100 protein-coding genes, 9 pseudogenes, 2 riboswitches and 2 other annotated features are annotated in these 99,469 nt (G+C 34.7%); of the genes and pseudogenes, 79 read left to right on the top strand and 30 right to left on the bottom strand.

The annotated features are described in order from the left end of the window. Window positions 1-122 precede the first annotated feature (122 nt). Window positions 123-302 carry a DUF4177 domain-containing protein gene (locus CN288_RS16975; RefSeq protein WP_090690701.1) on the top strand — a complete coding sequence of 60 codons (180 nt, stop codon included), beginning with the start codon at window positions 123-125 and terminating at the stop codon, window positions 300-302. Between the two features lie 55 nt (window positions 303-357). Then, window positions 358-741 carry a DUF5412 domain-containing protein gene (locus tag CN288_RS16970; protein WP_098302685.1) on the top strand — a complete coding sequence of 128 codons (384 nt, stop codon included), beginning with the start codon at window positions 358-360 and terminating at the stop codon, window positions 739-741. A gap of 147 nt (window positions 742-888) precedes the next feature. Here CN288_RS16970 and CN288_RS16965 read toward each other — a convergent pair whose 3' ends face one another. The 3 genes from CN288_RS16965 to CN288_RS30055 all read right to left on the bottom strand — a co-directional run bounded on the left by CN288_RS16965 (window position 889) and on the right by CN288_RS30055 (window position 2,201). Further along, on the bottom strand, window positions 889-1,101 hold the full coding sequence (locus CN288_RS16965) for a hypothetical protein (RefSeq protein ID WP_098302684.1): 213 nt from the start codon (window positions 1,099-1,101) through the stop codon (window positions 889-891). Window positions 1,102-1,452: 351 nt separating this feature from the next. Beyond that, window positions 1,453-1,560 (bottom strand): YjcZ family sporulation protein, encoded by a 108-nt coding sequence (locus CN288_RS16960; RefSeq protein ID WP_000505670.1) that lies wholly within the window; start codon window positions 1,558-1,560, stop codon window positions 1,453-1,455. 494 nt (window positions 1,561-2,054) lie between these two features. Continuing rightward, the gene (locus CN288_RS30055) at window positions 2,055-2,201 is read right to left on the bottom strand and encodes a hypothetical protein (protein ID WP_369680627.1); all 147 of its coding nucleotides are present in this window, start codon (window positions 2,199-2,201) and stop codon (window positions 2,055-2,057) included. Window positions 2,202-2,661: 460 nt separating this feature from the next. On the opposite strand from CN288_RS30055, the gene CN288_RS16950 reads away from it, so the two are divergent. The 4 genes from CN288_RS16950 to CN288_RS16935 all read left to right on the top strand — a co-directional run bounded on the left by CN288_RS16950 (window position 2,662) and on the right by CN288_RS16935 (window position 7,413). Then, the gene (locus tag CN288_RS16950) at window positions 2,662-3,081 is read left to right on the top strand and encodes a GNAT family N-acetyltransferase (RefSeq protein WP_016113544.1); all 420 of its coding nucleotides are present in this window, start codon (window positions 2,662-2,664) and stop codon (window positions 3,079-3,081) included. 624 nt (window positions 3,082-3,705) lie between these two features. After that, a complete protein-coding gene (gene pdxR / locus CN288_RS16945; RefSeq protein WP_098302682.1) occupies window positions 3,706-5,148 on the top strand; it encodes a MocR-like pyridoxine biosynthesis transcription factor PdxR in 1,443 nt (480 codons plus the stop codon). An 11-nt stretch (window positions 5,149-5,159) separates the two neighbouring features. Beyond that, the gene (locus tag CN288_RS16940; protein WP_098302681.1) at window positions 5,160-6,074 is read left to right on the top strand and encodes a D-alanine--D-alanine ligase; all 915 of its coding nucleotides are present in this window, start codon (window positions 5,160-5,162) and stop codon (window positions 6,072-6,074) included. 118 nt (window positions 6,075-6,192) lie between these two features. Further along, the gene (locus CN288_RS16935) at window positions 6,193-7,413 is read left to right on the top strand and encodes an aspartate aminotransferase family protein (RefSeq protein ID WP_026593245.1); all 1,221 of its coding nucleotides are present in this window, start codon (window positions 6,193-6,195) and stop codon (window positions 7,411-7,413) included. Between the two features lie 209 nt (window positions 7,414-7,622). Here CN288_RS16935 and CN288_RS16930 read toward each other — a convergent pair. Next, window positions 7,623-8,885: pseudogene (locus CN288_RS16930) on the bottom strand (helix-turn-helix domain-containing protein). A gap of 151 nt (window positions 8,886-9,036) precedes the next feature. Between CN288_RS16930 and CN288_RS16925 the strand changes: the two are divergent. From CN288_RS16925 to CN288_RS16905, 5 genes are all read left to right on the top strand, one after another. Then, a complete protein-coding gene (locus tag CN288_RS16925) occupies window positions 9,037-11,328 on the top strand; it encodes a glycoside hydrolase family 3 C-terminal domain-containing protein (protein ID WP_098302680.1) in 2,292 nt (763 codons plus the stop codon). Window positions 11,329-11,423: 95 nt separating this feature from the next. Then, window positions 11,424-12,530: an alpha/beta hydrolase gene (locus CN288_RS16920; protein WP_098302679.1), complete on the top strand. Its 1,107-nt coding sequence runs from the start codon at window positions 11,424-11,426 to the stop codon at window positions 12,528-12,530. Window positions 12,531-13,031: 501 nt separating this feature from the next. Then, window positions 13,032-14,090: a flavin-containing monooxygenase gene (locus CN288_RS16915; RefSeq protein ID WP_098302678.1), complete on the top strand. Its 1,059-nt coding sequence runs from the start codon at window positions 13,032-13,034 to the stop codon at window positions 14,088-14,090. A gap of 320 nt (window positions 14,091-14,410) precedes the next feature. Further along, window positions 14,411-14,659: a hypothetical protein gene (locus CN288_RS16910; protein ID WP_098302677.1), complete on the top strand. Its 249-nt coding sequence runs from the start codon at window positions 14,411-14,413 to the stop codon at window positions 14,657-14,659. 55 nt (window positions 14,660-14,714) lie between these two features. After that, entirely contained in the window at window positions 14,715-15,080 is a 366-nt protein-coding gene (locus CN288_RS16905; RefSeq protein WP_026593240.1) for a DUF4180 domain-containing protein, read from the top strand. Window positions 15,081-15,163: 83 nt separating this feature from the next. On the opposite strand, the gene CN288_RS16900 is transcribed toward CN288_RS16905, so the two are convergent. Beyond that, entirely contained in the window at window positions 15,164-16,201 is a 1,038-nt protein-coding gene (locus CN288_RS16900) for a serine hydrolase domain-containing protein (RefSeq protein ID WP_098302676.1), read from the bottom strand. A 226-nt stretch (window positions 16,202-16,427) separates the two neighbouring features. Between CN288_RS16900 and CN288_RS16895 the strand changes: the two genes are divergently transcribed. From CN288_RS16895 to CN288_RS16885, 3 genes are all read left to right on the top strand, one after another. After that, entirely contained in the window at window positions 16,428-16,880 is a 453-nt protein-coding gene (locus tag CN288_RS16895) for an AraC family transcriptional regulator (protein WP_026593238.1), read from the top strand. A 167-nt stretch (window positions 16,881-17,047) separates the two neighbouring features. Continuing rightward, entirely contained in the window at window positions 17,048-17,395 is a 348-nt protein-coding gene (locus CN288_RS16890) for a PadR family transcriptional regulator (protein ID WP_026593237.1), read from the top strand. After that, window positions 17,382-18,380, top strand: coding sequence for an HAAS signaling domain-containing protein (locus CN288_RS16885; RefSeq protein ID WP_026593236.1), 999 nt, complete (start codon window positions 17,382-17,384; stop codon window positions 18,378-18,380). The genes CN288_RS16890 and CN288_RS16885 overlap by 14 nt, the downstream gene beginning before the upstream one ends. 233 nt (window positions 18,381-18,613) lie before the next feature. Here CN288_RS16885 and CN288_RS16880 read toward each other — a convergent pair whose 3' ends face one another. Further along, the gene (locus CN288_RS16880) at window positions 18,614-18,991 is read right to left on the bottom strand and encodes an FAS1-like dehydratase domain-containing protein (protein WP_098302675.1); all 378 of its coding nucleotides are present in this window, start codon (window positions 18,989-18,991) and stop codon (window positions 18,614-18,616) included. 207 nt (window positions 18,992-19,198) lie between these two features. Here CN288_RS16880 and CN288_RS16875 point away from each other — a divergent pair, with 207 nt between their 5' ends. The 5 genes and pseudogenes from CN288_RS16875 to CN288_RS16850 all read left to right on the top strand — a co-directional run. Further along, a complete protein-coding gene (locus CN288_RS16875; protein ID WP_026593234.1) occupies window positions 19,199-20,044 on the top strand; it encodes a MerR family transcriptional regulator in 846 nt (281 codons plus the stop codon). Window positions 20,045-20,105: 61 nt separating this feature from the next. Further along, a complete protein-coding gene (locus CN288_RS16870) occupies window positions 20,106-21,122 on the top strand; it encodes a C45 family autoproteolytic acyltransferase/hydolase (protein ID WP_026593233.1) in 1,017 nt (338 codons plus the stop codon). A 1-nt stretch (window position 21,123) separates the two neighbouring features. Then, a complete protein-coding gene (locus tag CN288_RS16865; RefSeq protein WP_026593232.1) occupies window positions 21,124-21,405 on the top strand; it encodes a MazG nucleotide pyrophosphohydrolase domain-containing protein in 282 nt (93 codons plus the stop codon). A gap of 464 nt (window positions 21,406-21,869) precedes the next feature. Next, entirely contained in the window at window positions 21,870-22,691 is an 822-nt protein-coding gene (locus tag CN288_RS16855; RefSeq protein WP_098302674.1) for a hypothetical protein, read from the top strand. Between the two features lie 34 nt (window positions 22,692-22,725). After that, window positions 22,726-23,046: pseudogene (locus tag CN288_RS16850) on the top strand (subclass B1 metallo-beta-lactamase); the annotation flags it as partial. Window positions 23,047-23,065: 19 nt separating this feature from the next. Here CN288_RS16850 and CN288_RS16845 read toward each other — a convergent pair. After that, window positions 23,066-23,401, bottom strand: coding sequence for a winged helix-turn-helix transcriptional regulator (locus CN288_RS16845; RefSeq protein WP_026593229.1), 336 nt, complete (start codon window positions 23,399-23,401; stop codon window positions 23,066-23,068). Between the two features lie 130 nt (window positions 23,402-23,531). On the opposite strand from CN288_RS16845, the gene CN288_RS16840 reads away from it, so the two are divergent. Further along, window positions 23,532-24,062, top strand: coding sequence for an NAD(P)H-dependent oxidoreductase (locus CN288_RS16840; RefSeq protein WP_026593228.1), 531 nt, complete (start codon window positions 23,532-23,534; stop codon window positions 24,060-24,062). 93 nt (window positions 24,063-24,155) lie between these two features. Here CN288_RS16840 and CN288_RS29660 read toward each other — a convergent pair. Next, a pseudogene (locus CN288_RS29660) lies at window positions 24,156-24,295 on the bottom strand (enoyl-CoA hydratase); the annotation flags it as partial. Between the two features lie 242 nt (window positions 24,296-24,537). On the opposite strand from CN288_RS29660, the gene CN288_RS28855 reads away from it, so the two are divergent. Next, window positions 24,538-24,846 (top strand): sodium:proton antiporter, encoded by a 309-nt coding sequence (locus CN288_RS28855; protein WP_176527686.1) that lies wholly within the window; start codon window positions 24,538-24,540, stop codon window positions 24,844-24,846. Between the two features lie 451 nt (window positions 24,847-25,297). Here the strand turns inward: CN288_RS28855 and CN288_RS16830 are convergent, their stop codons facing one another. Further along, window positions 25,298-25,717, bottom strand: coding sequence for a VOC family protein (locus CN288_RS16830; RefSeq protein WP_098302673.1), 420 nt, complete (start codon window positions 25,715-25,717; stop codon window positions 25,298-25,300). 586 nt (window positions 25,718-26,303) lie between these two features. Here CN288_RS16830 and CN288_RS16820 point away from each other — a divergent pair. Further along, window positions 26,304-27,188 carry a M23 family metallopeptidase gene (locus CN288_RS16820; protein WP_255259990.1) on the top strand — a complete coding sequence of 295 codons (885 nt, stop codon included), beginning with the start codon at window positions 26,304-26,306 and terminating at the stop codon, window positions 27,186-27,188. 650 nt (window positions 27,189-27,838) lie between these two features. Here the strand turns inward: CN288_RS16820 and CN288_RS16815 are convergent. Next, window positions 27,839-28,108 (bottom strand): DUF1292 domain-containing protein, encoded by a 270-nt coding sequence (locus CN288_RS16815; protein WP_026593224.1) that lies wholly within the window; start codon window positions 28,106-28,108, stop codon window positions 27,839-27,841. A gap of 646 nt (window positions 28,109-28,754) precedes the next feature. Between CN288_RS16815 and CN288_RS16810 the strand changes: the two genes are divergently transcribed. Beyond that, window positions 28,755-29,522, top strand: a complete 768-nt coding sequence (locus CN288_RS16810; RefSeq protein WP_098302671.1) for a GNAT family N-acetyltransferase — start codon at window positions 28,755-28,757, stop codon at window positions 29,520-29,522. Between the two features lie 50 nt (window positions 29,523-29,572). Here CN288_RS16810 and CN288_RS16805 read toward each other — a convergent pair whose 3' ends face one another. Beyond that, complete coding sequence (locus tag CN288_RS16805; protein ID WP_026593222.1) at window positions 29,573-29,782, bottom strand: hypothetical protein; 210 nt, start codon at window positions 29,780-29,782, stop codon at window positions 29,573-29,575. Between the two features lie 141 nt (window positions 29,783-29,923). Here CN288_RS16805 and CN288_RS16800 point away from each other — a divergent pair. The 4 genes and pseudogenes from CN288_RS16800 to CN288_RS16785 all read left to right on the top strand — a co-directional run. Next, window positions 29,924-30,199: pseudogene (locus tag CN288_RS16800) on the top strand (NUDIX hydrolase); the annotation flags it as partial. A 116-nt stretch (window positions 30,200-30,315) separates the two neighbouring features. Next, a complete protein-coding gene (locus tag CN288_RS16795) occupies window positions 30,316-31,164 on the top strand; it encodes an aminoglycoside phosphotransferase family protein (protein ID WP_098302670.1) in 849 nt (282 codons plus the stop codon). Between the two features lie 49 nt (window positions 31,165-31,213). Then, window positions 31,214-32,038: an MBL fold metallo-hydrolase gene (locus tag CN288_RS16790; RefSeq protein ID WP_026593220.1), complete on the top strand. Its 825-nt coding sequence runs from the start codon at window positions 31,214-31,216 to the stop codon at window positions 32,036-32,038. 14 nt (window positions 32,039-32,052) lie between these two features. Continuing rightward, window positions 32,053-32,622: an SGNH/GDSL hydrolase family protein gene (locus CN288_RS16785; protein ID WP_098302669.1), complete on the top strand. Its 570-nt coding sequence runs from the start codon at window positions 32,053-32,055 to the stop codon at window positions 32,620-32,622. Window positions 32,623-32,661: 39 nt separating this feature from the next. Here CN288_RS16785 and CN288_RS16780 read toward each other — a convergent pair whose 3' ends face one another. Then, entirely contained in the window at window positions 32,662-32,838 is a 177-nt protein-coding gene (locus CN288_RS16780) for a DUF1272 domain-containing protein (protein ID WP_098302668.1), read from the bottom strand. A 187-nt stretch (window positions 32,839-33,025) separates the two neighbouring features. Between CN288_RS16780 and CN288_RS16775 the strand changes: the two genes are divergently transcribed. After that, a complete protein-coding gene (locus tag CN288_RS16775; protein WP_141527980.1) occupies window positions 33,026-33,895 on the top strand; it encodes a pentapeptide repeat-containing protein in 870 nt (289 codons plus the stop codon). 98 nt (window positions 33,896-33,993) lie between these two features. After that, on the top strand, window positions 33,994-34,434 hold the full coding sequence (locus tag CN288_RS16770) for a hypothetical protein (protein WP_098302667.1): 441 nt from the start codon (window positions 33,994-33,996) through the stop codon (window positions 34,432-34,434). Between the two features lie 145 nt (window positions 34,435-34,579). Here CN288_RS16770 and CN288_RS16765 read toward each other — a convergent pair whose 3' ends face one another. After that, entirely contained in the window at window positions 34,580-35,467 is an 888-nt protein-coding gene (locus tag CN288_RS16765; protein ID WP_098302666.1) for a DMT family transporter, read from the bottom strand. Between the two features lie 418 nt (window positions 35,468-35,885). Between CN288_RS16765 and CN288_RS16755 the strand changes: the two genes are divergently transcribed. From CN288_RS16755 to CN288_RS16730, 6 genes are all read left to right on the top strand, one after another. Then, entirely contained in the window at window positions 35,886-36,293 is a 408-nt protein-coding gene (locus tag CN288_RS16755) for a MerR family transcriptional regulator (RefSeq protein WP_026593214.1), read from the top strand. A 145-nt stretch (window positions 36,294-36,438) separates the two neighbouring features. Then, complete coding sequence (locus CN288_RS16750; protein WP_441296564.1) at window positions 36,439-37,740, top strand: hemolysin family protein; 1,302 nt, start codon at window positions 36,439-36,441, stop codon at window positions 37,738-37,740. A 53-nt stretch (window positions 37,741-37,793) separates the two neighbouring features. Beyond that, a complete protein-coding gene (locus CN288_RS16745) occupies window positions 37,794-38,204 on the top strand; it encodes an ATP synthase subunit I (protein WP_098302665.1) in 411 nt (136 codons plus the stop codon). Window positions 38,205-38,415: 211 nt separating this feature from the next. Continuing rightward, entirely contained in the window at window positions 38,416-38,961 is a 546-nt protein-coding gene (locus tag CN288_RS16740) for a DUF2179 domain-containing protein (RefSeq protein WP_026593211.1), read from the top strand. 446 nt (window positions 38,962-39,407) lie between these two features. After that, window positions 39,408-40,910: a malate:quinone oxidoreductase gene (locus CN288_RS16735; protein WP_098302664.1), complete on the top strand. Its 1,503-nt coding sequence runs from the start codon at window positions 39,408-39,410 to the stop codon at window positions 40,908-40,910. A 309-nt stretch (window positions 40,911-41,219) separates the two neighbouring features. Then, entirely contained in the window at window positions 41,220-42,092 is an 873-nt protein-coding gene (locus tag CN288_RS16730) for a YitT family protein (RefSeq protein WP_026592295.1), read from the top strand. Window positions 42,093-42,216: 124 nt separating this feature from the next. Here CN288_RS16730 and CN288_RS16725 read toward each other — a convergent pair whose 3' ends face one another. Beyond that, entirely contained in the window at window positions 42,217-43,401 is a 1,185-nt protein-coding gene (locus CN288_RS16725) for an MDR family MFS transporter (RefSeq protein ID WP_098302663.1), read from the bottom strand. A 107-nt stretch (window positions 43,402-43,508) separates the two neighbouring features. On the opposite strand from CN288_RS16725, the gene CN288_RS16720 reads away from it, so the two are divergent. Next, entirely contained in the window at window positions 43,509-44,063 is a 555-nt protein-coding gene (locus CN288_RS16720; protein WP_026592297.1) for a CGNR zinc finger domain-containing protein, read from the top strand. Window positions 44,064-44,171: 108 nt separating this feature from the next. Beyond that, the gene (locus tag CN288_RS16715) at window positions 44,172-44,927 is read left to right on the top strand and encodes a class I SAM-dependent methyltransferase (RefSeq protein ID WP_098302662.1); all 756 of its coding nucleotides are present in this window, start codon (window positions 44,172-44,174) and stop codon (window positions 44,925-44,927) included. A gap of 419 nt (window positions 44,928-45,346) precedes the next feature. Here CN288_RS16715 and CN288_RS28850 read toward each other — a convergent pair whose 3' ends face one another. The 6 genes from CN288_RS28850 to CN288_RS16685 form a co-directional block, all read right to left on the bottom strand. Beyond that, complete coding sequence (locus tag CN288_RS28850; protein ID WP_098302661.1) at window positions 45,347-45,490, bottom strand: hypothetical protein; 144 nt, start codon at window positions 45,488-45,490, stop codon at window positions 45,347-45,349. Window positions 45,491-45,592: 102 nt separating this feature from the next. Continuing rightward, window positions 45,593-45,734: riboswitch (cyclic di-AMP (ydaO/yuaA leader) on the bottom strand. A gap of 38 nt (window positions 45,735-45,772) precedes the next feature. Then, window positions 45,773-46,234 (bottom strand): GNAT family N-acetyltransferase, encoded by a 462-nt coding sequence (locus CN288_RS16700; RefSeq protein ID WP_098302660.1) that lies wholly within the window; start codon window positions 46,232-46,234, stop codon window positions 45,773-45,775. A 142-nt stretch (window positions 46,235-46,376) separates the two neighbouring features. Next, entirely contained in the window at window positions 46,377-47,531 is a 1,155-nt protein-coding gene (locus CN288_RS16695; RefSeq protein WP_098302659.1) for a 1-deoxy-D-xylulose-5-phosphate reductoisomerase, read from the bottom strand. A gap of 136 nt (window positions 47,532-47,667) precedes the next feature. Beyond that, window positions 47,668-47,879 (top strand) — a binding site (T-box leader). Window positions 47,880-47,991: 112 nt separating this feature from the next. Next, window positions 47,992-48,459: an NUDIX hydrolase gene (locus CN288_RS16690; protein ID WP_098302658.1), complete on the bottom strand. Its 468-nt coding sequence runs from the start codon at window positions 48,457-48,459 to the stop codon at window positions 47,992-47,994. A gap of 13 nt (window positions 48,460-48,472) precedes the next feature. Then, complete coding sequence (locus tag CN288_RS28845; RefSeq protein ID WP_170833655.1) at window positions 48,473-48,646, bottom strand: hypothetical protein; 174 nt, start codon at window positions 48,644-48,646, stop codon at window positions 48,473-48,475. A gap of 19 nt (window positions 48,647-48,665) precedes the next feature. Continuing rightward, a complete protein-coding gene (locus CN288_RS16685; RefSeq protein ID WP_098302657.1) occupies window positions 48,666-49,505 on the bottom strand; it encodes a DUF2785 domain-containing protein in 840 nt (279 codons plus the stop codon). 127 nt (window positions 49,506-49,632) lie between these two features. On the opposite strand from CN288_RS16685, the gene CN288_RS16680 reads away from it, so the two are divergent. Both CN288_RS16680 and CN288_RS16675 read left to right on the top strand, forming a co-directional pair. Next, window positions 49,633-50,466 (top strand): hypothetical protein, encoded by an 834-nt coding sequence (locus tag CN288_RS16680; RefSeq protein ID WP_026592304.1) that lies wholly within the window; start codon window positions 49,633-49,635, stop codon window positions 50,464-50,466. Between the two features lie 127 nt (window positions 50,467-50,593). Then, window positions 50,594-51,616, top strand: a complete 1,023-nt coding sequence (locus CN288_RS16675; RefSeq protein ID WP_098302656.1) for a tyrosine-protein phosphatase — start codon at window positions 50,594-50,596, stop codon at window positions 51,614-51,616. A gap of 125 nt (window positions 51,617-51,741) precedes the next feature. Here CN288_RS16675 and CN288_RS16670 read toward each other — a convergent pair whose 3' ends face one another. After that, window positions 51,742-52,281 (bottom strand): kinase, encoded by a 540-nt coding sequence (locus CN288_RS16670; RefSeq protein ID WP_026592306.1) that lies wholly within the window; start codon window positions 52,279-52,281, stop codon window positions 51,742-51,744. 203 nt (window positions 52,282-52,484) lie between these two features. Here CN288_RS16670 and tnpA point away from each other — a divergent pair, with 203 nt between their 5' ends. The 8 genes from tnpA (at window position 52,485) to CN288_RS16620 (ending at window position 60,839) form a co-directional block, all read left to right on the top strand. After that, window positions 52,485-52,883, top strand: coding sequence for an IS200/IS605 family transposase (tnpA, locus tag CN288_RS16660; RefSeq protein ID WP_098302655.1), 399 nt, complete (start codon window positions 52,485-52,487; stop codon window positions 52,881-52,883). 11 nt (window positions 52,884-52,894) lie between these two features. After that, window positions 52,895-54,007: an RNA-guided endonuclease TnpB family protein gene (locus CN288_RS16655; RefSeq protein ID WP_098302654.1), complete on the top strand. Its 1,113-nt coding sequence runs from the start codon at window positions 52,895-52,897 to the stop codon at window positions 54,005-54,007. 713 nt (window positions 54,008-54,720) lie between these two features. Continuing rightward, window positions 54,721-55,224: a DM13 domain-containing protein gene (locus CN288_RS16645; protein WP_026592309.1), complete on the top strand. Its 504-nt coding sequence runs from the start codon at window positions 54,721-54,723 to the stop codon at window positions 55,222-55,224. Window positions 55,225-55,426: 202 nt separating this feature from the next. Continuing rightward, on the top strand, window positions 55,427-56,806 hold the full coding sequence (locus tag CN288_RS16640) for an aldehyde dehydrogenase (protein ID WP_026592310.1): 1,380 nt from the start codon (window positions 55,427-55,429) through the stop codon (window positions 56,804-56,806). A 262-nt stretch (window positions 56,807-57,068) separates the two neighbouring features. Next, complete coding sequence (locus CN288_RS16635) at window positions 57,069-57,263, top strand: hypothetical protein (RefSeq protein ID WP_026592311.1); 195 nt, start codon at window positions 57,069-57,071, stop codon at window positions 57,261-57,263. A 344-nt stretch (window positions 57,264-57,607) separates the two neighbouring features. Then, window positions 57,608-58,333, top strand: coding sequence for an ABC transporter ATP-binding protein (locus CN288_RS16630; protein WP_090690577.1), 726 nt, complete (start codon window positions 57,608-57,610; stop codon window positions 58,331-58,333). Then, window positions 58,326-59,981, top strand: a complete 1,656-nt coding sequence (locus CN288_RS16625) for a putative ABC transporter permease subunit (RefSeq protein WP_098302653.1) — start codon at window positions 58,326-58,328, stop codon at window positions 59,979-59,981. Before CN288_RS16630 ends, CN288_RS16625 begins: the two co-directional genes overlap by 8 nt. Window positions 59,982-60,080: 99 nt before the next feature. Next, complete coding sequence (locus CN288_RS16620; RefSeq protein WP_026592314.1) at window positions 60,081-60,839, top strand: SDR family oxidoreductase; 759 nt, start codon at window positions 60,081-60,083, stop codon at window positions 60,837-60,839. 514 nt (window positions 60,840-61,353) lie between these two features. On the opposite strand, the gene proC is transcribed toward CN288_RS16620, so the two are convergent. Beyond that, window positions 61,354-62,172: a pyrroline-5-carboxylate reductase gene (gene proC / locus CN288_RS16615; protein ID WP_098302652.1), complete on the bottom strand. Its 819-nt coding sequence runs from the start codon at window positions 62,170-62,172 to the stop codon at window positions 61,354-61,356. A 518-nt stretch (window positions 62,173-62,690) separates the two neighbouring features. Further along, window positions 62,691-62,902 (top strand) — a binding site (T-box leader). Window positions 62,903-63,070: 168 nt separating this feature from the next. On the opposite strand from proC, the gene proB reads away from it, so the two are divergent. The 8 genes and pseudogenes from proB (at window position 63,071) to CN288_RS16575 (ending at window position 72,229) form a co-directional block, all read left to right on the top strand. Next, window positions 63,071-64,174, top strand: coding sequence for a glutamate 5-kinase (gene proB, locus CN288_RS16610; protein WP_026592316.1), 1,104 nt, complete (start codon window positions 63,071-63,073; stop codon window positions 64,172-64,174). Between the two features lie 197 nt (window positions 64,175-64,371). Continuing rightward, window positions 64,372-65,619, top strand: coding sequence for a glutamate-5-semialdehyde dehydrogenase (locus CN288_RS16605; RefSeq protein WP_098302651.1), 1,248 nt, complete (start codon window positions 64,372-64,374; stop codon window positions 65,617-65,619). Between the two features lies 1 nt (window position 65,620). Beyond that, window positions 65,621-65,713, top strand: a pseudogene (locus CN288_RS28345) (DUF4180 domain-containing protein); the annotation flags it as partial. Between the two features lie 669 nt (window positions 65,714-66,382). Beyond that, complete coding sequence (locus tag CN288_RS16600) at window positions 66,383-66,565, top strand: YolD-like family protein (RefSeq protein ID WP_026592318.1); 183 nt, start codon at window positions 66,383-66,385, stop codon at window positions 66,563-66,565. Window positions 66,566-67,193: 628 nt separating this feature from the next. Continuing rightward, complete coding sequence (locus CN288_RS16595) at window positions 67,194-68,624, top strand: alanine/glycine:cation symporter family protein (RefSeq protein ID WP_026592319.1); 1,431 nt, start codon at window positions 67,194-67,196, stop codon at window positions 68,622-68,624. Window positions 68,625-68,748: 124 nt separating this feature from the next. Further along, entirely contained in the window at window positions 68,749-69,729 is a 981-nt protein-coding gene (locus tag CN288_RS16585) for a glutaminase (protein ID WP_098302649.1), read from the top strand. A gap of 237 nt (window positions 69,730-69,966) precedes the next feature. Next, window positions 69,967-71,283, top strand: coding sequence for a sensor histidine kinase (locus CN288_RS16580; protein ID WP_098302648.1), 1,317 nt, complete (start codon window positions 69,967-69,969; stop codon window positions 71,281-71,283). A gap of 4 nt (window positions 71,284-71,287) precedes the next feature. Next, window positions 71,288-72,229 carry a response regulator gene (locus CN288_RS16575; protein ID WP_026592322.1) on the top strand — a complete coding sequence of 314 codons (942 nt, stop codon included), beginning with the start codon at window positions 71,288-71,290 and terminating at the stop codon, window positions 72,227-72,229. Window positions 72,230-72,498: 269 nt separating this feature from the next. Here CN288_RS16575 and CN288_RS16565 read toward each other — a convergent pair whose 3' ends face one another. Further along, window positions 72,499-72,684, bottom strand: a complete 186-nt coding sequence (locus CN288_RS16565; RefSeq protein ID WP_026592323.1) for a hypothetical protein — start codon at window positions 72,682-72,684, stop codon at window positions 72,499-72,501. A gap of 652 nt (window positions 72,685-73,336) precedes the next feature. Between CN288_RS16565 and CN288_RS16560 the strand changes: the two genes are divergently transcribed. From CN288_RS16560 to CN288_RS16530, 7 genes and pseudogenes are all read left to right on the top strand, one after another. Continuing rightward, a complete protein-coding gene (locus tag CN288_RS16560; protein ID WP_026592324.1) occupies window positions 73,337-74,002 on the top strand; it encodes a hypothetical protein in 666 nt (221 codons plus the stop codon). A 461-nt stretch (window positions 74,003-74,463) separates the two neighbouring features. After that, complete coding sequence (locus CN288_RS16555; RefSeq protein WP_000505670.1) at window positions 74,464-74,571, top strand: YjcZ family sporulation protein; 108 nt, start codon at window positions 74,464-74,466, stop codon at window positions 74,569-74,571. 380 nt (window positions 74,572-74,951) lie between these two features. Then, a pseudogene (locus tag CN288_RS16550) lies at window positions 74,952-75,203 on the top strand (CPBP family intramembrane glutamic endopeptidase); the annotation flags it as partial. A 442-nt stretch (window positions 75,204-75,645) separates the two neighbouring features. Then, on the top strand, window positions 75,646-76,632 hold the full coding sequence (locus CN288_RS16545) for an NAD(P)-dependent alcohol dehydrogenase (protein ID WP_098302647.1): 987 nt from the start codon (window positions 75,646-75,648) through the stop codon (window positions 76,630-76,632). A gap of 183 nt (window positions 76,633-76,815) precedes the next feature. After that, on the top strand, window positions 76,816-77,307 hold the full coding sequence (locus CN288_RS16540; RefSeq protein WP_026592327.1) for a COG4315 family predicted lipoprotein: 492 nt from the start codon (window positions 76,816-76,818) through the stop codon (window positions 77,305-77,307). A 166-nt stretch (window positions 77,308-77,473) separates the two neighbouring features. Continuing rightward, window positions 77,474-78,025, top strand: coding sequence for an RNA polymerase sigma factor (locus CN288_RS16535; RefSeq protein ID WP_026592328.1), 552 nt, complete (start codon window positions 77,474-77,476; stop codon window positions 78,023-78,025). A gap of 10 nt (window positions 78,026-78,035) precedes the next feature. Beyond that, entirely contained in the window at window positions 78,036-78,773 is a 738-nt protein-coding gene (locus tag CN288_RS16530) for an anti-sigma factor (protein WP_026592329.1), read from the top strand. Window positions 78,774-78,896: 123 nt separating this feature from the next. On the opposite strand, the gene CN288_RS16525 is transcribed toward CN288_RS16530, so the two are convergent. Then, window positions 78,897-80,189 carry a histidine--tRNA ligase gene (locus CN288_RS16525; RefSeq protein WP_098302646.1) on the bottom strand — a complete coding sequence of 431 codons (1,293 nt, stop codon included), beginning with the start codon at window positions 80,187-80,189 and terminating at the stop codon, window positions 78,897-78,899. A 431-nt stretch (window positions 80,190-80,620) separates the two neighbouring features. Between CN288_RS16525 and ybaK the strand changes: the two genes are divergently transcribed. After that, on the top strand, window positions 80,621-81,094 hold the full coding sequence (gene ybaK, locus CN288_RS16520; RefSeq protein ID WP_026592331.1) for a Cys-tRNA(Pro) deacylase: 474 nt from the start codon (window positions 80,621-80,623) through the stop codon (window positions 81,092-81,094). A 152-nt stretch (window positions 81,095-81,246) separates the two neighbouring features. On the opposite strand, the gene CN288_RS16515 is transcribed toward ybaK, so the two are convergent. Beyond that, window positions 81,247-81,456, bottom strand: coding sequence for a hypothetical protein (locus tag CN288_RS16515; RefSeq protein ID WP_035415092.1), 210 nt, complete (start codon window positions 81,454-81,456; stop codon window positions 81,247-81,249). 366 nt (window positions 81,457-81,822) lie between these two features. On the opposite strand from CN288_RS16515, the gene rraA reads away from it, so the two are divergent. The 7 genes from rraA to CN288_RS16480 all read left to right on the top strand — a co-directional run bounded on the left by rraA (window position 81,823) and on the right by CN288_RS16480 (window position 89,513). After that, complete coding sequence (rraA, locus tag CN288_RS16510; protein ID WP_026592333.1) at window positions 81,823-82,308, top strand: ribonuclease E activity regulator RraA; 486 nt, start codon at window positions 81,823-81,825, stop codon at window positions 82,306-82,308. A gap of 377 nt (window positions 82,309-82,685) precedes the next feature. Continuing rightward, on the top strand, window positions 82,686-84,464 hold the full coding sequence (locus tag CN288_RS16505; protein WP_090690534.1) for a DUF4430 domain-containing protein: 1,779 nt from the start codon (window positions 82,686-82,688) through the stop codon (window positions 84,462-84,464). Window positions 84,465-84,520: 56 nt separating this feature from the next. Beyond that, on the top strand, window positions 84,521-85,339 hold the full coding sequence (locus CN288_RS16500) for a DUF4430 domain-containing protein (protein ID WP_098302645.1): 819 nt from the start codon (window positions 84,521-84,523) through the stop codon (window positions 85,337-85,339). A gap of 23 nt (window positions 85,340-85,362) precedes the next feature. After that, entirely contained in the window at window positions 85,363-86,241 is an 879-nt protein-coding gene (locus CN288_RS16495; RefSeq protein WP_090690530.1) for an energy-coupling factor transporter transmembrane component T, read from the top strand. After that, the gene (locus CN288_RS16490; RefSeq protein ID WP_176527685.1) at window positions 86,214-87,875 is read left to right on the top strand and encodes an ABC transporter ATP-binding protein; all 1,662 of its coding nucleotides are present in this window, start codon (window positions 86,214-86,216) and stop codon (window positions 87,873-87,875) included. Before CN288_RS16495 ends, CN288_RS16490 begins: the two co-directional genes overlap by 28 nt. After that, a complete protein-coding gene (locus CN288_RS16485) occupies window positions 87,848-88,570 on the top strand; it encodes an ECF transporter S component (protein WP_026592338.1) in 723 nt (240 codons plus the stop codon). Before CN288_RS16490 ends, CN288_RS16485 begins: the two co-directional genes overlap by 28 nt. Window positions 88,571-88,790: 220 nt before the next feature. Continuing rightward, entirely contained in the window at window positions 88,791-89,513 is a 723-nt protein-coding gene (locus tag CN288_RS16480; protein ID WP_098302643.1) for a YwiC-like family protein, read from the top strand. A gap of 34 nt (window positions 89,514-89,547) precedes the next feature. Here the strand turns inward: CN288_RS16480 and CN288_RS16475 are convergent, their stop codons facing one another. Continuing rightward, a complete protein-coding gene (locus tag CN288_RS16475) occupies window positions 89,548-89,739 on the bottom strand; it encodes a hypothetical protein (protein ID WP_090690522.1) in 192 nt (63 codons plus the stop codon). A 132-nt stretch (window positions 89,740-89,871) separates the two neighbouring features. Beyond that, window positions 89,872-89,971: riboswitch (SAM riboswitch) on the top strand. 43 nt (window positions 89,972-90,014) lie between these two features. On the opposite strand from CN288_RS16475, the pseudogene CN288_RS16470 reads away from it, so the two are divergent. The 3 genes and pseudogenes from CN288_RS16470 (at window position 90,015) to CN288_RS16460 (ending at window position 91,547) form a co-directional block, all read left to right on the top strand. Further along, window positions 90,015-90,334: pseudogene (locus tag CN288_RS16470) on the top strand (hypothetical protein). 282 nt (window positions 90,335-90,616) lie between these two features. Then, window positions 90,617-91,194 (top strand): annotated as a pseudogene (locus CN288_RS16465) (NAD(P)H-dependent oxidoreductase). Next, window positions 91,194-91,547, top strand: a complete 354-nt coding sequence (locus tag CN288_RS16460) for a group-specific protein (RefSeq protein ID WP_090690744.1) — start codon at window positions 91,194-91,196, stop codon at window positions 91,545-91,547. The pseudogene CN288_RS16465 and the gene CN288_RS16460 overlap by 1 nt, the downstream one beginning before the upstream one ends. Window positions 91,548-91,586: 39 nt before the next feature. On the opposite strand, the gene CN288_RS16455 is transcribed toward CN288_RS16460, so the two are convergent. The 3 genes from CN288_RS16455 to CN288_RS16445 form a co-directional block, all read right to left on the bottom strand. Continuing rightward, entirely contained in the window at window positions 91,587-92,840 is a 1,254-nt protein-coding gene (locus CN288_RS16455) for a serine hydrolase domain-containing protein (RefSeq protein WP_026592343.1), read from the bottom strand. Window positions 92,841-92,940: 100 nt separating this feature from the next. Beyond that, a complete protein-coding gene (locus tag CN288_RS16450) occupies window positions 92,941-94,140 on the bottom strand; it encodes an MFS transporter (RefSeq protein ID WP_090690517.1) in 1,200 nt (399 codons plus the stop codon). Between the two features lie 14 nt (window positions 94,141-94,154). Then, window positions 94,155-94,574, bottom strand: a complete 420-nt coding sequence (locus CN288_RS16445) for a MarR family winged helix-turn-helix transcriptional regulator (RefSeq protein WP_098302642.1) — start codon at window positions 94,572-94,574, stop codon at window positions 94,155-94,157. Between the two features lie 189 nt (window positions 94,575-94,763). Here CN288_RS16445 and phaZ point away from each other — a divergent pair, with 189 nt between their 5' ends. From phaZ to CN288_RS16430, 3 genes are all read left to right on the top strand, one after another. Next, complete coding sequence (gene phaZ / locus CN288_RS16440) at window positions 94,764-95,666, top strand: intracellular short-chain-length polyhydroxyalkanoate depolymerase (protein WP_098302641.1); 903 nt, start codon at window positions 94,764-94,766, stop codon at window positions 95,664-95,666. Between the two features lie 120 nt (window positions 95,667-95,786). Further along, window positions 95,787-96,983, top strand: coding sequence for an MFS transporter (locus CN288_RS16435; RefSeq protein ID WP_098302640.1), 1,197 nt, complete (start codon window positions 95,787-95,789; stop codon window positions 96,981-96,983). Continuing rightward, entirely contained in the window at window positions 96,967-97,167 is a 201-nt protein-coding gene (locus CN288_RS16430; RefSeq protein WP_026592348.1) for an NETI motif-containing protein, read from the top strand. Before CN288_RS16435 ends, CN288_RS16430 begins: the two co-directional genes overlap by 17 nt. Before the next feature lie 130 nt (window positions 97,168-97,297). Here the strand turns inward: CN288_RS16430 and CN288_RS16425 are convergent, their stop codons facing one another. Then, complete coding sequence (locus CN288_RS16425; RefSeq protein ID WP_303745780.1) at window positions 97,298-97,810, bottom strand: GNAT family N-acetyltransferase; 513 nt, start codon at window positions 97,808-97,810, stop codon at window positions 97,298-97,300. A gap of 119 nt (window positions 97,811-97,929) precedes the next feature. Between CN288_RS16425 and CN288_RS16420 the strand changes: the two genes are divergently transcribed. The 3 genes and pseudogenes from CN288_RS16420 to CN288_RS16405 form a co-directional block, all read left to right on the top strand. Then, entirely contained in the window at window positions 97,930-98,124 is a 195-nt protein-coding gene (locus CN288_RS16420) for a hypothetical protein (RefSeq protein ID WP_098302639.1), read from the top strand. Window positions 98,125-98,433: 309 nt separating this feature from the next. After that, window positions 98,434-98,901 carry a DUF6985 domain-containing protein gene (locus tag CN288_RS16410; RefSeq protein ID WP_098302638.1) on the top strand — a complete coding sequence of 156 codons (468 nt, stop codon included), beginning with the start codon at window positions 98,434-98,436 and terminating at the stop codon, window positions 98,899-98,901. A gap of 53 nt (window positions 98,902-98,954) precedes the next feature. Beyond that, a pseudogene (locus tag CN288_RS16405) lies at window positions 98,955-99,401 on the top strand (IS66 family transposase); the annotation flags it as partial. Window positions 99,402-99,469: the final 68 nt, after the last annotated feature.

Genomic DNA, 99,469 nt, shown 5'->3' with positions numbered 1-99,469 from the left:
GTATTTTATTTTGTTAGCTTGATAGTGATGTGGCGGTATCCCTCTATGAATAAAATATACATCCAAATATCTTAACGAATCAATTCTCTAAAATGGTACAATTAGGAAAAGGAGGGAAGGATATGTACGATTACAAATTCGTGAAAATTGAAGTAGATAAATGGAAAGGACAGCCTAAAGAAGATTATAAACGTATTATTGCCGAACATTCTGAAGACGGTTGGAAACTTGTTCAAATCTTTACTCCAGCAATCGCAGGATACGCGAATTATTTTGAGATTATCTTTGAACGAATCAAATAACTACTTCCGAGAACGAGAGAAGTTTGCCATAAAAGTCATTAATAGGAGCTAAAACATGAATTTTGCAAAGAAGGAAATTAAGAAAACCAAACGAAAATCATTAATTATATTATTTTGTATAGTTGGTTTGTTCGTATACGGAGTGTATTGGGCGTTTTTCAGTATGGATCGACTACCGACAGGTGAAAAGATTGCTGAAAAACAATCTCCTGACGGAACATATACATTTAAAGCTTATGTAACAGACGGTGGAGCAACAACGAGTTTTGCTGTTAGAGGAGAGTTAGTATTTAATCACCGCAAATATTTTAAGACAAAGAATGTGTATTGGAATTACCGAGAGGATACGGCAAAAATTGTTTGGCAAGACAATGATACAGTAATCATTAACGGACATACATTAAATGTTCCCGAAGATACATACGATTTCAGGAGATAAATTGATAAATAACATAACAAAAAATTGCTTCCTCTTTCGAATTTTATGTAAATGAGCTGTCCATATGGGCAGCTTATTGTATTTTTTGCTTAACGTGGTTTTTTTCAAAATGCTCGCGAGACCCCTTATACCACTTTTATACAGGTTTTATATTTTGTTAGAAGATCCTTTAGAATCTTTGAAAAAGTTAGATGCAATGCAACAAACTATTCCAGCAATAAGAACACTAAATGATAATACTTTATTTATGTTTTCAAACCGTATAACATCTGTAATCACATTAAGCATAATTAGTCCCCAAACAAATAAAATAGCCCCCAAAAAAACCAATATTTTTCCTGTTAATGAACGTTTTTTCATAATCTCCCACCTTTCCTATATATGTAAATTATATCATAAAAACAAATAGTAACTCCTTGTTTTTGATGCATATTCATAAAAAGCACGTCACCCTTTTTCATTAACATAAGAGAATAGTAACGTGCTTTTAACTTCAAAAATAGTCTAAATCCTTAAGTTGATGGATGTGTGGTGCTACCCCATGCCCATCAAGCTAAAGTTTTATTACACCCCAGAACGAAATTTTTGGGCTTTCTTGTGAAAAAGAGCTTATTTATCGTTTTGGGGGTAACCTGTTTTCTTAGGTTGATGGCAATGTGGCTGTTCCCCATAAAGAAAAGGCACTCTTATGAGCACCTTTTCTAATTGTTTTTAGCAGAAGCAAGCAGCTCCAACGATGATTAATAATATGAAAAGTACAACGAGTAAAGCAAATCCTCCAGCAAAGCCACAGCCTCCACAACTACCACCAAAGCCCATAATAGTTCCTCCTTTAAGTAAGAGGGGAAAAACATAGGAGTTCACATGTAACGGATTCGGTTTATTTTATGCTGTTACGAACTAATTGAGCAGGTCCTTTAATAAATAAAGAAAAGACACCATTAAGGTACCCTATTAACATAGTATTTGAAGGTGAGAGTTTTCTGTTGGAAAATGATTATTACTCTCCCAAAGAAGTGACTGTATAATTTTGAATTTTATTTATTTCAACGTAAAATCTTTTTTGTTTATTATTTTTATCATATCCTCTAACTGTAATAAAACCTCTGAGTTCTAACTGATGAATTTTGATATTAGTTACCACAGAATCTATATTTTCTTTTTTCTTAATATGTTCTATGGCAGCTTTAGCAGCTTGTTCTTTTTTAAATTACTAGAATAAGGGAATGCATTACAAATCAGCACACAAGCAGTCCCTTGCTATAATTATGTTATTTTATGTATTTAGTTGTTGGGAGTTTATTATAATTACCTTATTCTTTTCCCCAATGATCGATGATATAATTTTGAGTCTTATTTATTACAACATAATGTCTTTGTTGTTTATTATTTTTATCATATCCTGAGACTGTAATAAATCCTGCGAGTTCTAAATGTTCAATTTTGACATCAGTTACCATGAAATCTATATTCTCTTCTTTTTTTATGTGCTCTTTCGCAACTCCAGCAGCTTTTTCTTTCGTTGTATTTCTGTCTTGGATAGTTGATATAGTATAACCTGTTATTAAAACTATGAGTGCTAAAATGATTAAAATTATAATGTTTTTCTTTTTGATTTATCCATATTTCACCTCCTGGAATTGCTTTATAATAATAACTATAAATCTTTTTTGGGGGGAGAGAAATTATGAGTACTTCGGTTAGTGATAAAATTTTGCGAAAATTAGCAGATGGTAGTTATATAGATGTCCCTACAGTTAGGGTGGAAATTGAAGAAGAATTTTTTCTTGTTTCGCAATCGGGCTAGATTGTGGAACAACATCGTAGAGAATGTGAAGGTTTGTACTTTAGCTAAAGGGAATAGATAAAGAGATGTCGAATTTATATACTTGTTGAAATTAAGGACTTGGAGGATACATTTTGAAGAAATATGAGTTTAAAAATAACATCCCAACATTGGAAGAATACAAGTATTTGTGCGAGTCCGTGGGATGGACTAATTATATGAATTTTGAAGTGGTGGAAACATCACTGAAGAATTCGATTCACTGCATCACTGTCAATGATAATGAACAAATTGTGGGAATGGGGAGAATTGTTGGTGATGGGGCTATCTATTTCTATATTCAAGATATAGTGGTTCATCCAGATTATCAGAAAAATGGTATTGGGAAGGAAATAATGAATATTTTGGTTGAGTACTTAAATCGAAATGCGCCTGATAAGGCGTTTGTCGGTTTGTTTGCATCACAAGGTAAAGAATCATTCTATGAAAAGTATGATTTTAAAGATTACTCACCAAACATGACGGGTATGTTTACTGTAATTTCAAAAAAATAAACATAATAGATTTTTAATTGTAGGAGAAGGCATCAATTAATAGTAAGAAATTGTCTTTTCATTATTAAGCTAAAGGGATGCTTATCTTCAATAAAATCTTCAACAATCGGGCGCTATTGTTGAATAAAACTTAAATTTATATATGACTTTATTGTTATGTTTTTTAGTGTAGTGAAGTATCTTACATCAAAAATAAAGCAACTATATTTTTAACCCCGTCCTAAATTTAGAACGGGGTTATGCTTGTTTGAGATTTTTAAATCTTTTGCGATACGTTGGTTTTATCTTAACAAAAGGTGCTTTCATGTACAGAAAATAATTTTTCAGTCTGCAACTATATTTTGACAGTCTAATACTTTTTTCTATAGTCTAAAACATTTTTTAATCAAACACTAATTTCATGTAAGTCTTTTAAAGGATACAAAACAACTGGTTACGGTATAAAAATAGTACTCTTACCAAGAGGGATTTTTTACTTCCACTTAGGAAAGCACTACACTACATTTGTAAAAAGATGTATGAATGGTGTTTTAAACCATACCACTAGTTAAAGAAAATACATATGTGGTGGACCTTTTGAGATAGATAAAATTATGTAAAAATGATAATAAGGAGGGCAAGAAAGTGTTTAATGATTTTAAGTTTGTAGAAAATCGTCCGGTTTATATCCAATTAAAGGATCATTTGAAAAAAATGATTATGAAAGGACAGCTATTGGAGCATCAGAAACTCCCATCTACCCGAGAACTCAGTAAATTATTATCGGTTAGCAGAACGACCGTTCTCACTACTTATGCAGATTTAGAACAAGAAGGTCTAATCTATGCAATAAAGGGAAAAGGGAATTTTGTAGGGAAAGTCGATGCATCCCAAACACCATCTATCGAAATCAACTGGAAAGAAAAGCTCAGTGAAGTTACGTTGCAAGCGGATGAATTAGATTTAATGAAGCACGGTGTTCGCTGGGAAAAAGGTATGATTTCATTCAATAGTATTGCCCCGGATGAAAAGCTTTTTGATGTCGAAAATTTTAAAAGGGCTTTTTTGACCAGGTTATCCGATGAAGGAGATATCATTTTGAACTACGGATATGCCAAAGGTTATAGACCCTTAATTCATTACCTTCTTCACTATATGGAAATGAAAGGGGTAGACATTTCCAACAAAGATATCCTCATTACGAATGGCTTCACTGAGGGTCTGGATATTTTATTGTCTTCCTTAGCTAAAAAATCCGGGCGTATTATTTGCGAAAACCCTACCCATCATACTGCATTAAAGCTTTTTCGATTACATGGATATGAAATCCACGGGATGGAGATGCAGGATGATGGTATCGATATTTGTCAAGTTGAGAAAAGTTTGTCCGAAACAGATTTTGATTTTGCATATCTAATTCCGTCCTACCATAACCCTACTGGGATTGTCACCTCCTCTGAAAAAAGGTCTAAAATCATGAACCTTTTTTCAAAATATCAAATTCCAATTGTGGAGGATGGATTTAATGAGGAGTTACGTTATTCAGGTTCACATTTAGCGCCGTTATTGACCTTTTCTGGACCCGGGAACAATGTTATCTATATTAGCAGTTTTTCAAAAGTTCTTTTTCCGGGCTTACGTGTTGGATGGATATTAGCGGATAAGAAATTAATCCACTACTTAGAAAGTATGAAAAGGGCACGCAATATTCATACGTCCACATTGGATCAGGCAGTGCTTTATCAATATTTACATGATGGTTATTTCGAAAAATATTTAAAAAAGGCCAAGTCAATTTATAAGAAAAAATATGAACTAGCCCTTCATTCTTGTAATCAATACATTCCATTTAAAAGAATGACTGGAGATGGCGGACTTCATCTTTTTATAGAGTTAGAAAAAGAAATAAATGCTCGTATACTTTTGAAAAAGTGCTATCAAAAGGGAGTTGTTTTTTCTCCTGGAGATGTCTTTTATACAGATGGAGGCGGAAGTAATACGTTTCGATTAGGATTCTCTCGCTTAAAAGAAGAGGATATTTTCAATGGGATTAAGATAATTGGTGATACCTTGAAAAATGAAAATTAGGAGTTGGGAAAATGAGAGTTGGCGTTATTATGGGAGGAGTGTCCTCTGAAAAACAAGTGTCCCTTATGACAGGGGAAGAAATGATTGCACATTTGGATAAGAGTAAGTATGAAATAGTGCCTATTAAACTAAATGATAAAAAAGAGCTTGTTGAAAAGGGAAGAAATCTTGATATTGCATTGTTAGCACTTCATGGAGAATATGGGGAGGACGGTACGATTCAAGGTACATTGGAAACCCTTGGCGTTCCCTATACAGGAAGCGGCATGCTATCAAGTAGTATTTGTATGGATAAAAATATATCAAAAAAAATGATTCGTTATGAGGGCATTCAAACACCAGATTGGATTCATCTTTCAAATATGGAAGATCTGCAGCTTGATGAAATAGATAGAATGGGATATCCGTTAGTGGTCAAACCAAACTCAGGTGGTTCCAGTGTAGGGGTAAAGATTGTCTACGATAAGGATTCTTTACTTTCCTCTCTTGAGGATGTATTCAAATGGGATTCTGAAATAGTGATTGAAAAATATATAAAGGGCGAAGAAATTACATGTTCTATTTTGGACGGAAAACTTTTACCAATCATTTCGATTCAACATACGGCTGAATTTTTTGATTATCATGCGAAATACGATGATATCGCTACGATTGAAGAGGTTGTAGAGCTTCCACTTGCAACATATGAACGTGTCGCTGTAGCTGCAATGACCTGCTATAGAGCATTAAAATGCAGTGTTTATGCTAGAGTGGATATGATGATAAAAGATGGAATCCCGTACGTTATGGAAGTGAATACATTGCCAGGGATGACCAAAAATAGCTTACTGCCTAAAAGCGCTCATGCGGCGGGAATATCCTATAACAAGCTATTGGATATAATTATCGAAACCTCCTTACAGGTTAGAAGGAGCGAAGGATTCTAATAGAATTTTTTGTAAATAGGATGATGGTACAGTCAATTCACAAGTTGTACCAAAAATTCGTGTGAGAACATGTGAAATAATGTAAAGTTAATGTGTTTACACCTAGGAGGAATCATTCATGACCAATTGGTCTCAATTAGATAAAGAATATGTAATGTCTACGTATCCCCGTACGCCGGTTGCTATAGAAAAGGGAGAAGGTTGTAAGCTTTATGATGTGAATGGTAAAGAATACCTTGATTTATTTTCTGGTGTGGGAGTGAATATATTAGGCTACAATCATCCTAATATTATAAATGCCACCTTTGAACAAGTTACAAAATGCTTACATCTTCCCTTTCATTTCTTAAACCCAGTGGCTATTGAATATGCAAAAAAATTAGTCGATTATTCTTTAAAGGATGGGAAAGTTTTTTATACAAACTCGGGTTCAGAGGCTACTGAGGCAACCTTAAAACTAATCCACAAGTACAGACATATAACGAATCAAAAACGTGATGGAGTGATTGTACTCAAAGAAAGTTTTCATGGACGTACATTAGGCGCTCTGCACTTTACAAGACAAGAAAGTATATATCAGAATTTTCCTCGTACGTCTATTCCTATATATGAAGTGGAACGAGAGAATTTAGAGGAACTTGAAAGAACCATACTCAAAGAAAATCCGATTGCTATTATGGTAGAACCAGTATTAGGAAGTGGTGGGATATACCCTTTGTCGGGGGGATATTTAAAAGGTGTTGAAGAGCTTTGTAGACAATATAATATGTTATTTATTGTTGACGAGGTGCAAAGTGGAATAGGGAGAACTGGGAAATTGTTTGCTTATCAACATTTTGATATTACACCTGATATTATTCAATTTGGTAAAGGAGCGGGAGGCGGTACACCATTAGGAGGGATAATAGTAGGTCCACGACTTTATGATATATTCTCACCAGGTGATCATGGAACAACATTCGCACATTCACCAATTGGTACGGCTTTAGGGTTGGCTGTATTAAAAACATTAATTGATGATGGTTTAATGCAAAAGTCTTATGAAACGTCCTTATATTTAAATGAAAAACTCCAAAAAATCCAGAAGGAAAACTCTTCTTTTATTGAAGAAGTGCGTCACTCTGGAATGATGTTTGGAATTAGTATTCAGGATACGAATGAAAATGTAAAAAAACTACAGTTAGAATTATTGAATAAAGGTATGCTTGTGGACGTTACAAATGGAAATACGATTCGTTTACTCCCTCCTTATATTATTACAAAGGCAGAAATCGATGAATTTATTAATCAGTTTATTTCTTGTATCCCCAAATCAGTCGCGTTGACAAGCGGGGTTTGATATACGATTATTCTTTTTGCTATTTACTTTTGTGGAGTTAGAATAAAGTCGTGCCGCTATATCCCTTTAGCTCTACTTGTTTTCCCTGGAAAATAGAATAGGTCGTCTGTCTTACAAGGGAACACTACAGAGCTTCTATATCGTTGTATCCTTTTTGTTGAACGAGAGGAACTATTTTTGTCCTAGCAGAAACAGAAGAATCCCCCAGCTCAAGCTCGTGTAGAGGTAGGTGGGGGGAATTCAACACACCCATTTTTAAATTGTTTAGGTGAAACACCAGTATGTTTTTTAAATACTTTCGTAAAATGACTTTGATCATGAAAGTTTAATAGTGTGGAAATTTCGGATAAAGAATGTCTCGTATAGGTCATTAAACTTTTTGCCTCATCTATCTTAGCACGCTGGATATATTCGCTTACTGAAATTCCTACTTCTTTTTTGAAAAGGAAAGACAAATAACTAGAATTTAGTGCGGCTATTTTCGCTAAATGAGAAAGTGTAATATCTTCGTAAAGATGAGTGAATATATAATTTTGACATGCGTTGATGGGTTTTGAATACTTTTGCAACTTCCCATTTTTTACTCGTTCCGAAAACTCAAGTAAAGCATTCTCCAAAAATGGAATAATAGCTTTACTTTCTTTTATTTCTTCTAGGTTTTGGATGAGTAAGTCACTAAGGGTGTATGCGATTTCAGGGAATAGTCCACCATCTACGGCAGCTCTAGTCGCAAGTGTGATGGCTGCGATGGCGGAATTTTTTTGGCTACGCAGGTGACTCGTTTTCGATAACACCCCCAGATTCCCTTCTTCAGATAATCCCCTTAGGCTTTGAATTAAATCCTCCTTTTTCCCTTCTTTAATACATGCAAAGATTTTCTTCTCAGCCAGTGGATCGACATGAGTCAGTAAATTTTGACGGTGTTCCGATATACATATATCGGGCTGTTCCACTTCAAATTTTTCCTTTTCTAACAGCATATTTTTTTGCAGGATATCAACCATATCTAATTTTTATTGATACAGCATGTAATAAAGGACCATGCTCAAATTTAAAAAATTCAAATTGCTTAAAACAGGGAGAGAATGATAATATCGAACCATTTCATCTTTGTTTATTTTTAGATGAAGGTCATTGATGATTCCTTTAATTGATACTTCTGATAGCCTCGAATAAAGGACAGGACCGACAATGATGTTCCCGCTAAGTTGGTCATTTGAACGCAGGTTAATTGAGAAATAGTTTTCAAGGCAGGAGGTCTCCCTTAGTACTGGAAAACGATAGAAGTTTTCCTCCTTAAATAGTTGACGAAATATCTCCTCTTTTGAAGTATACAATGGGTTATGCTGAAAGTTGCGAGAGAGTTCAAATGCTACATCTCCCTTTTTATCAAGAAAAAAGATAGGTATTTTATACATGTCAAAGACCAGCTTACAAATATAATATAAATCCTCTAGTTTGGAGAAATTCATTATTTTAACCTCCATTCATTAAAACTCAGTATAACATCAGCTAAAAATTTTACAATTTTTCTAAAAACAATACCATAATATCCGAAAAATAAAAACTATAATAGGTTTAAGAAAGCGCTTACCCAATAATCTTTTGATTAGGAGGACTATTATGAAAAGGGATATTAAGCAAATTATTTCACAAATGACACTAGAAGAAAAGGCAAGTCTATGTTCTGGATTAGATTTTTGGAATACAAAAGGGATTGAGCGATTGGGAATTCCTTCAATTATGGTAACTGATGGACCGCATGGACTTAGGAAACAGGCAGAGGGAGCAGATCACTTAGGGATTTATAATAGTGTCCCAGCTACTTGTTTCCCATCAGCAGTAGGATTAGCGAGTACATGGAATAAAGAATTAATAAAACAAGTAGGAGTTGCATTAGGAGAGGAATGTCAGGCTGAACATGTCGGTGTTCTTCTTGGGCCTGGGGCAAACATTAAGCGTTCGCCGCTGTGCGGAAGAAATTTTGAATATTTTTCAGAGGACCCTTATTTATCATCTCAAATGGCTGCAAATCATATTAACGGCGTACAAAGTCAAGGGGTTGGAACATCATTAAAACATTTCGCGGCTAATAATCAGGAACATCGTAGAATGTCGACGGATGCTATTGTTGATGAGAGAACACTGCGTGAAATTTATCTTGCTAGTTTTGAAGGTGCTGTTAAGGAAGCACAGCCATGGACAGTAATGAGTGCTTACAACAAGGTGAATGGTGAATATGCTTCGGAAAATAACTATTTGTTAAATGATATTTTGAAGAATGAATGGGGATTTGAAGGTTTTGTCGTTTCTGATTGGGGTGCAGTAAATGAGCGTGTTGCAGGTTTAGCGAACGGTTTGGAACTAGAAATGCCTGCAAGCTTTGGAATTGGTGAGAAGAAGATTATTGATGCAGTTAATGGTGGTCAGCTATCTGTAGAAAAGCTTGATCAAGCAGTAGAACGTCTTCTTAACATTATTTTTAAAGCAGCTGATAACAAGCGGGAACACGCTGTGTATAGTAAGGATGCGCACCATCAGCTTGCAAGAAAAGTTGCACGCGAAAGTATGGTTTTGTTAAAAAATGAAGATGACATTCTTCCATTGAAAAAGGCAGGAACGGTAGCTGTAATTGGAGGATTTGCAAAGGCACCTCGCTATCAAGGCGGCGGAAGCTCTCATATTAATCCAACAAAACTGGAAAGCATTCTCGAAGAAATTGAAACTGTATCTGGTAAAAATACGAACGTATTATTTGCCGAGGGCTATGATCTTGCCGATGATGCTTTGGATGAAAACATGATTAATGTGGCAAAAGAAGTAGCAGCTGGAGCAGATACAGTGGTTCTTTTCGTTGGACTTCCAGATCGCTATGAATCAGAAGGGTATGACCGAAAGCATTTACATATGCCAGAAAATCACGTGCAATTAATTGAAGCCGTTGCAGAAGTTCAAAGTAATATCGTTGTAGTTTTAAGTAACGGTGCTCCAATTGAAATGCCATGGATAGGTAAAGTGAAAGGAATACTTGAAGGCTATTTGGGTGGACAGGCATTAGGAGGAGCGATTGCTGATTTATTATTTGGTGATGCGAATCCAAGCGGAAAATTAGCGGAAACATTCCCGAAAGTTTTAAGCGATAATCCTTCTTACTTAAACTTCCCTGGTGAAGGTGACATAGTGGAATATAAAGAAGGTGTGTTCGTCGGATACCGTTATTACGATACGAAAAATATTGAGCCATTGTTCCCATTTGGTTTTGGGTTAAGCTATACAAAATTTGAGTATGGTAATCTTTCAATTAATAAGAAAGAAATAAAAGATACGGAGACTGTTTCTGTCAGTGTAAATGTGAAAAATACTGGCAATGCAGTAGGTAAAGAAATTGTTCAGCTTTATATAAAAGATGTGGAAAGCAGTGTGATCCGTCCTGAGAAAGAGCTAAAAGGATTTGAAAAAGTGGAATTACAGCCAGGCGAAGAAAAAACGGTTACCTTTACGTTAGCTAAAAGAGCATTTGCTTATTATAACGTTGAATTGAAGGACTGGTATGTTGAAACAGGTGAGTTTGAAATTTTGGTAGGAAAGTCTTCAAAAGAGATCGTCTTGCATGAAAGCATTTATGTTCAATCAACGACTTTCATTCGAAAACCAGTACATCGTAATACGTTACTTGGGGACTTGTTTACAGACCAAAGTTTAGCACCAATTGCAAAAGAGCTTATGGCAAAGGCGCTAGAAGGTAGTCCGCTTGCTAGCATGTCTGAAGGAGATAGCGATACTTCCGAATTAATGGATGCTATGCTGGGCTATATGCCATTAAGGGCACTCGTGAACTTTAGCGCAGGTGCTTTTACAGAGGAAATGTTGAGTGAAATGATTGAGCTATTAAACAATGAGAAAGTGAATCGTTAAGCGGTGAGAATGAGGATTCTCGTACAGCAACATACTGAAGAACTCGGTAATAAAGTTTTCCGAAATTAAAATTATCAAAAAAGGAGACGGTAATGATGAGTAATACAACTTCTTACGTTAATCTAGTTTCTAAACTGAGCGAGGAGATACCAGTTGTCAAAAAAAGAGGATTCGATTTTATTGCTAAACCGATTCCTGATTCTGATGCGATTGGTGAATTAGACCCTCGAGTCCTCGGTGTGACTTTACAAACGGCAGAAAAAATGGCTGCGATGGAAAACCAGCCATTTGACCCTTCAGATACTATGGGCTTTGTTAAAGGAATGCGAGCTATGTTTGGTTGGAACAATGACGATGTTACGAAAAGTAAAGTCGAAACCACTTATAAAACAATTGATGGCACAAATGGGCCGATTCCTCTGCGGATCTATACGCCTTCTAATGAAGGGATTCTGCCTGCTGTTGTCTTCATTCACGGCGGAGGATTCATAGCCGGAAGTGTTGACGTCGTGGAAAATCCGTGTAAAGCATTGGCAGAAAAGGCAGGTGCCGTTGTTATTTCCGTTGATTATCGCTTAGCCCCTGAGCATCCATATCCAGCAGGTCTAACAGATTGTTTCGAATCCGTAACATGGGTGTATGAGCACGCTGAAGAAATTCGTGTGAATCCACAGCAAATTGCCATATCTGGAGACAGTGCGGGGGGGAATTTGTCTACAGTCTGTGCGTTAATGGATCGTGAGAATGGGACGGAAATGATTAAATTTCAGGCGCTTATTTATCCGTCAGTAAATATGGCCGGCGTCCAAACCGAGGATTTCAACTGGAGCATTGATCAGTATGAGATTCGTAACCATGTAGAGATAATCACGCCACTGGTTACAGCATTGGGTGAAAGTAGTAGGGGGATCTTCCAAATCTATTTGCAAAATAATGCGGAAATCACAGATCCCCATGTTTCTCCACTGTTGTCGGATCAATTAAGCGGAATGCCGGAGACGCTAATTGTAACTGCCGAATTTGATTATTTAAAAGTAGAGTGTGAAGCTTACGCGGCAAAACTAGTACGTAGCGGGGTTCCTACGAAGCTGATTCAGTACAATGGTACAGATCATGCTTTTATGGATAAAAGTGGTTTATATCCGCAAGCAGAAGATTTAATGAATGAAATTGCAAAAGAGATCAAGCGAGTGTTTGCTTAATATTATTCTGCGATTCACGGGCATGTGCTCGATTGGTGAGAGCTTTCCATCAGTGAGGGATGAAGAAAATTCCTCACTGATGGAATTTTTACTTTATCGAAAAAGCGGATTGTCAGGATGAAGAAACAAGTAGGCTGGGGAGAACGGTTCAGCTATGTCCTTTCAGACACGGTTTCCAATTTAATTTTTCAAATGATTACAAGAGCTTGCGGCAGATGTTTATAAATAAAGAGAATGTAAAAACATATGTCTAGTGGTATTTCAAAAAGAGAGTAAAAAATGAGTTACTTAAAGTGTTACTTTTATCAAATTTTAAAGCACAATATTGGTAGTGAAAAATTTCTTATCACCAATATTGTGTTTTTTTTAGATTTACAGGTTGAGCAGAAAAAGAATCATTTTCCTTGATTAGTAAAAAGAAAATGTATATGATGAAATCAAACATATGAACATATGAACAAATATTCATATGTTTTGTGACATGAAACGAGGGGATAAAAAGTGTTAGATGTAATTATAGTAGGAGCTGGTCAAGCAGGTTTGGTTATGGGGTATTACTTGCGGCAAGGAAACTATAATTTTGTATTATTAGATGGAGAAAAAAGAATTGGTGATTCATGGAGAAAGCGATACGATTCTTTACAATTGTTTACACCAAGAGCTTATTGTACACTGCCGGGTATGAAGCTAGAGGGAAATCAAAATGAATTTCCTACTAAAGATGAAATCTCCAATTATTTAGAAGCGTATGCACAGCGTTTTTCTTTACCAGTGAGGCTACAAACAAATGTTTTTAAAGTAAGAAAGAGAGAGGATGAATTTGAGGTTTATACGCCTAAAGAAGTACTACGATCCAAACGTGTTATTATCGCATCAGGCGCTTTTGATCAACCTTTCATTCCTTCCATTTCTCAAAATCTTTCAAATGATATCTTTCAAATTCATTCTTCACAATATCAATCACCAAAGCAAATTCCAGAAGGAGCAGTTCTTGTAGTTGGGGGAGGAAACTCAGGTGCACAAATTGCAGTAGAACTTGCGAAATCTCGTGATGTTACGATTGCGATAAGTCATCCGCTTTCTTTTTTACCACTAAAAATAATGGGAAGGAGTATTTTTTCCTGGCTTGAGAAAATAGGATTATTATATGCAGGAACCCATACAAGGCGGGGAAGGTGGTTTCAGAAGCAGAAAGATCCTATATTTGGTTATGAATGTAGAGAGCTTATTCGTAATGGAACAATACCAGTGAAGTCTAAGGTCGTAAATGCATTGCGGAACAAAGTAGTGTTTTCAGATGATAACACATGCCAGGTTCAGAATGTAGTATGGTCTACAGGATTTATACCAAATTATCATTGGATTGACGTAGAAGGTGCAGTGAATCAAGCAGGATTACCCGTTCATACAAGAGGCGTTAGCGGGATGCAAGGGTTATATTATATTGGATTGCCTTGGCAACATCAAAGAGGGTCCGCGCTTCTTTGTGGTGTGGGCCGAGATGCAGAGTTTTTATTTTCAATTATTCGAAAAGAAGATTTAATGTTAATAAAAAAATAGATCGGTAGCAATTCCTACCGATCAGCAATATGTACATAATTAGGAGAGGTCAAACTTTTATTAAATTCATTATAATATATTCTGATAATTTAGAAAACTAAAAAATGATTTTTATATGTTGAGAAAGTTTTTTTACACCGTAATATATGGAGTATTAAGAATCTTGCATATAAAAAGTGTAGTGTCGGTTGCATGTATAAAGACGATAATACCAATTTTTATGTTATTTAGATATATATTCTGTTAAAGTTATAATATGGATATTGATTTGTGTATAAATAATATTAAAGTATGTTTATCAATGGAGAGAGGTATATAGTATGAAATTTGATGATCAACGTTTATTCGGAATTCGATTAGGTTCTTTACTTTTAACGGAAGAGAATCGGTACATGGTAATAAAGAAAAAAGAACATTATTCCCTATTAAACATTGAAACACTAGAGTGTACACCTCTTGAAGTATCATTGGAGTATCTTGAAGACATGCTACACGAGGATCTTCAAGAAAATATAAAGGAAATCATCGCCCCTGAGCATCTCAAGATTGTAGCTAAAAATATTATATAAAGAAAAAAGAGGAATCATAATGTAATGAAAAATCTATTGTTAGGTAGGGATACAGATGAAAATAAGTATTCATGAAAAAGATAATTCTAAAGTTGCCATTATAGAAAGTACTGATATCGTAATAGGTGATGTACAAGGAGCATTAGACTTAATGGCATCCATCAATTATGAGCATGATTGCCAAAAAATATTGATGAAAAAAATGAATATTACAGAGGAATTTTTCAACTTAAGAACTCGTCTAGCGGGTGAAATTTTACAAAAGTATATGAACTACGGCGTAAAATTAGCTATTGTCGGGGATTTCAGTGTATATAATAGTAAAAGTCTTGCGGATTTTATATATGAATGTAATAAAGGGAAGGCAGTATTCTTTTTAGCAGATGAAGAATCGGCTTTAAGTGCTCTACATTCTGTGTAGTATTGGATCTTTCTATGCTTGTCAGAACGAAAAAAGCTAGCTTTTTGCTAGCTTTTTTATTATAGGCCTGTTACTAAAGCTTCTTATAGTTTTAATAAGTTAACAATCTCTCCAATAATCCCCTCGTTTTGATGAACACCTAAATCCGAGTTTGTCATAATGACAGCGCCAGTACCTCTATAAGGATATGCAAGCATTAAACATTGAAACCCAACGCCCCAACCAAGTGAAGAAATTTCTATTTCTTGGTTTGGAGTGTCAAGAAATATACCCAATCCAGTCCACTTTGAACAACCTTGTGGAGAAATCATATCTTTGACGATTTTGGAGGAAAGACCGAGTTTGCTTTTGCTTTGTAAAGACTGGATGACTTCTATTACTAAAGTGGATAAATCTGTCGGAGTTGACCAAACTCCTGCAGCAGCTGAATATGGATAGGATGGATATTTTCCATCTACCACATGTCCGTTTTTATCGTGACCACAAGCGAAAGGATTATTTGTCGTATCTTGCATTGGGTGCAGGAGTGTACTGTTATTCATATGTAAAGGATCAAATATGAATTTTTGTAATAAAAGATTAAAAGGTTCCCCAGTAACGTCTTCTATGAGTTGTTCTATTATACAAAATCCTGCATCTGAATAGTGAAAGGTACTGTCCGGTTCATATTGCACTTCAATTGGGACTGGGCAATAAAATGTTTGACCTTGAAGAATTTGAAGAATGGTAGGTTTTCCTTTTGTAGAATGATATATATCAAAGCTTTCAGGTGGATCAATGATTCCTGATTGATGACTTAATAGATTTCGTAAGGTAACTTTTTTGCTACTAGTAAACTTATTCTCAGGAACTTTCCAAGATACAAGTTTATTATTCACATCTTCATCTAAGTTCAGTATCCCTTGATTTGCTAATTTCAATACGAGCATCGCTGTGAGGAATTTACTTATAGAACAAGCGCTAAAAATAGAATTTACGTTAACCTTCCTAGCTGTACCCAACTCAAGTGAGCCAAAACCTTCAGTGTGTTCTAATTTTCCGTTACGAATAATAGCTAAGCTTAGTCCGGATACCGAATATTGATTCATTTTTTCATATATATGTAGTGTTTTGAGTATCATATGATTATTCTTCCTCCATACTATTATAATCACTATATTATAAACTGGATGTAAAATAAAGGGGAATATAGAGGGGGAGGGGTGTATCGTATTTAACTAGATTAGGAGTAGAATTTCATTGGTGATTTTGGTGTTTCAAAATTTTAAAAAATCAAATGATTCTATTTTTATATTGTGATAGCATTTGAAATGTAGTAAATATTGATGCAGAAAGGAAATAAAAAATATGAATATTAAGGTCGAAACTCTTCCACAATATCGCATCGCATATGTACGACAAGTTGGTCCATATGGTCCTGCTAATGTTCAAGCGATGCAAAAATTAAAGCAATGGGCTGCGGAAAAAAATCTTTTCTCTAGCACATCAATAATTCTTGGGATTTCACATGACACCCCTGAAACAACACTGCCTGAAAACTGCCGATACGATGCCGGTATCGTTATTTCAGACGATTATCAAATTGATGATCTCGTCGGTGAAAGCAAACTTTTTGGTGGGAAATATGCGATTTTCAAAGTCAAACACACAGCTGAAGATATTCAAAAAGCGTGGAGCGAAATTTTTTCTGCGTTGTCAAACTATGGTTATCAGATTGACGCTCGGCCAATTTTCGAAAGATACATTGGAGAGATGGTTCGCGATCATTATTGCGAAATCTGCGTGCCTATAAAATCATGACTTTCTGCACATCTAAAGTAAAACTAAAAAAGAAACCAGAAATTAGNNCTAATTTCTGGTTTCTTTTTATTTCTAAATTTAAAATATTTCTCTCACAACAATGGTGTATGTTGCATAGCATAAATTAAATACTGTATGACATATAGTAATAAAAATGAGGTGGGTGAATGAGTAATTTATTGAATTCGTTAACGACAGAGCTTAGGAGAGGAACATTGACATTAGCCGTTTTAAGTCAATTACGAACACCACAGTATGGATATTCACTTGTTCAGTTATTGGAGGAATCAGGTATTACGATTGATCAAAGTACTTTATATCCATTGCTTCGCCGATTAGAGAAACAGAATTTGGTGACAAGTAGTTGGGATACATCTGAAAGTAGACCTCGTAAATATTATGTTCTAAGTGAATATGGGCTAGATATCTTTTTACAGTTAAGAAGGGAATGGATGGAGAATTCAAAAAAGCTCTATAACTTATTAGAAGGGGAAGAAGATGATGAATCTAATTGAGATTTATATTCAGGAAGTTACAAGAAGGCTACCTGAAAAAAATCGTGAAGATATTACACTTGAGTTACGATCAACCATAGAGGATATGCTTCCTGATGATTACAGTGAAGAAGATGTAAAGGCGGTTCTTGAAAAATTAGGGAGTCCAGTCACATTGGCTAGTGGTTATCGAGATCGGCCAATGCACTTAATTGGTCCACGTTATTTTGATGTATATGTGGCGCTATTAAAAATGATTTTACCGATTGCCGCTGTCGTTTCGTTAATTTCGATGATTGCCGTATATTTTATTGGATATAGTGGAGAACAAGCGGTTATAAATATTGTTTTGAGTCTTATGGGCAAAGGAGCATGGACCATCATTGAAGTTGGGATCCAAGTATTCTTTTGGTTAACAGTTGTGTTTGCTATTTTAGAAAGAACAGATAATGGAAGAGATGAGCAGCCATTAACAGCAAGCCTTAAAAAATGGACTCCTGATGATTTGAAAAATATCCCTAATGTCCCTAAGAAAAAAACGATTTCAAAGGGCGAGGTATTTGGAAGTTTATTGTGGACTGCAATTTGGTCAACTCTTTATTTTTATGCGAATCATCTTGTAGGTGTATATGAAGGAGGTAGAAACGGACTTGAATTTGTAGCGCCAACTTTCAGTCAGGATGTTTTGCTTCGATATTGGCCAATCGTTGTTATAATGATAGGTTTAGAAATAGCATTGTCCCTTTATAAATTAATAAAGGGACAATGGACGCAAAGAATGGCAATATGCAATGCGGTCCTTCAGCTAATTGGAACCGTTGTATTCATTGTAATATTATTAAATCCTAATTTATTAAACAAAGATTTCATTACGTATATGGCGGATGTATTTACTATTACTACTAATCAATTTAAAACATGGATAGTTGGCGGTGGTATTTTCATCTTTACAATATCTGCAGTAATCAGTGCATTTGATGGTTTCCGCAAGGCTAAAATTCGTTAATCCGTATTTCTTTTTCAATTAATCATTGTTTTTCTTGAATAAGCAAAAATAGTTTATTCATTTCGCTAAGGCTATTAAAATACCAAAACCTCCTGCTTTTTAATTGAAATCAGGGGGGTTCTTTACTTAATGATTATAAGTTATGTCTGGAATCACGAAGATGATAGTCGTACTTAGGTTGTTCCTTCTTTAAAGCAATTCATTGAATGGTGGAGTGACGGAACAATTAGTATTTAAAGTATTACACCTGAAAAGTTGCCTTTTAATACTACTTTTTCATTTTGATTTTCACATGAAAAGGATGTAATAATAGCTGTTCTATTATTTTCTTGCCTTTCGTACTTTTCAATTTTAACTTCACAAATTATCGTATCCCCTGTAAATACAGGTCTTAAAAACTCAAAATTCATAGTACGAGCCAGTACGTTATTATCTCCACCTATTTTCGTTGGTAGAGTTGCCGTTAGTAATCCTTGAATTACAAGTCTTCCCTGTTCATCTAGTGTTATATGGTGAATCCCTTCATCACCTGAAACCTCTGTGAATAATTCAACGTCCCTTACTGAAAAAGTTCGTTCAAACGTAATGATATCTCCTGCTTTTAAAGACATATAAATCTCCCCCTAAAGTTTAAATACTGTTATGGTTTATTATAGTTTGAATATTATAGCAATTAAGGGCGGTGTTCAACTATTCTGACCATTAGTTCAATAAGGTACACATATAGATTAAAATAAGTTGAGTGAAAAAATAAATACGTTATATAGTAAAATATAGTTTGATAGGAAATAATTTGAAAATAAAGGCTGGGATCGTACATGTATACAGTTGGACAGTTTTCAACAATATGTGGTGTATCTATAAAAACGTTACATCACTATGATGCAATTCATCTTGTAAAACCTTTGCATACTGATTCTGTAACAGGATATCGGTATTATGATTATGGGCAAATAAAAACGTTACAATATATAAAAAAGCTAAAGAGTTTCGGTTTTTCATTACAAGAAATACAGGAAGTCATAGAAAGTCATGATGACACCGGATTAGTGAATCATTTGCAAGAAAAGGCTCTACAGTTAGAGCGGAAAATGATAAAAATACAGCAAACTTTGGAGGGGATTCATCAATCTATTAATGATTTGAAAAGAAATGAGCCGTTTGTAACTGTTTCAAATGTAACAGAATGCTTTGAAGAAATACGGGAAAGACAATGGATTTATGGCGTTCGTGAAAAAGTATGTATGCGAGAAATCGATTTTACTGTAAAAAAATTGTTTGAAAGGTTATACGCATATGGGCTAGAAGCAGATGGGAAAATGATGACAGTTTTTCATCAATTTGATAAAGGGAATGCACCGATAGATTTAGAAGTTTGTGTACCTATAAAAGAGTACGATCGTGCACTTTCAAATGTTCGTTGTTTAGAGGGGGGAAAACATATTTGCGCGATTGTAAAAGGACCGTATTCGGAATTAGAAATTGCATATGAAAAAATAATGGATTTCATTGAGGAAAAGGGATATGTAGTAAGGGATTCACCTTTTGAAGTGTATGAACAGGGAGTGTTTACTGAACAAATCGATTATAAAAACATTCGGCCGGCATCCAAACATAATCCGTTACATTTTATAACGAAAGTGTGTGTTCCGGTCTATTCTTAATTGACCCTCCTGTTACAGGAGGATATACCTTATCCTTAGGAAGAGAAAAGGAGAGGGTTATATGTATCACCCAAGGCTACGGGGAACACATTATGAGATGGGAAAACATTATGGAAGCATTTTATATAAAAATGGTTTTCGATTCCCAAAAGTTTCAGAAGAAAAATTAATATTTGGGAGACAAAGTCATGGTTTATTAAAAGACTTTTACCCAGAACTTATAGAAGAAATGAAAGGGTTTGCTGAAGGTTGTTATGTAACGTATGAAGAGGTCAGTTCTTTTATATTGAGTATAGGCGTATTCGAACCAGAAGCGCAATGTAGTATATTTGCATGTTATAACGGTTCAGAAGTGATTATGGGAAGAAACTATGATTTGATTTTAGATATGAAAAAATATACGGAGAGTTCACTCGTTTGTCCTAACGAGAAATATTCGTATGTTGGACATTCTGATGTGTTTTTAGGGAAAGTAGATGGGATGAATGAACAAGGATTAGCAGTGGCGATTACGCTTGTACAAAGTGAATATAAAGAAGTGGGATTAAATTTTTATGTGGCAGTTCGCAAAATATTAGAAAATGCAAGTACGGTAGAAGAGGCGATACATATTATAAGTGAATTCCCGTCTTCAATTTGTAATAATTACTTATTAGCAGACGGGTCAGGAAATATGGCAGTAGTAGAAAAAGCGCCACATAACATGTTTGTACGGAGACCAAGAGAGGATGAAAATTTTATCATTTGTACAAATCATTTTGTAAGTAAAGAAATGATAGGTTTACAACAAAATGTTAATAATGATTGGAGTAAATCCCAAAATAGATATATCTATATGGAGGAACAGTTAAGAAAAAATGCGCAGTTAAATCGAGAAAGTGTACAGGGTATCTTATCGAATAGTAAAGAACATGTCTGTTTAAATCTAAAAAAATATAATTTTGGGACGTTATATTCAGTTGTATATGAGTTAAATAGCTTAAGAATACATCGTGCAGAAGGGCAGCCAAATCGCTGCAAATATAAAGAAGATAGAAGATTGGTAGAAGAAATTCATAAAAAGGGAAGAGGGATATAAAATGAAGCTTTCTGAATTTCAGCAGTATGTAGCAAACTTCAGTGAAGAAAAAGGATTTCAGAATACAACGATTGAAATGCGTACAATGTACTTAATGGCGGAATTAGGGGAACTAGCAGAAGCAATCGTAAAGCGAAATGAGGATCAGAATACGAATAGAGAAATAGGCTTAGAGATGTTTGATGTAATTTGGAATGTGTGCGATTTAGCGAATAAATTAGAAATTGATTTAGAGGAAGCATTTCAGGAAAAGATGAAAATCAATCGAGATAGAGAGTGGTAAAGATATAAAGTTGGATGATATGACACTAACATGAAATAATAGTGAAAGGAATGCAATAGGTAGGAATTTACGTGAAGATGAAGTTATTGTATTAGAGGATTTAAAATCTGCACTAGAAATAGCAAAAAGCTGTAACGTTACATTTGCAGCTGGTTGGTCCCATCAAATTCCGGGAATTAATAAGCAAAGGGAAAAGGAATCAGATTATTATTTTGAGACTGTAGAGAAGTTTAAAAAGTTATCTTTAATGAATAAAGAGGAGAAAGAACTTGGGATACACCAAGTTCTTTTTTTATGCTACATCGCAGATATTAAAATAATCGTAGATGTTCTATTGGACAAATAGCGCATTTCAAGAGGGAATAGAGTATGTAATTGTACAATTAGAAAAGTATGAATGATAAGAAGATTATGTTAGTTTTTGTTAATTTTTGTATGTATAATGAATATGGAGGGGAAATGACATGAAATTTAGACGGTTACTAAATCTAATAACAATGGTTGCATTATTAACATTGTCTGCTTGTGCTGAAAAAGAAGCAGTAAAGCCAGCAGAGGAGAAAAAAGAAAATACGGCATTGAATCAAGAAGGAAAAAATTCTGCAGAGAAAAAAGAAGAAGTACAAAAGAAAGAAGAGGGACAAATTGGAATTGCAACAACAGTAGAGGAATTAAAGCAACATATTGATAAACGTGGATACATACTTTACACAGATCATCCGATTCGCCGTGTTACGAGTGAAGATGGTCGAAGAACTGATATATCTAATTATGGGGATTTAATTGTAAATGTTCATACAGGGGAGCCGCTGGAAAATGCGCCAACTGATTTGATTAAAGAAGGGTTTACATTTATGACTAGAGGACAGGATCCTTCTTTTCAGTATAAACCATGGGATGAAATATCGAATTTAGAAAGAGCACTTGTAAAGGCTGTATACGTATCTGTTCGGTCACTTCGTGTATTAGAAGCACCCGCAAGACAAGGTGATTTTTCAAATGATGAGATTACAGGGGCACTTGCATATCTTCGGAAAGGTGGAGAATCTGATTATATGGCCCCAGTAGCACAATCTGAAACAGATTCCGGGTTATATGCAAAATATGAAATGATGAAGAAAAGTTGGCGTGAAGTGGCAAACATTGAAAAAACAAAGGAAAATAAAGTGGCCTTTTCAGAAGCATATGAAAAAGCACGACAAGAAACAAATAATATGATAGGTGTGCTAAATATTTTATTATCTAAAAATTATAAGGAGCGTCTATCAAAGCTTCCTAGTAAATAAAAATGTGCAGACAAAACGAGGGGAAGTAATGATTATGAGAAAAGAACAAGCGTTAAAAGTAGGGGTGTGCATAGCCTTACTAGGGGGATGACAGTTTGCTAGTTTTGTAAAGCCAGTGCATGCGGTAGTAAAAGAAGAACAAAGCGTAATTAAAAATCAGGAGAGGACTATTTCAATCTCTCAGATAAACTCAAAAGTATGGGTTCATACAGAACTTGGTTACTTTAATGGGGACGCAGTCCCTTCAAATGGCTTAATATTAAATATCTCTAAAGGGTTGGTACTTATTGATTCTTCCTGGGATGATAAATTTACAAAGGAATTAATAGAGATGACTGAAAAGAAATTTCAAGAGTGATATATAAAGAACCCATTTAAGGGTTCTTTTGTTTTGTTGATTTTTTGACTTGATGATCTTTTCCCCATTCACACATTTCATTCATAATTTGAATTAAAGATTTTCCATATTCACTTATTGTATATTCAACTCTTGGTGGAACTTCTTTATATACAGTACGATGGATGATTCCATCAGCTTCAAGTTGTCGCAATTGTTGCGTCAGAACTTTTTGTGTAATATCTGGGATTGCACGTTTCAGTTCGTGTGTCCGTTTCTTTCCGCTCATGAGAATGCATAAAATACTACTCTTCCATTTTCCTCCGATGACTTCAAGGGTGGTAGCGATAGGAAAGTTATGATTCTGATTCATCTATATATTACACCTCCATAGGTACTTTGAGGTTCCTATAGCACCTGAAAGTACGTACTTTTCAATTATATGTAACTAACACATACTAATACTTAAGGATTTCATTTTTTTATAAGGGGGAAAATAATCGATGAAAACACTTGTAATTGTAGCACATCCTAATATTGAAGAGTCACGGATTAATAAAAGATGGAAAGAAGAATTGGAAAAGTATTCTAATGAGATAACAGTGCATGAATTATATAAAACAGCTCCTAATTGGGAATTCGATGTTGATTATGAACAGAGGTTATTATTAGAACACGATCGTTACATATTTCAATTTCCGTTCTATTGGTATAGTTCACCACCATTATTAAAGAAGTGGTTTGATGATGTGCTGACGTACGGCTTTGCATATGGTTCTACAGGGGATAAAGTACGTAATAAAGAGTTTGGTTTGGCGATTTCTATAGGGGGATTAGAGACGCAGTATAAAGATGGGTTTACAATGAACGAACTAACAAAACCATTCCAGGCGACTTGTCTATATACGGGGATGAAATTTATACCAACATTTACGTTGTATGGAGCGGAATATCAACTAAAGGATGAAGATATCGAGAGCAGTGCAGCTAAGTATATTAACTATATTATGAATAAACGTAATCTTTATATATGATTTAAAAATATTCCGGTCCTTTTGTAGGTATCGGGATATTTTTTATGTAAGTAAACGTAATAATAAAACAGTAAGTCGAAAGAGATGTAATATTCATGAAACAAACTCCTTTTCAAGTTGATTCATACATGTAAACGCCGCAATAATTTTTGTGCGATTTTTTAATCCAGTTCAAATTGTTTAATAGTTACGTCACAACGGATGGTACCATTACTAAAAACTGGGCGTGAGAATATTTCGATATTTATTTAGTTAATACAACTGAAAGCTAATGGGCAAGTCTCTGCGATTGATGAACCGTTTTTGAGAAACAAGTCAATCATTCTCGCCACTCCACGTAAAGACTTTCTATATCATTTTTCCTAATAGCTAATTACTCAAAATTATTTATATTTCCTTTTTATTTGAACTCATTTAAGGTGCAATTCGAAGGAATTCATCTATAAATTCCATAATTAGAGCATAAACAAAAAGAGTGATTGGCAGTGAATTTACAATTAAAGCAAAACTTCTTTTAGCTAAATTTTCTTTACTGAACATTGAAACGATGCTCAAGGGAATGCCAAATAAGGAAGTAAAAAACGCAAGTGATATAAAGACACTTAGGATAGATTCCACACTCTCGTCCGAAGTTATAGATGAAATGAATAGGGAGGTTGGTATAACAATAATCGTAGTCAGTGCTGTAAAGAACGAGATTTTAGTGAATACCTTCAGATTTTTCCTTTCCAAAAAATTCACCTCTCTTTACAAAAATTATATCATAATGGGCTTAAATTGGTAATGTATGAATAGACCGCAAAGCTATCGGAGGAATATGTTTTGCCGCCTTTGGGTCAAAATCGCTTATTAACTTGGTTCTGTTGCAAGGTTTTCTAAACTAAACTTCCCATTCTTTTTCTAATAGGTGTTTTTCCATAAAAAACCTCCACATGTAGTGTGTAAAGAGATTATCTCATGGGTTATATACAAATGGCTGGTGGAAAATATTTGACGCTTACTTATGTAATGGATTGGTTTGGAATAAGGTTTGAACAAATGGATTCTTTTTGTATGGATGAACATTTCATTTTATAAAAAAGTTTGCTTAAAACTTATGTAGAAGCCTCATTTTTATGTACGTAAGGTATTTTATATTCTTGATCGCTACTCAATATAAAAGGCCCCTGAATAGAAAAAAGAGACCTTTTTCGTAACTAATTTATATGAGATATGACTTGTTCGGTTGAAAGTTGTTATGTAAGGAATGTGTCATTGGCTTTTGAAACTTTCTTACCATCTTTATAGTCAAGGCAAGAAACTTCAATTAATAAACCATTAAATACTGTAAAGTAAAACCCGTAACTACTACCTCTCATTGTATAAGGTTCCTTATCTATTTCGATGCCTCCAGCAACTAAACGATTATATGCTTGATCAACTTCACTTGAAGTTTCCACCAAAAAACCAATGTGAAAAGCTTCAGGATATGTAATAGCCTTGTTTCCCTTGAATGCTTTTGGATCACTTAACACGAGAATAAATCCATTTTCATCACTCATGACTACAAGAGCTTTTCCTTTTTGCTCTAAAAATTGGAAATCAAAAAATGTTTCAAAGAAATGCCTAGCTTCTGATAAATCATCAACACATAGATTCAAATGATTTAACTTCATTCAACCATCTCCTTTTAAACAGGAATTAAACAGAAATATATTGCCTTATACGAGTAACACCTAAATGGTAAAAGAAAAGTATTAGAGTGTTACTGATATGATTTTTTTATGATTAATAGTTCAGGCAACTAGACTATATATATGCTACATAACATCATAATTATTCTGTAGTTATCTTTACTATCAATATGAAATTGCTTTTTCCTATACGGGTACATCAAAAGAGACCAAATAATGAACTTTCTATTCAATAAGATGCAGTTGTGGATTTGAAATAAAGTCGCGATGTTTTGAATAAAGTCACGACGTTTCTAAAAATGTTACGATATTTTTTCCCTTAGATAATTTTTGTCGAAGGGTAGGTTTCTTTTTTAACTATAGGAACAGATTTGCTTAATAAGAAAATAATAACGGACTGAATCTACACCTAAAGTTGCATGGAAATTTTATCCTTAAATTGTTATATTTAATGGGGATGGTTCTTATTATTTGGCAATAGATGAACAGATTGAGTTAAGAGCCTACTGAAATATTAATCCTAATAGATTTTAGATATAAGGAGGGGTAGTTTATTTTAAAAAAATTATTGCGAAAGATTGGTTATCCAAATTGTGTGTTAATAGGGCTCATTTTACTATTATGGATCAGTTCTTTTTTTATTGGTGGTATATTTGGTGCGTATTCATGGGCAATACTCAAATTAGTTTTACCTATCATAGGAGCACTAGGATTATTAATTAATTTTGTCATGTTTATCATTTTAATTGTTAAAAAGAAAAAAAGTTTAAAGTTGTTTATTAATGTAATGATAAACATAGTATTAATCTTTCCAATTTTAATGACCATGAATATTATTCTCTGTGCTTATCCAAACAATATTAAGCGTGCACAACCATCTATAACGGTAAGTTGGCCTTTAGCCGAAAAAACTGTAGTTGGTTGGGGGGGAGATAGTGTCAAAGATAATTTACCTCATGCAACATGGGCATCAGAGAGATGGGCATATGATTTAGTAATGGAACCATATAATATTAAAAGTGATAGGAATGAAGATTACGGAATATGGAATAAAGAAATTCATACGCCGGTTTCTGGAATAGTAGTTGCTGTTTCAGATGATGAAGCTGACATTAAACCAGGATCAGAAAATTTTAATTCAATGGAAGGAAATCATGTGTACATAAAAATAAAAGAAACAGGTACTTATCTTTTACTTAACCATTTAAAAAAAGATAGTATCTCTGTTCAAGTAGGAGATCATGTAAAACCAGGGGATGTAATAGGACGTGTTGGGAATAGCGGTTCATCTTCAGAACCTCATTTACATATTCATCATCAAAGGCAAGATCCAACTAAAGTTATACACCCTGTCTTAGCAGAAGGATTACCTCTCTTTTTTAAAGGTATAAACGGTGACTTAATGCCGAAAAAAGATGCTGTTATAAAACCCAAAAATACTCCATTGAAGTAACAATTTTTTATTTCAGAAAAATTACATCTGAAAGATTAATCGATTTGATTCAGTTAACGAGCACTAACATTCAACAAAACGAACCTAAAAATGATCAACCATTTTTATAAACAATAATCATCAAATAACAAATCGAACTCATATTTTGATCAATCTTTTTTCAAAATGTGAGTTTTTCTTATGTTATAAATCCAGCGTTTGTAGTTCCATTTTAATCAAACACTATTTCAAACCAACAGCAGTTCGTTATTTGGATCGTTTTTTCTAGGATTGATTTGTAAAATTAGAAAGCACCGTGAAGAGATTAGTAAATCTGTTAAAATACAGCCTTTGATGCATAATGCACATAATGGTTATATAGATTGCAAGAATGCAAGTAGTGTGATCTAGCAAAGTGTTTCGAGAAATGCTATGGATTTCCGCCTCCATCTTAAAATGAATCAGGAAATTCTCAAAAAAATGGGTATTCAACCTAATGAAATTAAATGCTACAAAAACAAAAAAGTTGAACTTAATTAACGCAAATAAATTTGGTGAGAAAAATTTCGTTTTGGGGGTAATTCAACATCTTAGCTTGATGGAGATGGGCGGCACCCTTATATGCAAAAACAGAGGGGTGATATGCATCCCCCTCTTGTGTCCAACTAATATTATTCATGCTCTTCCATCATTTTCTCAAACGCAGCAGATACTTTTTCAAATTCCTCATCACTCTCAATGTATGAGAATTCACTATCTTCTTCTACTTTTAAAAAGAAGATATCAATGTCTTCCTCTGTTTCCGTTTCAATGTCTTCTACAAAGCCAACAGCAATGTATTCTGCTCCTTCGACATTCATCGTTCCGAGCACTTCAACTTCCTGCTCCTCATTACTCTCATCGCTAAGGGTGAAAATTTCGCCTACTTCAATTTCAGACATATTCATTCTCCTCCTGTTACACTCTAAAAAATAGAATGTTCAAATCGTATACTTACTAGTATATCTTTCCATAAAATATCAAATTAATGCGCAAAGTACAACAATTTCTTGCTGCTTCAGCATAAGAAGTAAACTAAAAAGATATCATCTGTGAATATGAATGAATACATTTTGGGTTCTCGTCATATGCCCATGAACTTTAGAAATGGGTTGCGCCAAAAACGAAAAAAATGAGTCGAATTCTCATAAATAACTGTAAAATAATAAATTTTTCGTTTTGGAGACATTTCAAATTCTTGAGATTAAAAGTGCATTACTGTTCTCTTATGTTAATGAGAAAGGGTGTCGTGCTTTTTATGAATAGGCATAAAAACAAGGGTTATCTGTATTTACCGAAGCGTTATATAGATGTATGTCTCACGCTACACTTAATTAATTCGCTATAGAAGTAGGCGGAATGAAACGGAAATGTAAATGCTAGGAGCCCATTTTTTATCTGTATGTTTACGGTTAAATTTTCATTAAACTGAAAACATTTTATTCTAGAACTGAAAGGGATTTAATGGGGGTAACCCGAATAGTATAATTTCGGATGTTTGTACTCTATGATTGGTAGTTTTAACTTTTGCATAGAAAGGTGAACACAATGTGTAATCTTACAACGGTTCAAAACATATTTGGTTCCTCCAAAAAAGTATTAAATGGGTTACCAAATGCAGTAACAATTGAAGAAATTGAAGAAGATGCGCTGTATGATCTTCAAAATTATAAAGAGAAGATAAAAAGATTTGTAGAGGTTTGCTCAAGTTGGAAGGTAAAAAGAGCGAGTGTTTTACTAGATAAAAGTTTTAACAGTTATACTCCGAGTGCAAAAATATTACGTGAATTTGGTTTTCAGCTTTATGCAGCAAAAATAGAAGTGTTTCGCAAACTTTCGTGTATCGTAGTTCCAGAGAAACAGTATAATTTTCGCTCTATAGATGAAGGGACATTGTCTGAAGAAGAATTTAAATCACTTTGGGAGCGATGTATGCTAGGGTCAGATAATAAATCATCCATTCTTAATATCAATGAACATTTTTACGCTATACAAGCAGAATTAGGCCAGGGTTGGGAAAAATCATGTATTGCCTTTTATGATAAGGAGCAACCGATTGGAATATCTATTCCTCATATTGAACCTGGTACGAAGGAGGAAGGACGATTATTTTATTTCGGATTATTGCCAGAGGAACGTGGAAAAGGACTTAGTGCTCATATTCATCTTCAATCTTTACGTTTGTTAAAGCAAATGGGAGCTACCTATTATATAGGAAGTACCCATATGACAAATGAAAAAATGCAAAAGGTTTTTTTGAAAAACGGATGCTCTATAAAGGCAGAAACGGAATTGTATTGCAAAACTTTTAAATAGGTTTAGGGGCTGAGAGGATAAAAAAAGTTCGGTATATGACCGAACTTTTTTTATCTGTTTACTACTTCAATAAAAGATGTATTCCCATTTTGCCTCATAACGGAATGGAAATTGTTATTTTCTAACGTTTCAGCAACTTGTTTCAATTGCCTTACATCATCGTGATGAATCAGTAGGCTGTCCGCGCCACTTTCTTCAATATGAATATGTTCAACCTTACCGATAGCTTGATTTACGGCTTGTAAAAAATCGTGTTTCATATATAAAACCTCCTATTATACGGGTGTTTTTATAGCATTCCCTTATTTATAAAAATTAAAAGAGAATACAAGTAAGGTTCATTTTATATAACCTCCAATTTGTAGCAGGTTTTTGTTGTGTGAAAATAAAATATGTATTAGGAAGAAGGATATGTAAAAGGAGAATGTCTTTTACTTGGATATATTGCTGTAAACCATGGTGAAAACCCGAATTGGAATGCCAATGATCCATAGCCTAAGGTAGGATATCAACCGTTTTACCGGATGGATATTACAGAAGTGTATGATTTTAGCGGTGAGTACGAATCGAGTAGTATGGTATTTGTGAAACCAAATGAGATTACATTATATTATCCAAAGTGGAATGAAATTTGTATAGAGATATTAGTTGCAGCATTATCGGTGTCGGAGAAATGAGGATTGCTTTTTTATAATATAAAAATTAAAGGAGTTTCCTTATATTTGTCAAATAATAATAACGTTGTCTTATTTATAGGAATTTCAAATACATTTGCAGAGTGGGAATAGGAAAAGTGGATATTTCAGAAATTATTGAACAATTAATTGTTAATGAAGTCATTGATCATTATCCAAAAGGGTGCAAGAGATTAACCGGCGGTACTACAAGTAGACTGTACCTTATAGAAGGAAATGAGCCGTGCGTTGTTAAGTTGAATGAACCGAAAGTAATTGGAGAAGAGGCTTATTTCCTTAAATTTTATGAAGACAAAAGTGTATTTCCTAAGCTTTTGTATGTAGATTCACTCAATAGATATATGGTCTATTCATTTATCCCTGGTTCCACAAGTTATGATGTTGAGAATAAAAAAGATATTCTTTTTACACTTGTACAGAAAGTGATTCATACATATAAACCAGCTATGAAAATGGATCAGTGGGAATGGAAAGAAGAACCGGTAGACTCTTGGCAGGTCTTTCTTTTAGAGAGGGTGATGGAAGCTAATGAAACTGTAAAATCCTATATAACAGAAGAAGATTTTCATACTGTTCTTAAATTAGTACACAGTCCAAATAGAACGAGATATAGTAATCAACCATATTTATTACATGGGGATTGTGGATTTCATAATTTTATATTTAATGAGCATAGACTATATGGTGTGATTGACCCTCTGCCAGTTTTGGGAGATCCAATATATGATTTCATTTATGCATTTTGTTCGACGCCGGAAGATCTAACGAAGGAAACAATCGGCGAGGTAGTAGAAAAGAGTGTATTTCATAATAGAACGAGAAAAGTTTTATATGAAGAAGTTGTAATCGCTTTATATTGCAGATTAGACACTTGTATGAGACATCATCCTGAAGATTTAGAAGCTTATTTACAAGCTTGGCGTTATTGGATGGATCAAATTCATTAACAATGAAAGATTGATAGATAAAAAAATAAATAGGGACAGGAGAATTTTTATGAAGAATTTTGTGTGTACAACGTGCGGCGTGCAATATGCAGCGAGTACAGAAGAACCAGTGAATTGTATGATTTGTAATGAGGAGAGGCAGTATGTGAATCCGAAAGGGCAATCTTGGACAACACTTGATGATTTACAAGCGAGCCATACATATCAAAATGAAATCATTGAAGAAGAAACAGGATTATATAGCATGACAACGAAACCAGAATTTGCGATTGGTCAAACAACTTATTTGGTAAAAACAGAATCGTATAATTTGTTATGGGACTGTATTACATACTTCGATGAAAATACGATTGAGAAGGTGAAAGAATTAGGGGGATTAGATGCAATTGCGTTATCCCATCCGCACTATTATTCTACTCAAGTAGAATGGGCGGAAAGATTCGATGTACCAATCTATATTCATGAAGATGATAAACAGTGGGTCATGCGTCCAAGTAAACATATTGTTTTTTGGTCAGGAGAATCATTGCAATTATCTCATGAACTCACTGTGCATCGTCTAGGCGGACATTTTAAAGGTGGTTCTGTTTTACACTGGTCACAGGGGAATGAAGGGAAAGGGATTTTATTAACAGGGGACATTATTCAAGTTGTAGCGGATCAAGAGTGGGTGAGCTTTATGTATAGCTATCCCAATTTAATTCCGTTACCAGTAAATAAAGTTGAAGAAATGGCCAAAAGGGTAAAGTCACTTCCTTTTAATCGTTTATACAACGCTTTTCACAGGGTAGTAAAAGAGAATGCAAATGAAGCTGTAGAACGTTCGGCTCAGCGCTATATTTCAGCATTAGAAGGAAAATTATTTCATACATAAGAAGGGAAACGGAAATGAAAACATTAGTATGTTTTGGTGATAGTATTACAGACGGTGAAACATTCTGGAATGGCGAATCTAGATTAACACCGCGTTTACAAAGTCTGTTTCCTGAATGGAAAGTGGTAAATGCAGGGGTTTCTGGTGACAATACGTTTGACGCATTAAAACGAATAGAAGAGGATGTCTTATGTTACGAGCCAACATTTGTAACAGTCTTTTTTGGTGCGAATGATGCAGCATTTCATAAACAAGTATCACTACAAGAATATGAAGAAAATTTAATTACGATTGTGAAAAGAATTTCACCAGAAAAAGTGCTTCTCATAAGTCCAGCACCAGTGGATGAGGAAAGGCAGTACGCAAGAACAAATGAAGTATTATTACAGTATGCGGAAGTAGTAAGAGAAGTGGCAGAACAAACAGGAGTTCATTTTCTTAATCTACATTCTCACATGATTGAAGAATTAGATTATAAGAAATTCGTAGGAAATGAAGAGCGTGACGGCTTACATTTTAATGCTGTTGGTTATGAATATTTATCTGAGTTAATTGGAAGTGAATTGAAAGAGATTTTTAAATAAGTGTTCAAATGAAAAGCAAAGCTATGAATAGCTTTGCTTTTATGATTTTCTTTTGGGTCTACGCACTAATTCACCACCACAGTTTGGACAAACATGATTTGTTTTTTCCGTGCACGGTGCACAAAATGTACATTCGTAAGTGCAAATATAAGCTTCCGAATCCGTTTGAAGTGAAGTATTGCAAGTTTGGCAGTTTGTTTTCATTTCTAATGTCATATGATTCCCTCCTGATTGTATGAATCTTTATAATTTAATGATAATATAGGTTGGAGAATATGTCCTTTTTATATGAAATTATATTTGGAAGTTAGCGTAGCGTTTGAAATGAAATATGATATTTGATTTACGAATTGATTATGTATTTAAAATGAAATAAAAGGTAGAACAACAGGGGGTACATGTTTTGTTAGAGAATAATAATTTTTTGGATGCAAAAACTGATGTGAGTTTTAATAGTTTACGAGCTGACTGTGAGAATTGCTTCAGTTTGTGCTGCGTTGCATTACCTTTTGCAGCTTCGGCAGATTTTGCCGTTAATAAGGATGCTGGTAAGCCTTGCTCTAATCTGCAATCAGATTTTCGTTGTAGCATTCATAAAAATCTAAGGCAGAAAGGTTTTAAAGGATGTACTGTATTTGAGTGTTTTGGTGCGGGACAAAAAGTTTCACAGGTTACTTTTGAGGGAGTTGACTGGAGGGGAGATTCAAAACATGCCAAGAAAATGTATGACGTTTTCCCAATTATGCACCAACTTCATGAGATGCTGTGGTATTTGAATGAGGCTTTAGCGTTAAAAGCGACACGTACGATTCATAAGGGAATTTTTGACGCAATTGCAGAGACGGAACGACTTTCTCAGCTTAGTCCAGAATTGCTGATGGATTTAAACATTCCATCACACCGAGCGTATGTAAATGAACTTCTATTAAAGACAAGCGAATTAGTATGGACGGAGTCACGTTACAAGTATAAGAGTTCGAAAAAAAATAAAAGGATTAATCATCGAGGAGCAAACCTTATGGGGGCAAAGCTTAGAAAGGCAGATCTTAAGGGAGCAAATTTACGAGGAGCATACTTAATTGCAGCTGATCTTCGAGGAGCAGATTTAAGAATGGCTGACTTTATTGGTGCCGATTTACGAGACGCTGATCTTCGTGGGGCAGATCTTACTGAGAGTGTTTTTCTGACTCAAGTTCAGGTTAACGCAGCGAAAGGGGATGTCAACACGAAATTACCAAGATTGCTTTCTCGTCCGGCGCACTGGTCTGCTTGAGGAAAAGATAATATGTAAATGTTTCATAACAATTACCACTTAGGATAAACCTAGATTATTCATTTATCGTAATTTCTAATTGAGGGGGGTTAAATAGAGTGAATTTGAATTCTTGGGAATATAAAACCACAAATCATTATTTTGACTACTTAGATTTTCACGATTGCTGTGTTGAAGAAATAAAGGTTGAAAAAGATATGGCTATTTTTGAATTTGAATTTGTTTATATTTCCAAAATTCATCCTCTCAATCCTTATAAAGTTGCAAAGGCAACGGATAGATGCAAACTTACTTTTAAAGGTGTAACAATGATTAAACTCATTATCCATTTTGATGATGGAATTGATAAGGAAGTCCCAATAGTTGAATTGGAAGAAATGGAGTTTTTGACTTTTAGCCAAAGTTCAATTAGAAATAATTTTATTTTTAAAATGTTCGGCACTGATTGGAAAACAAAACAATTTTGCAGTATCAAACTTAAAGCAAACAACTTTACATTAGAATGGAATAGATTCACTGAGGATGCTTGGTATGTTTGACATTTGTAAATAAGGATTTAAAGAAGTGGATATAAAAACAGGCCCAATATACTTCTGATTATTGTCAACATCAATATTTAACAGTGTATAACAGAAATTAAAAACACAGGCTGGAGTATTATACAGCCTGTGTTTTTTGCTATTGTTAGCCCTTCTTTTCAAGTGTAGTAATCACTACACTAAATATAATCAGGGCACCACCAATAAAGAAGTTGCTGTTTAATGTTTCATTCAATAATAGCCACCCTAGTAATGAACCAACGATGGGCTGAAAAAAGAAAAATAATGAACCGATGCTGGCATCCATTAACTCAAGTCCTTTATTCCAAAGAAAAAAGGCACCTGCAGTGGAGATGATTCCTAAATATAGAATACCTAAAATGATTGTGGGATTTAAGTTTTCAATTGGACTTGATTGTAACTCCCAAATCATGCACGGTGTAATGAAAAATAACGAAAAGAATATTGCATACGTTGTAATGACCAAGGATGAAAAACGGCTAGAAGCAATTTTTACATAAATAGATAGTAAAGCCCATGTAATGGCAGCTCCAACTAAAATGATTGTGCCAATAAAATAAGAACCCATCTCTATATCCCATCCGATGACAATTGTGACGCCTATTGTAGCTAAGATGGTAGAGAGTATTCTACGTGCAGTTAGTTTTTCTTTCAAAATCAAAGCAGCAAATACAACCATAAATGCTGGAGTGGCTGATGTAACTAAAGAACCTGTGTGAGCATCTGATAATTTTGTTCCAAAAAATTGGCATGTAATTGAAATAAAATAGCCAATGAAACCGATCCAAGCAAAAAGTAACCAGTCTCGTTTATGAATGAGGAGTTTCTTTTTATTTTTTCGTTCAATTATTTTCAAAATAATATATAGAACGAAAAAAGCGATGATAAAGCGAAGCCAAACAAGTGTAAGAGGGGGAACAAAGTCTAGTACATATTTACTGATAACGTACATACCACCCCAAATACTTGCTGCAAGTGATAAACATATGGCACCTAAAATTGTTTGTTTCATTGTGAAATACCTCCGTCTATTTGTAGGATTCTTACAAGTCCTAAGACGAGGCATATTTTTTATAAAAATATAAGCATGCCCGCCTTAGATTATAGACGGATTACAGGTTGATCATTTTCGAAAAGGTTGCTGTAGTACATAAGAATTTCTCCTCTCAATATTTTGAATTTGTTTATCGTAAATAAGTTTTATAATAAAATTATAACTTAATTTTCAGAATATGGGATAGGTAAAATGAAATATGTTGTGATTCAGTCTCACATTAGTAATTATCCAAAGTCAATTAGTTTAGAGAAGGGAGATCAAGTGCGAATTGGTCATTCATATTCAGAGCTAGAAAACTGTCACGTTTGACTGTACAGTTTATGTATTGTATGATGTTCTTAACATAAATGGGGAGGGAAAAATCGTTGGGAAGGTGTATCGAATCGGACAGTTGGCTCACTTGGCTCACGTATCGAAACGAACGATTGATTATTATACGAATCTAGGTATCTTAAAAGCGGAGCGATCTCAATCTAATTATCGCTATTACGATGAAACAGCATTTGAGACATTACAATTTATTGAGAAATGCAAGGAAATGCATATGCCGCTTTGTGAGATTAAAGAGAGGATCGAGGAGAGAAAGAAGCTGCTCGGTATCAATGAACACGTTTCGAAACAAGTGAATGAAGTGACAAACCATATCCATCAATTAGAAGCAGAACTAACACAGTTGAAACCTCTATTAGATGGGTTAACAGATTCACAACGTGAAAAAATATCGAAGTCTTTATCTGGTCAAACGACGACTTTAATACAAACATTGATACTATTTTTATAGTTGAAATTGGATCCGACTCTTTTAATTTCTGTATAGCGCTATGTTTTCTAAAGAAATAGAGAATCAGAAAACATTATAAGTATACAGGAGGTGAACACCTTAGTTTTTTTACTAAGGGGATTCATTGGGAATATTTAATTTAGTCATGGTTGCGATTTTAATCGCATTTACTGGATTTTTCGTAGCAGCAGAATTTGCGATTGTTAAGGTACGTTCAAGTCGTATAGATCAGCTTGTTGCGGAAGGAAAACGCGGTGCGTTAGCAGCAAAAAAGGTAACAACAAATTTAGATGAATATTTATCTGCTTGCCAGTTAGGAATTACAGTTACGGCAATGGGACTGGGTTGGTTAGGTGAACCGACAATAGAGAAGCTTTTGCGTCCGCTATTTGAGAAATGGAATATAACTCCTTCTATATCTCATGTATTAACTTTTGGTCTTGCTTTTATGATTATGACATATTTACATGTTGTGGTAGGTGAATTAGCACCAAAAACAATGGCAATTCAAAAGGCGGAAAGAGTAACTTTATTATTTGCTGGACCGCTCATGATGTTCTATAAAGTAATGTATCCTTTTATTTGGATGCTAAATAGTTCAGCACGTGTTATAACTGGTTTGTTCGGCTTGAAACCGGCTTCTGAACATGAAGTAGCCCATTCTGAAGAGGAATTACGATTAATTCTTTCAGAGAGCTATGAAAGTGGAGAAATTAATCAAGCAGAATATAAGTATGTAAATAATATCTTTGAATTTGATAACCGCATTGCGAAAGAGATTATGGTACCACGGACGGAAATTGTCGGTTTCTATCTCGAAGATTCAGTAGAAGAGCACATGAACATCATCCAAAGTGAACGATACACGCGTTATCCAATCTTTGGAGAAGATAAAGATGATATTATTGGTATGGTTAACGTAAAAGACTTCTTTATTCGATATATGAAAGGCGATACAAAAGATTTATCATCTATTCGTACGTATATGCGTCCGATTATTGAAGTTATGGAAACAACTCCAATTCACGATTTACTTCTGCAAATGCAGAAAAAGCGAATTCCAATGGCTGTTTTATATGATGAATACGGAGGCACGGCCGGAATTGTAACGCTTGAAGATATATTGGAGGAAATCGTCGGCGAAATTCGTGATGAATACGATGAAGATGAACACCCACCAATTCAACACATAAATGATCATCACAAAATTGTGGATGGAAAAGTGTTGATTACAGAAGTTAAAGATTTATTTGGTTTACACATCGAAGAAGAAGATGTGGATACAATTGGTGGATGGATTATGATGCAGAACCATGAAATTGAAGAAGGACAATGTGTCGAAGCAGAAGGATATGAGTTTAAAGTTCTTGAAAAAGATGCATATCAAATTAAACGCATTGAAATTCGAAAAATTGATCATCAACAAGAGAAAGCAGCAACTGTGTAGGTTGCTGCTTTTTTTTTTACCTATTGCAAAACTTGAAACAAGGAGCGGATATTTTGATTGAAGTTGCGTTACGAGTATACAAACTACAGTTATATATGATTTTTAGTGGTTTACTACTTTTATGGACGATAACGCCTTTTTCAAAGCAAGTTACTGGCTTTGGGATCGGATTAGCAGTCAGCGCATACTGTCTTTGGTTGCTAGCAAGACGAGTTGAAAAGATTGGGAAAAGCATTGTATTAAAACAACGAGCGCCAGGATTAGGGATTTTAAATCGTTTTGCAGCTGCTATATTGGGTGCAATCATTATGTATGAAATTGAACATGAAATGGAAATGTGGGCATTTGGTACTGGCATTTTAGGCGGGCACTTTTTAATGATTGCGAATTTAGCCTATGCGAATATACAATTAGCTAAAGAAGAAGAGAAACGAAGAGGAAAAAATGAAAAGAATTTGAAATAAATGTAAAAAGACCGACATAAAGTCCTTTTTCTATCATATCTTTCGAGAGGACTCCCACCTCTAAACATATGAAGGTGAAGAAAAAACACGGAGAATAAAGTTTTACATTATTTTTCATGTGAAATCTTAAAGAATTTTATGAAAACCCATCGCTTTCTAAAGGTTATATATGTTATTATGACAAAAGACTTTTTGAAAGAGGTGGATGCAAATGTTACAAGCGCTACTTATTTTTGTACTTCAAATTATTTATGTTCCTGTTTTAACAATCCGGACGATTTTGCTTGTAAAGAATCAAACAAGATCCGCTGCTGGTGTTGGACTATTAGAAGGTGCAATCTATATTGTAAGTTTAGGGATTGTATTCCAAGATTTATCAAATTGGATGAATATTGTATCCTATGTCATTGGCTTTAGTGCCGGGCTTTTATTAGGTGGTTATATAGAAAATAAATTGGCAATTGGGTATATTACATACCAAGTTAGTTTACTAGACCGTTGCAATGAGTTAGTTGATGAGTTAAGACATTCAGGATTTGGTGTAACTGTATTTGAAGGGGAAGGGATAAATTCGATTCGTTACCGTTTAGATATTGTTGCAAAGCGTTCACGTGAGAAAGAGCTTTTAGAAATTATTAATCGAATCGCACCGAAGGCATTTATGTCTTCATATGAGATTCGTTCTTTCAAAGGTGGCTACTTAACAAAAGCTATGAAAAAAAGAGCATTAATGAAGAAGAAGGAGCACGCATCGTAAAGAAGGGAGAAGCGAAAAGCTTCTCCTTTTTATTGATGATATGGATATTTTTGAGAGAAAGTGACGTAGTATACATTGTAAATTAATTAATTTTTCCTTTTTAATCTCTATTAAGTGCGGGGAAACATATTATAAGTAACGGTAAAAAATTGGAGGGTTTCGGTTCACAGGTAAAGGCGAACCAAAGCCTTTATCTTAAGGTTTAGACATTGGTTATTTGGTGTTTTTAGGTCCTTGTGTACGAACTTCTTACTTGTTTACCGGATTAAATGGTTTATAATTATCAGATAATACTAGATATTTTAGTCGATTAATAGTTATAATAGAATATGATATGGCTATAATTGAGGCAGAAAAGATATGTTTCTAGGTTGGGGCCTAGGCGTGCGACATCTGAGAAGATGCGCCTACACTTTTTTGCTAATATAGGGGATGGAGAGATTATCATGAGCAACATGCAGCAGAAAACAGACGTTATCTTAATTGGTGCCGGAATCATGAGCGCGACTTTGGGATCATTATTGAAAGAGTTAGCACCTGAATGGGAAATCAAAGTGTTCGAGAAACTTACAAACGCAGGAGAAGAAAGTTCTAACGAATGGAATAATGCTGGGACGGGCCACGCTGCACTGTGTGAACTGAACTATACATCCGAAAAACCTGACGGATCTATAGATATTGGCAAAGCTATCAAAATTAATGAACAGTTTCAGCTTTCAAGACAGTTTTGGTCTTATCTTGTAAACAGTAATCTGATTCGTAATCCACAGGACTTTATTATGCCGATACCTCATATGAGTATGGTACAAGGGGAAACAAATGTAACGTTTTTGAAAAAACGTTTTGAAGCGCTTTCAAATAATCCGATGTTTCAAGGGATGGAATTTTCTGATGACCCTGAAAAACTGAAGGAGTGGATGCCGCTTATCATGGAAGGTCGTACATCGAATGAGTCAATAGCGGCAACAAAAATCGACTCTGGAACGGATGTCAACTTTGGGGCTTTAACACGTATGTTGTTTGACCACTTACAGAGTAAAAATGTCGAGATAAACTACAAGCATAGTGTTCAGGATATTAAACGTACTAGCGACGGATCCTGGGAAGTGAAAGTGCATGATATTGATAACGGTAAAATGGAATATCATACTGCAAAATTCGTCTTTATCGGTGGTGGGGGAGGAAGTCTACCTTTACTACAAAAAACCGGTATTCCTGAGTCAAAACATATTGGAGGTTTCCCGGTAAGCGGATTATTTATGGTATGTAACAATCCAGAAGTTGTAGAACAGCATCATGCAAAAGTATATGGTAAAGCTAAGGTTGGTGCTCCGCCAATGTCTGTTCCACATCTTGATACAAGATATATAGATAACAAGAAAACATTGCTGTTTGGGCCATTTGCTGGCTTTTCACCAAAGTTTTTAAAAACTGGTTCGAATTTTGATTTGATAGGTTCCGTAAAACCAAATAATGTCCTCACTATGTTGGCGGCAGGTGTAAAAGAGATGGCATTGACGAAATATCTAATTCAGCAAGTTATGTTATCGAGTGAAAAGCGTATGGAAGAATTACGTGAGTTTATTCCAAATGCTAAAAGCGGGGACTGGGACATAGTGGTGGCAGGCCAACGTGTGCAAGTTATTAAAGATACTGATGCCGGCGGTAAAGGAACACTTCAATTTGGTACGGAAGTGGTTAGTGCTTCTGATGGCTCGGTAGCTGCATTGCTCGGTGCTTCTCCGGGTGCTTCTACTGCCGTTAACGTTATGCTCGAAGTATTAGAAAAGTGCTTCCCACAACATATGAACGGATGGGAATCGAAAATAAAAGAAATGATTCCTTCTTATGGTGTGTCACTAGTAGAAAACCCAGAGCTTTTCCAAGAAATTCATACTTCAACAGCAGAGGTGCTTGGTTTAAGCAAAAAAGAACTAGTTTATAGTTAATTCTTTGGATGTAAAAACAAAGATGTTTAAAGAGAATATAAGTAATTTGTAAACAAATATTTGATAAGAGTTAGTCTTAAAGATTGTATATTATAAAAAATGAAAGCCCCATGTATGAATTACATGGGGCTTTCATTTTTAGGGGGAAATAATATACTAATTTTATAACAATTTTGTTAATTAATAATAAAGCTGTTTAACCATTAATATTATGGTGGTAATGTGTTAAAATAGTTATTAGGAGTGAGTCTGGCAAATTAAACATGTGTAGTAATGAAAATAGAAAAAAGTTTGAAACGAGGAAATGATATGAGTAAAATCAAAAAGCACAAGCCCAATAAACTAAAGATCGTTTTACGAGTATTAGCGATTATTATAGGGGCGTTTATAACAGCATATGGACTAGAATCGGTATTAATTCCAAACAATGTATCAGATGGTGGTGTGACGGGTTTAAGTATCGTAAGCTCAGAACTATTTGGATTACCATTAGGAATTCTAATTGCAGTCATTAATATTCCTTTTGTTTGGTTAGGGTATAAGCAAATTGGTAAAAATTTCGCTATTTATTCGGTTATCGGTATTGCTTCACTAGCAATCGGTACGGTTCTTATGCACGACATACCAACTATTATTCACGGTGATACATTGTTAATTACCGTTGTTGGGGGGATTATCATCGGTTTTGGTATGGGGTTAGCATTGCGTAATGGTGGCGCATTAGATGGAATCGATATGTTAGCTGTATTACTTTCTCGAAAGTTACCTTTTGGGACAAGTGACCTCATCTTATTTTTAAACATGTTTGTCTTTATTGTTGTTTCAACGGTATTTGGTCTGCAAGGGGCTATCCTTTCAGCAATTGCTTACTTTATTGCTTCTAAAGTAATTCATATCGTTGAAGTAGGTTTAAGTGGTTCTAAAACTTTTAAAATTATCACAAAGGAACCTGATTTAATGGTAGAAACAATTCGAGACCGCTTAGGTCGAAGTGCAACGTATAATGAAGTGTACGGCGGTTATTCAAAGGAACAATTTAAAGAAATTACTTGTGTTATTAACCGTTTAGAAGAAAGTAAAATAAAAGAAATCATTCATGAAATTGATGAAAGTGCCTTTGTTACGGTATATGACGTAGCAGAAGTGAAGGGCGGCAATTTCAAAAAACATGATATTCATTAATGATTTCGCAAAAAACACATTTTCGTTTTCTGCCTGTTAATGCGGGATGAAAAAATTATAATTATTTTATGAAAAGCACCGTTCAATAATAGACTGGACGGTGCTTTTTTGACGTTATATATGATTACAATCCTGTATGAATCATTTCTTTTTCTTGTTTTTGTTCCATATTTTTTAAAATATGAAGCAAAATAAAACCTGTAACCCCCATTGTGCCAAAAATCAACCAAGGTGTATACATTCCTTGTAACTGTGATGTAAACCATGTTCCTGTGTAGTTTCCAATAATAAATCCAATAGCGAGTGAGAGCTGATAAGCCCCGAAATATGTGGCCGTATAGGATTCATTACTATAATTTGCAATTGTAATGTCAGCATTAGGTAATACAAGTGTTTCGCCAATTGTAAATAAAATGACACAGCCAAACAGCCAATAAGGATGTGGAAACAAAGGAATAAGTAAAAAGGAAAGCCCCATAAATAGCACACCGCATTTTACAATTGAAAGTGTATTGTATTTGTGAAATGTTTTTCGAAATACAATCATAAACAAAACGCCTGTAATTGCATTTACTGTAATGACAAGTCCACCTAACTTTACGCTATGACTGATATTGGTCATATAAAGCGGGAGCGCGACAGTAAGCTGAGTAAACATAATGTAAAAGAAAATCATGATAAATGAGAATAACAGAAAATGCTTATTTTCAAAAACGGCTTTTAATCCAGATAAGAGCTGTACATTTTCAGTAGAAACTTGGAAGTGGGATCTAAGAAGATAAAAAATGATAGCAAATAATAACATGAGAAATCCAGTAAGGATAAATGGATACAAAGGGTTCCATACGAGTAATAGGCTACCAGCAATTGGACCGATAATTGCGCCGCTGTTAAAAGCGAGGTTTAAGTATGTAAATAAATCTTTTCGGATGTTAGCTGGCTGTGAGCCGAATACAGCACGAGCAGCTGGTTCGTAAAATGCAGTTCCAAATCCAATCAGGGAGGCGGAAATTGAAATAGTATGAAACTCTGAAAATATTCCTAAACAAATAAAGCCAATGCCTCTTAATAGTAAACCAGATATCATCATAATCATGTAGCCTACTTTATCGGCGATGATACCAGAAAATAAAGGAATAACTCGTGAAGTAATCGTCATAATGGTTAAAATGGTTCCTACTTGTATGCCAGAAAAGTTTAAAAAACTCGATAAATAGATGGCGAGAAATGCATATACAGCAAAGTATCCAAACGCCATGAAAAATGATGAAATAAGTATAACGCGTATTGGTATAGAAAAGTTTTTCATAGAGACTCCTTTCAATAATGTAACCATTAAAAAGTTTTAATGGTTAACTGTTTTATACTATAATTATACATAAAGTCAGAAAAAAGTAAAATTTAGAAAGATGGTGAATGAATTTGAAACATGGTCAAGAGGCGCCAGGACAATTAGAAACCGTAAGGGACTTTTTAAATACATGGAGAATTCCGAATGATTCAAGAATGTGCGTAGACGGGCTTCATACTATAGATGATGTACTTCAATTTATGAGGATCCATTTTAATGAAGAATTATCTTTTGGTACAGTTGATGAACTGAAACGATTTCGAGATGAAATTCGTTTCGCAGTTGAGGGGAAAGGAGCACTACAACAGTGGTTTGAAAAATATCTATTTCGCGTGTGTGTGACAGAAAACATGGATTCTGTCACATATGAACCAATAGGAGAACGAAATATTTATACAACCATATTGCAAATTATTCTGATTGATATTGAGCAGGGAAAGTGGAAACGATTAAAGGCATGTCCAGATTGCCGCTGGGTCTTTTATGATCATTCTCGTAATGGAAGTAAGCGTTGGTGCGGAATGTATGCGGGGAGTAAAGAGGGGAGAGCTTGTGGTACAATCGCGAAAGTGAAAAATTATCGGGCGAAGAGAAAAGGAAGATCTAGCTATAATGCTTAAATATATAGACAGAAGTTAGCTAATGGGATTTCGTGCAAAGTAACGAGTACTAAGAAAGAAGAATTTGTATGAATGTACGGTGACTATAATAGAGGGGGGATTTGACAAATGGAACAAGCAAAAATGTTAGAGCTCAATAAAAAGTGCTGGGATATAGTAGCGCCTTACTTTTTTCAGGTAGATTCTTTGCCAAGGTACGGGCCGTATACTGCTTCTGAAGATGAAATTCATTTGTTTGATACGATAAAGCATAAAAAGGTTCTTGATATAGGGTGCGGCAGCGGACATTCTTTGGAGTACATGGCGAAGCATGGAGCAGAAGAATTATGGGGCGTTGATCTTTCTACAATACAAATTGATACAGCGAAGCAGACATTAATAGAGTGGAATCCACACTTGATATGTGCTGCGATGGAGGATGAAACAGATATTCCGAAAGAACATTTTGATATTGTATATTCCATTTATGCGCTAGGATGGACATCTGATTTACCAAAAACATTGCAGCTTATTTATTCTTATTTAAAAAAAGGAGGAAGCTTTGTTTTTAGTTGGGAGCATCCGATTTATTCAAACTTGAAGTATGGAACGCCTGAAATTGTTTTGGAATCTTCATATCATGAAGAGGTACCTATTACATTTGAAACATTTAAAGGGGAAGATGTACAAGCTGTATTATATAAAAGAAAATTGAGTACATACATAAATGAGCTTATTAAGGTAGGATTTACAATTGAAAAAATAGTTGAAGGTGAACCATCAAGTGATTTTGAGGAACAAGCAGTTGAACCGTCTGTGAAATATTATTCATTATATAAAGCGAGAGCGTTACCAACAACTTTAATTGTGAAAGCAAGAAAATAAGCTATCGTATAAAAATGAAGGTGTAAATAATGTGTAATATTCATAGGGTGATAATTGGTAGGGGATTATCTCTAATATTCTGATATATTCAGAGTATGTTGAAGGATTGATAGGCCTTGAAGAATACGCTCATGCCACTATTATTTTTTTAATGAATGATTTTAAGGAAGAGAACAACAAATCATGGATTAGAAAACCTAGTGAGTTAAGTGATTTTGATGAAAAAAAGGCTGTTTTGCGCAATTCGATGTGAGAGAGAATACTCATGCTCCACATTGGATAAGTAAATTAATGAAGAATTACTTTTAATGTTAGGAAGGAAAAAGTAACAGAAAAAAGCTTTGCTGTAGTAGCAAAGCTTTTTTCATGTTTAGTTATACTGTACGTATAAATCATCTTATATGCGCAAGAATTTTACTTCATCTTTTCGGCTGGAAAATATGTTGAAAAAAATATTTGTGATGTAAACTATCCACAACTTTGTTTGCTTGATACGTACGTTGCTGCTCTAATCGCATACGCTGTTCCATCATTTTCATCGCATGATCTGATAAACGTAACATTGTACAAGTCTCCTTTGCTATAAATATAGGTTTCTAATGATATCGATACCACAAACTTTATAGCTAAGGAGGGATACTGTGTAACATAAGTAAAAAGCACCCTCTCTCTCCCATTACGCTTACGAGGTTAGCTGTCGGACTCGGGAAGTGAGAGTATCCCTACTTAAAAAAGATTCGCCCCAAGTAGCATCGGCTACATAGATGGTTCCCCCGTTCCAAAAATTGGATTCAGCAAAAGGTTTTATAAAAAATAAAATAACATAACTCGCAAATAAAGTCAAATTATTTAGGTTTTTCTGACTTTTCTAATTGCGTAAGAACGAGTCCATCAGGTAAAACAATATCTGTTATTTCAATGAATCCGTGTTTTTTATATAAAGAAAGCGCAGGGATGTTTGCTTTTCCTGTTTGTACAATATATTTACTTGTTTCAGAGCATATGCTAAATAAATGAAGGAGTAACTTTGTTGCGATTCCTCTATGAAAATAGTCAGGTGATATAACTAGACGATGGATATCAATAATTGTCCCTTCATTTACAAAAGAAATAAATCCTATTAGTTTATTTTCTAAGATGTATCCATAAAATGTTTCGTTACAATTTTGGATATCTTCTACAGTATCGTATAAACGCGGGATTGCCGTGCTGTTTATGTATGTTGCTTCAATTTCATATGCAGGAATTTGAATTGCTAAAATAGCTGAAGCTACATCAAAAGAAGTGATAAGTAATTTATTAATCATGAATAAACCTCCCATTTTAACAGTTAGTAATCTATTACCTTAGTGATCTTAAAAGTATTTGTTACGCATTGCTATAGATGTATTAAATTGAACACGTAAAGAGGAGAGCTAAAGCAGAATGTGTCTGTTTTAGCTCTTTTTTTCATTTTCTAATTAATAATTCGTTTGCATATTCACGAGCCCAACGATCGGCTTCTAGTACAGCCTCTAAAGATGGGTTTATGATATTATGATGAGCTTCAAGTGTAGAATAAATTGTTTTTTCTATATCAAAGAATGAAATTTCATTTTGTAAATATAGCGCATTTGCAATTTCATTCGCGGCATTTAAGACTGCAGGTGCGGTTCCGCCAATCTTTCCAGATTCGTAGGCATAATGTAGACAAGGAAATTTCTTTAAATCTGGTTTTTCAAAATGTAAGCTACCGACTTCTAATAAATTTAACTTTTTATAAGAGGACGGTAATCTAGTTGGATAATGGAACGCATATTGAATAGGCATCCTCATGTCAGGAGCACCGAGCTGTGCCATCATAGATCCATCTATAAATTCAACTAAAGAATGAATAATACTTTCTTTATGAATTAAAACATCAATTTTTTCATAAGGAATATCAAATAACCAACGTGCTTCCATGACTTCGAAGCCTTTGTTCATTAATGTAGCGGAATCAATTGTTAGTTTTGCTCCCATCAACCAATTTGGGTGCTTTAAAGCATCTTTAGCTTGTAAAGTTTCCATCTCATTACGTGTTTTATCTCGAAATGCACCGCCGGAAGCTGTAACAATTAGTTTTTCGATTTCTTTGTTATTCTCACCATTTAAACATTGAAAAATAGCAGAGTGTTCACTATCTACGGGGATTAAACGGCAGTTATTTTGTTTAGCTAACTCTGTCACGATATGCCCAGCTGCAACTAATGTTTCTTTGTTAGCAATGGCAATATCTTTTTTTGCTTTTAATGCTTCAATAGTTGGAAGCAGTCCAGAGACACCGACAACGGAAGTTAATACAAGATTAGAATCAGGATGAGTTGCAACTTCAATTAATCCGTCTTCTCCATAAGTAATTTTCGTATCAGCAGAAATTCGTTTGCGAAGTGTATCTGCTAATTCTTTTGTACCCACGCTAACAATACGAGGATGGAATGTATGTATTTGTTTCTCAAGAATATCAATATTGTGATTTGCTGTTAAACCAATAATTTTAAAGTGTTCAGGATGTGCAGCGACTACATCTAATGCAGACGTACCAATTGAACCAGTTGAACCAAGAATCGAAATATATTTTACCATGATAATTCCTCCAAAGTTGTAGAATCATTTTCCGCAAACCTATATATAATTAGATAAAAAAAGTGAAAGTCCTGCTGCGTAAAACAGAATATTTATGTTTCTCAGAAAAATAAATGTAGTAAAATGTAAAAAATAAACAAAAGCAATGATAGAGAAGAGTACATATTTAGAACTTCACAGAGAGCCGATATCTGGTGGAAATCAGTAAGGGATGAATATGGAATGGACTCTGGAGCTTCTGGCTGAAATAAGTAAGCTAGGGCGATTCGCTTCACGTTAAAGAAGCATCAAGTGAGCTATAACTGTAGCTAATAAAGGTGGTACCGCGGGAGCCCCCTCGTCCTTTTCTAGGACGAGGGGCTCTTTTCATTTTGGAAAGGGGGAGTCAGAATGTGAAGAAAATAATGTTAACAGGAATTAAGCCAACTGGTTACCTGCATTTAGGAACGTCTTTTGGCAACTATTTACTTGTTTTTATTGCAAATGATTGTTGAAATTGCTCAATAATCATTTTTGGTACAGTGCCTATATTATGTGGTAGTGTATGCAATGGAAAGAAACGCAATTCTTTTGACTCGTTAGGAGCACATTGTAAATCACCTTCATAATTTCGGCAAACATAAACAACCATGACACCATATACTTGATCGCCGTTTGGATATGTTTGAAATAATTCAGGTCCCGAAAAAGTATGAAAGAGTTCTAAATCTTTTATAATAAGTCCGGTTTCCTCATATACTTCTCTTTTGGCAGCTTCTTCTAATGTTTCTCCATATTCAAGAGTTCCACCAACAATGCTCCACATCTTAAAATCGGTGCGAAGTTGAAGCAAGATTTCATGTTGTTCATTTAAAATCATAACGTGTGAACCAGTTATGATAAGCGGATGATTCCCTACGAGTTTTCGCATGTCTTCAATGTATCCCATTTTTTTCAACTCCTTATAAATTTAGATTTTTTGCGAATTGTAAATACGTTTCATATTCTGTAAAGCCAAGTTTTTTCAAAATAGGTGCAGAATGTTCTCTTCTTGCTTGGTATGTAGCAAGTAATCGTTTTGATTTGACAATCCTAATGATGAGATTTAATGGCTTTTGTATAGATTGCATGTACATTATGTATGCTCCTGTATCATTAACAATATTTCGGTAATTCCCTCAACATTTTTTCGGCTTGATTGGCTACAGAAGTAAGGTTCGAATCTATTTTTGTTCTGAAAAACAAGGTGCGTAAAAAAGTTTTTATATTTGCACATAATATGAAGTATTCATGACAAGAAAGTCTGACTTTGAATTGTGGTAACCGTTTTATTTTTTTATAGATAATCGAAAAAAGTTGATCTCTTGGAAAGTCATAATAAAGCATAGATAGGAGGGGAGTAACAATTCTTTCATCTTCATTATTATGATATACAGTAGAATAAATGAAAATTTTATTTAATATACAATGAGCAATCTCTTCATAGCAAGAACAGGTAATATGTGAACTGTGTACGAGTTCGTTAAAGGCATCAGATGCATGGGCAATGCTATGAGCCCAGCCTTTATCTTGTACACATCCACGGTAATCTATTTCGAGATTCATATACGTAATGAGCTTTTCTTTTACTTCTTGCACTGTTTCTTGTAATAAAAATGAATGAGAATTATCGAACTGTATAATTAAACCAATTAATAAAGTGGTATAAGAACGTGTGAAAACTCCATCTGTATTTGGAGAGGCAATGTCTTTGTATAAGTAATCGTTACTTAGACAGGTTGTTAATAAAGTCTCCAATTGATCATGGGATAGGAATTCATTTTGAATAAAATGTGCAAAACATTTATATATTAATTGATCACGGACGTAGCTATCAGTGGTTCCGATGTTTTGAATCATATGGGAACTTAACTCATCAAGGTCGATACTCTGCATCTGTATATAGTCATTTAGCTGAATGAGTTCCAACTGTTGTTGCAGTGTAATGATATCCAAAGCTGTTCCTCCTCTCTGCTTTCGTAATGCATCGTTTCCTAGTATTCTATATATTCGAAGACAATCCTGCTCGTGCAAGGATAAAGAATAACTTCTCCCGAAGTAGTTAATAAGGAGGGAGTTTATTATGCTAAAACAAAAACTGGAACATATGGTTGCGCTATACCCAGTCGTATTATTTGATGGGTGGCATATTAAAAATGTATCGGAGCGGAGTGAAGGAGAGAAATGGGAAACACTTTGGTTTCAAGTTTTTACACCAACAGGAGTGTTTCGCGTAAAAGAATTTTTTCTTGATATAATGGAGCCGACATTTCCGGATAGTTGTATGTATCAAGCACAAGGTGAATGTTTTCAGTATAATGCTCTCGTATATTGGAGAGGTGTGAATTATAAAGGTAAAGTTAGTTATGTCATTTCTAAATGGAAAACGCAGATTGAAATTTCAATTGATGAAGGCTTTATAGAGCAACAAGAAATGGAAAAGTTCTTGGAAGGTTTACAACCATTAGAATTAGAGAAAGCAAAAAAACAAGTAAATAAACCATTTCACCAATTAAGTTTTCAGGCAAGAGCACAAATTTGTGGTGAAATAAGTAGATGTAGTAAGTGGCATTTACCAAATGAAGTGCAATTTGATTCTTTACCAATTACAACCCCAGATGAATGGGAACTCGAATCAGTTGGTTTTGGGGATGATGAAATACAATATGTATACTGGGATGTAAAGGAACAACTATATGCTCTTTGGGCGTGTCGTCATTCACAGCACAATTATTATCCAGTATTGTCGTGGATTCAAAATTATAGCCGAATGAAAATGATCAATGGATTAGAATTCTACTCCCATCCTCAGCGTGGTACAGTTGTATATCAAAATTTAGGTGACGAGCAGATTGCATACGTATTTCGTGGTATTCCATCTACAACACTCATAAAAGTAAAAGAAATCTTTTCTTAATCTTAAAGAAAGGCAAGGGAATGTCATAAATATAGTCAGAACAGAGCTATTATATTTGCAATACAATATAATATAATAGATTATTACTTCATATAACGGATTATATAAAGAAAGTATTGGTGACAATATGGAACAACAAAAAGATTGGTTACAAGCAAGTGTAGAACGGAATCTAGAGAATACCTTACATATTGAATGGGAAGATGGAGTAGGAGAAGTGACTATTTATTGGAGTACTTCATCAGAACATATTGAGGAAAATGGACAATTGTTATTGCATGTCACTGGAGCAGCTTCATGTACAATAGCAGATCCGAGTCCAAACATGCGTCCGTATTTCCGGTTAGTAGCAAGTAATGGACAAACAGTTACCGTAGCTGAGCGCCGTTTACCATTACAAGGAGCGTTTAATTTCCGTGATTTAGGTGGCTATGATACAAGTGACGGTCGCAAAGTAAAGTGGGGGAAATTATATCGTTCCGAAGAATTAGCAGGGTTAACAGAATCGGATATTGCTTATTTACAACAGTCTAGTTTAAAACTAATCTGTGATTATCGAACAGATTTTGAAGTGACGCATAAACCAAATCCGAGCATTGCTGGTGTTCGTCAAGTTTGTTTACCCGTCATGCAAGATATAGCAAAAGATTTAAATATTAATGAATTTTTCCAAGTGGGAGATTTATCAATGCTTGGAAAACCAGGTGAATATTTAGTGAAAATGAATAAGGGCTTTGTAGAAGGTAATGAAGCATTTATTGGTTTTCTACAGCTTGCTCAAGATCAAGAAAATTTACCACTAGTTAACCATTGTACTGCTGGGAAAGATCGAACTGGATTTGGTTCGGCACTATTATTACTTCTTCTTGGTGTCCCAGAAGAAACGGTAATGCAAGACTATTTATTAAGTAATGGATTCCGTGAAAAGTTAAATCAAAAAATGATGGAATTTTTAGGCGCGAAGCTACAAAATGAGGAAAGTAAAGAAATATTAGGAGCTATGTTTGAAGCCCGTACTGATTATTTACAGGCAGCAATTGATGAGATTGCTCGTAAGTTTGGCAGTGTTGAAATGTATGCTGAAAAAGGACTTGGGTTTTCAAAAGAACAATTAGAAAATATGAAAACATTGTTACTAGAAGAGAAGTAAACTGTAATTAGTTTTGGTAGGAAATCCTGTTACATCAGCTTTAAAAGGTCATCAAAATAGGCCTAGTGACAGGGTTGCTGTCATAGAGTGTAAAGTAGTGGATTATTCCAGCAACCATACTTTTGTCACCGCTTTTTCAGTGTATTAGTGAAAATGCCTTCTGATGCTTTAGAAACAACCCGAATATCAGAGATGATCATTTTAACGGTTTCTTCTACTGACATGGTTTCGGAAATGATTTTCTCGTTTGGTGAGTCTAGAAAGTCCTTATCAGTGTACCAAGCTGTTAGTTCAGCTTCGCCAAAATCATCAGCGTTGGGTTTGGTTTTATGCCGAGTTATTGTTTCTTTGAGAGAAATGTCATAGTAATAGATATAACTTTCTTCAAATGTATCAATTAGTTCTGTAAGCATAGTTTTGTACTTATGAGTGCTTAGAATACCTTCTACAATTACATAGTTCACTTTACCGATACCGTACAGTGCGGTTTGTTTGATGAGTTCAACAGACAAGTTCCCGACAGTATCTTTCACACGAAGCATATCTCTGCGAACTACATCTTGTGGAACTAATAAAGTGCCTTCTAGGAGTAATTGTAGTTGCCGGGCTACTGTGCTTTTTCCTGAACCTGAGTTTCCACGAATAATTACTAACGTTGTTTTCATACGAACCTCCTTAAAACGAATAGTTAAGTAAATTTTAACACTTTATCCGAAAGAATTCTCCTTCCTCAAGCGTGTGAAGGGCGATAGCAAAGCGGTAGGTGGGAGAGGGATTTCGGTTCGGCGTTAGCCGAAAAGTACTTGCTATTATTTTTATTTTCACTCTGATATAATCAGTCTTATAAAGCATAAAGGTTGGTATATAAATGGAGTTAGATAGTAATAATCATTCAGTATTCTCGCTTTATTATCATCTTATATTAGTTGTGAAATATAGAAGAAATGTATTTGATGATGATATGTCTAACTATGCAAAAGATATGTTTATCAGGATTTCAGAACGCTATAACATAACTTTAGTTGAGTGGAATCATGACAATGACCATGTTCATATTTTATTCAAATCGCATCCAAATACAGAAATTACAAAGTTCATCAATGCGTATAAAAATGCCAGTTTTCGACTAATCAAGAGAGACTTTCCACAAGTGAAAAAGAAACTTTGGAAAGAGATGTTTTGGTCAAGAAGTTTTTGCTTACTCACTACTGGGGATTCACCAATAGAAGTAGTAAAGAAGTATATCGAAAAGCAAGGGGAAAAGTGAGGTGAAATGATATGACAATACATAATAAAGCGTACAAATTTCGTTTGTATCCAACAGAACAACAAGCACATCTTATACGTAAAACTTTTGGATGTGTGCGATTTGTATACAATAAGATGTTGGCTGAACGAAAAGAAGTGTATGAGGAGCACAAAGGGAATAAAGAAGAACTAAAGAAACAAAAATTCCCTACTCCTGCAAAGTACAAGGGGGAGTTTGAATGGTTGAAAGAAGTGGATTCATTAGCATTAGCGAATGCTCAATTAAACTTGCAAACTGCTTATAAAAATTTCTTTAGTGGTCAAAATGGCTTCCCCACGTTCAAAAGTAAAAAGGATAGAAAATCTTATACAACGAATATGGTTAACGGAAATCTTATGTTGCTTAATGGTCATATCAAATTACCGAAGTTGAAGCTTGTAAAGATGAAACAACATAGAGAAATCCCCCCAGACCATGTGATTAAATCTTGCACGGTTTCCATGACATCCACTGGAAAATACTATGTGTCTATCTTGACTGAGTATGAAAAAGAAATCGTGCCAAAAGAAGTGGTAACTGTTATTGGGTTAGACTTTTCTATGTCAGAATTATATGTTAGTAGTGAGAATGAGAAAGCCAATTATCCTCGCTTCTACCGTCAAGTATTAGAAAAATTAGCAAAGGCACAACGAGTATTGTCAAGGCGTACAAAAGGCTCAGAGCGTTGGAATAGGCAACGTATTCTTGTAGCTAGATTACATGAAAAGGTAGCAAATCAACGTAAGAACTTCCTTCATCATAAATCAAAAGAATTAGTTAACAACTTTGATGTTGTAGCAATTGAAGACTTGAACATGAAAGGAATGTCACGAGCACTTAGCTTTGGAAAAAGTGTTACTGATAATGGGTGGGGGATGTTCACGATTTTTTTAGCCTATAAGTTACAAGAACAGGGGAAACAGCTTGTGAAAATTAATAAATGGTTTCCTTCTACAAAGACATGTAGTAGTTGTGGAAACGTAAAGGATGTAGCACTATCTGAACGAGTGTATGTTTGTGATTGTGGTGCGTCAATAGATAGAGATTATAATTCTGCAATCAATATCAAAAATGAAGCTGAACGTTTGTTAGCATTACCATAAATCGTATTAAAGAACCTATGGAACATGGGAGATAGCTCGCGGTCTTACGACTAATTCGTTAGCTAATAAAAGTAACGACTAAACGAGAAGCCCCCACTTCAAACAGCTCGTAAGAGCGTTAAGTGGCGGGTAGTTCACCAGGCCTAGTCACAGGATATCTACTTTTAGTCTGTTAGATAACTTAAAAAATTGTAAAAATAACATACAGAAGCTTTAATAACGTATTATCAAAAAAATTATCTGCTTAAAATTGAAAAAATAGAGGGGCAGACATCTTATTAACCTCTGTCGTTGTTTCTCTTTTTGTATAACTATTTTTAAGATTCGAATGAAACTAGAGAAGAGAGAGCTGCCTTCTACACAGACCAAAATAAACAAAAACAGCAAGCCAATTCACTTTCCATGATGAATGGCAAGGGATTGCTCACATGATCAAATGCGTATATTTGAACGTTTTTTCAGAACGGATCCATCAAGAAGTTCACAATCCGAAGGGTCTGAACTCGAAATAGTGATGCAAAATCGCTAACTGAAATACATAAGGGAGAAATTGGTGTTCGGGATCTTACGGATGTGAATTTCGGTTTACGCTTCCCGTTACATCAGAAAAAAAGAACTGATTGAAAGACTTTTGTAATAGTTTTGATATAGAAATGATAGATCTTCTTGTTAACATACATACAAGCACTATGTTACAGGAGGGTTTTTATTTTATGAAAACAAAACATGTATTGTTTATTGGAGGAATAATAATAGTTGGGGGATTTTTATGGTTTTTATTCCGTCCTGAAAAATTATTTATTGATAAGCAAATTAACGAAGTATTTCCACAAACAGAAATAAAATCAAAAGAAGATCAACAACAACGTGTAATAAGCAAAGGGCAGTTTCAGAATGGTGTTCATAAAACGAATGGAATAGCAACAATTTATCAACTACCAGATGGAAAGCGTGTTCTAAGACTGACTGATTTTGAAACTTCTAATGGTCCAGATGTTCGAGTGGTATTGGTTCCTACGAAAAGTTTAAAGAATAATGAAGATGTTAAAAACTATCAGTATATTGAATTAGGTAATTTAAAGGGGAATAAAGGATCTCAAAACTATGAAATTCCTGAAGGTTTAGATATCGATGCATATGGTTTAGTTTCTATATGGTGTAAGAGATTTAATGAAAATTTTGGTATGGCTCATTTTGAGAAGCAAAAAGAGATATAGGATGATATTAATATAAATATAGCCTAAAAGGAAATGTATAAGAGCATGTTAATGATGTTGTAAACTGTACGAATAGTTATTGCTAAAGTACCTTATTTAGAATCAAGGTTTATAGAACATTTGTAATCAAACTTTATTCTAAAATATGTAGCTTGAAATTCAGTGAAATCAAATAATTTTTTGCTATTGGAGGAATTTCCTAATGGTTGATAATATTCCACAACTGATTCAAGAGCATAAACAATTTTTTCATAATGATTATACAAGAAGTCTTCAATTTCGTCTTGAACAATTAGAAAAATTAAAAAAATCTATTCAAAAATATGAAAATGAAGTGCTGAGTGCATTATATCAGGATTTACACAAAAGCGAGTTTGAAGCGTATGCTGCAGAAATTGGTTTCGCCTTTAACAGTATCAATTTTATAATGAAATATCTAAAACGGTGGATGAAGCCTCAAAAAGTAAAAACACCTATGCATTTTTTACCTTCCAAAAGCTACATAATAAAAGAGCCATATGGTACAGTGCTAATTATTGGACCTTTTAATTATCCATTTCAATCATTAATTGAACCTCTTATCGGGGCAATTGCGGGAGGGAATTGTGTAGTTCTCAAACCTTCAGAAAATGCTCCAAACGTTGCAGCTGTAATTAACAAAATAATAGGTGAAACGTTTGATAAGCGATATATTCGTGTAATTGAAGGAGATAGAGAAACAACTTCTTTATTAATTCATGCACCATTTGACTATATTTTTTTTACTGGTAGCGTTCAAGTCGGAAAAATTGTTATGGAAGCTGCGGCGAAAAATCTTGTACCAGTAACATTAGAACTTGGTGGAAAAGCACCAGCTATTGTCGATGAAACAGCTAACCTGGATATAGCAGCCAAACGTATTATCTGGGGGAAATTCATAAATGCTGGGCAATCTTGTATTGCACCTGATTATGTTATTGTACACAAATCTGTCAAGGGAAAACTGATTTCGAAAATGAAAGAAATCATCACAAGCTTTTATGGATCAGATGTATTAAAAAGCAATGATTACGGTCGAATTATTAATGAGAGACAATTCGATAGACTTATTTCTATATTAGAACAAGACCGAAATTATATAGTATTTGGTGGAAATTCATCTAGAAGTCATTTATATATTGAACCAACAATTCTTGAAGTGAATTCATGGGATGCTGCAGCTATGAAAGAAGAAATTTTCGGACCGATTTTACCAATTATGGATTACAATGATTTAGATGAAGTCATTCATATGGTTAACAACCAACCAAAACCGTTAGCTTTGTATGTGTTTACTGAAAATAAAAATGTTGAAAAACAGGTATTAGGGCGAATCTCTTTTGGAGGAGGGTGCGTCAACGATACAATGTCACATATGGCCAATCTCCACTTACCTTTTGGTGGAGTAGGAAATGCAGGGTTCGGTGCCTATCATGGGAAACATAGTTTTGATGCTTTTACTCATCATAAAAGCATTTTAAAGAAAAGTTCAAGGGTAGAGTTAGGATTGGTATTTCCGCCCTATAGGAACAAAATTGAAATTTTGCGAAAGATTTTTAAGTAATACGCTCCGTTAAACATTACTGTTGATAGTAAAGAAGAAATCATAAAGGGAATCCAGGAGAATGGATTCCCTTTATCTTGTCAACCTAATCCATTGTATTTATGAGTGTATTGTACAAATAAAGAATCTAACGTAAGAACAAGTAGGTAAATGTAAAAAAGAGTGAGAAATATATTAAAGTTCAGAAAAATGATAATATTTACAAGTTATAGACAGTAAAAATATCGTAAAATGGTTGCAAGAGGAAGGGAGGGAGAAACGTATGATTAAGTGGATGCTAATTATGTTAATGATAGTTGCAGTAATAGTTGTTGGAACGATAGTGGTTGGAAAAAATGGGGATGAAAATTATGGTAAATCAACGAAAGGAAATATTACGAGACTTACAATGATTTACCTTTTGTTAGCAGTTGTTTTAATTGTTGGTCTAGGTTTATATATATATTTTAATGGATAAAGAATATGAAACACTGATATAAAACTTTCCTTTTAGGTGGAGAGAACATCTGTGGTCAGTGTTTCTTATACCCTTATCCCCTTATGCTATGTGCGCCCAAATGGAGGAAACGAGTGGGGATTCTTTTTTTATTTTCATAGCCGTAGTTTACATATTGAAAAATCAAAATGAATATGTATATTTACTATAGAAATAATAGTGAACTGATTTTTCTGAATACAACGATAAATTATAAAGGTATTTTATGGAGGTTTATGTGATTCTAAAAAATACAAAATCTTAAAATGTAAGTATGCTATAATAGAGATATAGTTTATTGGTAAATGAGGAAAGGATTGGATAAAATGATTGAAATTGTAAATGTATCAAAAAGTTACAATGGTTCTTCCTATGCTGTGAAAGATTTAAGTTTAACAGTACCGAGTGGAGAAATTTTTGGATTTTTAGGGCCGAATGGTGCTGGAAAATCAACAACAATTAAGATGGTAACAGGTATTCATGCAATAGATAAAGGAACAATTTTGGTCAACGGAAAAGATGTGACAAAAGAGCCTATGGAGGCAAAGCGAACATTTGGCTATGTTCCGGATAGTCCAGATATGTTTCTGCGATTAAAAGGGATAGAATATTTAAACTTTATGGCTGATATGTATGAGGTGCCAAATGCAATTAGGCAGGAAAAAATTCAATTTTTAGCAGAGAGATTCGATCTTTATAATGCTTTGTCAGATCAAATTCAAAGTTATTCACACGGAATGAGACAGAAGATTATTATTATTGGTGTACTTCTGCATGATCCGGATGTATGGATTTTAGATGAGCCAATGACAGGGCTTGATCCAAAATCAGCGTTTATTTTAAAACAGATGATGAGGGAGCATGCAGATAAAGGGAAAACAGTGTTTTTCTCAACACACGTGCTAGAAGTAGCCGAGAAATTATGTGATCGAGTAGCGATTATTAATAAGGGGAATTTGCAGTTCCAAGGTAATTTAAATGAAATGAGAGATCATTTTAAATCCAATGAATCACTTGAGAAAATGTTCTTGGAGATGACTGGAAATGAATAAAATTTGGACATTAACAAAAGTATTATTGAAATTAAATTATGCAGATGTCATAACGGATAAAAAGAAACGGTTGGCGTATGCATTTTCATTTTTAGCATTATTATTCGCTGGCTTTATATTTATCGGCCCACTTACATATGGGATGTATGTAGGAATGAAATCAATCGGACAAGAAACATCGATAATTGGAATGGGATTAGCTGTTGCGAGCATATGGGTATTTGTAATTAGTATTACGAACATTTTAACGGTATTTTATTATAATAATGATGTTGAAACTTTACTACCTTTACCACTACAACCATCACAAATCATTACGGCTAAATTTATTACTGTATTAATTACACAATATATAATGGGATCTTTCATTTTATTTCCAATCTTCATTGTATATGGTTTGCAAAGTGGTGCGCTTATTACATATTACTTATATGCACTATTAATTTACATATTTTTCCCTATTATTCCGTTAGTACTCGCATCACTCTTAATGACGGTTATTATGCGTTATACAAATATAGCTAAGAATAAAGATCGTAGCAATATGTTCATTGGGCTGTTAACTCTATTATTTATTGTAGGCATTAACGTGTTTATGCAATGGAGAAACAGAAGTGCAGTATCAGGAGATGCGCTTGCAAATTACTTTGCTGATCATCAATCTTCCTTACTGGTTCAGATGACAAATTATTTTCCAACTACATACTTTGGTGCAATGGGGTTAATAGAGAATGCTTCTTGGAAAGGGATTATATACGTTGTGATTTTTGCAGCGATTTCTTTAGCGTTTTTCGGATTGTTTTTCTATGTTGCACAGCGTACGTATTTAAAAGGAGTTATCGGACTTTCAACGAGTACCGCAAAAAAAGAGGCCATCTCGGCAGAAAACTTAAAAAAATCAACTGTACAAAGCTCACACATAAAAGCTTATGTTAAAAAAGAGTTTAAAATTTTATTCCGTACACCACAATTTTTTATAAATTGTATTGTGCAAACTTTTGTTATGCCAATTATGCTATTCTTTATAATTTTCGTACAGGAGGGGAGCTTAAAATGGTTAACTAAGTTTATAGAAGAACCAACATGGTCTGGGCTAGCTCTTGGCATAGGTTTCTGTGCAGGTTTATTCTTAATGGGAAGTAATGTTATTGCAACAACATCTTTTTCTAGGGATGGGAGTTCGTGGTTTGTCAATCGTTATTTACCAGTAAAGGCATCAGATATATTTTTTGCAAAAGTTTTTACAGCATGGCTTATAAATGTAACAATTTTAGCTGTGTTTGGTCTTATCATGACAATTGTTGCCGGTGTTTCACCACTCTTTATGTTGTTATGGTTTTTACTAAGTGCAAATGGTCTTTGGTTAACGAATTTAATCGGTACACGTTGGGACGCTCAAACGGCGGATATACATTGGGATTCAGAGCAGAAGTTATTTAAAAGCAGGTATACAACTCTATGGAATTTCCTTGCAAATATCGCGATGGATCTAGTAATCGTAGGTGGGGTTGTTGGATTATACTACTTCTTTGGAATCGGTATATGGGGCATGTTTAGTATTCTATTGATTGCGTTTATTATTATAAATGTAATAGTAACACGTAGTTTACAGTTAGGAGCAGAACGTATTCTAGCAAATATTAAATAAAAAAATGATAAATCCTCTGTATTCATACAGGGGATTTATTTGTCAGAAATGCTATTTATGTTTTGAAATTATGAGAAGGCAAAATAGGGGGAGAAACAAGTGACGAAAATAGCAATTGTTACAGGAGCGACACGTTTAAATGGAATTGGAGCAGCGATTTGCACAGCACTTGCGCAAAAAGGTATCGATATATTTTTCACGTACTGGCCTAGGTATGATAAGGCAATGCCATGGAGCATGAATGATGAAGAACCATTTTTATTGAAAAGAGAAGTTGAAAATTATGGCGTTCGATGTGAAATGGCTGAGGTGAATTTAGCGCAGTCTTATGCCCCTAACCGTTTATTATATATGGTATCAGAACGATTAGGAGAGCCGTCTATTTTGATTAACAATGCTGCATATTCTACGGATACAAATGTTGAAGAGTTAGATGTAGAACAATTAGACAGACATTATACAGTAAATGTACGCGCTACGATGCTATTAAGTTCATTATTTATTAAAAATTATACGGTTGAAACGAGTGGAAATATTGTCAATCTTACATCTGGACAATCGCTAGGGCCCATGCCGAATGAGCTTGCTTATATAGCAACGAAAGGAGCGATTGAAGCTTTTACTACCTCAGTAGCACCAGTTGCGATGAAAAAGGGGATTACTGTGAATGCTGTTGATCCAGGACCGACCAATACAGGGTGGATGACTGAAGAAGTGCAAGCATATTTAGTAAACAAATTTCCGGCAGGTAGAATAGGGGAGCCAGTAGATGTAGCACGTTTAATAGCATTTTTAGTAAGTGAAGAAGCAAAATGGGTGACAGGACAAGTAATTCATTCGAATGGTGGGTTTTATTAATAAGAGAAGGTAGGTCGTTTTGGAATGTAGTTACTTTTATTGTATGTATCCGAAATATATATTCGAAAGTTATGGCTGATCAATATATCGAGGATTAATTTAAAAATAAAAACGATACTAAGAGATTTAGTGTCGTTTTTTTAAATATCGTTTATAAGTAGGTGCCAAGTGTTCTTATCTATTTGTAAATAACCCATGAGATAATCGCCTTACATGCTACATATAGTAACTTATTTTTTTATGAAGGTAATTATGAGGGATCTTATGCGGAAAATAAGGGGGTTTTTGTAAGACTAGAGGCACCAAACAGGACATAAAAATAGGATTACATAAAATTATCTTAAAATAATTAAAGAGCAAAATGGACAAACTCAAGTAGGTATGAATTTATCCATTTTAATTGCTATTGATAATGAGACATTATGTAAACCAAATGTAAATATGGTTTACAACTATTTATAGATATGTGTACTTGGCTAACTATATCTTAATCGGTTTCCTTTAAACTTAGTTTTTACTCTTTGGTTGGACTGGATAATTCAACAGATTTTTGAGTGCAACGTTTCATAGCTGAGATGATGGCCGTTCTTAAGCCTTTTTCCTCTAATGTTGCTACAGCTTCTATTGTCGTTCCACCTGGAGAACAAACCATATCTTTCAATGCGCCTGGATGTATTCCTGTCTCCAGTACCATTTTTGCAGAACCTAATACAGCTTGTGCTGCAAATTTATATGCTTGAGCTCTTGGCATACCATCTAGTACAGCAGCATCCGCCATGGCTTCTATAAACATATACACATATGCTGGAGAAGAGCCACTTACAGATGTTACAACATCCATTAATTTTTCATTTACTATCTCTGTTTGACCAAAACTATTAAATATATCTAGTATATCTTCTAAATCTTTTTCTGTAACCATTTCATTAGAACATAACGCAGACATACCTTCTCCAACAAGGGCTGGTGTATTAGGCATTACTCTAACAACCTTTAACTTTTTGCCGAAAGCATCCTCAGTACTCTTAATACTTTTTCCTGCAGCAATAGTTACGATTATTACATCGTTTTTTATCTGCTCTTTTATTTGGTTAATTACTGATGAGTATAGGTCTGGTTTGATTGATAAAATTAAAATATCAGCATTGTTAGCTACTTCATTGTTGTCAGTAGTTGTAGTTATGCCATATTTATCACTAGTATTTTTTAAATTAATGACATTTAAATCTGAACAAATTATTTTATCTGAAGAAACTATATTTTTGTTAATCATGCCACCTATCATAGCGATACCCATGTTTCCGCATCCAATGAATCCTATTTGTTTGTTCATAATAATTCGCTCTTGCTCCTTTTATTATAAATTTTATTGGTTTAAAAATATTATTCTGAAAAAATAATGATATTCTGTGTAGAAGAAATAAACCGTATAAACTATATCGAGATTAGTATAAAAACACATTTTAAGAGAGTACACTATTTTTTGCAATACAAAAATATATAGAAATCACTCTTATTCTGCACTAAACAAGTACATTCTCTATAACTTAAATTTTTTGTTATAAACTACTCCAAAACATTTTAAATCATTTTGGAGAATAGGGACGTATCGCTATCTATATGTTTAGACACGAATTACTCCTTTTGGTGTACGCTAAGAGATGTATGTCTAGAAAACTTTATGTTTATGAACAAGAGATAAAGTATAGTTATATCAACATTTTCTAGATATTGTGATGTTAATACAGTATGTACATAATTCAATGCTTAAAACTTGTTGCCTTCTTAATTTTCTAAAATATCTCTTGACACAAAAATACATTATATCGCATAATGTATAAAAAATTAAATTGAAAATCGTTGAAGGGAACTAGTACATATGTCTTCTTACGCAAGAGAGTGGAATTCACTGGCTGAAAGATTCCTCGTATAGAAAGTATCGAACCTATCCCTGAGTCTTAAACGAAAGTTTAGGCGTACGCCTGCGTTACAGGCGCCAAGCGGATATATATTTTATATCAATGAAGGTGGTACCGCGGAACAATGACCGTTTCGTCCTTTTTTAAGGGCGGAACGGTCATTTTTATTTTGCTCTTTATTGCTAGATAGGCATCATTGGTGAAGGATTCTTTGCTGAAAATTGCATGTTATAGAAGCATATTTTGTTTTCATTTGAAAAAAAGAGACGCAATTTACAAAAAAACTTTGATTTTAGACTAGGGGGTACAAAAGTGAAAAAACAACGAATTGTCGTAAAAATCGGAAGCAGTTCCTTGGCAGCTAATCATGGAGGTATCTCTAAAGAACAGCTTTCAGATCACGTTGCTGCCTTGGCGCGACTGAAGCAGGAAGGACATGAAATCTTGCTGGTTACATCTGGTGCCGTCGCTGCAGGTTTTTCCGCTCTCGGGTATCCCGGCCGACCTGTGACAATTAAAGGGAAACAGGCTGCCGCGGCTGTAGGGCAAAGTCTGTTAATGCAGGCGTATACGGAGGAATTCTGCAAATATGGGATCGTTACCTCGCAACTTTTGCTAACGAGAAGCGATTTTTCCAGAAAAGAACAATACAGCAATGCCTACGCCACTTTAGTGGAGTTACTAAATCGCTCAGCTCTTCCTATAATCAATGAAAACGATTCTATTTCTTTGGAGGAGCTAACGTTTGGTGATAATGACATGTTGTCAGCTTTAGTAAGTGGATTGGTTTCGGCGGATATGCTCATGATTTTTACGGATGTGAACGGTTTGTATGACCAGAACCCCCAGAAACATCCGGACGCAAAAAAATATTACTTTCTCCCTGAAGTTACGGAAGAAATCGCCACTCTTGCTGGAGATGCTGGCTCAAAACTTGGAACGGGCGGCATGAAATCGAAAATCGATGCAGCAAAGACGGCACTATCTCTCGGAGCGAGTGTATTCATCGGAACAGGACGTGGACGGGAGAAGTTTTTAGATGTTTTGAAGGGGAAAGGAGATGGAACGTATATCGGTAACGCTACTCCAAAAGTAATCAAGGTGAACAAGCAATGGATCGCATTACATTCGCTTGTCAGCGGACAAATCGAAGTGGATGCCGGAGCAGCCGCTGCCATCATTCAGCATGGAAAAAGTCTTCTTCCTGCCGGTGTTACCAGTGTGTCAGGGTTCTTTCAAGCAGGCGAGGTCGTGGAGGTCATCACAGAGCAGGGACGCGTGATAGGAAAAGGACAGTGTAGATATAGTTCAGAGGAATTGCGGGATTTAAAAGGTATGCAGAGCCATGACATTCAAGCGCGAGGCGAAAGGCATAGCTATGAAGTTATTCATAGAGATAATTGGGTTTCACTTTAAGATCCCGAGAGGGATCTTAAAGTGAAGAACACAAGGTTCCCCGTCTTAAAAGGCGTTGTTTGTCTTTACTCGCTCTAAACTTCCGATTGATTCAACTAATATCTATGCAGAAGAGTCTTGGATGGTAGTGACAAGTTGGAGTAGTTAAACACGCCTCAAATTTTATACTTTTTAATTTTAAAAAGGAGGAAACGAAAATGAATGAAGTGTTGACAAAGGGACAAAAAGCAAAAGAGATTGCTGGAGAGCTTGTGACCAAATCGACTGATCAAAAAAATAAAGCACTGGCGGCTATCGTTGAGCAATTGATAGAAGAGACATCCTACATTTTGGAGGAGAACAAACGAGATATCGAACAAGGCAAAGCGAAAGGAATGTCTGCCTCTCTCCTCGATCGTCTTATGCTGAACGAACAGCGCATCATTGATATGACAGCGGGAATCAGACAGCTGATTGATTTGCGCGATCCTGTCGGAGAATGTGTAGCTACATGGGAACGGCCGAATGGATTGTCTATTCGGGAGATGCGCGTGCCACTCGGTGTTGTGGGGATGATTTACGAGGCGCGGCCGAACGTGACGGTGGATGCGGCTACAATTTGCTTGAAAACAGGCAACGCAGTGATCTTGAGAGGTAGTTCTTCCGCCACTTATTCCAATAAAGCCATCGTTGCTGTGATTCACCGAGCGCTCAAACAAACGAGCTTGCCTCCAGAGAGTGTACAGCTCATTGAAGACACGTCACGAGATAGCGCAAAAGAGTTATTTACATTGAACGAGTACTTGGATGTTCTTATTCCAAGAGGTGGCAAGCAGTTGATAGATACTGTAGTGAGAGAAGCATCTGTTCCTGTATTGGAAACAGGTGCGGGAAATTGTCACATTTTCATTGATGAAACAGCGAATAAACAGATGGCATTCGATATTATCGTAAACGCCAAAACACAGCGTCCGTCTGTATGCAATGCTATTGAAACAATTATACTTCATGAGAATTGGGCGCAGCGATTTGGTACCGAGCTGTTTGCTTTCTTGAAGGAAAGAGGAGTGGAGCTACGTGGGGATAAGAAAGTGTTAGAAATTGATTCTTCTCTTGTACCCGCTTCAGAAGAAGACTGGGAAACAGAATTTTTGTCTCTCACGCTGGCAGTCAAAATGGTTTCCTCTGTTGAAGAAGCGATTACCCATATCAATACTTATGGATCCATGCATTCCGAAGCGATCATTACAGAGAACGAGGAAAACGTCAGCAAGTTTTTCACGTCCGTCGATGCCGCGGCGCTCTATCATAATGCCTCGACCCGCTTTACTGACGGCTTTGAATTTGGCTTCGGCGCGGAAATCGGCATCAGCACGCAAAAGCTGCATGTTAGGGGACCGATGGGTCTGTCTGCATTGACTTCCACAAAATATGTGATTCGTGGGAATGGACAGATTCGGAGGTAAGAAGTATTTCATCTATGAATGTAACAAGGGAAACAATTTCTTTTTCTTACCAACCGAGCAACAGGCAATTGAAAAATTAAGTGCGTTGAAGTAGAAGATGGAAAGGTTATACTAAGCTCCGTAGATGCAGAGTAAAGTAAGTAGTATTCTAGGCTAATCATTTAATAAAAATAATAGTCTTCTCTATTTATCTATATTTACATTTTTGTAAGGTTTTATTATGTATATATTGATTTAAGTGGATTTTCCAAGGGATAATAACGCAATAAATTATCCTAATTTCTTAATTAACATAATTTCCAAAAATGTAATCTTAGAATGTTAATATTTGTTATATAATGAACTTGTCAAACCATTATCTCAATAGTTTTCTTGCTATGTCTGTTAAGATAGTTTGCTGTAGCCATATTAAAATTATCTCAAAAAGAACTTGTAGATTCCTACGAGTTCTTTTTGTTTTTCTATTTTGATCACACTCCTTTTTTAGAGTCATAGTATCAGTATGTCCAAGATTTAGAAATTACATGTAACTATCTTAAAGTTTTTGCGTCTATATGAATTTTTAAATATTTAAAAAATTATTTTATAAGAAACTGTACTTTTTAGTGAGTTTCTGTACTTTTGATTATAAATTAAAGATACGTTTCTGTTAGTTTAGATTTGAAAGCGCTTCAAATGGTGTTTTTTGAAATTTTTACTTAGCCTAGATTCTTTTACTTACAGGCCATTTATATAGACTATTAGTGGAAAAGGGGGTAAATCCATGTTATTAAGAAAATTAGCAAAAAATCACTTAATCACTATCGATTACTATCAGAGTGGATTTTTACAAACATGTAAGGGACAAGTTTGTAACCTTGATTTGCACCAACAAACACTTATTTTAATAAATGAACAGCAAGAGGTCTTCTCTATATGTTTATCTGATATTAAGGAAATCTATTAATGATTTTCTTTATCCATAGAGGAAAATAGAAATGAAGATTCCTGAGATACTGTAAAATTGGCAATATATTTTTTATGTAAACAAAGTATTTAAATGAAGGTTCTGTAGCAAAAATTTGAAGACAAGTGAAGGGCAGTAGATCTACTGATATCATGCGCTGATTTAGAGGAGAATACCAGGGCAGTCGAGTGCTTTTCAAAGAAGCGTTAATTATAAATTAAAGACTATATACTGGAACAAATACGAAAGTGTTTATAATCATTTTAGTTTTCTGATAATTTTGTTTATATTTCTGTGCAAATAATAAAAAGAGACAAAAAGGATCTATATAAGTCCAATTTAAAAACCTGGCATATGAAACAAGCATGATGGTGCAGCCACATTTCTGGATAAAAACTATTTTTTTGCGGGAGGAGCTAGAGCAGCCACGTGTAAAAGCATTAGGTCTTTCAAGATGTCAGCTATGCAGTTATATATTATGAATATTCGTATAAACGAGGAAATACCATTTTTATAGAAAACTTTTGTCTTTGCTGCATGTGAATATGAAACGAGGTTATTTATGTCAGAAAATAAAGGTGATTTTACATAGATTAGGGGATATGGAATTTTGATATGAGGTGATGATATGGAACAATTGTTGGTGGATTTAGTCGGATCAACGAATGATTTTTTATGGTCTAAATTGTTAATTATTATGCTTGTTGTTTGCGGAATTTATTTCACATTTAAATCGAAATTTGTACAGTTTCGGATGCTAAAGGAAATGGTCCGTGTGTTAATGGAAGGGAAGAATGGTTCTAAAGACCAAATTTCACCGTTTCAGGCGTTCTGTATTGGTATGGCTGCTCGCGTTGGAACAGGAAATATCACAGGAATTGCGATTGCGATTGCACTAGGCGGTCCTGGAGCGGTATTTTGGATGTGGGTTATTTCTATTATTAGCTCAGCATCTAGCTTTGTTGAAAGTACATTAGCACAAATATATAAAGTAAAAGATAAAGCCGGTTTCCGCGGCGGTCCATCTTATTATATGGAAAAAGGATTAAACAAACGTTGGATGGGAATAATATTCTCTATTTTAATTACGATTACTTTCGGTTTTGTATTTAATTCTGTCCAATCAAATACTGTTACAATTGCTTTTGAGAACGCATTTGGTACAGATCGTTTAACTTTAGGAATTATTATGGCAATTGCTTTCGCTGGGATTATCTTTGGCGGTGTGCAGCGTATTGCAAAAATGGCTGAATACAAAGTAATGTTTCTAGCAGTGTTATACATTGGTATTGCATTATTTGTTATCATTACAAATATCACAAAAATGCCGGAAGTTCTTTCTCTTATTGTTCAAAACGCATTTGGCTTTAAACAAATAGCAGGCGGTTCAATCGGAGCAGCGCTCATGCATGGGGTTAAACGTGGTTTATTCTCGAATGAAGCTGGTATGGGAAGTGCGCCAAACGTTGCCGCAACTGCAACAACAAGTCATCCGGTGAAACAAGGACTTATTCAAGCACTTGGCGTATTAACGGATACACTGATTGTTTGTACAAGCACAGCATTTATTATTTTACTTTCTGATGCATACAAACAACCAGAGTTAAATGGTATTGCACTTACACAAGCAGCATTAAGTGAACATGTCGGCTCTTGGGCATCAGGGTGTCTTGCTATCTTTATTTTCTTATTTGGATTCGGTGCGTTAATTGGTAACTATTATTACGGAGAAACAAATATTCGATTCTTAAAAAATAGTAAAGTATGGTTGATGGTATACCGAATAGGCGTGTTAGCGATGATTGTATTCGGTTCTGTTGCAAAGATCCAACTTGTATGGGATTTAGCGGATTTATTTATGGGCTTTATGGTTATTATAAATTTAATTGCTATTACTTTACTTTCAAAAGTGGCCTTTGCTGCGTTACAGGATTACATGAAACAGAAAAAAGCTGGTAATGATCCTATTTTTTATAAAGATAGCATTAAAGGGCTTGAAAACATTGAATGCTGGGAGCATTATCAGGACACTTCAACTTCAAAAAAGAAAAGTATGTAACAAAAAAGATATTCGGACTGTAATATGTCTGAATATCTTTCTTGGTTCTTATGCAAATAGTATTGATTATAATAAAGAAAAAATTATTCTATATAAAGTTAATAAGACGGAGGAATATGGTTAAATGATAAAGGAGTATAACGTTCAGGTTGAGAGTCAAGAAAAAGCTTACTTAGATCAATGGGTAACTCATTATCGATCCTATGCTACTAAAGGACAAAGCGCCAGTTATATTCCAGCTTTGGGAAAGGTAAATTTATCGCAATTAGGTATTTGTATAGTAGAGCCAGATGGAACAATGATAAAGTCAGGGGATTGGGAGGTACCTTTCACCTTGCAAAGTATATCAAAAGTAATCGCCTTTATAGCTGCTTGTTTAAGTCGTAGTATTTCTTATGTATTAGAGCGGGTTGATGTAGAGCCAACTGGAGATGCCTTCAATTCGATTATTCGTTTAGAAATGCATAAACCAGGAAAGCCTTTTAATCCTATGATTAATGCTGGAGCGATTACGGTAGCCTCGCTTCTGTCAGGAACATCGGCGCAAGAAAAATTAGAATCTCTATACGCATTAATCGAAAAAATGATAGGGAAGCGTCCCGCCATTAATGAAAAAGTGTTTCAATCAGAATGGCAAACAGCCCATCGAAATAGAGCTTTAGCATACTATTTAAAGGAGAATGGTTTTTTAGAATCAGATGTGGAGGAGGCACTAGAGGTTTACTTGAAACAATGTTCGATAGAAATAAATACAGAGGATATTGCTTTAATAGGGCTTATACTTGCACATGATGGATATCATCCTATTCGTAAAGAACAAGTCATCCCTAAAGAGGTTGCTAGATTAACAAAAGCTTTAATGCTTACTTGTGGAATGTACAATGCTTCTGGCAAATTTGCTGCTTTCATCGGGCTACCAGCTAAAAGTGGGGTGTCCGGAGGGATTATGGCACTCGTCCCCTCAAGGGCCAGGAGGGAACTACCGTTTCAAGATGGATGTGGCATTGGTATTTATGGACCAGCTATTGATGACTATGGGAATAGTTTACCAGGGGTTATGTTATTGGAACATATTGCACAAGAATGGGATTTAGGTATATTCTAAAAAGTATCATGGGTGTTTTGATGTCAGAGCGAATACAAAAATGTTCAGACCATATAATGTGTCTGAACATTTTTGTGTTACATAGCATCTTCCTGTTTTAAAGTAGAAGAATATCAAGAGCACTCGCAATGTGCAATACTTTCGTTTATATCTTATTAATAGTTTTTTTGAAAAATAGAGTAAGTGTTGTATTAATGGTAATAGATTTGTATACTGACTGTTAGGCGAAAGTGAGAAGTGATTATTTTGAATCTTAGTAATTTAGTAAAAAAAGACATCTATATTCTGGTTTTGATGGTATTTACAGTACCCTTAGTAGGTGAAATAAAGTCTTTTCCCCTAAATGAGACATTTCGAATGAGCTTTGGTGCACCAACATTTTTCTTTTTTTTGTTATTATTTCGGCGAATGCCAGCATTTTTTCCGGGTTTTTTAACAGCAATAGTGGTTGTAGCATTTCGGATCTTGATGGACGTCATCACAAAGGGGAATATGGATTGGATAGATTCTTTTCATATCCAGTATCCAAGTTTTTTCTTTTACTTTACTTATTCTTGTCTCTTTTACTTAGCGAAAGTAGAACGCTTTCATCATCAACCATTGATGATTGGATTTATTGGCTGCATTATTGAAATATTATCAGACTGTGTAGAATTAATGATTCAATATTTCGTATTAAAAACAACTATCACGCCAGAGGCAATAAATGAGATAATCGTTATCGCATTTTCCCACAGTTTTATAGTTTTAAGCTTTTTCAATATGATGAAACTGTATGAAGCGCAGTCAAGGGAGAGACACATAAAAAAACAAAATGAACACATGCTTATGCTCATCTCCAATTTATATGAAGATGCTGTTCATTTAAAAAAAACGTTGCAAGATGCTGAAAATATAACGAAGAAATCCTATGATTTGTACAAAAATTTAGATTCTTTAGATAACGAGAGGGTAGGCTTTCAGATTGAGGATTTACGGCAGCAGGCATTGAAAATTGCTGGTGAAGTCCATGAAGTTAAAAAGGATAACCAACGCATTTTTGCTGGACTTTCAAAGCTGATTTCTGATGAAAGTTTTACAGATTATATGTCCGTATATGAACTGGTAAACATCATTGTACGAGCAAACGAGAAATACGCCCGGTTACTAAAGAAAGACATCCAATTTGTGTATAAGATTGACGGTGTGCATCCTCACTATCATGTTTACGTAATTTTATCAATTATAAACAATGTCGTTGCAAACGCTGTAGAAGCTATTCAAGATATGGGAGCCATCACAATTGACATTAATAAAGACCACCATTTCGTTGAATTTCGAATAGGGGATAATGGTCCCGGTATTTCTTCAAAGTATAAAGATTCAATTTTTGAACCTGGGTTTACTTCTAAATATGATGATGCAGGTAACCCATCAACAGGTATTGGATTATCGTATGTCAAAGAAATGGTCGAACAACTTGAAGGTGTTGTTACATTTGAGGACAGAACCGAAGAAAAAGGATCGATTTTTAAAATTAGATTAGGGATTGATCATATAGTTGCGAAAGGGTGATTCTATGTATTTTTATATAGTAGATGATGAGAAAGCGGTTCGCTCAATGTTGGCTCAAATTATCGAGGATGCGGATCTTGGGGAGGTTGTAGGAGAAGCTGAGGATGGCTCATTGTTAGATCAACAAACGCTAATCTTGAAAAATATAGACATTTTATTTATCGATTTGTTAATGCCGATTCAAGATGGAATAAAAACAATTCGTCAAATAAAACCGTTGTTTAAAGGGAAAATTATCATGGTTTCTCAAGTAGAGTCAAAAGAATTGATTGCTGAAGCATATTCGCTTGGTGTTGAGTACTATATTATTAAACCGATTAACCGGATTGAAGTATTAACAGTCGTTCAGAAAGTCATTGAACGAATCCGATTGGAAAAATCGATAAAAAATATTCAAGAATCGCTCAATATGGTACTTAAATTGGATAGTGATCAAAGTACACAGGAAAAATACCGTAATGAAAAGCATATAAGTACTTCAAATCATTTTCGAAACTCCATACATTTTCTTCTATCCGAATTAGGGATAGCTAGTGAAAGCGGAAGTAAAGATTTAATGGATATACTGGATTATTTATATAAATATGAACAAGATAAAACGTTGGAACAAGGGTTTCCCTCTCTAAAAGAGGTTTTTTTGAATTTAGCTCAAAAAAGACTTGGAGGATTAGCTGAAGAGGCCGAATTAAAAAGGTCGATTGAAGCCTCCAAACAACGGATCCGGAGGGCAATTTACCAATCACTAAACCACTTAGCATCCCTTGGACTTGCTGATTTTTTAAACCCGAAGTTCGAAAATTACGCTTCTAGGTTTTTTGATTTTACAACTGTAAGGAGAAAGATGACAGAGTTGAATAATGAGCAAACATTACCTACTCGTATCGATACGAAAAAGTTTATTCAGGTTCTGTATTTTGAAGCAAAACGGATACATTTGGAACTGTAATGACGAACACTTGCTAATTCTTAAACTCGAATGCTGGATTTATCATTGTTTTTTATCGTTTTCTGACATTCATCTCTCTCCTCAAAAATGTGCATCAATTTTAGGTGGGAGATAAATATCGCGGTAAGCGTGAGCCTACGCATGTTCGTATACTAGGCATTATTTACTACTTCATTTGGAATATTGTAAAAGGTGTTAAGTTGTTAAAGAGTGCTTAATATAAAAAGGGCAGCCGAAATTTGCGACTGCCCCTTTTTTATTAAAAATCTTTATTTATGGTTATCTTCAAGAGGTTCCAGAACGTTCGATGGAAGCTGATTAGTTGGAGCTAATCCAGATCCTTCACTTGCTGTTTGAAGTGATTGTAATTTTAGAATTACACCTGCCTCTGTAGCAATTTCGTCCTCTTTTACTCGATGGCTTGATTTAGATGTATTTTCATTCGCTTTCTCCATTTTACATTCCTCCTTATTACATGTAGATATACAAGCAACATAATTACAAAAGTGTTTTTCAGTATAGTACTTATTATTCATTTGTAACATTGAATAATATACATGTAGTAGCTATTTGATTTTTTGAATTTATTGTTTCTACTGCGAAATGATGAAAAGTGTCTTTCTCCCCTTTAAAATTCCACTTAAATACAAACTCACCATTGAAATATAGAAGTAAAAACGCACCCGATAATAGAATTATTTTCTTCTAATATCTCATTAATAATCCATAATTTTATTATGTTAACAAAAATGTTGAGAAATAATAGGAAGCGTGAAATATTTTATGAATTTATTTTTTGTGCAAAATAAATGGATTGTCAGAAAAAGGGGACTTTTGGTAGTGGAATTATTATTGTAAAGCTATAAGTAATTTGCCCATTACTCCGTATAGGGCAATATATTCCTCTGTTTTTCCTGGGGATAACTGTATACAAAATGCGTTATACAGAGTAAAAAAGCTCGAATTTTAAAGTTTAATACATAATCGCTTGTCGTATAAATATAAGGATTTCTGTCGGAAAGATGATAGTTAGAACAAAAAGGGATTTTTATAGATAAATAGAATCGTAAAGAGGAGGATAAAAATGTAAATATAGGAGGCTTTATTATGAAAATAAAAAAAATAACCATTGCATCACTAGCAATTGGTACAATGCTCTCCATTACAGCTTGTAGTCCCTCTGCAGAAAAAGATCAAGTGAAAAAGGAACAAACGAACGCACAAGAAGAAGCAAAAACAACGAATGCTGATGAAACTTCTGCCACGAAAAACGATGAGAAAGAAACAAACACATCTACTAATGAAAAAACAGAGAAAGATCAAAAGAATTCCAAAGAATCGTCTGGAACGGAGAATAACGCTAAATCTACGAACCAAACTTCAAATGGGAAAACGACAGAAAAAGAAACAAATACTAAAACAAACGAGCAAACGACAAGTGGAAAAACTGCAACGAAAGATACAAATAAAAGTGTAGCTGTGAAAGCAAATGTAAAAGCAGTTGCGCAGCTTATCGACAGCTTGGATAAACAATTAGCTGCAAACCCTAAGTTAGATACAGTGAATCAACTAGGGAAGCAAATAAATGAAAAATGGGATGTAATTGAAAAAGAGTTAGAAGCAACACATCCAACTGATTATAAAACGATTGGACAAAGTATGTATCCTTTAATTGTTGCGACTGAAAAAGAGAAAATAGATGTGAAACGAATCAAATCATTAACGACGAAAACAAAGCAAGATTTAAATCAGCTTTTAAATAAACTTTCATAAATTATGAAATAGTGATTTCTGTGCAAAAGGAGAAACAATATCGGTTTCTTCTTTTATTTAGTAAGTGTCAAATATTACCCACCCACAATTTGTAAATAACCCATGAGATAATCTCCTTACATACTACAACTGAAAATGGAGTGGAAGCTCTTAACTATGCTATTAAAGCTGGTTTTATTTGGGCAGCTAATGAGGTAAATTATAAAATGACTAGCAAAGGGACTAGAGTTTATATAAGAAACTGGAATATGGTTAGACCCATTCAAATATACGGTAGATAAATTTAATATTTTACAGAAAAATCTCACCCTCAAATCCTATGTTAATAGGGCACCTTAATGGTGTCTTTTCTTTATTTATTAAAGGACCTGCTCAATTAGTTCGTAACAACATAAAATAAACCGAATCCGTTACATGTGAACCCCTATGTTTTTCCCCTCTTACTTAAAGGAGGAACTATTATGGGCTTTGGTGGTAGTTGTGGAGGTTGCGGCTTTGCTGGAGGATTTGCATTACTCGTTGTACTCTTCATATTATTAATCATTGTTGGAGCTGCTTGCTTCTGCTAAAAAACAATTAGAAAAGGCACTCATGAGAGTGTCTTTTCTTTATTGAGTACCGCTACCCATCAATTTAAGAAATTGGTTGTTTCCCAAAACGAAAAAAGTGAGCTGAATTCTGATAAATAACTGTAGAGATATAGAATTTTTGTTTTGGAGCTATTTCAAAATCTTAGCTTGATGGCGATGAGGTGGGGCACCTTAGAGCGGTAAATAGATCTAGTGATTATACTATTCAAAAAATGTAAAAAAAGTAAATCCTAAAACAAGGAGAAAATCAAAACTGATAAAATAAAATTATTGTGGCTGTTCTAATTACCGTTTTTTTGGATAATGATGTGTTGTTGTATATTCATAATTAATAAAATAATAAGAAATAAGGGGTTGTTATGGAAACAAAGATTATGAAGTCAAAGAAAAAAATTGATTCAAAATCTCTTTTGGCTTTGGGATTATTGATTATTTCCGGGATTATGTATCAATTTATAGGGGGTGTTTTAGGGGATAATATACCTAAACTATTAGAAATGATTCTTGAGGCTTTATGGAATCTCATATTATGTGGAATTATAGGATACTATTTTTTAGGTAAAATATCGTTAGAGCAATTTAAACATTTTAATTTTAAGACATTAATATTTTTTTAAAAACAAGAGTAACGTCAAGAAAATACTGACTTGATACGCACTCTTTATTTATTTCTATCCCGAGTATAGTTTGAAAGGTCTTCAAGAAGATCAATTGTTAGTAGAAAGTCAGCATCTAAGACTAGTTTTGGATGCCTTGAAGATGGAGTACATGTATATGCAGATGTAGCAAAAACTAAGTTTAGGCAGAGCTGGTTTTAATTTTTAACAAGTGAAGAACGAAATTTTATGTAGACAAAAAGTCATGCCATAAATATATTATGTAAACCGAATCGCGCTTATAGGTAAAAGACTATTTATAAATAGTGGCCCACCTTTTGGTAAGCTGTTCTCTTTTGAGGTACCCGCATTGAAAAAAGCTTATACTCGTTGAAGAGTGAACCAATTCATATTATTCGTATGATATTAATAAATAGAACGAGTTGGAGGAAGTTTAATGAAAGCAATTGTGTACACAAAGTACGGTCCCCCCGATGTTCTTCAACTGAAAGAGGTAGAGAAACCTGTTCCTGAGAAAAATGAAATACTGATCAAAATAAAAGCGACAACTGTAACAGCAGGAGATATTCGATCAAGGAGTTTTACGGTTCCTCGTTCTGTTTGGTTACCTGCTCGAATCACGCTCGGTTTTAGTCAACCTAAAAAACAAATATTAGGAATGGAGTTAGCTGGAGAAGTTGAGTTAGTAGGGAAAGAGGTCAAGCAGTTTAAGGAAGGAGACCAGGTTTTTGCGGCCACCCAAGTGGGTTTTGGTTCTTATGCCGAGTATATTTGTCTACCTGAAGATGGTCCGGTATCTATTAAGCCCTCTAATATAACATATGAGGAAGCTGCTGCTATTCCAATTGGGGCACGTACAGCCTTGTTTTTTCTTAGAAAAGCTAACGTTCAGAGTGGTCAAAATGTTCTTGTGTATGGAGCTTCGGGAAGTGTAGGAAATTATGCTGTACAGCTTTCCAAATATTTCGGAGCAAAAGTTACAGGAGTGTGCAGTAACGCAAATTTAGAATTGGTAAAATCTCTTGGAGCCGACAAGGTAATTGATTACACTGCAAAAGATTTTTCTACTACAGACGAGACTTATGATGTGATTTTTGAAGCGGTAAACAAGAGCTTGTTTTCAGATTGTATCAAGTTGTTAAAGCAGGACGGTATCTATATAAATGTCGTTGAACCGTTGCCAAGTGTTCGAATGCTATGGACTAAATTGACAAGCAACAAGAAGCTAATATTAGGTCAAAATTCACCTGAAACTTTCGAAGCGTTAGACTTCCTGAAAGAACTTGTTGAGATGGGTAGGATAAAAGCGGTCATTGACAAGTACTATGCGTTTGAAGAGATTGTGGAAGCTCATAGATATGTTGAGAAAGGACACAAGAAGGGAAATGTAGTTATAAATATGGAACAAAACAACAAATCCTAATTAATGAAGAACGCTCCGAGCTGAATAACAATTTTTTGTATAAGAAAAAAGGCATAAATTGATAGAATTAATAAAGATGTAAGCAGAGGGAAAGGCTTGCATCTTTTTTTATTTTGTATCAAACCAATCAAACCTTTCTATCGTTACCTTAAATATAAATAAAAAATTGAAGGAGGAGTCAGTATGAAAGCATGGCAATGTATTGTGTCCATATTAGTGAGCTTTTTTTTATTAACAGCGTGTAATAGCGATAAGAAAGAAGATGTTCAAAGTAAGAAAACGAGTGGAGAAAACGTGAGTGAAGTTAGTAGTAATAAAAACGAATCTCCTAGTTTACAATTATTAGAGAACGATAAGGTTGGAAAATACTTAGCAGATTCAAACGGAAAAACACTTTATTATTTTGCAAAAGACACATCTAAGGTAAGTAATTGTAGTGGTGACTGCGTAAAACTTTGGCCGCCATTTGTTGCGAAAGATTTTGAAGTGCCAAAAGGATTTGATAGAAAAGACTTTGCTACGATAACAAGAGAGGATACGAAGGAACAACAAGTAACGTATAAAGGCTATCCCCTCTATTATTTTGCTAATGATAAATCAAAAGGAGATATAAATGGACAAGGGGTTAAAGATATATGGTTTGTACTGAATGGTGAAACTACATTTAAACAGTGATAGAAAGCACGCCGAATAGGGCGCATGCCAGCGAATAGTGGGATAAATATTCTGTTAAAAGGAGCGACCAATGTTGTTGGTGGTTCCTATTTTTCTATTTGAATTATATAATTAAATTAATTTAGAATTATCAGAAAAACGAAAACAATAGGGAGTGCAGGTGAGAATGAAAGAAAAAAATGATTATGAGTTAATGCAATTAGTACAAAGAAACTATCGTCCTGCATTAGAAGAACTATATGAACGATATATTAAGTTGATATATAGCTTCACTTTTAAATTTTTCCAAGGAAATGAGGACAAAACAAAAGAAGTTGTTCAATTAATTTTCTTGAAACTTTGGACAACTAAAAGTATGTATAATCCTTCAAAAGGTGATTTCGTAAATTGGATACTTACTATTACAAGGAATATATGTATTGATTATGTCCGAAAAGAAAATAAAGAACTTATGTATAGAAACTTTAATAATCTTTATGATTCTGAAAAACATATGCATATAGCAGATTCAGAAAATCAAATCGAGAAAAGGATGCACAGTGTTGAAATTCAAAAGGCAAAGCAGAATTTGTCTACGTCTCAAAAAAGATTAATCGACTTGCTATATTGGAAAGGTTATTCCCTTAGTGAGATTGCTAAAATGGAAGATGAACCATTGGGAACCACTAAAAGTCGTCTTCATCAATCTTTAAAGCAATTAAAAAAATATCTAGAATAGAGGGGATAGTATGGAGAGAGAATGTGAGCATTTATTATCCTATGTTACGAATACATTTGATGATAGAGAACAAAGAGCGTTTCAAGAACATTTAAAGACATGCCCCAAATGTCAAACTGAGTATCCAGCAATGCAGGCAGCTTGGGAAGCAATGCATTTCGATTTTGAAGAGAGAGAAGTACCAGAAACATTAAAAGCTGAAGTGTTTGATTTTATATTTGTTCGCGAACAAACGAATAGAGATAACAAAGTAACAGCGAAATTGAAAGAATGGACGGTTTTACTAAAAAAACAATTTACACCGTTGGCAACAGTATTACTAGGAACAATGTTAGTGATTACAGTAGCAGTAACAATCGAAAATTCGCAATTAAAAATACAATCTTTAGCTAAGGATGAATTAAGCAGTGATCCAATGAAAGTAATCTCTACGCGTCCATTAGTATCAATCGATCAAAAAGATGAAAATACAAAAGGGTATGTATTTGTTATGCAACAAGGAGATAAGAAAAAATTAGTTGTACAAGCTGATCATTTGCCACAAGTAAACAAATCAGAAGTGTATCAAGTTTGGTTATTAAAAGATGGAGAAAGAAAAAACGCTGGAATATTTAAACCGGATGAAACTGGATCAGGACTTCTGACATATGAAATTGCACAAAAACAGTCCTTTGATAACATTGGTATTACACTTGAACCAGATTCGAATAGTACGAAGCCACTTGGTAAAAAAGTACTAGGAACTTAAAATATTGATATGATAATAAAAAGCAGAGCGAATTCATGTGCGAATTGTTCTGCTTTTAAATGTGTTTGTATAGTTGCGGGTATTTCGAAAGAGAACGGCTTAACCTTTTAATTGGCTGCTTTTTTATAAATAATCCTTTAATGTTCCATTTTCAATGCAAGATAGGGGGAGGTTTATTTCGGTACCTTCCTTCATATTACGTAAAACAATGGTTTCCGTAGAAATTTCAGTTTCACCAATAATAAGCACGTAAGGAATATTCTCTTTATTTGCGTAATTAAGAGCTCGCTTTAATTTACGGCCGGCAAGTTCCAGTTCAACTTTGAAGGTACTTTTAGAACGCAAAAGTTGTGTGATTCGTAAACATTCCACTTCGGTGTTAATAGGAATAATGAAAATATCGACAGAAGCAGATTCCGTTTCTTTTTGCGTAAGAGCTGTATAAATAACATCCAAGCCAAAGGAAATCCCTACTGTTGGATAGGATGTATTATCGTTACGAAAAGCCCCAATTATATTATCATAACGTCCGCCACTACCAATGCTTGAAGTAATGCTTCCATCTGCTAAAAAGATTTCATAAACTGTGCCTGTATACATAGTAAGTCCTCTTGCTAAGAATGGATTAAACACAGCATTGTCTTGGATACCAAGTGCGAGTAAATATTGCTGTAATTGCTTTAGTTCATTGCTTCCCTCTATAACAAGTGAATTTAAGAAAGCTTGGTTAAATTCATCAATTTCTAATGTTATACAAGATTCAACAGTATGACAAACTACCTCTACAGTGTCATTTGTTATCCCACGGCTTTGTAAATTCTTTCGTACGCCATCAACCCCAATTTTCTCAAGTTTATCTAATGATAAAATAACATCGTTTGTTTGTTCGTTTGGAATTTCAATCGATTGAAGGATACCTGTTAATAACTTACGATTATTATATTGAATGGTAACATCTAAGTTTAAAGTTTTGAAAAGATCAAATGCCATGGCCATTAATTCAGCTTCAGCAATAACAGATTCTACGCCGACTATATCAACGTCACATTGAATAAATTCACGAAACCTTCCTTGTTTTATCGGTCCATCACGAAAGACCTTTCCAATTTCATAGCGTTTAAAGGGAAGCCTGATATCTGGGTTCATTGCTACTACTTTTGCAAATGGAATCGTTAAATCATACCGAAGTGCGAGTTCACGATTTCCTTGATCACGTAGTGTGTACATCTCTTTTAAAATTTCAGCACCGCCTCCATATTTATAAGCCATCAGTTCATACATATTTAATGTAGGTGTTTCAAGTGGTTTACAGCCATATCGTTCAAAAGTCTCTTCACAAGCGCATTTAATTTTGTTTCTAAGCAACTGTTCCGCGGGTAAATAATCTTTTGTTCCTTTTACATTTCTTACATCCATTTAAATCACTCCTTTTATAAAATAAAAAAAGCTATGCAGGTATAAAAATACCCACATAGCTTTATGAACGCTTCGTGGGTAACAGGAAAAGCCCTGTACCCACGAAGAAAAAATTCTTCGGATACACGGCGTTATATATGATGATGAAGTTGGAAAGAAGTACAATTAAACATATTGGGTCTCTCCTTAAGTTTTTTCAAAATTATAACAAGTGATTATTGAGATAGCAATGCTTTTTGAAAACAAAAATGAGATTAACGGATGAATTAATCTTATATAAACAGTGTGAGTGATATGTTTGTCATTCCTTGTTAGAGAATAGTAAAGTAAGTTACAATATTTATGTATTGGAAATTATATTTCCACCGTCTACATCTCAATTTATATATTACATAGTACATATAGATTTATTACAGGAGGGTTTTAGCACAATGGAATACAAAACGAATGTAATGCGGTTGTTAGATAAGAAGAAAGTTAATTATAAACATTATAGCTATGCGGATACTGATGCTATTAGTGGAATAGATGTTGCCTTGGTATTAGGACAATCTCCCAATCAAGTCTTTAAAACGCTAGTTACTATAGGGAAATCAGGAAAACACTATGTTTTTGTTGTACCTGTCAGTGAAGAGTTGGATTTGAAAAAAGCTGCTGCAAGCATTCGTGAAAAATCAATAAGCATGTTGAAATCAAAAGATTTACTCTCGCTTACTGGTTATATTCATGGGGGTTGTTCACCGATTGGGATGAAAAAATATTTTCCTACCGTTATTGATCATAGTGCTATGGAGCTAGATACAATAATCTTTAGTGCTGGGAAGATAGGATATCAAGTTGAAATAGAACTAGATGAATTGAAAAAAATGATTCGTTTTGAACTACACGACATTGTAATTAAGTAGTATATTACTAATTCCGGTGATCGAGTTGGAGATATAATAGATCCGTGTATTGAAATGTAATAAAAAAGAGCCATTTGGCTCTTTTTTATTATTTTATTGAGAAGGTCTGTTCTTCTTAACGAAGTAAAGGTAGTGGGGCTAGGTACTAGGATTTAATTCGTATTATTTTTGAATTTCGGTATCTTTTTAATACTTTCGGTTCCCATAAGACTGCCAATAAATGCAATTAATGCACTTGAAGAAATAAATTTAACTATATAAAAAATTCCTGTTCCAGTAACTAAATCTAAGATTAAAAACCTTTTTATAGTTGAGCCTTTTATTATGTGAATAACAATTTGAGCGTTTTTCCTATTCAACATTGTCACACCCTTATCCTTTTATAAAAGAATATTACAAGAAAAGGTTGTCCTATTCACTCATGAGTACATACTGGTTGTCTGATTTTAGTGATGATAATTAAAAAGGGGCTTTAAACAAAAATATAAAAACAAAAGAGCAGCTAGTAAAAACTAACTGCTCAGCCCCAGGGAAAGGGAGAAAAGATTGTAGGTACTACGAAATTGGACTCAAGCTGTTCACCAGCCTTTATATAGTATGTACGGGATTTGAAATATTATGCAGTTTGGAAAAAAAGTTATAGTATACAAAATTTTGCAATATTAGACAGGTGAAAAATAAAACGACAAGAATATGTAACATATACTAAAAAGAAGAGAGGGAGAAAGATGTGGAGAACAACAGATCTGTGTGATGCTTTTGAAGGAGACGTACAAGTATGTAAGCCTATATTTCAATCATATGGAAAGAAAGAACAATTTCATGGAAAAATTGCAACGGTTAAAGTGGAGGATGATAATGTAATAGTAAAGGAGGCTCTACAAACTTTACCGGAGGGAACAGTGTTAGTAGTTGATGGAGAGGCTTCTACAAATTGTGCGTTACTTGGAGATAACTTGGCAAATATAGCAAGTCAACGAAATTTAGCAGGGATTATTGTATATGGATATGTTCGTGATTCTAAAGAATTACGAAATATTAACATTGGTATTTTAGCGTTAGGTACAATACCGAAGAGAAGTAGAAAAGAAGGAAAAGGAGAAAAAGAAATTCCTTTACAGTTTGGAGCAATTGAGTGGATTCCAAATCATTATGTGTATATCGATGAAGATGGTGTTATTGTATGTAAACAACCACTTCATAGTAAGCTATAGTGACTATATATAGGCTTTATAGTTTCACGTAACAGACTAATATTCATAGGAAATAAATCAGAGAAAGCATAGACAAAATTTCGTGTCAATAGTAAAATAATACAGATATTTATAATTTAATGAATGTATAGGTATGTCGTTTATACGATAACTTTTAAAGGAAATAGGTGGAAATGAAATGGGTTCGCCGCTAAAAGTGAATGTTATCACAATAATACATTCATAAGCTACACTGTCTTTCCTATACAAATACAACCGCTATCTATGCGGATAGGAGGTGTTGTGCATTTTGTATAGCACTCACAGTAGAGTGTTATTGCACGCCCTTGAAGGGTCTTTTTTTATGCATATGTAAGCAAAGGGAGGAATAAGCAAGGATGGCAATGATGAAAAAATGGCTGCTTACATCGATTATGGCAGTCGCATTAGTGTTTGTTTCATTCACAAATACTGTACATATTACGTTTGCTGAAGGAAAAACAGCAACACTTGCGATTATTGGGGAATCGCAAAGAGGAGTTATTCTTTGTCCGAAAGAAGTAGCTATTGAAGATGGAGAAACAGCCTATAGTTTGTTACAAAAAGTAATGGGGACTAAAGTAACAGCTGAGAATACGCAATATGGTATGTATGTTAAAGGTATTGATGGTTTAATGGCTGGTGAGACAAGTGGATGGGCATATGATGTAAATGATAAAGCTGCCATGGTAGGGGCGGATAGTTATAAATTAGAATCTGAAGATGTTGTTACATTTCGTTTTGTTGTAGATTGGAACAATATGAACACAGAAACATTGCAACAAGTTCTTGATAAGATGGGAACTTGCAAAAAGAATCCAGATGCGGAAAAACCGGAAGAACAAAATCCAGATGGTCAAAAGCCTGAGGAACAAAAACCGGAAGAGCAAAATCCAGATGGTCAAAAGCCTGAGGAACAAAAACCAGAAGAACAGAAGAAGCCAGAAGAACAAAAGCCTAATGAGTCGAAAGAACCAATCACAAATGAATTATTAATGAAGCAATTAGATCAAGCGATTGCTAAAACATCAAAAAAAATGATCGAAGACGGAATTGATAGTGATTGGGTAGCAATTGCACTTGCTCGTTCAGGAAATAATATTCCAGTAGAAACAAAGATTAGTTATTTACAATCTTTAACACAAAAAGTAGAAAAACGAGTGGAACGATTTACCGCTACAGATATAGCAAGAACTGTTTTAGCAGTAACAGCGGTAAATGGGAATCCAACGAATGTTGCAGGGAAGAATTTAGTTCAAAAACTATATCAATCTGAGAAACTAAATTCTATTACTGGTTATACATTCGCTTTACTTGCACTGGATTCAAAAAAATATGAAGTACCGGCTGAAGCAAAGTGGAATCGTGCTGCTTTAGTAAAAGAGATTTTAAATGCACAGCATACAGACGGTGGCTGGACATACCATGTGGAAAGTAGTAAGGACGAGGCTAGTAGTATTGATGTAACAGGTATGGTTTTATCGGCACTAGCACCGTATCAGAAACAACCAGAGGTAAAGCATGCTGTAGATAAAGCTGTGCAATATTTAACAAATAAACAATTGAACACTGGTGGATTTGAAGCTGACGGTCAAGAAAATTCAAATAGTGTTGCACAAGCAATTATTGGACTTGCTATTGCAGGGGTTGATCCAACTAGTGAAGCATTTACTAAAAATAATGTAAGTGCAGTTCAAAATTTAATATCATACCAACTTGCAAATGGTGAATTTAAATGGTTGCCAAATGACCAAGAGGGCAATGGTATGGCGACTGAACAAGCACTTCTAGCGCTTGTTCAATATAAATCGTTTGTAACTGGTCAAGGTTCTATATATGATTGGACAAATTTATCAACTGAGGGCGACGAGAACGCAGTTGAAGAGCCGAAGGAACCGGTAGTGGAAGAGAGCAAGGAGATTGAAAAGCAAGAAGTAATTCAAAAACCACAAGAACAAACAAACGATAAGAACTCTCGTGTTGTTACAGAAGAGAAAACATTAAATAATGAAAAAACTGCGAAAAACCATCAATTACCGAAAACAGGAGCATCTGCTTGGGACACTGCAATGCCAGTAGGAATGGGTGTATTGTGTATTGCTTCAGCATATGTTTTATGGAGACGAAAAGCAGCTTAACAAAAAATTAGGAGCAATGATTTGCTCCTAATTTTATTAGGAAAGGTGAGAAAAACATGAGTATGATGAAATGGTTACTCTCAGTTGTCCTTTCATTTGGATTGCTTGTTGGATGTAGTCAAAATGAGTCAAAATCTGAACAAAAAGCAATTTCAAAAACAGAACAAAAAGAGGAACTGAAACAAGAAGAGAAAAAGGAAGAAAGTAAACCGGAAAAGCAGCAAGAATCAGTAGAGAAAAAGCAACAAGAAGAGCAGCAAAAGGGGGATCAGGAACAAGAACAACAAAAACAACCTGAAATTAAGAAACAAGAGAAAAAAGAGAAACAAGAGAAAAAAGAGCAAGAACCAGTTGCGCAACAAGAACAACCAAAAGCGCAGCAAGCAAACACTGAGCCTAAGAAAGTGCCAGAAGCAAAATCAGAAGTAAAAGAAGAGGCAAAAGTAGTTAATCAGCCGAAAGAAACACCAAAGCAGGAACAGTCGAAAGACCCAGAACCTAAAGTAGTACCAAAGCCAGAACCGCAACCGCAACCGCAACCGCAACCGCAACCCGAACAAAAGCCAGAACCACAAGCGCAGCAAGTTACCATTTCTGTACGTGGAAATGAAGGTTATTTATTAGGAGCAAAAAAAGTTGACGTACAAGAGGGAGATACGGTTTATAAAGTATTGCAGCGTACAGGATTAGATGTAGATGCAACGGGATCCAGAGATAGTATTTATGTAAAGGGCATTAATGATTTATACGAAAAAGACATAACGAGCACAAGCGGATGGAAGTACCGTGTAAATGGTGCTTTTCCAAATCGAAGTGCAGGTGCATATACAGTCAAGCCAGGAGATAAAATCGAATGGGTATATGTGCTAAAATAGGAAAGGATTCTTGGTAAAGGACTATGAAAATTATCTTTTCTTCTTTACATCCTTTTGTGAATTTTATCTACTATATTGGGGTGATGATACTATGTATGGTGTGTCTTCACCCTCTTTTTTTAATGGGTGCGATTATTATGATCGTACTGTTAAACATCATGCAAGGAAATGGCGAGAAACTAAGAAAAATGATACCAAGCACGCTTATTTTCTTCGTAATGATTATTGTGTTGAACCCTTTGTTAACACATAGAGGAGCGACTACATTATTTCGTTTAGGGGATAATCGAATTACATTAGAGGCATGTATGTATGGATTCATAATGGGATTATTGTTACTTGCTATTATGTTCACATTTACTTCTTATAATGATGTGATTTCAAGTCATAAATTTTTGTACTTGTTTTCACGGATTTCACCGAAAGTTGCGTTACTAACAATGATCACAGTGCGCTTCGTTCCTTTATTTATCCGGCGTTTAAGGCAAATTACACTTGTTCAAAAGACAAAAGGAGTGCAATTAGATTCAGGCCCATTCATAGGGAGAATCAAAAATGGAATGAAGCTCTTGCAGGTGTTGCTTGTTTGTTCTTTAGAAGATGCATTACAAACGGCGGATTCCATGCAAGCACGTGGATTTGGAGTAACAAAGCGTAGTACATATATTCAATATCGCATGGGAAGGCAAGATTGGTACATACTTGCGTGCTTAGCAATTTTATTACTAAGCTGTTTTCTGTTCAGTTTTTACGGTGCTGGCAAACTATTAATCTATCCAAGGGTGGAATCGCTTGTATTTCAGCAATATGATGGAATCTTATTCGTTTTATTTTTACTATTTATTAGTTTACCAATCATAATGGAAGGGAGGGAATGGTTATGGTGGCGCATGCGGAAATAAAAGACTTAGCTTTTACGTATGCAGATGAAAAGGTACAAGCATTAACGGGCGTTTCCTTGAGGGTTTCTCAAGGGGAATTTATTGTGTTGGCTGGCCGTTCAGGCTGTGGTAAGACGACACTTTTGAAACATTTCAAGAAAGAGCTACTTCCAGTTGGAAAACGCATAGGTAATATGTATTATAATGGAACTTCTTTACTTGAGATGCCAGATTTATTATCAGCGCAAGAAGTAGGAATGGTATTTCAAAATCCAGAAAATCAACTTGTTATGGATACGGTTATTCAAGAATTGGCATTTTCTCTTGAGAATGTTGGCCTAGAGACCAATATAATCCAAAAGAGAATTGCTGAATTAATTAGTTTTTTAGGTTTTCAAGATTTATTACACCAGTCTGTTCATACATTATCGGGGGGACAAAAACAACTGGTTAATTTAGCGGCAGTTCTTGTTTTACAGCCTAAATTATTATTACTTGATGAACCGACAGCACAGCTTGATCCAATTGCAGCAAAAGATTTTTTAGGGTTATTAAAACGAATTAACGAAGAGCTCGGAATTACCATTATCATGAGTGAACATCGTTTAGACGAAGTCATTCCACTAGCAACTCGAGTTGTGTTTATGGATGCTGGGGAAATAATGTATGATGGGACGCCGCAACATGTTATATCAAAAATGTGGGCATTAGAAGAGTTTCGCCCGTTTATCCCTCAAATTCCAAGGTTGTTTTTAGAATGGAATGTAAAGAAAATCCCATTTACGGTAAGGGAGGCACAAACACAAATACATTCTGAGTTACCTATGGAATATGAAATACCGGTTATATCACAGGCAGAAACAAAAGAAGTGGTTTTACAAGCAAATCATATATCATTTCAATATGAAAAAAATAGCCCTTTTATTTTACAGGATTTAATGCTATCGATTGAACGTGGGAAGTGGACTGCGCTTGTTGGGAAAAATGGTACTGGAAAATCAACACTTTTAACTATATTAGCAGGATTAAACAAAGCTAGAAGAGGAAAAGTACGGTGGAACGGAACGGAGATTCATAAAATTGATTCAAAGGAACGGTTTAAAAGAATCGGATTTGTATCGCAACATCCGTATTATCATTTTACATTTGAGACGGTGTGGGATGAAGTTTTTGAAAGAGCAAATGAATTATATGATGATAAAGGGAAAGAAATTGCAGAAGATATGTTAAAACGATTTTGGCTGCAGTCCATTCGCGATCGTCATCCGCATGATTGTAGCGGGGGAGAACAACAGTTAATCGCAATATGTACAGCCTTGTTATCAAAACCAAGCTTATTATTACTAGACGAACCGACAAAAGGGCTGGATCCAGAGAAAAAGGAAAGATTAGGCGGATTGTTTCAGGAGTTACAAAAGAAAGGAACAACGATTGTGATGGCAACACATGACATTGAATTTGCAGCTAAATATGTTGATCATTGTATGATGCTATTTGACGGGAAAGTAATTATGGATGATACGCCAAAGAAATTCTTTAGTGATAATTTCTTTTATACAACATCTATTAATCGTTTTATTCGCAAGCAGTTGCCTTATGCATTAACGTGGGAGGATGTGTATAAAGCGTGTCCAAACGATATTTTGCTCTCATAATGCTTATTTTCATTATTGTCATAAGTACTCTTCTGTTTACTTCTTTTGTAACAGATGAATATTTTATGTGGTGTAGTTTATTCTTATTAGCTGTTATTATGTTACCTTTTTATATACGATTTGAGAGGAAAGCATTTGTTTCACGTGAAATCGTCATTGTCGCTGTTTTAGCAGCCATAGCAGCAGTGAGTCGTGTACCATTTTCCATTATGCCGAGTGTACAACCAACTTCTTTTGTTATTATTGTATCTGCAATTGTTTTTGGAAGTGAGACAGGCTTTATGATTGGGGCAACGGCAGCATTGGTATCTAATATATTTTTAGGGCAAGGACCTTGGACACCTTGGCAAATGTTTTCTTGGGGAATGATAGGCTTTATAGCGGGTCTACTTCGAAACACATTTATAATGAGAACGTTATGGGGGAGAGTCATCTATGGATTCATAGCCGGCTTTGTTTTTGGCTGGATTATGAATTTGTGGGGGATACTCGGTTTTTTAGAAGGATTAACATGGAAAGCCTTTATAGCATATTATGCTGCGAGCTTTTACTTTGATTTAGCGCATGCACTCTCAAATGTGATTTTTCTTGTCTTGTTTAGCTCATCGTGGATTAGAATTATTACGAGATTTAAAAAGAAATATGGAATTTTAGATAATGATAAAGGGCTATTCTCTCAGGAAAACAAGGCATAAGCATATGTTACAAAGCATAAGAATGTAAAGTAGGGTCGCGACTTACATATTCGTTTGCCTCTTTCATGCTTCTTACCATTGGTAGGAAGCATTTTTTTATACATGTTGATCATTATTTTGAAATGTGTCAAAAAATTGTTTTAATGTAGTCCGATTTTTAGATGAGACTTTTTATATAATAGAAAATGAGAAATATTTTCAAAGAGGAGATGCCATATTCATGAAGCTAGTTGTTCCAAAGCAGCACGGTGCCTGGGGGATGCTGCTGATTCCGTTTATACTTAGTGTAATACTTGGTAAACCTACTTTATATCATATTCCACTTTTTATCGCTTGGTTATTTATCTATTTAGCAACGTATCCATTTTTAATGTACATAAAGCAACCTCGAAAGAAAGAATTTATGTATGCGGCACTTATTTACTTTACAATCGCATGTGTTTTCGGGAGCGTATCTTTACTGTATGAATGGAAAATACTTCTGTTTGGTGTTACGATGATTCCGCTCTTTATCGTAAATATATACTTTGCTCGACAAAAAAATGAACGAGCCTTAGTAAATGATATTTGTGCAATACTTGTTTTCTGCATAGGCGGTTTACTTAGTTATTATTTTTCGATGAAAACAGTCGATGAAACGGCTTTTGCAATTGCTGGTATTTCTTTTCTATATTTTATAGGTAGTACATTTTATGTGAAAACAATGATTCGTGAAAAGAATAATCCTACTTATCGCTATGTTTCATGGGGCTATCATATTTTCTTAATCATTGCCTCTTTATTGGTAAATCCATGGCTTTCTCTTATATTTATACCGAGCCTAATTCGCGCAATCGTATTGTATGGTAAAAAGATATCTATCTTAAAAGTTGGAGTTTTAGAAATCGTGAATTCTGTATACTTTTTAATTACGACGGCAATACTGTTACAGTATGCCATTTGAGAAATTGCCCATCTAGTAAAGAGATGGGCAATTTTCATTCTTGTTCTAAAATATGAACCGTATGATCACATTTTTGTAATGCATGTTCCACAGCTTGTAAAGACTGTTCGATTCGCTCCCTATTATCGCTCTTTTCAACTGTTTGTAATGCATGTTCCAAACAATTTTTTGCTTCTTGCAACGAATGAAACGAATCTTGAACATATCCACGAGCATTTTTATCCATTATAAATCCCTCCTTTTGTACATACAATTTTAGTATGAGCGTTAGAAAAGAAAATATAACTTCAATGTGGTTACTTTATATGATTTGACAATGAAAATAGAAGTGGCTATTATAAGATATAAAGTGAATATTTTCTTATCCAGAGAGGTGGAGGGACTGGCCCGATGAAACCCAGCAACCGCGATGCAGGTGCTAATTCCAGCAGAACATGATTTGTTCTGGAAGATAAGACGAAGATATATACGTAACTTCTTCTTATCGGAGAGGTTTTTTTATTGCAAAAAAACCGATTCCAAAAATAACAGCATGAGAAGAAAGGGGTTGCAATTGTACTGTGACACTTGAGAAATACGTAAAGCTGCGTAAAGCAGTATATGAATATATGATGGAGCAAGATAAACCAATATCACTATTAGATATTCAAGAGCATATCGTTTCGCATTATGAAGGAAAATTCACGAAAAAAATGCTACATCAATTTTATTTATCAAGGCTATTAGACGAGTTAAAACTGGATGGGAAAATTACTTTAGCTGATGATGAATATTCCTATACGAATAAAGGAGTATATTATAAGGCAAGAAAAGGGAGCTAGGCTCTCTTTTTTTATGTTATAATTTATCTGAATTTTTTTGACTATGTAGAGTAAAAGACTGCAAAAGCAGCCTGATACAAGGGAATGGTGTTGAGTGTGTAGTGTCAAAAGTTGAATATGCCCTGAAAGAGGCATTTCATTCGGCTAAAAATAAAAAATAGACACCTTCGCCGAGTAGGTGTCAGTCGTTTTGTCATATAGGCTTGCTACTTGACAAGTAATAGAATATCACGCAAACATTTGGAAGTCAAAAGGGAATTTAAGGAAAGGTGTTGTTGAAAGGTGAACATCCTCATCGTATATGCACATCCGAATCCATCTAGTTTCAATGCATCAATTTTATAGAACATGTGCAAAAAGGACTGCAAGGGACGAACCATTCTGTTACATTACTTGATCTTTATAAGGAAGCATTTAACCCAGTTCTAACTTTTAATGAAGATAAGAGAAGGTGTGATTTAGTATATGAAGAAGAAACAGAGAAATACAGAAAATTGGTCAAAGAGGCAGATTCTTTTATTTTTATTTATCCAATATGGTGGTGGGGAATGCCAGCTATTTTAAAGGGTTTTATTGATCGTGTTTTTGTTGCTGGGTTTGCATATAGATATGAAGGTGTAATGCCGAAAGGATTACTTACAGGAAAAACGGCGTGGGTTATTAATACGTTAGATTCGCCCTTATGGTACGTGGCACTCTTATATCGATCGGCTGATTGGGTGATTATGAAAAAAGGTATTTTGCAATTTTGTGGTATACGCCAAATAAAACGTTCTGCCTTTCAATCTGTAAAAACAAGTAAAGCAGCAAAGCGTGAAAAGTGGCTTTTAGAAATACAAGAAAAGGCAAAAAATTTATGATGAAAAAAATAGAAAATATAATGAGATGCTGTAATCGGAATGATGAATTGTTTCGTACGTATGTAACATGTTTACTTCAATTGAAACATCATAATGAAAATTTTAAAAAGGTGTGCCAAGAATTAAGAGCAGATTATTTAGTAAGGGGAATTTGTGAACGGGAAGTTGATGGAATTATTAAGGAAAGTAAAGAATATAAGATGTATGAACTACCTAAAGTATTGAGATGGGATTTTCTACGGAAAAACCCTTCAATGATTGAAAGTGTTTGTACGACGTTATTCACATATAGAAGATTAAATCTTTCATGTGAAGAATGGATAAATGTAATAAGGTGTATAGAAAACAATTGATTTATATAAAATTTATTATGTGAAAAAGCTAGTATAAAACTAGCTTTTTTCTAAGTGTTTTGCGATATCTACATACATATTTGAATAAGTTGTATGAACATCATTGCTTGGCTCAGCATTGGATGAGAAATGTACAATGACCATATTCGCTTTTGGATCTATATAGAGGCATTGTCCATAACTTCCTAACACTTCAAATGCACCGTGTTCATTATGAGGAATCCACCATTGATTATGATAAGAAATGGATGTACCTTGTCCGATTGCAAATTCTCCTTCTTGCACGCTCTTTACATTTTCTGAAATAGAGGAAGGGAGAATTTGCACGCCATTGTAGCGACCGTTATTTAAAATCAATTGCCCAAATCTGGCCAAATCTCTTGCAGTCGCATTTAAACCAGCACTTGCTTGTTCAACTCCTGTTTCATCTGTAACATAATACGCATTTTCTTCCATACCTATTTTGGACCAAATTCTCTCACTTACATTTTCAGTTAACGATTTTCCAGTTAAGGTCCGTATAATCCAGCCGAGTGTTTCAGATGAACCGTTATTATACGAAAACGCAGTTCCAGGTGGTGCCGTTTCTTCTGCTTCTTGTAGCATATCATAAATTTTTATTGGGCCATCATAGTTTTTACCACGAGGAAGAATATTGCTGGCTAAATATAATTGAGCATCTTGATTTTCTAAACCTGGCTGTATATATCCATGTGTAGGGTATTCAGCAGAAACCTGCATGTCCATTAATTGTTGAATTGTTGCTTTTCCGAATGGAGTGTTTCGTAATTCTTTGACATATGTTTCAGCAGTCTTATTTACATTGATGAGTCCTTCTTCGGTTAATGATTGTACAAGTGCACCAGTAAATACTTTTGCTAAAGAGGCCATTCCATGCTGCTCATTTTGTTTAAACCCGTTGAAATAATGCTCGTAAACAAGTTTTCCGTTATGTACAACAACAAAGGCGTCTGTTTTATTCTCATCTAATAGTTTCTTTAAAGGGATATTTCCTCCATTCACTTTTTTAACTGAGAAATCATCTAAGTTTTGTAATGCAGTAGGAAATGATGATATTTGCTCGGGATTATTTTTTACTTCGCTTGTTAACGCTAGTTCTTTCATATGTGTATATGACCAACGTAAGTAGGGATCTTGTAACCAATTTTCTTTTGTCACGTTCTCTTTAGAAGGGGAGACTTTGTTTTGTTTAAAAAAAGTAAATCCAAGCCCAGTTACGATAAACACTAGTGTAAGTATGAGTAACAAAAGGGGAGATTTTTTAAAATTCATATATATACCTCCTTGTTAATTCTACAATAAGTATACGATCGTTTTCTTAGAAATACAAAATAAGGAAAGTAAACAGGGGAGTTTACTTTCCTTATTAACATTAAGCTGATAATTCTTCATCTGTACCTTGCTTTTTGAACTGTTGTTTTCTGCCATGTAGAAAGTAATAAATAAGTAATGTAAATGCAACGATAATGGCAGCGATGAAATACATATTATGATAGCTTGAGTGTGCTGCTACGATACCTAGTACAAAGGAACCGAGACCCATACCACTATCAAAGAATGAGAAATAAGTAGCTGTTGCTGAGCCGCGTCGATGGTTTGGAGCCGCGGAAATAGCAATGGTTTGGAAACTTGGGATTAACGTCCCATAGCCTAAACCAATTAATATACCTGCACCAAGGAACCAAAATGGCGTTTGTGCTTGGCTTAAGATGAACATTCCAATTGTAAAAATAATAATGGAAGGATAAACAAGTATATTTTCACCGAAACGATCAAATATCTTTCCTGTGAATGGACGAGAAAGAACAACAACAAGTGCATATACAATAAAGAAGTAACTAGCAACTTCTCCTAAACCAATTTCTTTTGCGTAAATAGGAATAAAAGATAATATGCCACTATAAGAAAAAGCAAGAACAAACCCTGTAAGGGCAATTGGAACAGAAGAAGGTTCAATTAAATCTTTCCATTTCATTCGCTCGCGTTTTTGTTTACTTACTGGCTTTTCATGTGGGATATTTACAAGTAAACCTAATAGAAATGCTAGTAATGAAAAGATAGAACAAACGATAAACAGAACTGTAAATGAAAAATGTGAAATAATCGTTAAACCTAAAAAAGGACCGATTACCATCGGCAAACTCATAAATACACCGAAATAGGCAAGTGCTTCACCGCGGCGATGAGCCGGTGCGACGTCTGTGACAATTGTACCTGTAGCTGTCGTTGCCATTCCAAACCCAATGCCGTGAAGGAAGCGAAGGGCAAGTAATAAAAATAAACTTTGTGCACCGAAATACATTACGGTAGCAGCTAAAAATAAGGAAAGAGAAATAAATAAGATTTTCTTTCTTCCTAAATCGTCAAGCCACTTTCCGGTAAACGGGCGGCATAGGACAGAAGAAATAAGAAATACTGTTGCGACTAAACCAATTTCTTCAGGTTTTCCTTTCAACCCCTCTATTACATAGACGGGTAAAGTAGTCATAAGCATGTAAAACGTTAAAAAGAGAAACAGACTACTAAAACAAGTTCCAAGGAAGTCCTTCGTCCAAAGTCTCTCACTTTGCATCGTCATCCCTCCAATTAATCATCTAAATTTTTAATAATGGTTTGCAGTACTTGAAATGCTTGTTGTAAATCTACTTCATTAATATTTTGTAGCGCTTTTTCTTCGAAAGTATCAACTTCTTCTTGCCATATTGGAATCATTTTTAGTGCTGTTTCAGATAATGAAATGAGCTTTTCGCGACGATCTTTTCCCTCGGTTCGAATAATCCATCCCATTGTTTCCATACGTGTTAAAGTACGAGTCATCGTTGGCGATTCAACGTTTAAATACTGACATAACTCAGTTTGTGTACAAGGTCCGGTTTGATTAATTCGAAAAATGACAGCCCATTGTGCACTAAATAAACCTGTTGGTGATACACGTTCATTAAATTTCTTCGTAAACTTTCGAGAAGTTTGACTGACAATGTGAAAAAAATGCTGTTTTTCGTCCATTTGTTTAATCCTTTCAAATTAGTTACCTAGCTAACTATATAATCTTTTACCAGAATTGTCTAGTGATAGGTATGTTGTTTTATGTAAGTATTTTGTATCGTTTTTGTGTTGAGAACATATATTCTACATGATATGCTAGAGGTAAGTTTAGAATTTTCTATCTATTAAAAATGAATGGGGGAGCGTGTGATGATTAAGCCTGCAACACTGAAGTTTGTTTCGTTATCAAATGGAGAAACGATTGCATATCAAGAAGTTGGAAGACAAAATAAAGAAAAACTCATCCTAATTCATGGGAATATGACATCCTCACAGCACTGGGATTTAGTCATTGGGAAATTACAAGATGAATATCACATTTACGCCATTGATTTAAGAGGATTTGGAAAATCAACCTACCATAAGCCAATAGATTCGTTGCAAGACTTTGCAGGTGATGTAAAGCTATTTATAGATGATCTACAATTGAAGAAGTTTTCACTGATGGGATGGTCAATGGGTGGTGGTGTTGCGATGGAGTTTGCAGCTTGTCATCCGGAGTGCGTAGAAAAATTGATTTTGGTTGAATCAGTTGGAATGAAAGGATATCCTATTTTCAAAAAAGATATAAACGGTCAACCCATCACATCCACTTTGTTAAAAACAAAAGAAGAAATTGCGCAAGATCCCGTTCAAATTGCTCCAGTACTAGATGCAATTAAAAATATGAACAAGATATATTATCGTACGGTTTGGGATTTACTGATTTATACACACAATAAACCAGATCCAGAGCGTTATGAAAAGTATTTAGATGATATGTTAACGCAGCGTAATTTTGTAGATGTGAACTATGCTTTAATTACGTTTAATATTTCAGATGAACATAATGGAGTTGTACCAGGGAATGGACATATTCATCGCCTGCAAGTACCGACTCTTGTCGTACAAGGAGACCGGGATTACGTTGTCCCGCAAGTGGTCGGAGAAGAATTAGCAAAACATCTTCCGAATGCAGAACTAGTCATATTAGAGGATTGTGGGCATTCGCCGTTTATTGACTGTTTAGATGAATTTACCCAGCACGTTACAAATTGGCTGGAAAATAAATAAGCAGAACATATAAAAAGAAGTTAGATAAGATTCGTCTAACTTCTTTTTATATGCTTACACATTATTGTTCAAAAAGTTTATAATGAAGGCTGGTGAACATGTAAAGGGAGAGAGAAGAGGATGTCAATACGATTTACATTTTGGATTATGGTTGGAATTGTTGCAATTTCTGGATTATCACAAGGAATGCTTCTACCGGCGATCGCAATGATTTTTGAGCAAGAAGGGATTCGTTCTAGTATTAATGGTATTCATGCAACTGCGTTATATATTGGGATTTTATTTATTTCACCGTGGCTTGAGAAACCGATGCAGCGTTTTGGAATGAAACCAATTATCGTAATCGGCGGATTTCTCGTTATTATTTCATTATTCTTTTTTACACAAACATTTTCATTTTGGGCATGGTTTATTCTGCGCTTTTTAGTTGGAGTAGGCGATCACATGTTACACGTCGGAACGCAAACATGGATTACAACGACATCTGATCCTAGTAAAATAGGAAGACAAGTCTCTATATATGGAGTCTTTTTTGGGATTGGTTTTGCAGTAGGACCATACTTAGCTAGCACTGTCCAATATGGGCTTGCAACGCCATTTATCGTATCTACGATTCTTTGTTTAATTGGATGGCTATTATTACTTCCAACCAAAAATGCTTTTCCAGAGCAAGATGACACAGGAAAGAAAAATGAATCATCACTTTCTCGTTATAAACAAGTATTTGTTCTTGCGTGGATTGCACTAATGGGGCCTTTAGCATACGGCGTTTTGGAAGCGATGTTAAATAGTAATTTACCTGTGTATGCACTCCGAAAAGGGTGGTCTGTCGCTGATGTATCCTTCTTATTACCTGCATTCGCAATTGGGGGAATTGTTACGCAAATTCCGCTTGGTATATTAAGTGATAAATATGGAAGAGATCGCATTTTAACATGGACATTCAGCATAAGTGCAATTATTTTCTTACTTGCTGCAGTGTTTGACGGGTATTATTGGATTGTATTTGGGTGTATGCTGTTAGCTGGTATGGTGATTGGATCATGTTTCTCTTTAGGGCTTGGCTTTATGACGGATTTATTACCAAGACACTTACTGCCAGCAGGAAATATATTATCCGGAATTGCCTTTAGTATAGGAAGTATTATGGGACCTGTATTAGGAGGCATATTTATAGAGAAAATACAGTATACAAGCTTTTTTATAGCGGTTATGATAATAATGGTAATTATTGCACTTCTATATATCACATATATGAAAAGCCAATCCGCATCAAGAAAAATGGAAAGTAGGTTAGGGCATGACAAAACAACCTAAAAAGAAAAAATTTGAAGTACAGGATAACGAAACAATTACAGATTGCTTAGCGCGTATGGAAAAAGAAGGGTATGCACCTTCACGCCGCATGGAAGAGCCCATCTTTCATGAAGTGAAGAAAGATGGGAAAACAGTTGTAGAACCGTGCGGAAGAAGAATTGTTTTTGAGGGAAAGTTGAAATAAGGAGAGGGGTCCTTGTACTGAATCTCAAAAGTTAGATTTTAATCGGAGTGAGAAATCACTCCGATTTTTTCTTTTCGCTATGATATAGTTTCGATACGATATCAAGTATGACTCTTGAAAAATTATGGAATCATAGTTCGATCCAGTAACGCTGAACAATCTCGCCAGTATTCGGGGAAATTACTTCATCTTCAAAGATACCCCCAACTTTTTGAATGGTTTTGGCAGAGGCGATATTTGCTTTGTCACAAGTTATTAACACTTTGTCTAATCCTAATTTTTTCGCTTCAAATAAGGAAAGACGAAGCTGCTCAGTAGCGTAACCATTTCGGCGTTCGTCCGGGTGCACGCTATAACCTATATGTCCGCTCTCTATGAGTAATTGTGGCGTTAATCGATGACGGATATTGATGAAACCGACTAGTTTTCCCTTATCAAAGCTCAAAAACTGAGTGGATGGAACTCGATTTAGTGGTAGGTTTTCTCCTTTTTCTTGTATTTTGACTTTATTAAGCCATTCGTCAAAGGAATCAAATTGTTGTAAGGAACAACTACCATATGGCTGTTCCCTTGTACTTAGGAATGCTTGCCGATAAGCCATAATTTGTTTGCTGTGCTGGTGAGTTGGTTTTACTAATTGCATTGTTATCATCTGTCTCCTATATCATATTTTACATTGCACTGTCTTAATTACTTCTCTTAATTCATTCCAGTTTATAACATTTAGAATAAATTGAATAGTGTAATGTCAATGCTACTAAGATGAACAAGCTTAAAACTGCTATTCCCAATTATACTTTCAGTGTAGACGAGCGTTCTAAGATTAACAAAAAGATGACTGATTTAGGTATTACTTCAGAGCATTATGAAGCGCTACTAAAAATTGATTTTGGTAAGTATCTTAGAGGAGTAACAGATGCCACATCTGTTGATATGATAAATCCACATGCCTTATGAATAGTACTCAAGGTGAGGTTATTTTAAATCTATGTACAAGGCTTTTTTTTCTTAGTAGCTACTCATGATGACTTATTAGAAACAAATATCTAAAATGAATAAGATAGACAGAAGCATTTATTATAGTGATAAGAAATTTGGGATATACGAAGTTGAAGTTGAGCTAATATTTTGTACAGAAAAAAATTAAAGCCATGCTACTTCTTTAGCTAGATTTTCTAGTGTTTGGAAATTTTATAGCCAATGAGACATAAACGTAGTAGCCTTTGACCTGAAGGATTTGCAAATAAATAATAAGGAGATTTTAAAATGACAATAAATGATAAAATTTTTGGAGAACTTGATTATCAGTATAAATGGGTAGGATACAGAACCATGAAGTTTTTAGGAAAGGATACAGAGATAGCATTATTGGTAGGAGGTACTGAAGATGGGGATTTTGATGAAGGACAATATGTATCATACAACTCATTAATGGATAATTGGGAACAAATCCAACATAGCATATTACAACCAGTTTTAGATTATTATAAAGAAAAAAGGCATGAGCTTGGTTATGATGTTGCATTTAATGAGGACTACCCATTAATTGAAACAGTTGATCAATTAATAGAACATATAACATTAGTAGGTATTTCGGTTCCGTATGATTTCCTTCGCGATGGACGTGATATAGGAATCTCATTTGATTGTTTGTGGGATGAAGAAAATGGTTTAGGGGTTCGTCTCATAAATGAAAAGGTAGATGAAGTAGGCTATCAAGATGTTGCAATTTAAATATCACTATTTGCTAGGAATACACATAAAAAGGGTGTTTGTTTTGGAGGTTAATAGAAAAAAGCAGGCCCATTCTGAACCTTTTTTCGGCATGGCTTCATGAACAGAAAGATCGTGTTTTACCAAAAAGTGCGCTAGGAAAAGCCATCAATTATTGTTTGAATCAATGGAAGCATCTTAAAGCCTTTTTATTAGACGGTCATTTAGAAATTGATAACAATAGAAGTGAACGTTCGATTAAACCGTTTGTAATCGGGAGAAAAAATTGGATGTTCTCAAATACACGGCGAGGTGCTAGAGGAAGTGCGATCATGTATAGTGTGGCGGAAACCGCAAAAGAGAACAATCTAAGTCCCTATCATTATCTTCGTTATTTGTTTGAAACACTTCCCAACATCAATTTAAACAATAAAGAAGAAATTGATAAAGTCTTGCCGTGGTCAAAGGATTTACCATCTAGCTGTAGAGTGCCGAAAAAAAGTGAAGCAAACAAAAAATAACTCCAAAATCAACTTCTATTGTATATTTTGGAGTTACTTGATGTTTACTATTTAGAAAGGAAGTAATA

Source organism: Bacillus sp. AFS023182, from assembly GCF_002560575.1.
GTDB classification, from domain to species: Bacteria; Bacillota; Bacilli; order Bacillales; family Bacillaceae_G; genus Bacillus_A; species Bacillus_A arachidis.
Note: the sequence above shows the minus strand (reverse complement) of the source record. Positions and strands in the feature narration are given on the sequence as shown.

What these genes read in the sequence shown, in the direction of transcription:
- CN288_RS16975 (WP_090690701.1), top strand. Translation starts at nt 123, where the DNA reads ATGTACGATTACAAATTCGTGAAAATTGAAGTAGATAAATGGAAAGGA.
- CN288_RS16970 (WP_098302685.1), top strand. Translation starts at nt 358, where the DNA reads ATGAATTTTGCAAAGAAGGAAATTAAGAAAACCAAACGAAAATCATTA.
- CN288_RS16965 (WP_098302684.1), bottom strand. Translation starts at nt 1,101, where the DNA reads ATGAAAAAACGTTCATTAACAGGAAAAATATTGGTTTTTTTGGGGGCT.
- CN288_RS16960 (WP_000505670.1), bottom strand. Translation starts at nt 1,560, where the DNA reads ATGGGCTTTGGTGGTAGTTGTGGAGGCTGTGGCTTTGCTGGAGGATTT.
- CN288_RS30055 (WP_369680627.1), bottom strand. Translation starts at nt 2,201, where the DNA reads ATGGTAACTGATGTCAAAATTGAACATTTAGAACTCGCAGGATTTATT.
- CN288_RS16940 (WP_098302681.1), top strand. Translation starts at nt 5,160, where the DNA reads ATGAGAGTTGGCGTTATTATGGGAGGAGTGTCCTCTGAAAAACAAGTG.
- CN288_RS16935 (WP_026593245.1), top strand. Translation starts at nt 6,193, where the DNA reads ATGACCAATTGGTCTCAATTAGATAAAGAATATGTAATGTCTACGTAT.
- CN288_RS16925 (WP_098302680.1), top strand. Translation starts at nt 9,037, where the DNA reads ATGAAAAGGGATATTAAGCAAATTATTTCACAAATGACACTAGAAGAA.
- CN288_RS16920 (WP_098302679.1), top strand. Translation starts at nt 11,424, where the DNA reads ATGAGTAATACAACTTCTTACGTTAATCTAGTTTCTAAACTGAGCGAG.
- CN288_RS16910 (WP_098302677.1), top strand. Translation starts at nt 14,411, where the DNA reads ATGAAATTTGATGATCAACGTTTATTCGGAATTCGATTAGGTTCTTTA.
- CN288_RS16905 (WP_026593240.1), top strand. Translation starts at nt 14,715, where the DNA reads ATGAAAATAAGTATTCATGAAAAAGATAATTCTAAAGTTGCCATTATA.
- CN288_RS16900 (WP_098302676.1), bottom strand. Translation starts at nt 16,201, where the DNA reads ATGATACTCAAAACACTACATATATATGAAAAAATGAATCAATATTCG.
- CN288_RS16895 (WP_026593238.1), top strand. Translation starts at nt 16,428, where the DNA reads ATGAATATTAAGGTCGAAACTCTTCCACAATATCGCATCGCATATGTA.
- CN288_RS16890 (WP_026593237.1), top strand. Translation starts at nt 17,048, where the DNA reads ATGAGTAATTTATTGAATTCGTTAACGACAGAGCTTAGGAGAGGAACA.
- CN288_RS16885 (WP_026593236.1), top strand. Translation starts at nt 17,382, where the DNA reads ATGAATCTAATTGAGATTTATATTCAGGAAGTTACAAGAAGGCTACCT.
- CN288_RS16880 (WP_098302675.1), bottom strand. Translation starts at nt 18,991, where the DNA reads ATGTCTTTAAAAGCAGGAGATATCATTACGTTTGAACGAACTTTTTCA.
- CN288_RS16875 (WP_026593234.1), top strand. Translation starts at nt 19,199, where the DNA reads ATGTATACAGTTGGACAGTTTTCAACAATATGTGGTGTATCTATAAAA.
- CN288_RS16870 (WP_026593233.1), top strand. Translation starts at nt 20,106, where the DNA reads ATGTATCACCCAAGGCTACGGGGAACACATTATGAGATGGGAAAACAT.
- CN288_RS16865 (WP_026593232.1), top strand. Translation starts at nt 21,124, where the DNA reads ATGAAGCTTTCTGAATTTCAGCAGTATGTAGCAAACTTCAGTGAAGAA.
- CN288_RS16855 (WP_098302674.1), top strand. Translation starts at nt 21,870, where the DNA reads ATGAAATTTAGACGGTTACTAAATCTAATAACAATGGTTGCATTATTA.
- CN288_RS16845 (WP_026593229.1), bottom strand. Translation starts at nt 23,401, where the DNA reads ATGAATCAGAATCATAACTTTCCTATCGCTACCACCCTTGAAGTCATC.
- CN288_RS16840 (WP_026593228.1), top strand. Translation starts at nt 23,532, where the DNA reads ATGAAAACACTTGTAATTGTAGCACATCCTAATATTGAAGAGTCACGG.
- CN288_RS16830 (WP_098302673.1), bottom strand. Translation starts at nt 25,717, where the DNA reads ATGAAGTTAAATCATTTGAATCTATGTGTTGATGATTTATCAGAAGCT.
- CN288_RS16815 (WP_026593224.1), bottom strand. Translation starts at nt 28,108, where the DNA reads ATGTCTGAAATTGAAGTAGGCGAAATTTTCACCCTTAGCGATGAGAGT.
- CN288_RS16810 (WP_098302671.1), top strand. Translation starts at nt 28,755, where the DNA reads ATGTGTAATCTTACAACGGTTCAAAACATATTTGGTTCCTCCAAAAAA.
- CN288_RS16805 (WP_026593222.1), bottom strand. Translation starts at nt 29,782, where the DNA reads ATGAAACACGATTTTTTACAAGCCGTAAATCAAGCTATCGGTAAGGTT.
- CN288_RS16790 (WP_026593220.1), top strand. Translation starts at nt 31,214, where the DNA reads ATGAAGAATTTTGTGTGTACAACGTGCGGCGTGCAATATGCAGCGAGT.
- CN288_RS16785 (WP_098302669.1), top strand. Translation starts at nt 32,053, where the DNA reads ATGAAAACATTAGTATGTTTTGGTGATAGTATTACAGACGGTGAAACA.
- CN288_RS16780 (WP_098302668.1), bottom strand. Translation starts at nt 32,838, where the DNA reads ATGACATTAGAAATGAAAACAAACTGCCAAACTTGCAATACTTCACTT.
- CN288_RS16765 (WP_098302666.1), bottom strand. Translation starts at nt 35,467, where the DNA reads ATGAAACAAACAATTTTAGGTGCCATATGTTTATCACTTGCAGCAAGT.
- CN288_RS16750 (WP_441296564.1), top strand. Translation starts at nt 36,439, where the DNA reads ATGGTTGCGATTTTAATCGCATTTACTGGATTTTTCGTAGCAGCAGAA.
- CN288_RS16740 (WP_026593211.1), top strand. Translation starts at nt 38,416, where the DNA reads ATGTTACAAGCGCTACTTATTTTTGTACTTCAAATTATTTATGTTCCT.
- CN288_RS16735 (WP_098302664.1), top strand. Translation starts at nt 39,408, where the DNA reads ATGAGCAACATGCAGCAGAAAACAGACGTTATCTTAATTGGTGCCGGA.
- CN288_RS16730 (WP_026592295.1), top strand. Translation starts at nt 41,220, where the DNA reads ATGAGTAAAATCAAAAAGCACAAGCCCAATAAACTAAAGATCGTTTTA.
- CN288_RS16725 (WP_098302663.1), bottom strand. Translation starts at nt 43,401, where the DNA reads ATGAAAAACTTTTCTATACCAATACGCGTTATACTTATTTCATCATTT.
- CN288_RS16720 (WP_026592297.1), top strand. Translation starts at nt 43,509, where the DNA reads ATGAATTTGAAACATGGTCAAGAGGCGCCAGGACAATTAGAAACCGTA.
- CN288_RS16715 (WP_098302662.1), top strand. Translation starts at nt 44,172, where the DNA reads ATGGAACAAGCAAAAATGTTAGAGCTCAATAAAAAGTGCTGGGATATA.
- CN288_RS28850 (WP_098302661.1), bottom strand. Translation starts at nt 45,490, where the DNA reads ATGTTACGTTTATCAGATCATGCGATGAAAATGATGGAACAGCGTATG.
- CN288_RS16700 (WP_098302660.1), bottom strand. Translation starts at nt 46,234, where the DNA reads ATGATTAATAAATTACTTATCACTTCTTTTGATGTAGCTTCAGCTATT.
- CN288_RS16695 (WP_098302659.1), bottom strand. Translation starts at nt 47,531, where the DNA reads ATGGTAAAATATATTTCGATTCTTGGTTCAACTGGTTCAATTGGTACG.
- CN288_RS16690 (WP_098302658.1), bottom strand. Translation starts at nt 48,459, where the DNA reads ATGGGATACATTGAAGACATGCGAAAACTCGTAGGGAATCATCCGCTT.
- CN288_RS28845 (WP_170833655.1), bottom strand. Translation starts at nt 48,646, where the DNA reads ATGTACATGCAATCTATACAAAAGCCATTAAATCTCATCATTAGGATT.
- CN288_RS16680 (WP_026592304.1), top strand. Translation starts at nt 49,633, where the DNA reads ATGCTAAAACAAAAACTGGAACATATGGTTGCGCTATACCCAGTCGTA.
- CN288_RS16675 (WP_098302656.1), top strand. Translation starts at nt 50,594, where the DNA reads ATGGAACAACAAAAAGATTGGTTACAAGCAAGTGTAGAACGGAATCTA.
- CN288_RS16670 (WP_026592306.1), bottom strand. Translation starts at nt 52,281, where the DNA reads ATGAAAACAACGTTAGTAATTATTCGTGGAAACTCAGGTTCAGGAAAA.
- tnpA (WP_098302655.1), top strand. Translation starts at nt 52,485, where the DNA reads ATGGAGTTAGATAGTAATAATCATTCAGTATTCTCGCTTTATTATCAT.
- CN288_RS16655 (WP_098302654.1), top strand. Translation starts at nt 52,895, where the DNA reads ATGACAATACATAATAAAGCGTACAAATTTCGTTTGTATCCAACAGAA.
- CN288_RS16645 (WP_026592309.1), top strand. Translation starts at nt 54,721, where the DNA reads ATGAAAACAAAACATGTATTGTTTATTGGAGGAATAATAATAGTTGGG.
- CN288_RS16640 (WP_026592310.1), top strand. Translation starts at nt 55,427, where the DNA reads ATGGTTGATAATATTCCACAACTGATTCAAGAGCATAAACAATTTTTT.
- CN288_RS16635 (WP_026592311.1), top strand. Translation starts at nt 57,069, where the DNA reads ATGATTAAGTGGATGCTAATTATGTTAATGATAGTTGCAGTAATAGTT.
- CN288_RS16630 (WP_090690577.1), top strand. Translation starts at nt 57,608, where the DNA reads ATGATTGAAATTGTAAATGTATCAAAAAGTTACAATGGTTCTTCCTAT.
- CN288_RS16625 (WP_098302653.1), top strand. Translation starts at nt 58,326, where the DNA reads ATGAATAAAATTTGGACATTAACAAAAGTATTATTGAAATTAAATTAT.
- proC (WP_098302652.1), bottom strand. Translation starts at nt 62,172, where the DNA reads ATGAACAAACAAATAGGATTCATTGGATGCGGAAACATGGGTATCGCT.
- CN288_RS16605 (WP_098302651.1), top strand. Translation starts at nt 64,372, where the DNA reads ATGAATGAAGTGTTGACAAAGGGACAAAAAGCAAAAGAGATTGCTGGA.
- CN288_RS16600 (WP_026592318.1), top strand. Translation starts at nt 66,383, where the DNA reads ATGTTATTAAGAAAATTAGCAAAAAATCACTTAATCACTATCGATTAC.
- CN288_RS16595 (WP_026592319.1), top strand. Translation starts at nt 67,194, where the DNA reads ATGGAACAATTGTTGGTGGATTTAGTCGGATCAACGAATGATTTTTTA.
- CN288_RS16585 (WP_098302649.1), top strand. Translation starts at nt 68,749, where the DNA reads ATGATAAAGGAGTATAACGTTCAGGTTGAGAGTCAAGAAAAAGCTTAC.
- CN288_RS16575 (WP_026592322.1), top strand. Translation starts at nt 71,288, where the DNA reads ATGTATTTTTATATAGTAGATGATGAGAAAGCGGTTCGCTCAATGTTG.
- CN288_RS16565 (WP_026592323.1), bottom strand. Translation starts at nt 72,684, where the DNA reads ATGGAGAAAGCGAATGAAAATACATCTAAATCAAGCCATCGAGTAAAA.
- CN288_RS16560 (WP_026592324.1), top strand. Translation starts at nt 73,337, where the DNA reads ATGAAAATAAAAAAAATAACCATTGCATCACTAGCAATTGGTACAATG.
- CN288_RS16555 (WP_000505670.1), top strand. Translation starts at nt 74,464, where the DNA reads ATGGGCTTTGGTGGTAGTTGTGGAGGTTGCGGCTTTGCTGGAGGATTT.
- CN288_RS16545 (WP_098302647.1), top strand. Translation starts at nt 75,646, where the DNA reads ATGAAAGCAATTGTGTACACAAAGTACGGTCCCCCCGATGTTCTTCAA.
- CN288_RS16540 (WP_026592327.1), top strand. Translation starts at nt 76,816, where the DNA reads ATGAAAGCATGGCAATGTATTGTGTCCATATTAGTGAGCTTTTTTTTA.
- CN288_RS16535 (WP_026592328.1), top strand. Translation starts at nt 77,474, where the DNA reads ATGAAAGAAAAAAATGATTATGAGTTAATGCAATTAGTACAAAGAAAC.
- CN288_RS16530 (WP_026592329.1), top strand. Translation starts at nt 78,036, where the DNA reads ATGGAGAGAGAATGTGAGCATTTATTATCCTATGTTACGAATACATTT.
- CN288_RS16525 (WP_098302646.1), bottom strand. Translation starts at nt 80,189, where the DNA reads ATGGATGTAAGAAATGTAAAAGGAACAAAAGATTATTTACCCGCGGAA.
- ybaK (WP_026592331.1), top strand. Translation starts at nt 80,621, where the DNA reads ATGGAATACAAAACGAATGTAATGCGGTTGTTAGATAAGAAGAAAGTT.
- CN288_RS16515 (WP_035415092.1), bottom strand. Translation starts at nt 81,456, where the DNA reads ATGTTGAATAGGAAAAACGCTCAAATTGTTATTCACATAATAAAAGGC.
- rraA (WP_026592333.1), top strand. Translation starts at nt 81,823, where the DNA reads ATGTGGAGAACAACAGATCTGTGTGATGCTTTTGAAGGAGACGTACAA.
- CN288_RS16505 (WP_090690534.1), top strand. Translation starts at nt 82,686, where the DNA reads ATGGCAATGATGAAAAAATGGCTGCTTACATCGATTATGGCAGTCGCA.
- CN288_RS16500 (WP_098302645.1), top strand. Translation starts at nt 84,521, where the DNA reads ATGAGTATGATGAAATGGTTACTCTCAGTTGTCCTTTCATTTGGATTG.
- CN288_RS16495 (WP_090690530.1), top strand. Translation starts at nt 85,363, where the DNA reads ATGAAAATTATCTTTTCTTCTTTACATCCTTTTGTGAATTTTATCTAC.
- CN288_RS16490 (WP_176527685.1), top strand. Translation starts at nt 86,214, where the DNA reads ATGGTTATGGTGGCGCATGCGGAAATAAAAGACTTAGCTTTTACGTAT.
- CN288_RS16480 (WP_098302643.1), top strand. Translation starts at nt 88,791, where the DNA reads ATGAAGCTAGTTGTTCCAAAGCAGCACGGTGCCTGGGGGATGCTGCTG.
- CN288_RS16475 (WP_090690522.1), bottom strand. Translation starts at nt 89,739, where the DNA reads ATGGATAAAAATGCTCGTGGATATGTTCAAGATTCGTTTCATTCGTTG.
- CN288_RS16460 (WP_090690744.1), top strand. Translation starts at nt 91,194, where the DNA reads ATGAAAAAAATAGAAAATATAATGAGATGCTGTAATCGGAATGATGAA.
- CN288_RS16455 (WP_026592343.1), bottom strand. Translation starts at nt 92,840, where the DNA reads ATGAATTTTAAAAAATCTCCCCTTTTGTTACTCATACTTACACTAGTG.
- CN288_RS16450 (WP_090690517.1), bottom strand. Translation starts at nt 94,140, where the DNA reads ATGCAAAGTGAGAGACTTTGGACGAAGGACTTCCTTGGAACTTGTTTT.
- CN288_RS16445 (WP_098302642.1), bottom strand. Translation starts at nt 94,574, where the DNA reads ATGGACGAAAAACAGCATTTTTTTCACATTGTCAGTCAAACTTCTCGA.
- phaZ (WP_098302641.1), top strand. Translation starts at nt 94,764, where the DNA reads ATGATTAAGCCTGCAACACTGAAGTTTGTTTCGTTATCAAATGGAGAA.
- CN288_RS16435 (WP_098302640.1), top strand. Translation starts at nt 95,787, where the DNA reads ATGTCAATACGATTTACATTTTGGATTATGGTTGGAATTGTTGCAATT.
- CN288_RS16430 (WP_026592348.1), top strand. Translation starts at nt 96,967, where the DNA reads ATGACAAAACAACCTAAAAAGAAAAAATTTGAAGTACAGGATAACGAA.
- CN288_RS16425 (WP_303745780.1), bottom strand. Translation starts at nt 97,810, where the DNA reads ATGCAATTAGTAAAACCAACTCACCAGCACAGCAAACAAATTATGGCT.
- CN288_RS16420 (WP_098302639.1), top strand. Translation starts at nt 97,930, where the DNA reads ATGAACAAGCTTAAAACTGCTATTCCCAATTATACTTTCAGTGTAGAC.
- CN288_RS16410 (WP_098302638.1), top strand. Translation starts at nt 98,434, where the DNA reads ATGACAATAAATGATAAAATTTTTGGAGAACTTGATTATCAGTATAAA.